The sequence below is a fragment of the Rhodocytophaga aerolata genome (assembly GCF_030503435.1).
Lineage (GTDB): Bacteria > Bacteroidota > Bacteroidia > Cytophagales > 172606-1 > Rhodocytophaga > Rhodocytophaga aerolata.
This window is the reverse complement of record NZ_JAUKPO010000013.1, coordinates 115,343-215,061: the sequence shown is the minus strand read 5'-3', so window position 1 is coordinate 215,061 and position 99,719 is coordinate 115,343. Positions and strand designations below refer to the sequence as shown.

Below are 99,719 nucleotides of genomic sequence, written 5' to 3'. Positions count from 1 at the left end.
TTATCAGAAAAGAAAAAAAGCTGTGACTACTAATATGCTTTTTCTGGCTGATAATCAAGGCTTGATGTTAGCTTGTAGTGAGCCTATTAGCGGAGAACACAATGATTTATATCAGATTAGTGAATGCTTTAAAAGTCTATGTCTGCTATTAGAGCAAGCAGGAATCAACTTAGAAGGTGTATTTATGAATGCAGATGCAGGATTTGATTGTAAAGAATTACGAAAACAATGTGCACAGCAAAAAATAGAAGCTAACATTGCTATCAACAAGCGAAGCAGTCAAGAGACTCTTGTTGATTGCTACTTTGATGAACAATTGTATAAGAAAAGAGGAGTCATTGAACAAGCGAATGCTTGGTTAGACAGTTTTAAGACACTGCTGATCCGTTTTGAAGTATTAACTCAGACTTGGCTTGCTTTTCATATGATGGCTTTCTCTCTGCTGTTCTTACGCAGAATTATTAAACTTAATAAACTTTAAACAGCTTCATAGTGTACAACGGTCGGATTTATAAAAAATCATCATGATGAGTAAGAGACTTTGTTTTTTAGGGTTGATCCTTTTTGTATTTCAGTATTGTACGCCAGTAAAAGTAGTTAGTACCAGAAAGCATCCAACCGTTGAGCTTCAATCCTATAAAACTTTCAATTTTATGGATATACAGGTAAAAAACGACAGTTTGACACAATTAAATCACCCAGGCATACAGATGCTAAAAGAGGCGATTGTCCGAGAATTATCAGCGAAAGGTTTTCAACAAGCGCAAGAGCCGGATCTCTGGGTGAATATTGGTATTGTTACTGAAGATAAGGTGCAAACCCGCAAAACTGATATACGGGAAGCTCCAGTTTATATTGGCCAACGCAGATACTCATGGAAAAGTGAAGAAGTAGAAGTAGCTAGATATAAAACAGGAACTGTATCTGTAGATTTGGTTGATGCGGAGAAAAATTGAACCTGTTTGGGAAGGTGTAGTTCAAGGAACCCTTTCCGATAATCCAAATAAGTTGAGACGTAGAATAGATGAGGGTGTAGAAATTCTGTTGGAAAAACTACCCATTAAGGAAAAGTAATTGAATAATTAGTATTATCTATCAAAATTTGTTGTGATAAACTATCTTATGTTAAGCAGTGCATTGTTTTATTAATTTTCTCTATCTTGATATGTCAAAATAGGGAAGAAGCTCCACTTATTGTGTAGTGAACATCTATACATTAAATAGTATAGGAAACCATTTCTTATTTTAATCTAATGTATAAATATTATTTGCAATCTCTTTCGATATAATTATGGTTCTACCATTATTTACTTTTATTTCTAAGGATTGATCAAACTCAATTTTATCGGTAATTTCGATATAAGCGCCAATGGTCAGTCCAATTTTATCTAAATATTTTAGGAATAAAGGAGAAGTATCTTTCACACCCACTACATCGCATTTATCTCCAATTTTCATGTTAATTAAATATACTTTTTTCTTACTGTTCATCTCACCCTTTTCATTAGGTATAGGATCTCCATGAGGGTCATATTCAGGAAATCCTAAAAATTGATCTAGGCGCCTTACTAACTCGTCTGATTGTACATGTTCTAGTTGTTCTGCTATATCATGTACTTCGTCCCAGCTGAAATTCAGTTTATCTACTAGGAATACCTCCCATAGCCGATGTTTGCGTATCACCAGTAATGCTTTAGCTTCACCATCTGTAGTGAGAGTTACGCCTTGATATTTAACATAATTTATTAGTCCTTTGGCAGCTAGCTTTTTAAGCATATCACTAACCGAAGCAGGTTTTGTATCGGTAAGCTCTGCTATTTCATTCGTGGTTACTTCTTTAGTTTTACCAGGACTACTTAGTTTAGAGGCCCTGTATATTATCTTCATATAGTTTTCTTCTGTAAAGCTTAGAGTTTGCATAAAATATTAGCATTAATAATATACTACAAATTTTAGTATAACTAAAATATTTGCTAATATAATTAGTATTTTGGTTAAAATTTTGCTAACTATAATAGTAATATTTAATAACTCAAATTTAGTTAAATAGACCTAATAATATAGACTTATCCCATAGAAGGGTATCATTATTTACTGAATACCTATAAAACCCTGTTGAATGAATGGCCATAAGTAATTCCTTTATATTAACCCTATCGTAATCTATATCTAAGGCACTATTATATACATTACAGAACTCTATCCATAATGGATTTCCAGGTATTAACATAGGGACCTTATAAAGGGTATACTCATACAATTTTGTAGGCATTTTATCCTTTGTAGACCTGTTATATAGATAGGGCACTAGGCCAATATCTGCAGTATGAATCGCGGCCATGATCTCTGAATGAGGTACAGGATAATCTCCACCTATTAAACGTATAAAGGGTAAATCGGCAATAGTTTTACTAAAACGATTATATTCATTCTTATCAGCACAGTAGCCAATAATCGTTAGGTGAAAACGTTTATCCAATCTGTTCAGCTTTGAAACTAAATTAATGGCGTGATAAATTCCGAAAGATTCTGCTATTGTACCACTATACAACAAATGATAACAAGACTGTTTTTTAGGATTATCTAAACTTTTGTATAAATGCGAAACCTTATTTTCAAGTACTGCAATTTTTTTTCGGAGAAAGGGTAGTTCACTCAGATAGCATTTTTCAGCAAGCATAAATCCATCTACAAAATATGATGATAGATACTCAACCGCCCGGGTAATAAAACCCAAAATATATTTAGCAAAAACCGGATACCTGGTAATATATAAAATATTGTAGTAGTAATTCTCTAAAATATCATAGTATAATTTAGAGCCATATATTATTTTGTACCATATTGTAACTATCAGTAGTTCAGGTGTTTCTATAATAATGACTTCAGGTTTTAGTTTAAGTAGGTTTTTATAAATATTCAGCGACGCAGAAATTCTGCGAAATGATAATCTATTAAAATCAAACAGCGGATAAAAATTTATATTAGGATAGGCAGGGACATTTTTGCTTTTAAAACCAATGATGTGGACGGAATACTTTTGAGAATCGGCAAGTGTAATACCAATTTTTTCGTACATTCGGGGGTCATCAATGGGTTTAAGGATGGAAGCAATAACCAAATTTATTTTAGTCATAAACAAACCTAATTATTAATTACCTTTTTTTATGGAATTACAAGAAATTATTGATCAAGCCTGGGAAAACAGAGAGTTATTAAAAGAAAGAAAAACAGAAATTGCCATTAAAACAATCATTGAGGAACTTGATAAAGGGGTGAGACGGGTAGCTGAACCATTAGAAGATGGGAACTGGCAAATAAATGAGTGGGTAAAAAAAGCAATTATTCTTTATTTTCCCATACAACAAATGAAAGTGATGGAAGTAGCCCCATACGAATATCATGATAAAATGGCCTTAAAAACTGGGTATAAACAACTTGGCGTCCGTGTAGTACCACCAGCCACGGCCAGGTATGGTGCTTTTCTTAACAAAGGTGTTATACTTATGCCTTCGTATGTAAATATTGGAGCCTATGTAGATAGTAATACCATGGTAGACACGTGGGCAACCGTTGGAAGCTGTGCGCAAGTGGGTAAAAATGTGCATATCAGTGGGGGAGTAGGTATTGGAGGTGTCCTTGAACCGGTGCAGGCGGCTCCTGTAATTATTGAAGACAATGTTTTTCTGGGTTCCAGATGTATTGTTGTAGAAGGCGTAAGAGTAGGGAAGGAGGCTGTTCTTGGTGCGAATGTAATCTTAACAAAAAGCTCTAAAATTATCGATGTAACAGGTAAAGAGCCGGTAACTTATCAAGGGTATGTGCCTCCTAGGAGTGTGGTAATTCCTGGAAGCTACACGAAAGAGTTCCCGGCAGGAAATTATCAAGTACCATGTGCACTTATAATAGGGCAAAGAAAAGAGAGCACCGATTTGAAAACCTCATTGAACGATGCACTGCGCGAAAACAATGTAGCCGTATAACTTTAAAAACACACCCACCACATTTATGATATTGCGGTGGGTGTATTTCCTTATAAAAACCGTTTAGAAACTTTTAAGTCCTTGCTTCCCTTTTCCCATTGATAAAACCCTTCACCTACTTTTGCACCTGTAAAACCTGCTTGCACCATGTTTACCAATAATGGACAAGGTGCATACTTTGGATTGCCAAACCCCTCATAAAGTACCTGCAATATAGATAAACAGACATCAAGGCCAATAAAATCTGCCAGTTGTAATGGACCCATTGGATGTGCCATACCCAGCTTCATAACTGTATCTATTTCCTGCACACCTGCTACCCCTTCATAGAGGGTATAAATAGCTTCATTGATCATTGGCATTAATATTCGGTTCGCTACAAAACCCGGATAATCCTGAACTTCAGTTGCCACCTTATCCAATTTTACTGCTAATTCCATAACAGTGGCTGCCGTTTCATCCGTGGTAGCATATCCCCGGATAACTTCTACCAGTTTCATGACAGGAACCGGATTCATAAAGTGCATGCCGATAACTTGGCCTGGCCGCTTGGTAACAGAAGCTATTTTTGTAATTGAAATAGAAGATGTGTTAGATGCCAGAATAGCTTCAGGTTTGCAATATTGATCCAGTTCACGGAAGATGTTAAGCTTAATTTCTACTTTTTCTGTGGCTGCTTCTATAACCAGGTCAGCTTGTTTCACGCCTTCCGGTAGCTGGGTAAACGTAAGTATATTATGTAGGGTTTTGGCTTTTTCCTGATCAGAGATTTGTTGTTTAGTAACTTGTCTATCTAGGTTGTTACTAATGGTTTGAATAGCTTTCTCTAAAGCAATTGTTGAAACGTCTATCAAGGAAACTTTATATCCCTTTAAAGCAAAAACATGCGCAATGCCATTCCCCATAGTACCACTCCCTATAACAGCTATTTGTTTCATAAATTTTAAAATCTGGTAAGTAAAATTGATTGATTAAATAAAAGTAAAGTTTCAGAAAGTTTAAACCTTACATAATACCTTCTTCTTCTGGAATTACGTATATAAAGTAACTCTGACCAATAAATCAATTATCTAATAAATAAAATAGTCTTCTACCAAATAATTTTATATTTTTACTTGACAACCGCGTAGAACCATCATGAAACTGCAGCCAGATACATATATAGTAGAATGCAGCAACGGCTTGTTGGGCTTAAACAAACGTAAGCCTTTCATGGATGTGTTCTTCTTTATAGACCGGCTCTTTGGGTATTTTATTCTCAATACGTTCACACCAATTTCAGATGTGAACCCTTCTTTAGAAAATAACACATACTGGATATCTTTATTTTCCTTCGATAAGTATACTATTTTTACTTATTCCTCTCCCAAAAGTTCGGTACCTACTTGCCGTGATGGCCCGGCTCCTTAAGCATTTCAGACGAAAATAAACTTAATATACTTATTGTAATTCTTGAATGAAGGGCACACAACCTGCTGTAGGACACTATCAAAAACTGGAAGTTATCAAAATTCTGGACTTTGGTTTGTATTTGGCTGCTGGTACAGAGGAAATTTTATTACCTGTCAGACAAATACCGGAAAATACACAAATCGGCGATATGCTGGAAGTATTCATTTACAGGGACTCAGAAGACAGATTAATTGCTACCACACAAAAACCATTAGCCGTCGCTGATTCCTTTGCCTGTCTGCGTGTAACTGATACTACTTCATTTGGCGTGTTCCTGGACTGGGGCTTGGAAAAAGATTTATTTATGCCCTTCTCCGAACAGAACAAAAAACTTATGCCTGGCAGGAGCTATCTGGTTTGGGTGTATGTGGATAAAAAAACAGACCGGGTCGTTTGTAGTGCTAGACTTGAAAAATATTTAAGTACAGATGCACCTCAGGCTTTAACAGAAGATCAGGAAGTAGACTTGCTTGTATGGGAATTTACAGATCTGGGAATCAAAGTAATCATTAACCAACAATACAGTGGGGTACTTTATCATAATGAAGTATTCAGTCCTTTATATGTAGGCGACCAGACAAAAGGCTACATAAAAAAATTGAGGGAAGATGGAAAAGTGGATGTAAGCCTCCGTAAAAAAGGGTATGCTGAAGTACAGGATGCAAAATCAGAATTACTAACTATCCTGAAAAAGAACAATGGATTCTTGCCACTTCATGACAATAGCAGTCCGCAGGAAATTTACGAGAAAGTATATATGAGCAAAAAAACGTTCAAAAAAGCGGTGGGTGGTTTATTAAAGCAAGGGCTACTAAGAATAACGGATAAAGGAATTCAGTATGAATTTCCAGAGTAATTCTTTCTATGCAGGTTAACGGAAACTTGCTAGATTTGCCTTTTATTACTGATGGCTAGTATGGATTTAACGCAGTTAAATGAAAGAGCAAAAAAAGCGAGTGAAAGTACCCAGAAATATTTTAAAAAATTAAAGAAAAATCCTCCCGCTAAGTTAGACTCAATAATGGCGGATTTGCATGAGGAAGTTTTCACACATACCGATTGCCTTACTTGTGCCAACTGCTGTAAAACAACCAGCCCGGTTTTTACTTCCAAAGATATAGAAAGGCTGGCAAAACATTTCCGCCAAAAACCCGGACAATTTATTAGCCAATACCTGCACATAGATAATGAAAATGATTATGTGCTAAATGTAGCTCCTTGCCCTTTCTTAACCTCTGACAATACTTGTATCGTTTATGAATCCCGTCCACAGGCCTGCCGGGAATATCCGCATACAAACCGGAAAAAGTTTTATCAAATTTTACCTCTCACCCTACAGAATACATTTATCTGTCCTGCAACTTTTCAAATTGTTGAGAAGCTTAAACAAGCTCTTATTTTAAATAAGTAAGTATATTAATTTAATGGGTATGCACTATGCTTAGCTGTATACAACTTTTTGAGCATATACTAATTAAGTAAAAACTCATCAATATCTAATAGTTTACATATGTATACTTATATGTATTGTATAATGACTGAAACAAAAAAATAAATAATTAAAATGGTTACAATTATAAATAAATATTTGTATACTTGTGTAAACATTTTAACTCTACTATTATGAATAATAAAATAAAGAATATTTTGTTAATGAAAGACATGTCTCCCTCTCGATTTGCAGACGAGATAGGCGTACAACGTTCTAGTATTTCTCATATACTCTCCGGGAGAAATAAACCCAGCCTTGAAATAATTCAGAAGATTGTGAGGCGTTTTCCGGAATTAGGGAGCGAATGGATTTTTGAAGAAGACGATGAATTAGAAGAAGAGACCGATGATCAGCCTGTACAAACGCTTTCTAAAACAATCCTAACCAAAGATACGGCACCCTCAACCAATGGAGTAAGTAAAGAAAAAACCTCTATTCCAATACCAACCTCAGAAGAGTCTGTAGAAAACGATAAACGAAAGGTTGAACGGATTTTAATCTTTTACTCTGACAAAACATTCACTGAATATAAACCCGAATAAACAGTTAACTACTTAGCTTTGTCAAACAAAAAACTCTCCTCTGGGGAGTTTTTTGTTTTGGGTAGTCTAACAGCACGAATAAAAGTAAACATCCATTCTCATACTTTAAGAAATTTATCTACCTTTGCCGGGTAATTGGTGCATTAACCATTGAATTAAACCTCAGTAGTAATGCTTAATAGGGAAACAGGTGTAATACCTGTGCTGTCCCCGCAACTGTAAACCAACAATTTGTTGTATCTATTTTAAGCCACTTTCTCCGCCTAAAGGGGATGGGAAGGCAGATACAAATGGTGAGCCAGGAGACCTGCCAATTGCTTAGTATCTGAACTTTCGGGTGAAAGGTTATCAGGTAACAATCATTTCTAAGTACTGGCTCTACCGATCACCTTAGATCCTGTTGTTATTTGCTGGCTTTTTCTGATGGTTTTGAATTAGTCTAAGTAGGATGCTGCTTAGTGTTTCAGTTCAATTCATTCATGAAAAAAAGTATTCTATTTATTGGCATAAGCTTCCTGTGCTTTTTATTCAGCAAGAATCAGCTTGTATATGCACAGAACCATACAGTAAAAATAGATAGTATAGCTAAAACTCAATCTATCAGAGAGATTATTGTACGGGCAAAACGTCCCGAAAAATACTCAGCTGGAAGCAGAATAACCGGCCTAGACACCACCACGTTGCATTGGTACCGGACAGGAAGCCTATCAGATGTTTTACAAATGGCCACCCCAATTTATCTTAAAACGTATGGGCCAGGTATGCTATCCAGTATTTCTTTCAGGGGAACAGCAGCTTCCCATACAGCTGTACTATGGAACGGGTTTAACATTATACAGCCTTCGAATGGACAAACAGATTTTGCTACAATCCCAGTATTTTCTTCAGATATAGTCGATATCCAACACGGAAATAGCAGTACAACCTATGGTTCTGGAGCCATTGGCGGAACAATTCTTTTATCATCTCCCTTACAATTCGGCAAAGGGGTAGCTGCCGGTATTCAACAAACAGTTGGCAGCTTTGGGCTTTATAGCACATCAGCTCAGTCCGGCTTCAGCAATTTAAAATGGTCTGTACAAACAAAACTATTTCACCAGCAAGCCCAGAATAATTTTACCTTTCGCAATACTACAAAATTCAGCAAGCCCACCGAAAGACAAGAAAATGCCTCCTTTCAACAATATGGTTTTACACAAGATGTAGGAACTTGGCTATCTTCCAAAAACTTACTAACCCTTAGGGCATGGTATACTCACAATTACCGGCACATTCCACCTGCCATGGGTGCTGTCCACCGTAATGCTACGCAACTAGATAAAAATCTGCGTCTATCCGCTGAATGGAATACGTTTCATACGTTGGGCAATACTACCATCCGGGTAGCCTTTTTTGATGAGAAGCTCAAGTATTCCGAAGATCAAGTACAATCAGTAACAGCTATTCAAACCTTGCAATCGCAAGCTGAACATGAATATAGCTTCAAAGATAAAGTAACCATTAAAGCGGGAGCAGAGCTACAACAGTTTTATGCCCAGGTTGACGGGTACGGCCAACCCAAAACTGAAACCCGTTCAAGTGCCTTTTTGCTTACCAAGCTACACCTGCATCCCAGACTCAACATCAACCTCAACTTAAGGCAAGCTTTCGTTGATGGCTTTAATCCACCCTTTACACCATCTGCAGGATATCAATTCTTTTTGCTGAATAGCCAACTACACAATTTGTCCCTCAAAGGAAATGTTGCTAGAAGTTACCGGGTTCCTACTTTAAATGAACGGTTCTGGCAACAGGGGGGCAATCCGCACATTAAGCCAGAAAATGGCAGAAGCTACGAACAGGGCTTACTCCATAAGTGGCAACATAAAAGAGGTAAGGTTGTGTCTGAACTCACAGTGTACACGATGAACGTAGATAACTGGATACAGTGGCTGCCAACTTCTCAAGGGTATTGGTCACCTACTAATATAATGCAGGTGAAACCGCGTGGGTTTGAATTGTCTACGAAGTGGATAATAGATGCTTCAACGGTGAATGCTTCTATAGGTGCAATGTATGCCTATACTGAATCAACCGTTAGTAAATCCTACCAGTTATCTGGCCAAACGGTTGGCAAACAATTAATGTATGTTCCCTTACATACGGGCACACTTCATAGTTTAGTAACTTTTAAAGGTTTTTCACTGGGTACCAATGTAGCCTACACCGGTTTCCGGTACACAAATAATAGTAATTCCGACTGGTTGAACGCCTATTTCTTACTTAACTGGTATGCTGCAAAATCTTTTTACTGGCACAAAACCACCGTAGAACTTTCCACTCGGGTAAATAACCTGACGAATACTTTATACCAGAATATGGAAAACAGACCCATGCCTGGCAGAAATCTAGAACTGCGGTTAAGCTTATTTTTTCATTCAAAACCAAATAATTCCAATAAACTTTCTGATTAACTAAACCTATTATGTACAAAAAAAACACAGTATTCAGACTTGTTCAATTTCAGCTGGCGCTTGCTTTCTTGCTTAGCAGTTGTGTAAAAGACCGTGATCGGGGACCTGCAGGGGAGTATGAGAGGGGTGTATTCATTATCAATGAAGGTAGCTTCAACAACTCCAATGGGGAGATTAGTTACTATAATAAAACAACACAATCAGTAACCAATAAACTTTTTGAAACGGTGAACAAGCGCCCATTAGGAGGCGACGTAGTACAATCGATGTCAGTGATAGATAATACCGGATATATAGTATGCAACAATAGCAATAAAATAGAGGTCGTTAATGCCAGTACTTTTGAAAGCTTGGGTGTGATAGAAAACCTGGCATTACCCAGATACATGATTGCCCTCAATGGCAAAGGCTATGTATCTGAATGGGTAAGTTTTTCATCCAATGGCCGGGTTGCTGTGATAGATCTTACAAGCAACACTGTACTAAAAACCATTGAAGTAGGCAAGCTTCCTGAACAATTAGCCATTATTGATAACAAAATTTATGTAGCAAATAGTGGTGAGAATTTTCTTTCAGTTATTAATTTATCTACTGAAACCTTTGAAAAAAATATTACGGTAGCCGATGCGCCGTCAGATTTTAGAATTGATTCTAATGTTAAGCTTTGGGTATTGTGTGGTGGGAAAAAAGTGTATGATAACAATCCACCAGATTATATAGATGAAATAGCTAGCACAGCTGGCTCATTAGTGCGGCTAAATCCTGCGACCCAAGCTGTTGAATTAACCTTAGCGTTTGCCAGTATAAGTTCACCCGAAGATTTGCAGATTAACGGCCAACGATCACGGTTATATTATTCCTATGCTGGTGCCGTATACACACATGATATTACTTCAACTACTTTATCAGCTACACCATTAATCCGCAGATCATTTTATGGGCTTGGACTTGATCCGGTAGATGATATTTTATACGGGGCTGAAGCAAGTTTCTCAAGCGATGGAAAAGTTATCAGATTTAACACTGCTACTGGAGCTCCGTTAGATTCTATTAATGTAACGATTGGTCCAAATGGATTTGTATTTAGATAAGCTTACAAAATTAGGAACTTATATATCATATATATATTGCTAATATACCTGCTACCTTATACTAAGGTCTATTATAGTAATATACGAGTTACTTGATCTTAATTAAACTATATATTATTGTTATATAATTTATATTATGTTAAGTAGTTATTTTAGGTTTATCTCCCCCAACCATTTCTATTCTATCTTAACAAAAAAAGGCTACAACGTTGTAGCCTTTTTTTGTTAACTAAATATTAGCAGCCTCTTCTATTAATTTAGAGATTCTATTTGCTTCTGTATTTTAGCTTCGTCTTCTTTCATTTCAAGTACTTTATAAATACTTACTAAAGGTTGAAGCACAGTCAGATTAGTCTGATCAATAGAATATGCTTTTTGAAAGAATGGCAACGCTTCTTTGAAATGCACTTTCATTTGATCTTCCATCTTTTTACCGTCTTTCTGATACTGCTTTAGATCCATCGCATTCAATTTTTTGCTGATATCAGCACCTTTATTATAATGCAATACGCCCATACTTAAATTTGCATCTAAGTTATTAGGATCGATCTCCAATGCTTTTTTATAGCTATCCTGAGCTTTTTGTGGTTCCCCTGTCTGTTCTGACAATAAACCATAGTTCAGAAAGTAAGTTGCATTGTTTGGCTCGCGCTTCATAGCTTCTTCCAAATTAGCTTTGGCTTCAGCTGTTTTACCTGTAGAAATGTAAAGATTAAATTCTTCAGATTTTAAAGCTTTATCTTCAGGGAATTTCTGCGTACCTTTTTTCAATACCTCTAATGCCTCATCGTTTTTATTTTGGCTTCTGTAAATAGATGCCAAAGTTGTATAGATATCAGGCATAGTAGTACCTATTTCGATCAGTTTCTCAAAATTCTTAGCTGCCTGATCATAGTCTTTTATTTGCTGGGCTGTAATACCGGCATATAACAAAGGCAGTGTGTCTTGCGGTGAAGCGGCACTGGCTAAATTAAACAACGCTAATGCGTTTTGATAATCGGCATTTTTGTATTTGTGTGCACCGGCAAAAAAGTGCATTTGCTTTAAACCTTCCTCTGCTTTTTTAGCAAATGAACTTCCTGGTTCTACTTCTACCGCCTTTTTAAAAGCTTCATAGGCTTCTATAGTTGCGTTGGTATCCAGTTTAGAGTACATGCCTGTCTGATCAGATGCAATACCTCTGTATATTTCTCCACGATAATACCAAGTTTTAGCTTTTGTTTTGGTCTTTTCATGTACCGTAGCTTTGTCAATCTGCTCCTTTGCTTTATCAAGTACTCCCTGTTGCTGGAAGGAAACTGCACTTGTAACTGCTCCACCCTGAGCAAAAGCGCCAACTACAGCCAGGTTAAACAAACTTAAAAAAATAAGCTTTTTCATAATGTTCATAAAAGGTTTTGGAATTGAATAGTTTAAGTTTAGATGTAAAAAGGAATTATTTATTCTTCTTCGGACAAATCATCGTCTGACAGTGATAACTCATTTTCGTCTGGCAATACATGATTTACGCCATTAGTATTTGTGTTGTTAGTTAACTCATCTGCAACAACGGATTCTTCTAATTTTTCAATCTTGGCAACAGATGAAATTTCATCGTTTTCGTTCAACCGGATCAGTCTTACACCCTGCGTAGCCCGGCCCATTACCCGTAAATCTGATACTTCCATCCGGATAGTGATACCTGATTTATTAATGATCATCAACTCATCAGAGTCGGTTACTTCTTTAATAGCTACCAGATATCCTGTTTTATCGGAAATATTAAATGTTTTAACGCCTTTCCCGCCCCGGTTAGTTATCCGGTAATCTTCGATAGACGAACGTTTACCAAACCCTTTTTCAGATACTACCAGCAGCTGGGCATCGGAACGGTTGATACACACCATACCAACTACCTTATCATCTGGTTCAGATAATGATATACCTCTCACACCTGCTGCTACTCTGCCCATCGGCCGCACACGGGATTCGTCGAAACGGATGGCCATGCCTGACTGAAGTGCAAGCACTATATCATTGCTGCCATTTGTGAGGGCTACATCTAATAATCGATCTCCATCATTAATAGTAATAGCATTTATTCCTGCCTGACGGGGTCTTGAGTAGGCTTCCAGGGAAGTTTTCTTAATAGTCCCTTTCTGCGTACACATGATCAAGTAATTATTATTTACATAATCAGCATCATCCAGGTTTTTAACATTGATTACTGCACGGACTTTATCATCCGAATCTATCTGTATTAAGTTCTGTATCGGACGCCCTTTGGCGGTTTTGCTACCTTCCGGAATGGCATATACCTTCAACCAGAACACTTTACCTCCTTCGGTGAAAATCATCAGATAATTATGCATGGAAGCAACAAAAAGATGCTCCGTAAAGTCATCATCTTTGGTAGAAACACCCCTTGAACCTACGCCCCCTCTGCCCTGTGTACGGTATTCCACCAATGGGGTACGCTTAATGTACCCAGCATGCGAAATAGTGATAACCATTGGCTCATCAGCTATCATGTCTTCCATGGTAAACTCGTCAGCCGCAAGCACAATCTGGGTTCTACGTTTATCTCCGTAGCGTTCTTTTAACTCTAACAGTTCGTCTGTAATGATTTTCATCCGTAAGGATTCATTGGCCAGTACTTCCTGCAGATAATTAACAAAAGCTAATACTTCTTCAAACTCTTTCTCTATTTTATCTCTCTCCAAGCCAGTGAGCCTTTGCAGACGCATATCTAGAATGGCTTTGGCCTGAATTTCTGACAAAATATTACCTTCTGTGCTGGAATGCCCATTATCAGATGGAGTAATTTCGTTGGAAGCAGAAAGCATATTTAACTGGCTCAACACTCTGCTTGTGTCAAAGCCTTCGCCACGCATTAACGCAAACTTAGCTTCTTCCGGATCACGGGAAGCACGTATGAGCGAAATAACCTTATCAATATTATCTAAAGCAATCAGCAATCCTACCAACACATGTGCACGCTTCTGGGCTTCTTTCAGTTCGTATCTGGTACGGCGAACAACAACTTCATGACGGTGCTCGACATAATACTTAATCAGTTCTTTGAGATTAAGTGTATGCGGACGTCCTTTGACAAGGGCAACATTGTTAACACCAAAGGAGGATTGCAACTGGGTATAGTTGTACAGATTATTAAGTACCACATTTGGCACAGCATCTTTTTTTAGGTCGTATACAACCCGGAGTCCATCCCTGTCAGATTCATCCCGTATATCGGAAATACCTTCTATTCTTTTCTCATTGATCAATTGTGCTGTTTTTTCAATCATACTGGCTTTGTTCACCATGTATGGAATCTCAGTAACAATGATCTGCTCTTTGCCGGTAGGCGTTGTATCAAAGGTGGCGTTTCCTCTCATAACAATGCGGCCTCTGCCTGTTTCAAAAGCCGATTTTACCCCCTGATAGCCATAGATAGTGCCTCCAGTCGGAAAATCCGGGGCTTTTACAAACTCCATCAACTGGGCTATGGTAATTTCCGGGTCATTAATATAGGCTACTATTCCATCAATAACCTCTGTCAGGTTATGAGGAGCCATATTGGTTGCCATCCCGACAGCTATACCAGAAGTGCCATTAACCAGAAGGTTAGGTATTTTGCCAGGCAATACGGATGGTTCTGTTAAGGAGTCATCAAAGTTTGGTTGAAAATCAACTGTATCTTTGTAAATATCGGTCAGCATTTCTTCTGCAATGCGCTTTAGACGGGCTTCGGTGTAACGCATAGCCGCCGGAGAATCACCATCTATTGAACCAAAGTTACCCTGACCGTCTACCAGGGGATACCTGAGCGACCATTCCTGCGCCATACGTACCATCGTATCGTATACAGAGGAATCGCCATGTGGATGATACTTACCTAATACTTCCCCTACTATTCTTGCTGACTTTTTATAAGGTTTATTATAATTTACCCCCAGTTCAGCCATTCCAAACAACACCCGCCGGTGAACTGGTTTTAACCCATCTCTTACATCAGGTAGTGCTCTGGATATAATCACAGACATTGAATAATCAATGTATGCACCACGCATTTCATCTTCTATATTGATGGATATTATATTTTCTTTTTCTGCCATGTACAGTGTAAAACAATTTAAAGTTTAAGTTGCAATTTAGTGATTTTAATTGCAAAAACATGATAATACAATGAGAAAAAGCTACTAAGAAATAGTGTTTTGCTTTAAAATCCGTCTGCCTCTTTTTCTTGTTTTTTCTCCTCTTCAGGCTCTTCAATTACAGGTTTTTCAGCATCTTTTTGCTTTTCTTTTTTCTCCCTTTTTCTAAACAAACCTTTCTTCTTTTTAGGTTCCTGTTCGGTAACACTTTCTTCCTGAGGTTGCGCTGATATGTCTCCTTCTTCCTTGGGTTGGTCGCCCTCCATTGACTCTTCTTCGCTTAGCTGATCTTCTTCCATTGCAGGCGCTTGCTCTTCTGGTAAATCTTTCTTTTTCCGTTGCTTTTTAGGCTTAGGCTTCCGGTAATCGTATTTATACCCAGGTTTATATCCGTCACCAATTTTAGGATTCTTATTTTTCTTCCACCAAGGCACCCCTCTGAATTCTTTTCCGCGGTTAGCATTAGGATTGCGGTCTGGATCGAAATCGGAAGGTGCGGAAGCGGCTTTCCAGTTCTCTCCTCCATGGCGGTGTTTCATCCGCACATAACAATTAGGCAAAGGGCATCTGGGAGGCCGGCAACCTTCACCTAGAATGAGTATACTGATTAGCAGTATGAAAAAATATTTCATTGTTTTATAGTATCAGGAAATGCAATGAGTTTATTAAGCGTAAAATAACTCACAGTATACTAATTTGTTAACAGGCACTAAATAAAGGTAATGGATATTTACTACATATGTACCAACTGATATAGTTTGTTGATTTTATGCACAAATGAATATCTTCTCTACTTAACATAACTATATTTATATCAACAAACTAGTAAGGGAGTTTCATTTTGACTAACCCATCTCCTTCCAAAACAGGTATTACATTATATAAGTCTTCTCTGATGCAGAATTCAATATCTTTTGCCAGATTAAGCCTATGTAAGCGTTTTACATGCGAAGATGATGCCATTGACTTCAACATATTGTACTTCATACAAGAATAAATAGTGAGTGCCCCAAGCGATGCATCATCTTCAATAGTGAATCCATCGCGCAATTCATCGGCTACGGCACCTGCAAACAGCGTATCTTCCAGGTTTACCCTACCCTTCCATCCGGCACACAGAATTAACACATGGTGGGGCTGGGACTGCAGATAATTAATAATAGCGGTTTTATTCAAGAACGATCCAATAATTACCTGAATAGCTTCTTTAGATTTAGTAATTGCTTGCGTGCCGTTTGTGGTAGTCATGGCAATGGTTTGCCCAATTAATTTCTCATCCATATAGCTAAATGGCGAATTATCTAAATCGAAACCATCGGCTTTTTTTGCATCCCGTTCCGCAGCAGCTAAAAGGCCCTGGTTTTGCAATGCTCTGCATTCCTCTAGAGTAGCTACTGGAATAATTTTTTCTACCCCATGGGCAAAGGCGGTTGTCATACATGAAGTTGCCCGTAGAATATCTACTACTACAACTACTCTGTCCTTTACACTATACAAATGCAAAAGTTCAGGCGTAAGACATATATCAATTAGTTTCATGGAATGTTGTGTAAGGAATATGGTAATGTCTGTGTTTTATAAAATAACTGTTTTAGGAAGCAGAAGAAGGTGCTTTTTTATAGAATGGTAATTTTACAACTTTTGCCTTTAAAGGCTTATTTCGCACCACTATATAGAATTCTGAATCAGGCTGGCTATACGCTGACTTCACGTAACCCATACCAATACCAATGCTTAGGGAAGGAGACTGGGTGCCTGAAGTAACTACTCCGATATTTTCTCCTTTTTCATTCACAATTTCATAATGGCTTCTGGGGATGCCTCTGTCTATCATTTGAAAAGCAACCAGTTTTTTCTGCAAGCCAGTGGTTTTCTGATCCTGAAAATGTTTAACATTTGTAAATTCTTTGGTAAACTTTGTAATCCAACCTAATCCTGCCTCTAGAGGAGAAGTTGTATCATCTATATCATTCCCATACAGGCAGAATCCCATTTCCAGCCGTAAGGTATCCCTTGCTCCAAGGCCGATAGGTTTGATATCGTAGGGTGCTCCTGCAGCGAAAATTTTTTCCCAAACCAGTAAGGCATACTCATTGGGCACATAAATTTCAAATCCGCCGGCTCCGGTATAACCGGTAGCCGAAATAAGTATATCTTCTATTCCAGCAAAGGTTGCTTTCACGAATGTGTAATAGTCCATGCCAGCCAGATTCACTTCAGTTAATGAATGCAGAGCTTGAGAAGCCTTAGGACCCTGAACAGCAAACAGACATGTTTGATCCGAAATATTAATCATCTGCGCACCTTCGGTATTCTGAGATTGAATCCAGTTCCAGTCTTTTTCTATATTAGATGCATTCACCACCAGCATGTATTCCTCTTCAGCTATACGGTACACGAGCAAATCATCTACGATCCCTCCCCAATCATTTGGTAAACAAGAATATTGAATTTTGCCATCTACTAATTTAGCGGCATCGTTTGTGGTTACCTTCTGTATCAGCGGCAAAGCCTGTGGACCGCTGATAAGAAACTCTCCCATGTGCGAAACATCAAACACGCCTACCCCATTCCTGACAGTCGTGTGCTCTTCTATATCTGACGAATAGCGGACCGGCATATAATACCCTGCAAAGGGCACCATCTTGGCTCCAAGCTCTACATGTTTATCATGCAAAGGGACTTTTTTCAACGTGTTATCTGAAATCATTGGCTAGTTGTTTACTAATTGGTATTGAGCTTATGAAAATTACCAGTTACAAAGTAAAACATTTTTTATGGCTTATGATAATTCCTTTAAATTAAAGCTCAAGCGGTGATAGGGAGTTATTCCATGTTGCTGGATTGCTTTCCGGTGATAAACCGTAGGATAAGCGGCATTCTTCTCCCAGCCATAGTGCGGACACTCTTTAGCCAATTGTTCCATAAGTTCGTCTCGGTGGGTTTTGGCCAGTACAGAAGCTGCCGCAATAGCAAAATACTTGGCATCTCCTTTTACGATACAAATATGAGGGATAAAGGGATACGTAGTAAAACGGTTGCCATCGACTAATAATAATTCGGGTTGCACAAGTAGGGTATCTACTGCCCGGTGCATGGCCAGAAAACTGGCATTGAGAATGTTTATTTGATCTATTTCCAGGCTAGATACTTGTGCTACCGACCAGCTGATGGCTTCCTTTTCTATTTGCACCCGGAAGATATCACGCTGTTTCCTGGAGAGTTGTTTGGAATCGGTTAGGTAAGGATGGAAAAAATCTTTAGGAAGTATAACAGCTGCAGCCATAACCGGGCCTGCCAGGCACCCTCTTCCGGCTTCATCTAATCCGGCTTCGGTTAAATTGTCAGTATAAGCAGATTTTAACAAATAGGTTTACAGGCTTGAAGTTTCTACTAAAACTTCGCAAAACTATTTAATTTATACTAAACTTTCACATCAGCTATGAATTCTCTATTCAGATGCAATAGAACCAGTCAGCTATTGTTACCTTAATCTTCTTTTGAATAACATAAATACTGCGCCAATAATAACCAAGCAGAGAATAATTTGCCCGATAGCTATATGCCTTTCAAATCCCAGAAAATTAAGCAATAAGTCCAGAATAATGATAACAAGATAAATAATGGTCAATAGCAAGATAAAAATGCCTGTAGGAGTAAGATTCATAAATCCGGAATAATTGTGTATAGCCTATCCCCTTTGAACGGATATTTTATGTTCTGGTTGAGATTGCTTTTGGATTGTGTCAGGCTATTTACTTATTTTGAAACATGGACATACATAAAAATCCTTGGCAAACTCTCTCTACTCAACATATTTATGAAAATCCCTGGATTAGTATCCGGGAAGACCAGATAATCAATCCTGGTGGGGGCCATGGCATCTATGGCGTAATTCACATGAAAAATAAGGCCATTGGCATTATTCCTATCGATAAGGAAGGCTATACGTATCTCGTTGGCCAGTACCGCTACACCTTAAATGAGTATTCCTGGGAAATACCTATGGGAGGAGGCCCAATAGGCATAGAGCCTTTGGAATCTGCTAAACGCGAATTGCAGGAAGAAACCGGATTTACGGCAAACAGATGGACATTTATTGCTCATATACATACTTCCAATTCGGTTACAGATGAAGATGGGTATATTTTTTTAGCCGAAGAATTAACCGCCGGAGATACAGCATTTGAAGAAACCGAAGATTTGGCTATCCGGAAGGTACATTTAAAGGAAGCAGTAGACATGGTGATGGATAATAAGATAACAGATGCCATCAGTGTAGCCGGTATTCTAAAGGTAGCTCGCCTGTTAAACCTATAATTGCCTTCACCTCTTATGCAGCGAGATCAGCAATTGCTCCAATTACGGCCTGTACTAGAGCTAAATTCAGAAAAAACGCTAGAAGAAGAATACTTCGCTAACACAAGTTTGAGGCCTATTCTCAAACTTCAGCATCACCTGTTGATAGCCATATTCACTCACTATCTGGAAGAAAAATCCATTGCCTTATCTTCCATGAATGCCTTTAAACAGCGGGTAACTATAGAAAATGCCATAAAAAAGGATTTGCCCATCCGGCATACATTAATGGGCTGCATCATCGGGCATTTTACAGAACAAGAATACACGATTTTTCTATCAAATCGGATAGCCTTGCAAAAACGCTTAACCGGCTTACTGATTCAACGCTTAACAGATACATTTATTAAACCAGATATTATTTAAAACAAACCCTCCTAAACTCACATCTCATGCCGTTAGTCATTGTTGTTTTTGGTGTATTGTTCTTACTGCTATTAATGATCGGATTTAAACTGAATGCATTCTTAGCACTTATCCTGGCATCGATGGCAGTAGGCATTGCAGAGGGCATGACCCCGGCAGCTGTTATTACATCGATCCAAAACGGGGTTGGAAGTACGCTTGGTTCACTAGCCTTAATTATTGGTTTTGGTGCCATGTTAGGCAACCTGGTGGCCGAAAGCGGTGCAGCTCAACGGATAACTTTCAGGCTTATTAAAAGCTTTGGAGTAGCCAGAATTCACTGGGCCATGGTGATTACAGGATTTGTCGTAGGGATTCCTCTGTTTTACAATGCCGGCTTTGTACTGCTTATTCCTATTGTGTTTACATTAGCTGCTTCTACCGGTCTGCCACTTGTGTATGTAGGTATGCCCATGGCTGCTGCGCTTTCTGTAACGCATGGATTTCTGCCTCCTCATCCTGGCCCGACTGCTATCGCCGTTATTTTTAAAGCTGATATCGGGTTAACTTTAGTTTACGGAATCATTCTAGCCATTCCTACCATCGTGTTGGCCGGACCAGTATTTGCCAGCTTTTTAAAAGGCATACAGGCCAATCCGCCAGAGGGACTTTATAAGATAAAAAAATTTGAAGAAGATGAACTGCCCGGCTATGGGATCAGCCTTTTTACGGCCTTAGTACCTATCTTATTGATGGCGGTTGCATCCCTAATCAATGTATTTATACCCGATAGTTCAGAACTTAAACCCATTATAACATTTATTGGCGATCCGGTAATTGCTTTATTGGTAGCTGTGCTGGTGGCTATTTTTACCTTAGGACTGAACCGTGGAAAAACCATGCCGGAAGTAATGCAAATTATCAGCAGTGCTATTACTGGTATAGCGATGATCTTACTTATTATCGGAGGTGGTGGTGCCTTGAAACAAGTATTAGTAGACTCAGGCGTAGGAACCTATATTGCCGAACTAGGAAAAGAAAGTAATTTTTCCCCCTTAGTACTTGCCTGGAGTATCAGTGCGTTGCTTAGGGTTTGCCTGGGTTCGGCTACGGTAGCGGGTTTAACAGCCGCAGGCATTGTTTTACCGGTTATGCAAAGCACTGGAGCAAATCCTGAATTAATGGTCCTTGCTACCGGTGCCGGCAGTTTGATGCTGTCCCATGTAAATGATCCTGGTTTCTGGATGTTTAAAGAATACTTTGGCTTAACACTCCCACAAACCTTTTCATCCTGGACCCTGATGGAAACCATTGTCTCTGTAATGGGTTTGCTAGGCGTATTGTTGTTGAATATTTTTTTATAAGCGAAAGTCAGAGAAAGTGCTGTTTTTTTATTCTACAGAATACTTATATTTGCTAAAACCATTACTAAAACAAAAAATAGTATGAAAAAACTAGGAATCTTTCTGATGGCTTGCTTGATGGTACTTACATTCAACTCTTACACCCAAGCTCAAGCTAAAGAAAACACCCAAAGCCCTAAATCAACAGTTGAAGGAAAATTTGTAAAAATCAGGTACAATCAGCCTTCGTTAAGAAACCGCAAACTAGGAACCGACCTTGCCCCATATGGCAAAGTTTGGCGCACTGGAGCTGACAGTACAACCAAAATCACTTTTACCAAAGATGTACAATTTGGAGGTAAAGATGTAAAAGCTGGAACGTATGCCTTGTTCACAATTCCTACCGAAAAAGAATGGACAGTAATCCTGAACAACGACTGGCAGAAATGGGGGGCTTATAGCTATGATGAATCTAAAGATTTGGTTCGAGTTAACGTTCCTGCCAAAAAAGCTCCCAAGACTGAGGAAAAGTTTACCATTAAAGTGGATGATAAATCCAACAGCTCAGATCTGGTTATGATGTGGGGAGATGTAATGGTAGCTGTGCCGGTAAAACAAAAGTAAATCTAGTTTATAGAAGGCTGTAACTCTGTTTACAGCCTTTTTACTATCATTCTATCCGTTCTCTTTCTCACTTTCTCCGGTTTTATTGCCTATTCCTGAATGAAGGAGCAGCTTGCGAAAAAAATAACTAACAAACAAACCTGATAGCAATAGCTGATTTTTATGAGCACTGAGATATAAAAATTAAGCAGCCAATCTATAAAAATCTGAATTTATACAATATACCGGCCAACCATTCGTCTATCCTGATAGAACCCTACCCGGCCCATGAAATCTTCATTAACGCTACATACAGAATATCAGCTATACAGAGAACAAACTGTAGGCAATGCTTTTATACAGGAACGCAAACGGCTGCTTGACTTCATAAAAAAACGTGTATCCAATACGGCTGATGCAGAAGATATACTCCAGGATGTATTTTATCATTTTGTGGAAAGCTTCAATATACTCACGCCTATTGAACATGTAACGGCTTGGCTCTTTAGGGTTGCACGGAACAAGATTATAGACCGGTACCGGAAGCACAAACCTGTATTGCTGGATAACCTTTCTGGCTCCGATATGGAAGATGATCCGGCCTATACGGTGATTGATCTTTTGTATGAACCGGGCGATAATCCTGAAAATATGTATCTGCGGGAGGTGATTTGGGAAGAATTTGCGGTTGCTTTGGAAAAACTTCCTGCCGAGCAAAAAGAAGTATTCGTTTTGCATGAGCTGGAGGGAAAAAGTTTTAAAGAAATAGCAGAACAAACAGGGGTAGCCGTTAATACACTACTCTCTAGAAAAAGGTATGCCGTGTTATTTCTAAGAAAACATCTGGAACGTACCTATCAAGATATTATAAAAAATATTCATGGTTAATCTTTATCAGTGGTTATGAAAAGACAGCGGAGCATACGGTTAGTAAAAATTTTATTCATTTTTGGCATTAGTCTTCTGGCTTTGAGTTTACTAATTATGCTATTATGGAACAGCCTGATACCAGAGATATTTAATGGCCCCAAAATAAGTTACTGGCAATCACTGGGCTTATTATTATTAGTGCGGATGATAACCTTCAGCTTTAGGCCTTGGTCCTACAAAAATTACCAGCGTGGAGGTTACTGGCAGAAAAAATTTGAAGAGAAACTAGCCTCTATGCCCCCGGAGCAGCGGGAGCGCATAAAAAGTATATGTGCCAGCAAATGCAGCAGCTGGCAGCGGAAGCAGCAAACGGCTACAGAAAGCGCCACTGCCAATTAGTGAAGAAAAACAGGTAGGATTTATTGCTCAATTTTCAGGCTATTTGTACTTTTTCCCTGCAATCAAATGCAAGAATCAGATAGTACTGATAATCGAACCCGGATTCTATTTCTTTGATTTTGACTACCTCCGTAAATATGTACTGTTTTTGATTAGCCAGCACAATAATTTTTTTAGACTCTGTAGTCTGCCAATCTACTTCATCTTTGTAACGTTTATCTAAAATCACCCTCAGATTAGTCCGATAGACCGGTCCTTTTTCAGGCTCCTCAGATGCAAAAGGTAATTGGACATATAACAGATCATTCGTCTGAATGGAAATAACAGAAGAGTGGTCATCTTTCGCCTGTAAAATATATTGTCCCATAGATTCGATCATCAAGAAAATATTTAGTGTTTAATAAGTGTGTTTTTGAATTACCCTAAACGGAAAGTTTAACTTTTCATAGATACATTTTAATTATGTAAAGTAATAACCGTAAGTATTTGGCTTTGAGGAGCTATATGTAAGAAATAAATAACTGTGTAATTAATAATTCCTTGATGAAGAGATAATATCTATATCATACAAGTTAGCTAACTTGCTGGAGTCAAATAACTTACTATAACTTTCCTTTGGGTGGGAGCGTTTAAATAGTATGTTTTGAAAACTTCACTAACTCACTAAGCCATATGCAAGAAGAAGTGGTAAAGCAAGTGAAATCCATGAAAGATTGTGTTGCAGCCCTGGAACACAACGAAAAAAGTGTGAGTGTGGTGAGTATATTTATCCCCTCTTTAATCGATCTGATCAGCAAAACAGATAAACCTACCGATTTTTTTTATCCTGCTTTTAAGCTTGATATGATAGGCGATTTAAAAGTATTAACTGAAAAACATGTAAAAGAATACTGGGATTCAAAATCGGAACAGGAGAAAGCCCAGGCTTTTGAGTATATCCAATCTGAGTTATTGTATAGCTTGGTTTTGTTGCAAATGACCCTTGAACAAAACTAATTTTTCCCACAATCGGCTAAATCCGTTGGTAAACCTGGCTACTTTCCAGAGGCTTTTCAACTAAGTGCAACTCCAGTAAGGTATTTGCAACATTTAACAAGATTGATTCCGGAACATGAGAGGTTTGTGCCCATTTTGTAAGTGCAAACCAGGTAGCAGCATCTTGCATACTCAAACCAAAATTCCGAGCAACTAAACCGGGAGACGTTTCATCTTCCATAAACCGCTTGCTGGCCTGAAAAATTACCTTCAATAGTTTCTCTACCTGGTGTCCAAACTGGTTAATAATTTCCTGGCGGGCAGCTATAACAAAACAGGGCCATGGTGTGGGACATTCTCCTAGCCTGCGAAACTCTCCTTTATCTACAAAAGGTTGGGTCATAAAACGTTCCCACATGAAAATGTCAGCCGTATTCATTTTAAAAGCTTCTCTGGCTCCATTTAAGTCTCCCACAATTACCAGTTGTTCTTCTGTTAACTGCCATCCCCGCTGCCTGGCATCTACATAAGCCATCAGGTGAGAGCCTGAACCCATCCGGCTGATCGCATACCGTTTTCCTTGCATCTGTTCTATGTTAGTAAAGGAGGAAGTTGCCGGCACATGGATGCCCCATATTAATGGAGATTGCACATACATGCTGACAATTTTAGACGGATTCCCTTTCGCAATATCTGCCACTATCCCCTCTGTCAGCAAAACGGCTATATCCAATTCGCCACTCCGCAAATCCTTGGCCATGGCCCCAGTGCCTCCGGGATAGTCTTTCCAGATTAACTGTATCGATTCTTTTTCAAACCATCCTTCGTCAATGGCCAGATGCCAGGGCAAATTAAAGTGTTCTGGTACACCTCCAATTCTAAAATGTACGGGATCAATCATTTATATAAAAATTAAACGAAAACAGTTTACCATCATCTAAACGGGTTATCTTTTTTTAAGATACATTATGGTATACTGCCTGCACATCGTCGTCTTGCTCAAACTTTTCTATTAATTCCATTATTTCATCTTCCTGCTCGGCATTAAGAGCCACAGAAGTATTGGGAATCCGCTTGAGTTCTGCACTTTTTACCGGGATTTGTTTCTCCTCCAGAAACTTCTGCATTCTGGCAAAATCGGCAAAGGGGGTATATATAACAAGCTCATTCTCTTCTTGTTCTATTTCATCCAATCCATGATCGATCATTTCAAACTCCAGCTCTTCCTTATCGATTCCGTTGGCATCAATTCTGAATACGCCTTTGCGGGTAAAAATAAAGTCCAGCGAACCGGTTTTACCAAGTGTTCCTCCTCCCCTGTTAAAATACATCCGGATATTTGCTACGGTCCGCGTGGGATTATCGGTTGCAGTTTCTACTAAAATAGCTACACCATAGGGGCCATACCCTTCATAAATTACCTCTTCATACCCTTTGTCATCTTTAGACGCCGCACGTTTGATAGCAGATTCCACCCGGTCTTTGGGCATGTTATTGGTTTTGGCATTTTGAATGAGCGTGCGCAACCTTGGATTATTTTCCGGATCAGAACCGCCTTGCTTTACGGCAATAGATATCTCTTTTCCTATTTTAGTAAAAGTTTTGGCCATCCAGTCCCATCTTTTTTCTTTGCGGGCTCTCCTGAATTCAAATGCTCTTCCCATACTATACGATGATTATAAAATATACTTTAGTTTATTGGATATTTTTGGCAAAGATAAATGTTAATATGCATTGATGCAGGGGGAATGCTAATTAATTTACTTCATCTATTAGCTTTTCTTCATGTTGGGCAACTCAATTCATTTTACATGTATACCCGAGAACAAGCCACACAACTCCGGCAAGCTTTCTGGACTGCTTTTGGACAATATATGGCCCCGGTCCCCTCAGCCGAAGGCACGAAAGTAAACTGGTCAAACTATAAAACTGGGTTAAAACATGTGTATTTCAAAATGGAGGCCGGCAATAAAAAAGCTTCTATTGCTATTGAACTTACCCATCCTGATCCGGATATTCAGGAGCTGTTTTTTGAGCAGTTTGCTGAGTTAAAAAATTTACTCCACAATCATTTACAGGAACAATGGGTATGGGTACTACACACTAGAGACGAAAATGACAAAACAATCAGCCGGATTTTTGCAGAAATAACCCAGGTAAGTGTTTTTAATCAAGACGACTGGCCTCAATTAATTTCTTTTTTCAAGCCCCGTATCATCGCTTTAGATGAATTTTGGAGCAATGCCAAATACAGCTTTGACGGTCTTTTATAAATAAGTCTGATTAATTGGTAAGTTCAATGGTGTAAGTTGCTTCAAACGTGTTGCCTGCATTAAGTTTTTGGATGGCTTCTTTTTCTGAAATATCTACCCGTCTATCTTCGGTATCTGCACAGCCTAGCCAGGGTTCTATGCAAACAAAATCCGCTCCTGGTTTAGCCCAGATGCCTAAATACTCAAAATCCGGAAAGGCCAGACTTAGAGATTTAGTATGTAAAGTGCTTTTTAATTGAACGTTACGGGAATGCAGGTCTTTAAACACCAGTGCATCTTTACTGAAAAGATCTTTCGTTAAGAATAACTTTTGTTCAGTCAAGGGCACTACTTCTGTTTTACCATTAAACAACCCGGAATCTCCCAGCAAATGCCTGGTTAATTGCGTATCTTCCGGAAATGACAGATAATAATCAGTATATTTTTCGCCTTCATAGAATGGCACTTTGAAAGCTGGGTGACCGCCCACCGAAAACCAGATTACTTGCTCATCTTGATTAATAACCCGGTAAGTAATAAATAACTTCTTCTCATTCAGTTTATAAGATAATTGAAATTGAAACTTAAAGGGATAGTGAAGAAGGGTGTCAGATGAATAAGACAAATCAAACAGAGCATGCGTGCTATCAGAAGCAAGCAAGGTAAATGTAGACTGGCGTGCAAAACCATGTCTGTCCATTGTGAATGTTTTTCCGTCTATAAATAAAGTGTTATCTATACAACCACCTACCACTGGAAACAAATTAGGTGCATGCCATGCCCATACCGACGGATCGGCTTGCCAGAGTTGTTCCGTATTAGCAACTTTATCATACAGCGAATGCAGTTCTGCCCCTTTTTCTGAGATAGAGACTTTTAAGTAATCATTTTCTAAGGTTATCATCTTTAGTTGGTATGATATGAGCTAACAATATAAAAACAAAAGCCTCTAATTCTAAAATTAGAGGCTTAAAATGTACCCAGGGCCGGAGTCGAACCGGCACGGGTGTGACCCCATTGGTGTTTGAGACCAACGCGTCTACCGATTCCGCCACCTGGGCATTTATTGGAATTGGGTGTGCAAAACTAATGCATTATGTCTAACCTGCAAATTATTTTATCAATTTTTATAGTTCATCTGTGTTGGATACTTGGTACAGAGAAACAGCTTCAGGCTTTGACTCAAATAATACTTTAGTTTGTGCCCAAGTAGTTCTGAAAAATTCCGATTTTCTGTATTGTTCCAAAGCATCTTCATCTGTCCAGATGCTATAGGTATAAAAAATAGTTGCTTTGTTACTATCCCTTAATAACTCCAGATGCAAACAACCAGAAAATTGCCTAATCTTGTATTTCGATTGTTCAAAAAGCTGAATAAAGGTATTGATCTGGTCAACCTGAAAGGTCATTTTTACTAAGCGAGTGATCATTTATTTCTTAAAAGCAATTAACTTGAGTGTGAACAAAATATGCAGTAGCTATGTTTGAGAGGTGCTGGCTACCGTATGAAAATGATAGCCTGTGACAGTTCTCACGTCATATTTGGTGGTTTAAACAAAAATAGCTAATTTTTGATTTGCTTTTCTGTTTCAACAGGCAGTCGGCTTATTTAACTAACTATTAACCCTTAACTAGATACATTGGTAGAAAAAGTAATAACACTGGAAAATATCTCATTGATCGATTTTCTGGGCGTAGAAAACAACAATATTAAAGAAGTAGCTGCTGCTTTTCCTAGCAGCCGGATTATTTCCAGGGGTAATGAAATCAGAATAAAAGGTAGTACGCCTGAAATAATTAAGATTAACGATATCTTAAATTCTCTTCTGGATCATTATCATAAATATGGCAGAGTAACCCAGGAGAATGTTTTAAATTATATTCAGAAAGATGAAGTAAATGTACAGCATACCAACGAAGAGGATATACTTCTTTATGGGACAAAGGGCTCTGTAATTAAACCAAAAACAGCCAATCAAAAAACCTTGGTAGAGAGTGCCGATCAGCATGACTTGGTTTTTGCTTTGGGGCCTGCCGGTACTGGAAAAACGTATATATCTGTTGCCTTGGCTGTAAAAGCTTTAAAGAACAAGGAAGTTAAAAAGATTATTATTACCCGTCCTGCCGTAGAGGCCGGAGAGAATCTGGGTTTTTTACCTGGTGATTTAAAGGAAAAGATAGATCCGTATTTGCGCCCGATATATGATGCCTTGGATGATATGATTCCAAGTGAAAAACTCAAGTATTATCAGGAAAACCGCATCATTGAAATTGCGCCCCTGGCCTATATGCGTGGCCGAACGCTGAATAATGCATTTATCTTGCTGGATGAGGCACAAAACACCACACCTATGCAAATGAAAATGTTCCTGACACGTATGGGTCCAAATTCTAAAGTGATCGTTACTGGTGACAGATCTCAGGTAGACTTGCCTCGTCATCATAAATCTGGCCTGGTGGAAGCCATTAAAGTACTGAAGAATGTAAAAGGTATCGGATTTGTGGAATTGGATGCCAAAGATGTGGTTCGTCACCGCTTAGTCAAAGAAATAATTCAAGCATATGATCAAGCTGAAAATGAAGAGAAGAAGTAATACACCTTATACAAACTTCTGCCTTATTTTTAGTCTACTCTGGGGATTCATCTTGGTTAGCCAAACAAATGGCTATAGTCAAGTAGATCCCCGGTGTCTTACCCCTCAGTACGATTCTTTACTACATGCCAGGTATCCTGGTCTGGGGCAACACCGTGATAAATTAAACCAGATGGTCATACAGGCTCGTAGCAAGGCCGTAAACAGAGCTCATCTGCGTACCAATGCAACAGAAACGACTATTATTATTCCGGTTGTTATCCATGTAATACATAATACCAGAAGCGGATATGTTGGTGGGGCAAACAACGGAAATATTTCTGATGAGCAAATTCTTTCTCAGCTTGAAGTATTAAATGAAGACTATAGGCGCAAAGAAGGAACAAATGGGTTTAATACAGACCCGGTGGGTGCAGACGTAAATATTGAGTTTCACCTGGCAAGCCTGGACCCAAATGGAAACCCAACTACTGGAATTGTGCGGGTATTTGATGAACAAGCCTCTTTCGACATCAATACAGATGATCAGAAACTAAAAGCCATTTCTTACTGGCCAAGCAACCGGTATCTGAATATATGGGTAACTTCACTAAAAAATAAGTATTTAGGATATGCCCAGTTTCCAGATGTAAACGATGTACCTGGCCTCTCCCCTATTGGCGGATTGGAAAAAACAGATGGTGTGGTAATCAACCATACCAATTTTGGCAGGCGTACAGGTACTGTTACCTCTAAAGTGTATGGGGATGGACGAACGACTACTCATGAAGTAGCTCACTGGCTGGGTTTGCTGCACACCTGGGGAGACGATGACTGCGGAAACGATTATTGTGAAGATACCCCCGAAGCTTCTGGTCCAAATAATACAACCTCCTGCACCGATCTGTTTTCAACCTGCTCTGGTACAGAAATACGGAACATGATTGAAAATTTTTTAGACTATTCGCCTGACTTATGTATGAATGTGTTCACCCAAAATCAAAAGGAACGTATTCGTTTAGTTATGGAAGTAAGTCCCAGACGGGCAGAGTTGGTACGTCGATCAAGCGAAGCATTCAAATCGGCTGAAGACAATACAGTGCATATAGGCCCTAATCCTGCAAAAGATTTCGCTAATATCTATGTCAATTACAGTGATCTTTCCAATATCAAAATTGAAGTTGTTGATATTGTAGGAAGAACAATGAATACAGTTTCGTATTCACTCTCCGGTAATAGGCTATCCCTGGACGTTCGCTCTATACCCAACGGCTTGTATTTTGTCAGAGTCGCCTCGGATAATCAAACCAACACGGTGAAATTGATGGTAAAGAAAGAGTTATAAGATTTTTCTATAAGAATTGATCGCATACATCTTTTCTGTGAATTTTTCTGTTAACCGCACATCTAACCACATACTCCTTTGATAGAAGTAATTCATATTACCCAACCGCAACATCAAGAAATTGCCTACCGCATACGGGAAACTGTGTTTGTCCATGAGCAACAGGTACCCGCCAATGCGGAATACGATGAATTTGAAACTTCTTCCAGGCATTTTCTGGCGTTTGCAGATGGTATTCCTTGCGGTACCGCCAGGTGGCGATATACAGATAAAGGAATAAAACTGGAACGTTTTGCTGTATTGAAGGAATTCAGAGGCAGATGTGTTGGCTCTGCCTTAGTTCGGGCTGTACTAGCTGATATCCAATTACAGCCCGTTGCACAGGGTAAAATATTATATCTGCATGGACAACTTTCAGCTATGCCGCTTTACCGTAAATTCGGGTTTGAGCCGGTTGGCGATATGTTTGAAGAATGCAATATACAACACTTCAAAATGATTCGTAAACCTGGCCTCGCCTAATAATTATCTACCTGTTGCTTGTCAGAGTTCCTTTTATTTTTTCCGCTACTAAACCTGCCACCTCTCTCCCACTTTGCATAGCTCCATTCAATGAAGGGTAAGCCGTGTAATCACCACAGGTATAAAGAGTATCTGATTGTTTCACTCTCGGGTCATATTGGGTGTCTGGTGTGTAGGATGGGAGAGCTTGAGGTATAGAATAGGTTCTTAGATGTTGCCAGGTATGTACCTGTTCACCAAACCATTGAGTTAACTCAGCCCTAACCTGCTTGATCAATTCCTCTTCTCCAAAAGAATAAGGTTTTATAATATTGACCGAAATCAGCGATTTACCCGCAGGGGCATAGGCTGGAGCAATATCACTTGGTACACATACATGATTGACCAGGCTTGTTTCATCGCTGTTAATAACCAACATGGGTGTTTCTAACGGCGAATGAGGCGCATTAAAATAGACACATGTTGTATCATTAAATGCATACTCCTGATTTTTGCCTAGTAATTTGTTCACTGAAGTCGCATCTACGGCCATCACAACACAATCTGCAGTCAGCACCTCTCCATTCGAGAGATATACCTGATTGTCCTTCACCAATTTTACGGCTATCCCTTTTCTAATACTGCCAGCCGGCAATTTAGCAACTAACTGCTTTGGAATTGCCTGTATACCTTTCATTGGAAGCACCGCATCTGAAACAGCAAATTGTTTGAAAACAAACTGAAAAAAGTTACTAGAAGTACTTAACTCCCTTTCTAAGAATACCCCACCAAAAAAAGGTTGAAAAAATTGTTGGATAATCTTTTCGCTGAAGCCGTACTTTTGCAGAAAATGTTTAGTACGGCTATCTGGTTGGCTGAAGATTTCGTCAATTGTTTTTGCTTTCAGTTCAGCTACCAGCTTTAAAATTTTTATTTTGTCCAGCAATGATCCAATAGGTGTAATCAGATCGGGTATGGCAGCTAATGGCTCTTTCAGCGGATTTACCAATTGCAAAAAACGGCCTTCCTTTCTGATAATTGCGCCAGAACGGAATGGTTGGAATTGCAATGCATCATACGATAATATCTGCTTTGCTTCAGGATAAGACGTTAAAAATATTTGAAAACCTCTGTCTAACTGAAATCCATCCACCAGGTCAGTCCGGACTCTTCCTCCTACCTCTTCTGCTGCTTCAAGCATGACAAATGGCACTGATTGCCGCTCTAAATACGTAGCGCACGTGAGGCCTGCAATTCCTGCTCCTATTATGATTACTGAATGATGTGACATTTTCTCGTAAATAAGTAACTACTCTATATAATCATTATATATGGAAATTGTTTTATTGACATGCTGTTGAATTCATACTTTAAAATAGATATGTACTACCTGCAGCGAGGTGCATTTTCATACTCTTACGAAAGAAACGAACTACTTCCCAAGGCAATCGGAACTAATAGTTTTTTGCTTGGCAAGCACTAATTTATATCAGGTTTTTATTGCAATTCCCTGAATAAGATGATAATTTGCATAGAGGAAAAAAATTTAATGAACAGGTTCTTTGTGCAATTTTTATAGAAACCTTTCGTTCCTCTCATGTTCAACGCTTCAATTTTAGAAAGTATTTGATCATACAAAACGCAACAAAAATTACCTTATTACTAAACAACATTCTACAAAGTTGTCTTGGAATACTAGCCTCTTTAACTTCTGTTATGGAGGCATTTTTATTGCTTAAACCATTACTAAACTCCTATTATGTATGAATTCCAATTCCCATGACAAAAGCTATCAAGTTGCCCGCCTGGTAAACCGAAAGGGAGACCTGGACAAACGCTGGTACGTAGAGTATTATGCCTGGAACGCTGACAAATCAGAACTGCAGAGAAAGCAGCTTTTTGCACCTTCCGCTTTAAAAACAGCCAATGCCCGAGAAGAATGGGCCCGAGAAGTAATAAAAGAAATTCAGGAAAAAGCAGATGCCGGACATACGTTTAAGCCGTTGACTGTAAAAACTGCTCATATCAGTGCCCCACGCTTTACATTTGCGCAGGGCATTGAATCAGCCATTGTTACAAAGTTAAACAGCGACCGTAACCGTACTGTTCAAACCTACCGCAGCTTCCTGAATATTTTTAAAGACTGGGTTAACCGTACTGATTTTGCCAACACACCAATTACAGAAGTAAACGAGGAGCATATTATACTTTTTCTAAACTGGCTCAAAATTGAAAAAGGTATTGGGAACACAACCTACAACAACTATTTACAAAGGTTAACTACTGCATTTAACATTCTTATCAGACAGGAAGTATTGAAAGAAAATCCATGTCATGCTGTGGAAATTTTACCTGAAGAATCATGTAAAAATGTAGCCCTTAATTTTCATCAACGGTTAACCATAGAGAAGTATCTGTTAGATAATAATCTGCCCTTATACAAATTTACCAGATTTTTGTATTTCACATTTTTACGTCCAAGTGAGCTGGTACAGTTAAAAATCAAGGATTTTGATCTGAAAAACAAACAGATTCTGGTGCCGGCTGAAATCAGTACAAACCGGAAAGAAGAGCCTGTAACTATTCCCAAACTATTACTGGCTGAAATTGCCCCAATGCGGTTAGATAAGTATGATCCGGATGATTATGTTTTTTCCAGAAACTTATTGCCTGGGAGGCATAAAATCTATCCTACCTATGTTAGTGAAATGCACCGGAAAGTGTTGCAGGCTTGTGGAATTAAACAAAAAGATGTAACGCTCTATTCCTGGAGGCATACTGGTGTAGTCAATGCTTACAAAGCAGGTATAGATATAAAGACATTACAAATTCATATTCGCCATCAGAATATGGAGATGACTAACAGCTATCTGGAAAGGTTAGGACTCGGCCTGAAACACGAGCTTGAACAGAGGGAATGGTAATATAATACCAAGATGAGGTAGAATCATCAGTATAGAAAAAGAACCTAAATCTATACTGATGGTTTTACTTATGTCTATTATTTTTTCTTGAACTTTTAGTAATGCTACCTACTTCGCTTATAAATTTTGAGAGGCTTGTATCTGTTGCTTCTACGGACTATTTAGCATGTATTAACTATACAGCTGTGTAGCAATAAAAAAGTATAATTGCCTAAATTGGTAGTGGCCTTTAGTGTGTGTAACAAATATACACCAGTACGCCTCAATAAAGTTTGTAGCTACCTTCAAAAAATGAAACTGATTTAATACGGTTTAACATTGTCTCTTTTCAGAACTGTTAAAGCTTATCTAACCATGTAACAGGATATACATTTATATCAGTAAGTGTATAAAAATGAGGAAGTATAATTTAATAATTAACTTAATTACAAATGTAACATAACCATTTGTCGACCAAAACACAATCAGCAATCAAACAAAATCGAACTTTAATAAATTTACAACAGTAAATCACTATTTTCTACTGCATAAAAAAAGCAGAAAAGAATACTCTTTTCTGCTCTCTGTTAATTAAGTATATTAAACTACGCTACTTTACTTACAATTGCTTTAAAAGCAGCTGGATGATTCATTGCTAGGTCAGCTAATACTTTTCTATTTAACCCAATATTTGCTTGGTTCAACTTACCAATAAATTGAGAATACGAAAGTCCTTCTTGCCGTACGGCTGCATTAATTCTTTGAATCCACAATGCTCTGAAATCTCTCTTCTTAACTTTTCTGTCGCGGGTTGAATAAACCATGGCTTTATCAACCGCATTTTTTGCGACAGTTAATACATTTTTTCTTCTACCAAAATATCCTTTGGCAGCTTTTATAATTTTTTTTCTGCGGGCTCTGGAAGCTACCGCATTTACTGATCTTGGCATTTTTTGTTAATTTTTTGATAACTGGCGACAATCTTTGTACTTAAAGCCAGGTACCGGGTGAAACATAAAATAATTAATAAACCTAAGGTGTATTATAAGTTATAATACAAGCATTTGTTTTACTCTGCGTTCATCAGCTTCACTTACCAGTGTAGCATGCGTTAAACGTCTTTTCTGTTTGGTTGTCTTTTTTGTCAGGATATGGCTTTTGAAAGCATGCTTTCTTTTGATTTTGCCAGTACCAGTAAGCTTAAAACGCTTTTTGGCACCTGAATTTGTTTTTAACTTTGGCATCGTTTTACTGAATAAATGGTGAATTGTGTATTAAAAATTTAATGTGCTGAATATGGTTGCATACATTTTATGCTACCTGTCAGCACATTAAAATATCAGTAGTCTATTTTTTCTGACTGACCGGCTTTGGCGACAACATGAGTATCATCCGCTTGCCTTCCAGTTTAGGCAACTCATCTACTTTTGCATGCTCTTCAAGGGCTTGGGCAAATTTTAATAATAAAATCTCTCCTCTTTCCTTAAATACAATGGTTCTTCCCACAAAATGTACATATGCACGCACTTTGGCTCCTTCTTTCAGGAAATTAATCGCATGCTTGAGCTTAAATTCAAAATCATGTTCATCAGTATTAGGGCCAAACCGGATCTCTTTCACTACTACTTTCTGAGCTTTGGCTTTTAGCTCCTTCTGCTTTTTCTTCTGCTCATATTTGAATTTTGAGTAATCGGTGATTTTACAAACAGGCGGATCGGCATTCGGTGATATTTCTACCAAGTCTAGTTGTTGAGCTTTCGCCATGGCTAGTGCTTGTTTGGTATCATAAACACCTTGTTCTACGTTCTCGCCTACTACACGCACCTTGGGCACTCTGATCAGCTCATTAATTTTGTACGGCTCCTCAGCCCTCCCCCGAGGGCTATAAGGTCTCTGTGGTCTATTGATGTTTACCTCCTTTTTTGTTTTATACACTATTTAAGTTTGCAAATATCAGATTAATTTTGAAATAATTAAAATGCTATTTGTATTTTTTTGTTTGTCAGGCGGATACAGGCTGAATGCTGGCTTCATTCTGGAAATACTTTGCAAAATCTTCCAGAGTAAAACTACCCAGATCTCCTTGACCATGTTTTCTGACTGAAACTTTTCCCTCCTCCTGCTCTTTCTCTCCGACAATAAGCATAAAAGGCACTTTGCTCACCTCCGCATCCCGGATTTTACGTCCTATTTTCTCATCCCGGTTATCGATAAAACCCCGGATGTCTTTTTCTTCCAGCATTGTATAAACTTTTTGTGCGTAGGCAGCAAATTTTTCAGATATTGGAAGCACGGCAATTTGCTCAGGAGATAACCAAAGCGGGAAGTTTCCCGCACAGTGTTCAATCAATACAGCTACAAAACGTTCTAATGAGCCAAAAGGTGCCCGGTGAATCATTACCGGTCGATGACGCTGGTTATCCGACCCTACATACTCTAACTCAAACCGGTTGGGTAACTGATAATCTACTTGTATGGTGCCTAACTGCCATTTCCTGCCCAAGGCATCTTTCACCATAAAATCCAATTTCGGGCCATAAAAAGCAGCCTCTCCAAAGGCAATTACTGTTCTTAACCCCCGTTCGCTGGCTGCTTCCATTATTTCCTGTTCTGCTTTTTCCCACTGCGCCTCATCGCCGATATACTTTTCACGTTCTGTCTGGTGACGCAGAGAAATTTGGGCAGTGTAATCATCAAATCCTAAAGCTCTGAACACGTATAAAACCAGGTCTATTACTTTAATAAACTCTTCTTTTACTTGTTCAGGACGGCAGAATATGTGGGCATCATCCTGGGTAAATCCTCTTACTCTGGTTAACCCGTGTAATTCGCCACTTTGTTCGTAGCGGTAAACGGTACCAAATTCAGCGAGACGTAAAGGCAAATCTTTATATGACCGAGGTTTCGCTTTATATATTTCGCAATGATGTGGGCAGTTCATGGGTTTTAACAAAAACTCCTCATCCTCATCCGGTGTATGGATGGGTTGAAAAGAATCTTTGCCATATTTATCCCAGTGGCCAGAGGTAACATAAAGCTGTTTGCTACCAATATGAGGCGTAACTACCGGAGAATACCCGGCTTTTACTTGAGCTTTCCGCAAAAACTGCTCTAACCGTTCGCGAAGGGCTGTACCCTTTGGCAACCACAAAGGCAAGCCCATGCCTACTTTTTCTGAGAACGTAAACAATTCCAGCTCTTTCCCTAATTTCCGGTGATCGCGTTTCTTAGCTTCTTCCAGCAAAGTTAGGTAGTCTATAAGCTCCTTTTGCTTCGGAAACGTAATACCATAGATACGGGTAAGCTGTTTGTTTTTTTCATCGCCACGCCAGTAAGCTCCCGCCACGTTCATTAATTTGGCCGCTTTGATAAACCCAGTGTTCGGAATATGGGGACCACGGCAAAGATCTACAAAGTTACCCTGGGTATAGAAGGTAATACTGCCATCTTCTAACCCCTCAATCAGATCTAGTTTATACTCATCGCCTTTATCTTTAAAATAGGCTATGGCATCAGCTTTACTTACTGGTTTACGGATATAGTCACTTTTCTGCCTGGCAAGTTCCAGCATTTTATCTTCTATGGCTTTAAAGTCGTCTTGTGAAAAAGCTTTTCCGCCAAAATCCACATCATAGTAGTACCCGTTTTCTATGGCCGGGCCAATACCAAATTTTATACCAGGATAGAGTGCTTCCAAAGCCTCTGCCATTAAGTGCGCAGATGAATGCCAGAATGTAGCTTTGCCTTCCGTATCATTCCAGGTTAACAATTGCACAGCGGCATCTTTTTCAATAGGCCGGGTAGCATCCCATACTTCTCCATTCACTTTCGCAGCTAATACATTCCTGGCTAGTCCTTCGCTTATCTGCAAAGCCAAATCCATGCTGGTACTTCCTTTGGGGAGTTCCCGCTTACTTCCATCCGGAAGCGTTATTTTTATTTTTTCTTGTTCACCGGTAATCATTCTTGTTCTTGGTTCGGTTTTATTTCAGGTGTAATGGAAGGTAATAGTTCCAATGGTTGCAATATAGCAGGTTTTTGAATGGGATGTTCAATAGCCCATTTTAAATTAGCATACTGTTTCTGTAATTTCGGGTTGTTGCTATTAATTTCCATCGCTTGCTGATAGTGGGCTAAGGCTTCTTCTTTGTTACCTATCCGCTCATAACTCAGCCCTGTGAGAAAATAAATATCAGGCAATTTTTTATCGTGGGCATGCAACTGGGTAAACGTATTGATTGCTTCCTGATAATTTTTTTCGAGCATATAGATTTCTCCCAACCGGTAGCTAGCCTGAATTAATGAAGAATTCTGTTCCAACGCTTTGCGGTAGTGAATTTTGGCGCTATCTAGTCTGCCGCTGGTCATGTATACATTGCCAAGTTTATAGTGAAGACCGGCGTGTGAAGGAGAAAGCTGTAACCCTTGTAACACATACTTCTTGGCGGCTAATGTATCTCTTTTAGCTTGTAATATACTCGCCAGGCGGTCGTAGGTTTCTACGTTTCCGGGTTGATATTGCATGGCAGCTGTTAAATATTTTAAAGCTACCGCTGTATCGCCTGTTTCTGCAGCAATGGCTCCTTTCCAATAGAACGCTAAGCCATTATAGGGAGCTGTTTCTAAAGACTTATCTAAGGCTTCGCCAGCTTTGTCGTACTCTTTACGCATAGCATACAACTCCCCAAGTAATGTGTAGAAATCTGTGGATTGTACCTGGAGTTTTTCTGCTTTTTGTATATCCACATAGGCTTGTTCGGGATGTTGTAACCGCTGATGCAAACGAGCCCTCAGCAAATAATATTTCCCATTATTTGGGTCTAATTCTATCGCCTGGCTTATATCGTCCAGGGCAGGTGTCCACTGCTCATGGCTGTGATATAAATGCGCCCGCTTATAAAAGAAATCGCCGTTATTCGGATAATCATCAATGGCGTCAGTCAATACTTGCAATTGCACCTTATAGGTAGCAGACTCCCCTTCCGGTAAAGGAGGAATATGGGTGTCCCGTTGCTCATGCGGCTGGCAAGAAGTCCATAAAATAACTCCTGCAATAAGCAAGGCAATATTCTTTATACTATTTTGATGCATATATTTTATTACAACAAAATAATTCTTAAAATTTTCCAATGTATGTTAACAATTTTGAAAGTTTCTATACACCGCAAAAATATCAATTAAGCAGCAAGGGATTTATTGAAAATCAGCAACTATCTCACATTTCATTCTGCTGGTAATTCTACCGGATACATATCAAGTAAGGTAAGCAACTAGACCATAGTATGATTTTATAGCCTTTTTACTATCCATAACTGCATGCCTTTGCCGGATTTAGCAAACTATTTATCGCTGAATTGAAAGTTAATACGAAAGTACGGTCCAACAACCTGGTTGCTTATGAAAGAGTGCAGCCTATTTTCTATAAAAATTACATGCCCGGCGGATAAAACAGCCATAACTTGAATTTTTCCGGTTACCTATAGTACGTCTGTCTTGCTGTCGGCACTTAAGTTCAGGTAGTCTTCTGGAGTATCAATATCTACTTTTCCTTCTGGGAAAGGAATGGTATGTACCTCTGACGCACTGGCAATAATCCTTCTGGCTCCCTCCTGCCCTGTTAGTTGCTGTAACACAGGAAAATACATTTTATGAAAAAAGGCAGGGACCCCTAAGGTATCTGCATAAGAAGAGGCTATCAGTGGTTTTCGGGTAGTCTGGTATTCTTCTATAAAATGGTTGAGCAGGGTAGCTTTAACATACGGCTGATCGCATAACATAATGAGTACACCTTCTACATGGGGGTTTACAGTAAGAAGCATCTCCATGCCTGCACGGATGGATGATCCCATTCCATCTGCCCATTGGGGATTTTCTGTTACAAAAACCGGAAGTTCAGCAATCTCAAGTTTAATTAGGGATGCATTCGCACCCAACACCACCACAACCGGAAAACATCTGGAAGTAAGCCCACTTTCCACCATGTGCTGAATCAGACTATGGCCGCTGAAAGGGAGTAACTGTTTGGGTTTACCCATACGGGACGATGCTCCGGCAGCCAGAATGATGAGGCCTATAGATGATTTTTTAGTTAGAGGGCACATGTGTCTCCAATGGTATAGTCACGTGCAGATACAACTATATCCATTTCACCGGCACGGTCATGGATATAGCCTTGTTTATTTTTAAGGTTTCCACCAGACTTACGAGTAAAAAAAGCTTGAATTTCACTGACAATAGAGAGAGCTATTTCCTCAGGTGTTTCAGCGCCGATATCCAGACCTACCGGGCTGTATATTTTTTCAAGTTGTTGGTCTGCAAATGTTTTTCCTGCTACCTCGTATTCCGTCAGCATTTTATCTGTACGTTTTCTGGGGCCAAGAATACCAATGTAGGGAACATCCGTTTCCAGGAGTTGCGTCAGAACGGCCAGATCATACTTATAATTGTGGGAAATAAGAACCACGGCTGTATGTCTGGTAAGGGGTAGATTACCTGGGATCTGATGGCGGTCTACTTGCTTAATCGTATCGGCTTTCGGAAATCGCAGCGGAGCCAGATGGGCAATACAATCGTCAGTAACTATAACCCGCATCCCTATATCTTTTGCCAGATTCACTAAAGGAATTGCATCATAGCCTCCCCCAAATACCAGTAATTGTATTCCTGGATGCATGATCTCTAAAAATACCTCGACTTCTGTATTGTTTAGCAGAAAGTTTCCGTAAGCAGGCTTCTCTCCTTGCAGTGCAAGATTAATTGCCTGCTGCAATTGGGTAGGTAACGCCTGACCTGTGTGCTGAATCAGGGAACCATCGTTTTGAACCAACCAGCGAGTGGCCAAAGGAACGGTAGTAGCATCCGCTGTTTTTGCCACGGTAACTAATACGGCTATTTCCCGGTTTGTCGTTTCTGCAAAATTTTTAAATAAATAGAAAGGATTGGAGGAAGTATCTGGAACCACTGGTTCAATCAACACATCAATAATCCCGTTGCAGCCCAAACCTATTCCAAAACTGCTGTTATTATCATCCATGGTATCATAGGTGACAACCATTGGTTTTCCACTTGACATTACCTGCCGGGCTTTTCTCAAGGCATCTCCCTCTAAGCAACCTCCACTGATAGCTCCCTCCCACCGTCCATCGTCAGTTATAAGCATACGGGCACCTGGCCTGCGGTAAGAGGAACCATATAACTTAACTACAGATGCTAAAGCAGCTTTGCGCTGGGTAAAATCAATTTTGTCATATACCTCAATTAATCTTTTCAGCTCTTTCATATCGGTAATGGGAATGTATGTAAGCAGAAGCTCCGCTTTCACAAACCCTGTAAAGCGGAGCCCAGCAAAATTATTTTTTAGCTACTGCTTTGACTTCAGCGGCAGTAATTATTTTTCCTTTATTTCCCCAGCTATTCCGTACATAGTTTAATACATGTGCAATTTGCTGGTCGTCGAGTGCCTGGGCTGGCATCACGTTATTATATTTTTGTCCATTTACAGTAACTTCTCCCTGCAATCCATTTTTTACAACACCAATAGCCCGTTTAGTGTCAGCCATCAGATAATCTGATTTAGCTAAAGGAGGAAATGCTCCGGCAATACCTTGTCCTTCTGGCTGATGGCACATGGAACAATAGCTGGCATATAAAGTTTTCCCTTCTTTAATGCTTTTTGCTAGCGCATCTTCCTGTACTGGTGTGGAAGTCGGTGTACCTGATTCACTTGGACTTACAGTAAATGAATACAGTGTAGCGGATACTGCTGCAATGGAGGCAAGTGTTAAAAATCTACGTTTCATGTAAGAGTGATGTTTGAAAACTGGTTTATTCTGCAAAATAAATGTAAATAGTACGAGAAAAATTTCTACTAATTTACGATAATATTTGGTGGAAAGCATAAATCATGCCTTAGAATAGTTGCCAAACTGATCAAACCTTACTTATTGTACTTTTACATTTCCTCCATTCTGAAAGGCAACTGCCTGACTCTTTTGCCGGTGGCCGCAAATAACGCATTTCCCAGGGCTGGAGCCAATGGGGGTAAGCCAGGTTCTCCTACGCCGTCTGGTTTGTCGGTGCTTGGCAAAATATATACTTCTATGGGGGGAATCTCCTGAATGCGCATCATCCGGTAATTGTTAAAATTGGTTTGTACGGCTTTTCCACCTTCAAAAGTAATTTCATCTTTCAACGCAGCCATCAACGCCATTACGGTAGCCCCCTCCACTTGCGCCTTCACATTATCTGGATTTATAGCCATACCACAATCAATGGCGGCTACTATTTTTTCAATTTTTGTTTGTCCGTTAAGCTTCGAAACATACACCACATGACCTGCCTGTCCTGCAAAAAACTGCCAGATGGCCACACCTTTTCCCCAGCCTTTATCCAGGGGCTTGCTCCATCCACTTTTTTCTCCCAGAAAAGTTAATAACTTTTTCATCCGGGTATTTTTGTTGATTAAGCTCAGGCGGAATTGCAATGGATCTTTCTTAGCGGCATGAGCTACCTCATCAATAAAGCTTTCGTGAGCAAAAGCTGTTGTCGTAGAATAAACGGCTCTCCACCAGCCAAGGGGCATGGTCGTTTCTGCATAGATAGTGTGATACTTTGCATGGGCAAATTCATACGCACTGTCCTTTATGCCTTCCATGGCCCCTTCATCTTCCCTTTGAGAAGGGTCTTTGCTTCCAAAATTGTCGTAGCTAATAGATGGAGCTACTACTTTATGCTGAAAGGCTATAGGTTTGCCGGCAGCATCTAATCCTGCTTTCAGGCTGCTGTACGTACCAGGCCGGAAAGGGCCGGCCGTCATGTCATCTTCGCGGCTCCAGATTGTTTTTACCGGTACCCCGGCCTGTTTAGAAAGGTGTACTGCTTCCATAATCGCATCAAAAAACAGCCTCCGGCCGAAACCTCCACCTAAATACGTTGTATGCAAGGTGATACTTTCCTCTGGCATATTAAGGTATTTGGCTACTTCTCCTTTTGCCCAGTCTGGTACTTGTGTAGGGGCCCATATTTCGCATTTGTCTGCCTGCACGTGTGCCACACAGTTTTGTGGTTCCATCGGAGCATGCGCTGCAAAAGGCAGTTTATACTCCGCCTCCAGTTTAGTCGGGGCAGCTAAAAAAGCTTTATCAAAGTCCCCGGTGCTATGCGATATTTTTCCTTCAGCCTGAGCCAGATCTTTCATCCGTGCGTAGATTGTTTGGCTATTCCACTGGGTGTTATTTCCAGTCTCCCATTGTATTTTTAACGCCTTCCTTCCTTGAGTTGCCGCATAATAGTTTTCTGCCAATACCGCCACTCCATAAAAAGTATTTTTATTTAATTTTCTTTCGCTTCGCAGGACCTGTTTTACTCCAGCCACTGTCTTTGCCTTAGCATCATCCACACTTTTAACTTTGGCATAAAATACCGGTGCTCTTTCAATGGAAGCATACAACATACCAGGTACTTTTATATCTATCCCAAATTGAGCCGTTCCATCCACCTTCAGTGGCACATCTGGCCTGGGAATGGCTTTACCAATCAGCTTAAAAGTTTTCGGATCTTTGAGTTTAGGTTCTTTCGGTACGTCCAGTTTGCTTGCCTTTTCTACCAATTCTCCATAACTGAGTTTTTTAGTAGATTTTTTATGCAAAACCATTCCTTCTTTGGTTGTACAATCTATAAGGGGAACATTCCAGGTTTGGGCTGCCGCTGCCAGTAACATTTCTCTGGCGGCAGCTCCGGCTTTCCGTAAATGCATATACGACCCCTTTACACTGTTGCTCCCTCCTACTCCCATGTCTCCATATTTTTTGTCTGCAGTAGCCATGTGAATTTCAACCTGATCTAACCGCACATCCAGTTCTTCTGCTACTAACACAGGTATAGATTGCCAGGTACCCTGGCCCATTTCCGGTTTATGGTTAATCAAGATTATCCGGTTAGTAGAATCTATTAGAATGAAGGGAGTAATTTCTGTTGGAACAGGATTGTCATTGGTTAGTTTGAAGATTGATTTTTCTCCGGCTTGCGCTCGGTCAGGAAGAGAAAACCCTAATCCGAGAAATGCGCCAGTTAATGCGGATAGATGAATGAATTCCCGACGGCTGATGGGTTGTTGTAAGGGTTTGGTCATACAGATAGAGTAAGGGATACTGGCGTAATGAGAAGTTAGGGTATGAAAGCCGGACCTTTTCGTTGGTCCGGCTTTCGGTAATTGTGCAGCATCGGTGATAGTTGGATGCTGAAAAAGCTTATACTTCGTCTAGATTGAAGGGCAATTTACGGATACGTTTGCCAGTTAAGTTAAATACTGCATTAGCCAAAGCTGGTGCGATAGGTGGTAATCCAGGCTCTCCTACACCTCCGGGTTCTTCGGTATTTTGCACAATGTGAATATCTACTGCAGGCATTTCATGTATCCGCAATACCCGGTAAGTATTGAAATTGCTTTGTTTTGCCTGGCCGTTTTCGAAGGTAATCCCATCTTTTATGGCTGCCGTTAATCCCATCACAATATTTCCTTCTGTCTGTGCTTTTACATTATCCGGATTTACATGCTGCCCACAATCGATTACGGATACTACTTTTTCAATGGTAAGCTTCCCGTTTTGTTTAGTTACGGTTACGGCATGTGCACATATGCTACCAAATGATTTTACAATGGCTATTCCTCTGGCTTTCCCGGCAGGCAACTTTGTTTTGTAATCTGTTTTTTCGGCCAGTAGTTGCAACACATTTTTAAAGCGGGGTGCATTTGCAAACATTGCTAACCGGAAATCCATGGGGTCCTTTCCAGCTGCATGGGCTAGTTCATCTACGAAACATTCCTGCCCGAATGCGCTAGTGGAACAATACACCGACCGCCACCAAACGATAGGAATTTCTGTTTCTGCCAGTACGTAACTGTATTTGGCACTAGCGAATGCATAGGGGCTTTCTTCCGGACCAATGCATTCCATTACCCATTCATCGGCTTTGCCTGCCATAGGTGCTTTGAAAACCTGTTGCTGAATAGAAGCTCCAACAGCTTTATGCTCAAATGCAACCACTTTACCTTCTTTATCTAATCCACCCCGCATGGCGCTTAGCATACCCGGCCGGAATGGACCTTGAGCTGTATCGTCTTCGCGTGTCCAGAGCAGTTTTACAGGAGCCTGAATTTGTTTGGATAAATTAACGGCCTCTAATAAATAATCGTAATAGGCCTTGCGTCCAAAACCACCACCCAGGAAGGTAACATGTATTTTTACATTTTCCGGTTTTATATTCAGGTATTTTGCTACCTGATCCACAGCCCAGTCAGGAGCCTGAACCGGTGCCCATATTTCACACGTATCTCCTTTGACAGAGGCCACGGCATTTTCCGGTTCCATTGGAGCATGAGCCATAAAGGGAGTTTCATATTGTGCTTCCAGCTTTTTTACAGCTGCATTCAGCCCATCTTCCACTTTTCCTTTCTCTTTAAACAGAACGCCTTCCGTTTTTGCTAATTCCCGTAAGTTGGTAAAATAAGCTTCTGTGCTTATCTTATCAAACTCACTATTATCCCAGGTGATTGTTAAGGCTTTTCTTCCTTGCAAGGCAGCATAATAAGAGTCTGCAATTACCGCCACACCATGTGTAGTTTTGTGAGGCATAGGTCTTTCCGATAGCAGAACCTGTTTTACTCCTTTCACTTGCTTTGCCTTGGTGTCATCAACTTTCAAGACCTTTCCATGAATGACGGGTGAACGTTCAATAGACGCATAGAGCATTCCTGGTAATTTTACATCAAGTCCAAAAATGGTTTTGCCATCTACTTTAGCTGGAATATCTTGGCGGGGCAACGCTTTGCCTAATAATTTATAGTCTTTAGGTAATTTCAGTTTTGGATCTTTGGGGGCTTCCAGTTTAGAGGCTTCTTCTACTAACTCTCCATAGCCAAGCGATTTTCCGCTTTTCTTTTCGAATACTTTGCCTTGATTTGCATAACAGTCGGCTTCAGCTACTTTCCACCGGTTGGCTGCTGCACGTACCAGCATCTCTCTGGCAGCAGCTCCAGCTTTTCGCAACGGCAGCCAGGAGGTTCGTACACTGCTGCTGCCCCCGGATAACTGGCTTCCAAATTTTTTATTGCCATCCGACTGCACTATATTCACCTGGTCCAGATTCACTTCCAGCTCTTCAGCCAGCAGACTGGGTACAGCCTGAAAAGAACCCTGTCCCATGTCTGGCCGCGGGTTAATCAGGGTGATACGGCCTGTTTTTTCGATAATAATAAAGGCATTGAGTTCTACACCTGAGGGAATGTCAGCATAGAAATTATATAGGGGTGCTTCTGCCAACTTTGCTTTACCCTGTGCCGGAAAGTAGAATCCTAAGGTGAGCGCAGCCCCGGAAAAACCGGTTAGCTTTAAAAATTTACGGCGGTCTATGGTTTGTTCGGTCATGGTTTGCCTGTTTTATTGGTAGGTGTTGCATCGCTCATGAGATTGGCGGCCGAATGTATGGCTTTGCGTATCCGTACATAGGTTCCACAGCGGCAGATATTTCCTTGCATAGCTGTATCTATATCTGCATCGGTAGGTTTAGGTTTCTGCTTTAATAACGCAGCCGCAGACATCAGTTGTCCGGACTGGCAATACCCACATTGAGGTACCTGGTGTTCGATCCAGGCTTTCTGTAAGGGATGCGACTTTTCTGTGGACAAGCCTTCAATAGTTGTAATTTGCTTGTCGGCCACTGCAGAAACAGGCAATACACAAGATCTGGTTGCATTGCCATCCAGGTGCACAGTGCAGGCTCCGCATTGGGCTATGCCACAGCCAAACTTTGTACCAGTAAGGCCTACAAAATCCCGGATAACCCACAGGAGGGGCATTTGTGGGTCAACATCTACCTGGTGCTGTTCCCCATTAATAGTTAAGGTGAAATTTGCCATAAATCAGAAATGGTGCTATAGTATGTAGCTATAAGAAAGAATAAGTATTTGCGGATAAGTGACTTTCAACTGTATGGATATTGTTAAAAGAATTCCCTTTAAAATTACAGAATTTGCTAGGATAGCAAAATAAAAAAGGATACTTTCTTTTCAAAGGATCTGCAAGCAATAGATATTTTTTTGCAAGAGTAACTGTTGTTTTCTCCCATAGGTTGGCTTAATTTTTTTCTCTTACCAGAAATGTTTTTTCATTCTAAAACAGTTGAAAATTCTTATACAATTTATATTGTATAGACTCCCAGCTTCGAAATGAAATCCTGGTAAATAATTTTAATAGATAAGGAATTTGAGTATCTTTACGGATGATAGAAGGGCCAGAGGTAGACAACAAAAGTCCTATAGTATATTCACAAAAACACTTGACAAATTTTGTATATTTAAACTGGATTCCTTTATTTTGATTCAATTCTAAAACTACAGCACTCCCTGGATGGATTTGCTGTTTTAGTATTTTATTTAATTTGCAAACGCAACCTAAACACAAGCTATAGTTATCAGGGAATACCACACAGATAACTGGTTTTATAGATATGGCAGAAATTACACATAATTACACCGAAGATAGTATTAAATCTCTGGACTGGCGGGAACACATCCGTTTAAGGCCAGGTATGTACATAGGAAAGCTGGGCGATGGGTCTTCACAGGATGATGGCATCTATGTACTGGTAAAAGAAATTATAGATAATTCCATAGATGAACATGTGATGGGGTTTGGGAGTAAAATCGAAATCACCATCTCCGAACACCGGGTAGAAGTACGGGATTATGGCCGGGGCATTCCGCTCGGTAAAATGATTGATTGTGTCTCCAAAATAAATACTGGTGGAAAATACGACTCTGGTGCCTTTCAGAAATCAGTGGGTTTGAATGGCGTGGGTACCAAAGCAGTAAATGCCTTGTCTACTTATTTTAGGGTACAATCTTTTAGGGATGGTAAAACGAGACTGGCCGAATTTGAAAGAGGCATCCTTAAAATGGAATCCAAAGATACGGCAACTACCCAGAAAAATGGGACCTTAATGATATTTGAGCCGGATAATACCATTTTTAAGCACTACCATTTTATCCCCCAGTATCTGGAAAATCAGATCTGGAACTATGCCTTCCTGAATGCAGGGTTAACGTTGATTTTCAATGGCAAAAAATACTTTTCAGAAAAAGGATTATTAGATCTTCTCCTTCGCAAAACTGACGCTGACAGCCTACGATATCCTATAATTCATTTAAAGGGAGATGATATTGAACTGGCCTTGACACACGGGAATGAATATGGGGAAGAGTATTACTCCTTTGTGAACGGGCAGTATACCACCCAAGGAGGTACCCATTTAGCCGCTATGCGGGAAGCAGTGGTAGATACTATCCGGGAAGTTTTTAAAACCAAATATGAAGCCTCCGATATCCGGGCCTCTATTATTGGTGCCATTAGTGTACGGGTACAGGAACCAGTATTTGAGTCGCAAACCAAAACCAAACTAGGCTCTTTAAATATGGCGCCAGAAGGTCCATCCGTTCGTGGCTATATCGGAGATTTTATCAAAAAACACCTGGACGATTACCTGCGCAAACACAAAGATGTGGCGGATGCGCTGGAAAAACGGATTAAACAATCGGAAAGAGAGCGTAAAGAAATAGCCGGCATAAAAAAGCTGGCAAATGAACGGGCAAAAAAAGCAAACCTGCACAACAAAAAACTCCGCGACTGCCGCATTCATTATAATGATGCCAAAACGGATAAGAATGCAGAAGACAGAAGGTTTGACTCTACTTTGTTTATTACTGAAGGCGATTCGGCCAGTGGTTCTATTACAAAATCCCGGGATGTACAATACCAGGCTGTATTCAGTTTGCGGGGTAAGCCTTTAAATTGCTTTGGCCTGACCAAGAAAGTAGTATATGAAAATGAAGAGTTTAACCTGCTGCAACATGCCCTGGATATAGAAGATGGTATAGAAAACCTGCGGTATAATAAAATAGTAATTGCCACCGATGCAGACGTAGATGGTATGCACATCCGGTTGCTGATGCTCACCTTCTTCCTGCAGTTCTTCCCGGATGTGGTAAAAAATGGCCATTTATATATTCTGGAAACGCCTCTTTTCCGGGTAAGAAACAAGAAGCAGACAATCTATTGTTACACCGACGAAGAAAGGCAGAAGGCTATTCAAAAACTGGGGCCAAAGCCAGAGATTACACGATTCAAAGGCTTAGGAGAAATTTCTCCCGATGAGTTCGGTAAATTTATTGGAGAAGATATGCGGCTGGAACCAATCATTCTGCATAAAGATACCTCCATTACCAAGCTGCTGACTTATTATATGGGGAAGAACACCCCTGAACGGCAGCGGTTTATTATTGATAACTTACGGGTTGAAAAAGATTTAACCACTGCTGAAACCTTGCCGCTGGAAAAAGCTGAAGTGGTAGAAGCAGATTAGCATACTAGACGTATAGGCTAAAAGGCTTAAACCACTTCTTGAAGCATTTGTTGTAATACTCTGTTTATCAGTAAGTATAATTTAATATTTTTTATATCAACCAACCACCTACATGGATTTACAAGAACTCAGGCAGCAAATTGATGAAATTGACAATCAAATGCTCGAGCTGCTGAACAAACGTGTGGAGATAGTAAAAAAAGTGGGCGAATTAAAACGGGCTACCAATACTATCATCTACCGGCCAGAAAGAGAAAAAGCCATTATCGACCGTCTGTCTGCACTCAATCAAGGGCGTACACTCAACAGGTCGGCGATAGAGGCCATCTATCTGGAAATTTTTGCTGTTAGCCGCAACATCGAACTGCCTGAGCGTATTTCTTATCTGGGGCCGGAAGGAAGTTTTACACATCAGGCAGCCGAAAGCCGCTTTGGTGCCATGAGTGATTATATTTCCCTGCCAAGCATCCGGTCCGTATTTGAAAGTGTGGATACAGGAAGGGTAAGATTTGGCGTAGTTCCCATTGAAAACAACCGGGAAGGCATTGTCAATGAAACAATCGATTTACTGTATGAACTAGATATAAAAATTGTAGCTGAAGTGCTGTTGCCCATACATCATACCTTTGCAACCAAATGCCATACTCTGCAGGAGGTCAAACGGGTGTATTCCAAAGATATAGCTTTCCGCCAATGCCAGCGATTTCTCAATGAATACCTGGATGTAAACCAAGTAGATTTAATTCCTATTGAATCTACCTCTAAAGCTGCCAGAATTGTTTCAACTGAACCAAATAGTGCTGCCATCTGCTCGCATATTGCGGCCAAGCTGTTTGGGGTTCCCATTTTGTTCGAAAACATTGAAGATGGACAATATAACCGAACCCGCTTCCTGATTATTAGTAAAGACTTTACTAACCAGAACACAGGCAAAGACAAAACCTCATTGGTGGTAGATTTACCAGAGAAGCCAGGTAGTCTGGCCTCTTTTCTACAGGAGTTTAACGAAAGACAAATCAACCTGACCAAGATCGAAAGCCGGCCAACCAGAGCAGATGAAAAATTCAGATCGTGGTTTTACATAGATTTTGACGGGCATATTGAAGATGAGAAGGTCCAGGAAATTTTACAAAAACACACCTCTCATGTGAAATGGCTAGGTAGTTATTTAAAATTATCTTAGTGGCAAAAATAAATTTATAATACCCTAAACATCAATAGCTTACCTAACAAATTATTAGATATAACCTTCGCATAATATAGTGTAATATTAGATAACACACCAATTCAGTTTACTAATAATTTGTTAGGTTACCATAAATAAAATCCTAAAATAAAAAACATATTTTGTACCGTTCGCTTACTAAGCCGTAAGTGTCTAAATAGATAGAATAGTAGTACATGGAAAACAACAATCAGTCAAATGAATCCTTGCACGATGCTGTACTGGTATCAGGAATGTACGAAAACTGGTTCCTGGATTATGCTTCTTATGTAATTCTGGAAAGAGCCGTACCTGCCGTTGAAGATGGCCTGAAACCTGTGCAGCGGAGAATCCTGCACGCCATGAAGGAAATGGATGATGGCAGGTATAATAAAGTAGCTAATATCATAGGCCAGACCATGCAATACCATCCCCATGGTGATGCTTCCATTAATGAAGCCATGGTGAATATGGGCCAGAAAGATTTACTAATAGACACCCAGGGAAATTGGGGCGATGTACGTACCGGAGATGGAGCGGCCGCGAGCCGCTATATCGAAGCCAGGCTTTCGAAATTTGCATTAGATGTAGTATTTAACCCAGATACCACACAATGGCAACTCTCCTATGACGGACGTAAAAAAGAACCCGTAACACTTCCAGTGAAGTTTCCCCTGCTACTGGCTCAAGGGGTAGAAGGTATTGCCGTAGGTCTGTCAACTAAAGTAATGCCCCACAACTTCTGCGAACTTATTGAAGCATCCATTGATCTACTGAAAGGGAAAGACATTACCATTTATCCCGATTTCCAGACAGGTGGGCTTATTGATATCACGCAATACAATGAAGGCCAGCGGGGTGGAAAAATACGTGTTCGAGCAAAGATAGAAGAACTAGACAAGAAGACACTAGCTATCAAGGATGTACCGTTTGGCGTAACTACTAATCAGTTGATTGACTCTATTATAAAAGCCAACGATTCCGGCAAAATTAAAATCAAGAAAGTAGTAGATAATACAGCCAAAGATGTAGAAATACAAGTACAGCTGGCTCCCAACGTTTCGCCCGACATTACCATAGATGCCCTGTATGCCTTTACCGATTGCGAAGTTTCTATTTCTCCCAATACCTGCGTCATCATTGGAGAAAAGCCTCATTTCATAAGTGTAAATGAACTGCTAAAAATAAATACCGATAATACAGTAAGGCTGCTGAAACAAGAACTAGAAATTCGCCGGGCCGAATTGTTAGAAAAACTTCTGTATGCCTCTCTGGAAAAAATCTTCATTGAAAACAGAATTTACCGCAAAATTGAAGAGTGTGAAACATGGGATGCTGTCATTAGCACAATTGATAAAGCCCTGGATAAATATAAAAAGCAGTTTTATAGAGCCATCACCGTAGAAGATATAGTCCGCTTAACGGAAATAAAGATTAAACGGATTTCCAGATACGATTCTTTTAAGGCAGATGAGTTGATGAAAAGGCTTCAAGAAGAACTTGAAGAAACAGACCAGAACCTGGCTAATCTGACTAAGTTTGCCATCAATTATTTCCGGGAACTGCTGAAAAAATATGGCAAAGGGAGGGAACGGAAAACAGAAATTCGCACATTTAATACCATTGCTGCTACAGCTGTTGCGGCGGCTAACCACAAACTTTATGTAAACCGGAAAGAAGGTTTTATTGGGTTTGGCCTTAAAAAAGATGAAAATGTTGAACATATAGGCGATTGTTCGGATATTGATGATGTGATCGTATTCCGCCGGGATGGAAAATGTGTAGTGAGCAAAATACAAGACAAACTTTTTGTCGGAAAAGATATTATATATGCGAGTGTCTTCAAGAAAAACGACGAACGCATGGTATATAATCTGATCTATACAGATGGCAAAGAAGGCACTTCCTATGTAAAGCGGTTTCAGGTGACGGCCGTTACACGCGACCGGGAATATGAACTGACAAAAGGAAATCCGGGCTCCAAAGTACTTTACTTCACAGCTAATCCGAATGCCGAAGCGGAGATTGTTACAGTGAACCTGACAGCAGCCTGCAAAGCGAAGGTAAAAAATTTCGACTTCAATTTTGCTGAGCTGGAAATAAAAGGACGAGGAGCCCAGGGAAATATTCTTACCAAATATCCGGTTCGGAAAGTCAGCCTTAAATCAGAGGGAGTTTCTACGATGGGTGGCTTGAACATCTGGTACGATGAAACCATTGGCAGATTGAATACAGATGGCCGCGGCCGGAAACTAGGCAAGTTTGATGGGGAGCAGAACATTCTGGTTATTTATAAAGACGGACAGTATGAACTAACCAATTACGAACTTACCAACCGCTACGAGCCCAATGACATTCTGCTGATTGAAAAGTTTGACCCCAATACCATAATTTCGGCTATTCATTATGATGGCAACCAGGCTAACTTCTTTGTGAAGCGCTTCCGCATAGAAACCAAAGGCGTAGATAAGAAATTCTCCTTTATCTCGGATGCCAAAGGCTCTAAACTGGTAGTGGTCACTTCTGACCCAAAACCACAGGTTGAAGTTTCTTTCAAGAAAAGCCCTAAAGATAAAGAAGAAACCGACACCTTTGACCTGGATTTACTTACAAAAGTAAGTGGCTGGAAAGCCATAGGAACAAAACTTTCCAGTTATAAGGTCTTACGGGTTAAACTTTTGGCGAGTAAACCTGAAAAAGATATAGACCGGCTCATTATACATCCGCCCACCGATAAGGATAAAAAAGACGAAAATGGTACAATGAATATTAACCAACTAGGTATATTTTAAAAAAAGGCAGGCTTAGAACCTGCCTTTTTTTATAGTTCTACAGCCATTATACCTGCATATAGGTTGCTTGTATTTTTGTACTTGTCTAATTTCTTATAAAACTACTCCGGTTAAAGTACTGTTAATTATATTTATGATTAAAAAAATTACATTCCAGAGTAGATACTACTGTTTCCTTATAATTTTAGAGACTAAGGAAATAACTAAACCAGTACATTACTTTCATACACTATAATAAAGCATTATCAAATCAATTTCAGACCGTTAAAATAAATATAGCTACTTTTCTAAGGAATTTCCGTAATTTAGTTGCCTTGCATTTCTATACCTGAATGTTCATCCACCGACCAGCTTTCAATTATATTGCCTTTTGGTTATTCATGGTAATATCCACTTTTGCTAATGCACAAAGCATTCAGATTAAAGGCCGGGTTACTGATGCCGAAACTGGGGATGGAATGCCTTTTGTCAATGTTTTTTTCAAAGGAACTTCTATCGGTAAAACTACAGATTTTGATGGCTATTATTCCATTACTACCTCCACACCTACTGACTCGCTGGTTGCTTCCTACATTGGCTATATAGCAAAAACCAAATACGTTAACCGCTCGCTTGGCAATCAGGTGATTGACTTCCAATTATCTTCCAACGAAGTAAAACTGGATGAAGTAGTTGTGGTAGCCGGAGAAAATCCTGCTTTCCCAATCATGCGGAATGTGATTAAAAATAAAGACAAAAACGATAAAAGATCACTGAGTGCGTATGAATATGAAAGTTACAATAAAATAGAATTTGATATAGACCACCTTTCTGAAAAGCTCAGGCGTAACAAAACCTTGCAGAAAATAACCCAGGTGATGGATAGTATTGAGCGAATTGCGGGGGAAGATGGCAAACCCATTCTTCCCATTTTTATATCCGAGTCGCTTTCTAATGTTTATTACCGCAAAACTCCTCAAAAGAAGCGGGAGTTTATTTTGAAAACCAACATCACAGGTATTGGCATGCAGGATGGCAGTTTGCTTTCTCAGCTAGTAGGTTCTTCTTTTCAGGAATACAATTTTTACAATAACTGGCTTAATATATTAGAAAAAGATTTTGTTTCGCCAATGGCCGATGGCTGGAAAGCATCCTATGATTTTTTATTGAATGATAGTTTGTATGTAGGCGAACATTGGTGTTACCGGATAGATTTTACCCCCAAACGGGTACAAGATCTGGCATTTAGCGGCACCATGTGGATAGAAAGTAAAACATATGCCTTAAAACAAATTGATGTAACAGTGGGCAAAGGGGCAAATCTGAATTTTGTGGAAAAAATAAAAATTCAGCAGGAATTAGAGCCAACTAGCGGAAACGCCTGGCTCCCCTCACGCACCCGGGTCTTAATTGATGTAGCTGAAATACGGGATGAATCACCGGGTATGCTCGCTAAGTTTTACACCTCCAATAAAAACTTCAAAATAAACCAACCCAAAGATCTTAAATTTTATGACGTACCCCTGGAACTAGCTGAAGATGCCCAGCAAAAGGAAGCAGGGTATTGGGATGCGAAAAGACACGATTCATTAACCTCTACAGAAAAAAATGTGTATGTGATGATTGATTCTGTCAGAAACCTACCTACTGTTAAAACCTATGTTGAAATCTTAAATATTGCCATAAATGGGTACAAAAAAGTTGGCCCGGTAGATGTGGGCCCATATGTACTGGCTTATGGTCTGAATACCGTAGAAGGACATAGATTTCAGCTTGGGTTTAAGACCAATGCAGATTTTAGCAGAAAATGGGTAGTAAAGGCGTATGCGGCTTATGGAACCAAAGATACCAGGCTAAAATACAGTGCCGAGTTACAGCGGATTATCTCACGAAAGCCCTGGACAATAGCCGGAATTAAACGCCGCTACGACCTGGAAAGAATCGGCTTGCTTACCGATGATATTTATGACAATACGTTGCTGCTGACAGCCTCCCGGTTTGGCACTTTGCGAAGGCCATTTATGAGTACTGAAAACACCTTCTATGTGCAAACAGATGTAAGGAAAGGCATTACTCAGCGCATAAAACTCCGGCAAATGGATTTCAATCCATTGTATAACTTTTCTTACCTTAAAAATCCGGAAGATGGCGATAACTCCCCTTTGTTAACCAGGTTCTCTACTACCGAACTTGTGATGGAAACAAGAATTACCAAAGATGAAACATTCTTGCAAAATGATAATGAACGCATTAGCTTAGGGACAAATAAACCTGTGATTTCGCTGCAATACACACTTGGGTTAAAAGGCATATTGGGTGGGGACTTTAGTTATCACAAATTCAGCCTGACTGCCAGCCAGGATGTTCGTTTAGGAATTCTGGGAAGATCCTACTATGCCATTAATGCAGCGTATATCCCCGGAAAATTGCCTTACCCACTGCTTTTCAACCATTTGGGAAATCAAACATATTTTTATAACTCGTCCTCTTACAACCTGATGAATTATTTTGAATTTTCCAGTGATCAATATGTATCATTGAATTATCAGCATAATTTTGAAGGACTCCTTTTTAACAGAATTCCCCTGATGCGAAAATTAAAATGGCGTATGCTGGCAACAGCTAACGTGCTTAAGGGAAGTTTACGCGAAGAAAATTTACATTTATATCCACAGACAGTAAACCAGTCTTCCATTCTCCCCCCCATCCAACCCCTGGGTTCCATGCCTTATGTAGAAGTAGGTTATGGCATTGAAAACATATTCAAATTTATACGTATAGATGCTGTACATAGACTTACGTATTTGAATCAACCAGGCGTGCGCAAATTTGGTATTTTTGTGACTACCCAATTCAAACTTTAACCGTTTAGGCATTAGCCTGACTGAACTTTACGGTTTTTTTAGTTAATTTAAAAAAGCCTGTGGAAATACCTGCGTTGGAAAAGTAACTATTCCATTTGTGTGGCTGAACCTGTTATTCTCTTACGGCTTTTTTGTTTATGTATATTTAATGAAAGGTTGCTGAATAAAGCGGGATACCTGTACATTTCCTTTTACGATACAAATATAAACTCAAAACCTATGAAAATTGCTTTGGAAGTTATTGGCTGGCTCATGTTAGCTTTTACTTTATTGCCCATGATCCGCACCTCCCTCTGGTTCATTCGCATCATGGACTTTCCCAGATTTCAGATTGCCCTTATTAGCCTGTTGATCTTAATAAGTTACCTTACTTATTTCACGGTTGAAAATGTATATCAGTACATTTTTTTAGCTGCCTTAATCCTTGTCTTACTCATACAGGGCAGGTATATCTATCCATTTACTTTTCTGGCTCCTAAGCAGGCGCAACGTAGCAAAGAAAATGACCCTAACAATACTATTTGCCTCATGATTTCCAACATCCGGATGGAGAACCGCAAATCGAAAAAATACCTGCAGATTGTAAAAGACAAAAAACCCGACATTATTCTGATAAACGAACCAGACCATTGGTGGGCCGAACAATTAGCTGTATTAGATAAAGAGTATCCATATCATGTAAAAAAACCCATAGAGAATACCTATGGAATGATTGTTTATTCTAAGCTTGAATTTGTAAAGGCCAACCTGCAATTTTTGGTTCAGGAGGATATTCCTTCCGTACATGCGGTTATAAAGTTGCGGTCTGGTGAAGAAATAGAATTATGTTGTGTGCACCCTACCCCTCCCACTATTGGCTCTAACACCGAAAAACGGGAAGCAGAACTATTAATCGTTGGAAAAAATGTAAAAAAATCTAAACGCGCCAGTATTGTTGCAGGAGACTTAAACGATGTAGGCTGGTCGCATACCACCAAGTTATTTCAGCGGATTAGCGGACTGTTAGACCCCCGGGTTGGTAGAGGTTTTTTCAATACCTATAATGTATTTGTTCCCTTCTTCCGCTATCCATTAGATCATGTATTTTATGATCCCAGGTTTAAGCTTGTGCATCTGGAAAGATTACCCAAATTTGGCTCTGACCATTTTCCAATTTTGATCCAATTACTATACAAACCCGAAGAGAAAAAAGAGCAGCACCCCAAAAAAGCAGATGCAGAAGATAAAAAAGAAGCGGAAGAACTTATCGAAAAGGGGGTAGAAGAATCTTAGTCTTCTGTTTTTCGAATGCAAATATTTTCGTAACTAGCAGCATCAAATGAATGTATTAGGTAATGCATACCCATTCTTTTATTCTCAATTTGTAATTTTCTATAAATTATTTGTATGGCCTGGCTAATTTTAATTTTCATTCTCATTGTAGCAAGCATTGTTTCTGCTTTCACTGTGCCCAACGAAAGCATTAACTGGTACAAGCGGAAAAATAATGTACCTTAATAATTGCAAGCGTCTAAAAAAGAGCCCTGCATGCAGGGCTCTTTTTTAAGAAAGTCTGGATAAAATTATTCTGTTAGCCCTTCTATTTTAACTGTTGCCTTTCCCTTGGCTGTTACCAGGGCAACAATCGTTTCTGGAGTTATGTATACATCCGCTGGGGTTAATTCTTGAATTTGTGCATTTACAATTATCCCTTTGGCCACTTGCTTATCCGTAAGTTTACTTTGAATCAACTCTTTTGCCTCCTCCATACGCTCTCCCAGGGGAATCCGTAGTTTCTCCTGCAAAGTCCTTACGAATTTACCTTTTGCCAGCCAGTTTGCCGTTTTAATCAACTTATTCTTAGTATCCAGATCATAGTCTAAGTTCCACAGGGCCACCGATTGAGTATCCGGATCATAATACGGTTTTCCTTTCAGATAAACGGTACCTTCGATACTTCCGGCCATGCCAGCCTTTACCACGATATTCTCCCCATGCCCATATAAATCTATAGAAGTCAGCGTAATTTCGTATTTACCCTCACTAAAAGTGAAAGTATGGTCTACAAATTTTTCTGCTAAAATCTGAGAGGCATAGGCATGCGATACTTGGCCGCTTACGCCTATAGAAACCTTATCTGGCATTTGTTTTACCAGTTGCAATGCCGGGAGCTGTTCATTCACCACTACTTCAGGCTTAAGGCCGGAGACAGTCTGAGAATAAGCTTTTACACCCAGCATGGCTGTAACCAGATTTTTTTTAACTGCCAATGGGGTAAGTAATACTTCGGTTGGCGTCAGTTTCAACCACGTTTGATACTCCTGGGAAAGTAAAAATGGCTGCTGAACTCCTATCCACGCCTTCTGCACATATTTGCGGATGTCTAATCTTTCGGCTACCTGCTTATCTAATAAGGAGGCAATGCGGGCTTGTTGTGTATCTATCGTATTATCCAGAAACGAAGCAACCGATAATTCAACAAAACCTATTTTTATCTTAGGTTTAGAAATCCAGTCGTATCCCTTTGCCAAGGTAGTAGTTTGTACCTGCCATTGTTCATTTACGCTTACTTTCGTGACAAAATGCACATTCAGTTCGCAATCGGTTTCTTTAAATTCTGTATGGTTTATTCCCATCCGCTCCAGCGACAAGCCGCCTTTTGCCCATATGCGCAGGGGTACAGTTATCTGAAACTGGTTATTGACTGCTTGAATAGTAATGGGTTCTCTTTTCCAAACTTTCAATAACAAGTTATCTCCTTCATTATTTTCAAGGCTGGTATCTTCAAAAATAAGGTCTTTCACTTGCTTATTCATTTGCTTTTCCAGTTCGGAAAGCGGAATGGTTACCGGAACATTAATAACAGATAACTGGCTTACTGGCTGTGTACTCACTTGGGTATAGGTTTCTTCAGGTTGTATTGGATTAATAATTTTGGTACGCTGGCAGGAAGTAAAGATAAAAAGTATGACAATAAGCTGACATAGCCGGACACGGCACTCCGAAGGAAATATAGACATAGGCTGGTTAGACACAATATATCCTGAACAATTTGCAAACCTAGTTGATTCCAACCAATATTACTAACGTAGCGGTGTCTTAGCCTTTTGCCAGATGCATGTATTGCTGCTGGTATTTGGACGGACTTTCTTTAACTGTTTCCTTAAACTGCCGGTTGAAGTTTGAAATAGTTTTGTATCCGCATTCGTAGGCAACCTGGGTAATACTCAAATTTCCTTCAATCAGTAAGCGGCAAGCATGGCCTATACGGATTTCACTGACAAAATCAAAAAACGTTTTATTGGCTCTCGCTTTAAAATACCGGCAAAAAGCTGAGGGACTCATATTGGCCAGGGCAGCCACTTTTTCCAAGGATATTTCTTGCTGGAAATGCTGCATCACATATTCGTGTACTACCCGCATCCGCTCCGTTTCGGTATGTTTATAATTATTTTCAAAACCCAGGCTGGCTATAAATTCGCACTCTTCTGAGCAGGCTAACGTATATAATATATCCAGCAAACCCATAATGCTTTCAAAGCCTTCTTTGTTTACCAGTTCAAGCATTTTAGCTAACACCACTTCATGGGTATTTCCGGTAATTTCCAGCCCATGTTGAGCTTTTTCAAACAACTGCTTTAGTAATACCATTTCCTGCTTTTCAAAAAACTCGGCTCCTAGAAAGTCCGCCTCAAAATAAATGACTATTCCATGTGCTTTCGGAGCTTTGTCTTTTTTCAGGTAGTCGTCGCTTCGCCATAGATGCGGCATGTTAGGCCCCAGTAAAACCATATCGCCTGATTGAAAATGCTTAATATTATCACCAATAAACCTGGTGCCACTTCCTTCCATGACACAAAACAATTGGTATTCCGGATGAAAATGCCAATTGGGGTCGAATACCGGATCATGGAATTCTTTCACGATGAAGGAGTGAATAGAGGAAACGGATTTTTTTAATAATGCTTTCATAACAGGTATCTATTTACTAGGTAACAGGCCATATGATATACCGGAAAGTTTGCCATTTCTGACTGGCTCAGAACCTTTTTTTGATCCAATAGTAGCCTGAACTTTAACCAGTCTATCTATTTATTTACCTTTTTTATTAAATATAGCTTTTAAAATAGTCAAAATAGAGGAACAATTGGTTAAAAGAAACACATTTTTTTTATTAGGATTTAACTAATATTGTATTATCTTAATCCAAGTGTTTGTAGGCCAGGATAAATAGATTGATAAATTGAGAAAAAAGCAGCAACATTTACCGAGTTTTCTCAACTATTGCTCTACATAATACTACATAAAGATCACATTTTATCATACGTAATCCACCTCATTAACTAATAACTATTATGACCAGGAAACTGAACATTGCCATTGTTGGATTAGGCTTCGGCGCAGAATTTATTCCAATCTATCAGCGGCATCCGCATACCACCATGTACGCCATCTGCCAGCGTAACCAGTCAAAACTGAATCAGATTGGCGATGCGTTTGGTGTAGAAAAACGATACAGCGATTTTAATGAACTGTTGAAAGATCCGGATGTGGATGTGGTACACATTAACTCACCCATTCACTTGCATGCGTCCCAGAGCCTGGCTGCTTTAAAAGCCGGAAAACATGTAGCCTGCACTGTACCGATGGCAACTACGGTAGAAGAATGCCGGCAAATAGTAGCCGCTCAAAAAGAATCCGGCAAAAAATACATGATGATGGAAACGGTTGTATACAGCCGGGAATTCTTGTTTGTCAAGGAATTGTATGAGAAAGGCGAATTAGGCAAAGTACAGTTTCTGAAAGCCAGCCACCAGCAGGATATGGACGGATGGCCTGATTACTGGCCAGGGTTACCTCCTATGCACTACGCTACGCACTGTGTAGGTCCGGTAGCAGGGTTATTAAAGCTTGATGCAGCCTATGTTTCCTGTTTTGGTTCTGGTACAATCCGGGAAGAATTAATAGCGCATTACAACTCACCGTTTGCTGTTGAAAGTGCTCATATTAAGTTTAAAGACAGCGACTTAAGCGCCAATGTATACCGTTCCCTGTTTGACACTGCCCGCCAGTACCGTGAAAGTTTTGAAGTATATGGCAGCAAAAAATCATTCGAATGGCCATTGATTGAAGGAGAAGATCCGGTGATTCATACAGCTAAAAAACACGAACATGAAATTCCTTCTAAAGTTCAGGTGCCAGACTATGCGCATCTGCTACCAGAATCCATTCAAATGTTCACAACGAAAGGGGTATATGATATTGAGGCCAATCAACACTTATCCTTTGTGCAAGGAAGCGGCCATGGAGGCTCTCACCCACATTTAGCTCATGAATTTATTATGAGCATTATTGAAGACCGCGAACCTTTCCCGAATGCTCCCCAATCAGCCAACTGGACCAGTGTAGGTATTCTGGCACATGAGTCAGCATTAAAGGGAGGAGAACTTATCCAGATACCTGATTTTACTTCAACTGATTATCTTTATCAATCCGAGCAGTCACATGCATCTACTAAATAAACAAACCAGATCATTCCGGAGCATTTTTTACCTGTCGGTAAGCCTGCTGATCAGTTGCTTTGTACTGGTGTATTGCACCTCCAGCAAAGGAACCAACACCCGTTCTGCCAAAGCAGAAAATAAACCAAGGCGCGTAGAAATTCTTTTCCTGGGCGACAATGGACATCATAAACCTGTTGAACGGATTCCTGCATTAATGGCAGCCCTGGGTAACAAAGGCATAAACCTCACCTATACGGATAAGTTGGAAGATATTAATCCTGAAAACTTAGCCAAATACGATGGTTTAATGATTTACGCCAACTGGGACAGTATCCCAGCTGCCCCTGAAAAAGCATTACTAGATTTTGTCTCTTCAGGCAAAGGCTTGATACCTGTACACTGTGCTTCTTATTGTTTCCGCAACTCTTCCGAATACGTGAAGATGGTAGGCGGACAATTCTGGCGGCATACCATGGATACCATTCAGGCAACGGTAACCAAACCGGAACATCCGGTTATGCAAGGCTTTACCCCATTCAAAAGTTTTGACGAAACCTATCTGCATCAGCAACTACAAGCCGATAATAATGTGCTGATGGAACGGGAGATTAAAGCTGACCAGACAAAAGATAAGCCTAATCAAAAAACAGAACCCTATACCTGGACACGTTCCTATGGAAAAGGCCGCGTGTTCTATACAGCTTATGGGCATGACGATCATACCTGGAGCAATGTGGGATTTCATAAACTGATGGAAAATGGCATTTTGTGGGCGGTTGGCGATGATGTAAAAAAACTGCACGATGCCTTAAACCCGCAGCCATTTGCTTATAAAGAAGCAAACTTGCCTAACTATGAGAAACGTCCCGGCACTCAGAAGCAGCAGCTGGCACTGACTCCGGAAGAATCTATGAAGCATATCCAGGTTCCTGCGGAATTTACACTGGAACTTTTTGCCAGTGAACCCAATGTCATGCACCCTATTGCCCTTACCTGGGATGAAAGAGGCCGCATGTACGTATTGATTACCAAAGATTATCCCAACGAACGCAAAGACGATGGAGGCAGTGACTATATTTTACTGTGTGAAGACACAAATAAAGATGGCAAAGCCGATAAATTTACCCGGTTTGCGGAAGGATTAAGTATTCCTACAGGGCTTGTCCGATACAAAAATGGATTAATTGTTTCGCAGGCTCCGCATATTTTATATATAGAAGATACCAATGGCGACGATAAGGCCGACAAAAAAGAGATCCTGTATACTGGTTTTGGCACGTTTGATACCCATGCAGGTCCTTCCAATTTAAAGTATGGATTTGATAACTGGATCTATGGAAGCGTAGGCTACTCTGGCTTCAAAGGTAAAATTGGTGCAGATTCTTTAAAGTTCGGACAAGGTTTCTTCCGTTTCAAACCAGATGGCTCGGCACTGGAGTATGTAACCAGTACTTCTAACAATACCTGGGGCTTTGCCTTCAATGAAACCGGCGATGTATTCGGTTCTACAGCCAATAACTCACATGGATGGTATATGCCTATTGCTCACCGTTTCTTCAATTCCGCTCCTGGAGTAGACAATGGTAGCCGCAGTACAGATACGCATAAAGATATGAAGCCTATCACCGGTGCTGTACGCCAGGTGGATGTGTTTGGCGGATTTACAGCAGCTGCCGGTCATAGCTTCTATACCGCCAGAGCTTTTCCTAAAAAATACTGGAATACAGTGGCATTTGTGACAGAACCGACAGGTCATATTGTGCATCAGAATGTGATGGCTAAAAAGGGCACTGATTATGAAGATGTAGATGGTTTTAACTTATTAGCCGGTGCCGACGAATGGGTATCTCCAGTGGCCGCAGAAATTGGTCCGGATGGTGCCGTTTGGGTAGCCGATTGGTATAGCTTCATTATCCAACACAATCCAACCCCTAAAGGATTTGAAAATGGCGAGGGAAATGCCTATGAAACCGATTTACGGGATTATACGCACGGCCGTATCTACCGGGTGGCTTATAAGCAAGCTCCCCCCTACAAACCGATGGTTTTAAGTAAAGACAAACCACAGGAACTGGTAGCTGCTTTGAAGAACAACAATATGTTCTGGCGGCAAGCAGCCCAGCGGATATTAGTAGAAAGAAACAACCGGGATGTTGTTCCACAACTACTTGCTTTGGTGCAAGATCAATCTTTGGATGAAATTGGTATAAATCCTGGCGCCATACATGCCCTTTGGACACTCCATGGCTTAGGAACTTTAGATGGTTCAGATGCAGCAACCATGGAAGCAGTAACAAAAGCATTAACTCATGCATGCCCTGGCGTTAGAAAAACAGCCGTACAGGTACTTCCTTACAAAGCTAGTTCTGTTAATGCATTATTGCAGGCCAATACCTTAAATGATAAAGAACCACTCGTAGTGCTGCATTCATTATTGGCTCTGTCTCAAATGCCGCTTTCTCCGGAAGCTGAAAAAGCAGTATTGGTCCGTATGGAAAATGCCACAGAATCCACAGACCGCTGGTTGCCAGATGCCTTTGCCTGTGTACTTACCAGTAACAAAGGAAAGCTGATGAATGCCTACTTGCAACAAGTAGCTGCTAAGGCCTCTACCACACAAAAATCAGCAGGCAATTCGGCATCTGCTATGGACCATAATCACGAAGCTATGCAAACTGCTACCAATACAGGTAATGAGCAGAGAACTGTAAGTTCATCCAACAAACCCGATTTAGTAATTACTTCGGTGCGTAGCGAACCGGCTGCCCCTGCCCTGCGTGAGACCGTCCGCTTATTTATAGAAGTTCAAAACCAGGGCGAAACGGCTATACCAAGTGGTACGGTTACTCCGCTGGCTATCCGGATTGAAGGCAATAATAAACTGATCAATATGGTTAGTATGGTGCATTCTGCAGGTATAGCTCCCGGTGAAAAAGTAACCATTTCTCAAAACACCAATGGTCCCTGGACTGGTCCAATTAGCTTTAACTCAGACCAGGCTGGTACATATACGATACAGGTTGTAGCTGATAAAGACAATCAGATTGCGGAAGCAAACGAAAACAATAACCGGGCTATGTTTAAGTTGGTTTATCAGGCTCCTAAAAGCCTTGCTTCGTACGCCCTGGAAAGAGCTATAAGAAGCTATACCTCTGTAGCCGATGCTCCGGAAGTGATCAGCTTACTCAAACAGTCTCAGCAACTAAGTGCCGATGAAAGCGGAGCTATCGTAAAAGGGGTTACTACGGGCTGGAATATGAAAAAGACAGCTACTGTAGAAGAAAAGGATAAGGAGTTTCTGGCGAGCTTGAGTAATAACATCGGCGTAGATAATAAAGACCGGTACAATCAGTTGTTACAGGCCTGGGGCTTGCGCTCTGCCGAAGAAGCATCAGACCCTAATGCACAAATTATCCAGATCAAGGCAGTAAGAGAAGCTTTACAGTTTGACAAAAAAGAATTTACGGTAAAAGCAGGTCAGCCGGTAGAAATTGTGTTCGAAAACCCTGATGCCATGCAACATAACATGGTTATTGGGAAACCTAAGTCACTAGAAGTTATCGGGGCGGCAGCGGATAAACTAATTACTGCCAAAGATGGCGCAGAAAAAAATTATGTACCCTCCATCTCGCAGGTGATAGCCTCTACTCCATTGGTTAACCCTGATCAGACTTTCCGGCTTAAGTTTACTGCACCTAGTCAAAAAGGAAATTATCCCTTTGTCTGTACATTCCCCGGCCACTGGCGGATTATGAACGGAGTAATGAAAGTGGAGTAACGAACTTCAAAATTTTAGTCAGCTTGCTGCTGACAGAAGATAGTTAAATGTGTTATTATTAATGTATTAAAACCATGGTAATTTTGTTGCCATGGTTTTTTGTTTACTATTAGTTACCTGTAATCTAGTGCTTCCCCCCTATTATATTGATCTAATGATTGCTATACATGGATGCTGTATGTAGGTGATGGATGTAAAATAGGTACAAGCACTTTGATGATGGGATGGTTTCTACTAAATCTCTAACTACACTTGCTTTAACTCAGTATGACTCGTGCTTAAGCCGTTACCAATAACACAAAAACCTGTCTGCTTAAAAGCAGACAGGTTTTTTTATACATTTTAAGTTATCTTAATGGAGTAGAATCAGGGAAGATAACAGAAAGCTACCTATAGAGTGATCAGGCATATTAATAGCCATTCCGTATTTTAGCGATCTTATTTTTATAATTAAGGATATTTACTTTTAAATCTTTTCCTTCCGCACTTTCCTGATCCTCTAAAGATTCAAACCGATCTATCATTTGGTTGCACTCATTGATCATTCCTTCCAGAACGCTGTCATCATGTTCGTAGATTTTAACTCTATCCAGATCTGTAATCTTTCTCATGTGTAGTAATAATTTTTCTGTGTAAGCAATATATTAATTAGTAAGCAAAGTTCAAAAGAGACTACTGTAGAAACGGCCAGGGTATGTTAAGCAATCATAAGTATAGTTGTCCGGCAAAAAGTAACCGTTTATTTTTCTTAAAATATTCAGCAGCACCTTCTTACGGATAAGATAGGTAGAAAAAAAGCCTGCAACCGTTTATGGATACAGGCTTATGTAACTTGATTAATTATACGTTTAAGCTTCCGCCTCGTTCACAATAAAACTTCTTTCTTTGATTCTACCGGAAACAAGCATAAATACTAGTAAAAAAGCCATCATCAATCCTACGAAGAACCAGAAATAAGTTGCTCCTTCTAACTGTGCAAAAAAGCCTTTGTTGGCAATGCTGCTGTTTACCAAAGAAACAAATATATTTCCCACTGCTACAGTTAACAGCCATATAGCAGACATTGTACTTTTCATAGCTTTTGGTGAATGGGTATAGGCATATTCTAACCCTGTAATAGATACTAACACTTCAGCAGCAGACAAAAGGAAATAAGCCAGAATCTGCCACCAGATAGTGGGAGAACCCCCATTATCTATTTGTTCCTGAATCAGAGCAATTATAACAAAAGAACAAGCAGTCAGGAAAAGGCCAGTACCAATACGGCGCAGAGGAGTTGTTTTAAGACCTAGTTTATCAAAAAATGGGTAAATTATGTACGTAAATACGGGAATTAGAGAAAGCAAAAACATTGGATTCACGGTCTGCACTTGCTCTGGAAGAAGTTCAATACCAAATACCGTCCTATCCATTTTAGCTGCTTGCAATACCCATTCAGAAAGGTTCTGATCCCACATAGCCCAGAATATCGGAATGAAGGCAAACACCATGAGAACCCGGTAAACAGCCTTTACTCCTTCTACGGACTCTTCTTTAAAATTTGCTTTTGCTACATCCAGCCAGGATTCGCCTTTTTTCTTTTTTCCTACATTTGCCAGAGCATATAAAGAGATAAACAGGAAATTATTCCGCTGAATACCTGAAGGAGGCACTTTCCGGTATTTTCTGCGGCCTAACCAGAAAATAAATGTTGCCAGGGCCATTAAAATACCGGGTACACCAAAAGCCCAGGCTGAGCCATACTTTGCATAGATAATGGGAATCATTAAAGTAGCAAAAACAGAACCTGCATTGATGCTGAAATAGAACCAGCCATATACTTTAGACATCAGGTGCTGATTAGATTCATCAAACTGGTCGCCTACGTTTGCCGACACGCACGATTTAATACAACCGGCCCCAATGGCTATTAATACCAAACCAAAGGTAAATCCTTGCAAATCATGATCGTAAATGGCAAGCGTTAAGTGGCCAATGCAGTATAATAGAGAGATATATAAAATAACCTTATACTTGCCAAAAAACCAGTCGGCCAATATGCCTCCCACCAAAGGCATGGCATACGCCAGTGCCACAAAGAAGTGGGTTTGCTCATTGGCTTGAGCCTCGGCCATAGTCTGCATAGCCGGATTGCTGGAGGGATTGAAGAACTGCGCTACAAGAAAGGTTGGCAGAATAGAACGCATCCCATAAAAACTGAAGCGTTCAGCTGCTTCGTTGCCAATGATGTAGGGGACACTTTTCGGGTATTTATCTGTTTTTTTCTGGTTAATGGGTACAGTTTGTGTTGATTCCATGTAGGTTTAAGGTTGGTTATGGCTTTGCAAAGTAGACGAAGCAAGAATAGTCAGCCTGGCAGAGCAATAACAATGAGAAGTTAGTTTGTGTGAATAATGGTTTATCCGACAGATGGAAAAGCAAGTTACTAAAAATATAAGCATTTTGCCACTAATCTGTATGCGAACTAAGCTGGGGGCTTTTTATACCCGCCTAGGTAATGAATCTGCTCTACCTACTCTAATTATTACACAGGTTTACTCACTCCTATGTAATATCCATGTATAGTTTACCCAAATAAACTTATATGCGAGGGAGTTAGTTTTTTTAACTTGCTTTTTCAATTACATGCCAAATTCAGCTAGTTTATGAAAAAAACCTTTTCCTTCTTTGTTTTTTCCTGCCTCCTACTTATTCAAGCAGTATATAGCCAACCAACCGGGCTAGTTCATCATTTGATGCCAGTACCTGCCCGTATGGAAAAAGGGAATGGAAGATTTACGCTGACTCAGGAGTTTACTTTAGCTATTAAGGGAAAGCCACATCAGCGAATATATGGCGGAGCAACCAGAATGTTACGCCGTCTGGATGGCCGGACAGGGCTGTTTTTTTCTCAGGCATACATCACGTCCAATAACACCGATGCTTCAGCCTCCTTGCAGATTACTGTAGACCGGCCCGGAAAAGTAATACTAAATGAGGATGAAAGCTACACTTTAACGGTGACTTCCGAAAAAATAAAGTTGACAGCTACCACAGATATAGGTGCACTGAGAGGGTTAGAGACAATTTTACAATTGGTAGGAAGGGATGAAAATGGCTATTACCTTCCGGCTGTTACAATTCAAGATGCACCCAGGTTTCCCTGGAGGGGATTGCTTATTGATGCAGCCCGCCATTTTATGCCGATAGAAGTAATTAAACGAAACCTGGATGGAATGGCGGCTGTAAAATTAAATGTATTGCACTGGCACCTCACTGATGATCAGGGTTTCCGCGTTGAAACAAACTCGTTGCCAAAGCTTCACGAACTAGGCTCCGACGGACAGTATTATACGCAAGAACAGATAAAAGAGATAATTCAGTATGCCGATAGCCGGGGCATCCGGGTAGTGCCTGAGTTTGATGTACCTGGCCATGCAACCAGCTGGTTTGTAGGATATCCGGAGTTAGCCTCTGCTCCCGGGCCCTATACCATTGAGCGGAAGTTTGGCATCAAGAATCCAACATTTGACCCCACAAAAGAAGAAACCTATACATTTCTCGATACCTTCATTAAAGAGATGGCTGCCTTGTTTCCAGACGAATACCTGCATATTGGAGGCGATGAAAATAACGGCAAACAGTGGAAAGCCAATACACAGATACAAGCCTTTATGAAGGCTAATAACCTGGCAAGCAATCATGATCTGCAAACGCATTTTATCGAACGGGCCTTAAAAATCGTAACCAGGTACAACAAGAAAATGATGGGATGGGATGAAATCTGGCAACCTGGAATCACAAAATCAATCATGATCCAGTCGTGGCGCGGAAAAAAATCTCTGTTCGAGGCGGCAAGAAAAGGGTATACAGCTATACTTTCCAATGGTTATTACATAGACCTGGCCTGGTCAACCAGCAGACACTATTTAATAGATCCCGTGCCTGCAGATGCTGATTTAACAGATGAACAAAAAAAGAATATTCTGGGCGGAGAAGCTGCCATGTGGTCGGAATTAGCAACCGAAGAAACAATAGATTCCAGAATATGGCCACGGACAGCTGCCATTGCCGAACGTTTCTGGTCGCCGGGCAGTGTAAAAGATGTAGAAGACATGTACCGCCGCCTGGATATTATAAGCCTTCAACTGGAAGAAGTGGGTTTATTGCATGAAAAAAACTATGAAATGATGCTGCGCCGCTTAGCTGGTTGCCGGGATATTACTTCGCTGAAAACCCTGGTAGACGTATTGGAACCAGTGGAAGATTATAAAAGGCATGGCAAAGGCAACATCCTGACCAGTTTTGGCCCGTATACCTTAGTACCAGATGCAGCTAACCCGGATGCAGCAGTTGCCAGAAAGTTCAGATTCTTAACTGATCAATATATTAGTTCTCCCAATGAAGCTGCTGCGAAAGAGCTAACCTATTGGCTTACATTATGGAAAAACAATCATGCTGCCTTTCAGCAAACACTTAAACAGGCTCCCATCCTGAAAGATGTAGCCCCTCTTTCCCAAACACTTTCAGCCATGTCGGAGATTGGCTTACAAGCTATGGAACATATACGGACAGGCAAAACACCTTCTGCCAGCTGGGTAGAAACCACTAAGAAACAGCTAGAAGAAGCTAAAAAACCACAAGCTAAGTGTGAATTGAAAGTGGTAGAAGGGATTGAAAAATTAGTACAAAAAGCCGCAAAAGCTACAACTTAACTTGAAGACGGGTAAATCCATTATCTTAGATGCCAAAAGAAAAGGCCAGAAATGATTCTGGCCTTTTCTTTTGGCTTTTACCCAGTAAATAAACTTATTGATTAGCAGTTACCCATTCCGGTTTAGTTAATCCTGTTCTGGCCAATAGCTGTTGGCCTACTTTTTTCCCTTGTTCAGCACTAGCTAAACAAGTGAATTTATAATGGATGCCCCCGTATAACCTGCTTAGCGATGCCTCTATGGCCGCTTGATTGAATGACGTAAAACTTCTTTGTCCCATTCCATATTCTAATTCTGTAGTATCCGTGAAAGCAAAATTTTCTCCATATAAGAAGGTAAGTGCAGTAGCTGCTGAAGAAGAAATTACCCCATGGCCGCTTGAATACTCTGGAAAGGGAGGTGTTTGCAGCAAAGGTTCCCAATGCTCATCTAGTTGCTGATGGATAACAGTGATTGGCCGTATATACTGGCTCCTGTATTTTTCCTCCCAACATGAAATGAAGCCATCGAACAAAGCGGTAGCTGTTAAGGCATAGGTTTGTGCGCTTTTTATAACATCCGCATTTGTTTGCCGGGCTGCCAGAGAGGCTATAGCCATCCAATGTCCTCCGGGTGTCATCTTTTTAGTTGCAAACGTTGCATGCCCAGTATGATGGGATACAAAAGGATTGTCATCCCAGAAACGGGCGATTTCTCTTTGTTCTTCAGTTATATTCTTACCAATATCATATACTAATTTGAATTCCTGGTAAAAAGGGCTTTGGGCATCTGTTTTATATTCCAGAGGTTTAGGAGGCCTGCAATGAGCAGCCGAATCCAGAGCCAGAGGCATAATGGTATTCCAGTACGGCTCTGTGGCATCCATATAATCTGGAGGTGTTGGCCGCCACTTACCTTCCGATTCTGTTACTGTATATCTGGCAAATCCTCTGGTTTGTTTGTAATTATCCTGGGTAGATCTGGCCAGAATTGCCTTACCTACTTCCTCTCCAAACAGCACTGATCTATCATATACTTCTTTGTTGAGTACATGTTCATAGTTTTCCATCAGGTTTTGTTCAAATATCTTTAACGTATCAACAGAAAAAGTTACTTTCTGGGCAACCGTCATTAGGGCTTTGATTCCTGCCAATGTATAATCATACGTTTTGCCGGATTCAGGTTGTGGAATAGAAGAAAATCCATTGAGTTTAGTGGCAAATGAGGGATATTGCTTTGGGTCCTGGAACCGGATGGCTTCATAAGCTGCCAGGCTGGAATACGCATAAATCCGGCTGGCAACCGGTGGGGAAAAGATATCGTATACAATTACATCAGTTAATTTTTTGACAGTCGCGTGTAATACGTCCGGATTGTCAGGTTTGAAGGTTGAGGCTTCACGTTTTTCTTCCGTGGTGCAGCTTGCCAGAAGACAAGTCCATACGACCAGTGCTAACAGATAACATGTTTTCATGAAACTATCTTTGTAAGTATATGTCTATAGTTAGATTATTCTATTAAGATGCTTTTGGCTTGTTTCCTGGATGATTTACTGCAAAGGTAAGGTCCGTTTATTTCCCTGGTAGGTATAAATTTCTACCTCTTTCACATTTTCCGGCAACATTAATTCCCTGGCCGATTGTGAAAGAAATGAATGTCCATAATAAAATTCTTCTTTCTTTTTGTGGCCATCTGCATAAGTTATCCAGGCAAATGCATCGTTGGGTTGTAGTTTAATAATCTCTGTACTCTGTTTATTCTTAAACAAACACAGTCTGCCCCTATTTTGTGAAGCTATGATCATCTGGTGGCCATCTTTGGTAGTAAACTGAGCCAGGGCTTTTGCATTACCAGGTATAAAAAACCCACTTTCTTGTAAAGGTAATGGCTTAAATTCCGCTTTCCCATTGTTTTTTAAAATCAGCCCATTAAATGCATCATAGCGGCCCATCATAACCTCATTCCCGAAATCATTGCCCACCAGTAGCACGTCTAAATTGCTATCATTGTCAATATCAGTAGCAATCATTCCAAAAACCGGCGCTACTTGTGCTTGTACAGGGAGTGCTTTAATGATAAAGTTGCCTTTCCCTGTATTTTCCAGATAACAGGTACTTAAGTAATTTGCCTTTAGAATAAGCGCATCTTTTTTTTCATCTGCGGAAAGTAATTTATCTAAGGAGGCATTAGCAAAATCTTTGTAGTACGGAAAACGTGCCCGCATACTGATCATCTGTTTAATCAGGTCTTCGCGTCCATGAAAAGTATATTCATTCAGGGCTCCGGTATTATCGGGAAAAAAAGTTGTCGGAATGGCATCAAAACTACCATTATTATCAAAATCTTTTGCATAAACAGTTACCGGGTATTCGTCGGATGCTTTATTCAGCGAATTTAATCCCAGGTTGCCTGCTATATAATCGGTATCTCCGTCGTTGTCAAAATCTCCGGAAAGCAGACTGTTCCACCATCCGGTATGGGAAGCGAGTCCGGCCTGGGAACTTACATTTTCCAGTTTTCCACCGTTGTTTTTTAGCAGCGTCAGGGGCATCCATTCTCCGGCCAATAGCAGGTCTATCCAGCCATCATTGTCATAATCTGTCCATAGGGCATCGCAAACCAGGCCTATACTAGTAAGTGTACTAGCTACTTGTGTGGTAAGATCTGTAAATTTAGGTTCACCGGGTTTAGAATCGTTCCGCAAAATGTAGCTGGTAACTGGTTTCGGATACTTATCTGGTTCTACACGGCCGCCAACGAACAGGTCTAGGTCGCCATCTTTATCGAAGTCGGCGGCTTTTACACAACTGCTGCTAATGGTAAATGGCGGCAATGCTTCCTGAGCAAGTGAAAAATTACCTTTTCCATCGTTTATATATAACCTGTCCTGGTAAGCCTGATTATTTCCTTCTTTTTCACTTCCTCCGCTGGCAATATATAAATCCAGGTCATTATCTCCATCTGCATCAAACAGTAGTGTACCCATGTCTTCCTGCTCTTTTAAGTCTTGTTTTATAGCAGGCAGCAATTCCTTCTGTTCGAAATTTCCCTTACTGTTTTGCATAAAAAATACTCCCTGGTGCTGCCGTGAACCGCCGGTAAATACATCGGTTAGGCCATCTCCGTTTACGTCTCCCACAGCAAGGGCAGGTGCATACTGAGAAAGTTTATGAGGAAGCAGTTTTTGAACATTAAAATCAATATAATCAGGTTCTTGATGTACATAGGTAACATGAAGTGAATCGGTAACTTCCGTAAGTATGGTTTCAGCAGCCAATACCGGCTCTTTACTTGACGAGGCATTCTTTATATCTACTGTTAGTGTCTGATTTGCCTGTATATTTTCCAACAGTTGTTTTTTCCCTCCAGGCCATACTATGTTAATTTTTTTGACTACCGGGTTACTTCCTAAGCCAAAATGAGCAGCATTTTCAATAGAAGACAGGTAGCCTCTATAAATGGTATGTTCATATACCTGCTTTTGCCCGTTTGGTAACTCCAGTTCGACCAAAACCCCTAAGCCCATCTTATTTTTTTCAGCGCCTTTAAATACGATGCGTAGATAGTTTGAATTAGGGAGGTTTTTCTCTACCAGGTTATTGCGGTAAACAAAAGCCTGGTCATTAATATTATTTACTACATAATCCAGATCGCCGTCATTATCCAGGTCTCCAAAAGCCGCACCATTTGAAAAAGAAGGCTGCGTGAATCCCCATTCGTCCGTAACTTTTGTAAATGTAAGGTCACCATTATTGCGGAATGCGTAATTTTTTATCTTTACCTCTGGAATCTGTGACAAAATGTATTCTTTAGAGGCAACAGATGAACTTTGTGCACGGAAAGATATAAAATCCCGGTCAGTAACATCTTTTGGAAATCCGTTGGTAACCACCAAATCCCGGTTACCATCATGGTCGAAATCTACAATCAGCGGCGACCAGCTCCAGTCTGTTTGGGCCATATTAGCTAACAGGCTGATCTCACTAAAAATCGGTTCATTGGTTCCTGGTTTGTTGCCCTGATTAAGTTGTAATGTATTCCGTACATATTCGTACGTATACTTATATGTGTCGTTATTTATATACCCATGGTAGTTGTTAGCACCCATAAGCACTTTTTTCCGGTAATTATCTTCCGGAAGCATATCCACCACCACCACATCTACGAGGCCATCATTATTGATATCACCAATATCATTTCCCATAGCCGAATTACTTGTGTGCTTAAAATAAGTGGCTGCTTTGTCGGTAAATGTTCCGTTGCCATTGTTAATATATAGTAAGTCGTTGGTTATATAATCGTTGGTAACATATATATCTTGCCATCCGTCCCGGTTAATATCGGTTATGTTTATTCCCAAGCCATATCCTTCGGCTACTATGCCTGCCTCCTTAGATACATTAGTAAATACCGGATGCTTTAGCTGTTCGTTCCAATCGTTGCGGTAAAGCCGGTCGGTTGTTGGCGAGCTGCCGTCAAGTACTTTTTTCCGGTATGTATTGGGATAGTTTTCTATGGTATTGGTTACTACATACAGGTCCAGATCGCCGTCGTTATCATAATCGAAGAAAGCGGCAGTAGTGGTGTGTCCATCATCTGCTACCCCATATTCTTTTGCTAAATCTTTAAAAACTGGCAGGCCATCCTCCTGAACACCCTGGTTTATGTACAACATGTTCTCCCGCAACCTCGCAACTTTGTTTACAGTGGCTCCTACATAAATATCCATCAGGCCATCGTTATTAATATCGACCACGGCTACGCCTGAGGACCATTTTCCTTGCCCATTTATACCAGCTTTTTCAGTGATATCATTAAATTCCAGATCACCCTTATTTAAATAAAGTTGATTTGAAACCTGGTTTCCTGAAAAGAACACATCCTGTAAACCGTCATTGTTGAAATCTGCAATAGCCACTCCTCCCCCATTATACACGTACTCAAAATCTAGTATGTTCATGGTATCATTCTCAACAATGGTGTTCGAGAAAGTAATTCCCGAATTATCGGCAGGTATAAGGCTAAACAGAGTCTTTTTGGATTCACAAGCACCCAAAAGTAAAGCACTAAGAATTAGTAGCAGATAGAATGGTGATAGCTTACTACACATACAGGGGTAAGAAGATATTAAATAGTAAAAATACAATTTTTAGTGGTATTTTACAAGGAGAACCAAGTAAATCGATGCATATATAAACCTTTCTAGTTTAAACTGATAACAGCTCTTTACAGAATTTATGCGGTTACTTCTTATATACAAGACCGTCATTTTGCTGTGCTACCGGGCGGGATGGCAAGTTTTATTTTCAAGAATGACTACATGATATCCATTTCTGAGCCACTCTTGCCTTTTTTCTGGCGGCACTGGCGTTGCTGAAAAAATAAATGACCCTAAAGCAATATCTACATCATGGTCCTGGTCAAAATCGCCTGTCTCCATGGTGAGCCATCTACCTAAGGAAGCATTCGGAAAAGTCCGAGGCTGGAATGAAAGATTGCCAGTATTTTCAAAGTACAGGTAGCCTTCATCGGCTACATTTGCAAAATCCGGAAAAAAGGCGATCGTACTAATATCCAGATCTCCATCCTGATCAAAATCACAGGCTACTGCCTGGGTAGCTCCATGCACTGGATAAAACCATTTTTGCTCAAATGAATTGCCTCCCTTATTAAGAAACAGGCGTATCCCATGGTATTTTTTTAGTGAATAGGAGAAGTCTGCATTGTCGCCATTAGCATATACTATGTCAAGCAAACCGTCTTCATTAAAATCTATCAACTGAAAATCGCTTGATCCATAGACTGGGGGAAAACGAAGGAGAATGGTTTCTGTAAAATTGCCTTTCCCATCATTTATATAAGCAAAAATTCCTTCGTCACCTTGTGTCATTAAAACAACTACATCCGGAAATGTATCTTTATTAATGTCTTGTACTAAAACTTTCCGTGCGCCTGGTTTCTGTTTCAGGATGTGTTGCGTATATCTTTCATTGCCTTCGTTTTCATACCAAACAAGTTTACCTGTATAATTTCCAAATTCACAAACTACTTTATCTTCCAGACCGTCTGCATTTAAATCATGAAATAGCATTTGTACCGGCCGGAGCAGCCCATCTAGTGTAGTAGTCGACTGATTTACATTAAAAGTGGGTGCACCTAATTTGATAATTTTCCCTGCTGCCTTATCGTTCGGGTCCATTACTCCCATGGTTACAATATGTATATTTCCTTGTGAATCATGGGTAAGATCAGCTGGGGGGCTGTCCAGTTTCAGCGAGTCCACAACTTGAAATTGTGTAGTAAGCTTATACAACATAGCCTGACGGTTGCCTATATACCAGTTGCTAGACTTCGCATCAAATCGCAACAAAGTAGCTAAGGGCATGGGATTGCCAGGAATTTTCTTTGGAATTATTTCAAAAGCTGGCATATCGTGTAGAATTACCGCTTTTTTATCTTGCTTTAGAGGCGTTTGAGGGGCTTCCTGTTCATAAAAATGTACAATTTTCTCCCAGGTTGCCGTATCAATTATAGGTTCATGCGGAAAAACATTTGCTTTTACAACTGCTTCTATTTCTGCTCTGGATAGCTTAGCATAGGGATTGTTTGCAAAAGACATAAAACCCAGTCGTAGAGCCATATGTGGAAGAACGCCTTTTTTCCAGGTATTTTTATCGAGAAGTGCCGGATCGGGAAATTCATGACAACTTCCGCAAAGGGCTTGCGCCACTTGGCGTTCATTTAATGTATGGACAGTAGCAGATAATATTTTTAAAGAATCAAGGTCAGATGTTTCACTGGATGCTGTTTCTGTTCTAGAAGTGCATGAGAAGATTGTGACTCCTACTAGCAATACTAAACCCGCACAATTTTTCAGGGTTGAACACACGTACCTAAATATCTTCACTCTAGTAATTTGTAGCAAAAGCAGATCGTTGAATGGCAAGCTTTATTAATGAGCAATTTAAGTAATTTAAAACTCTTCTGCAGAATATAGTCTTAATATGAATAAAACATAATTATTTAGCTACCTATAAAAAAACAGGTCAGATAAACTACCTGACCTGTTTTAATCACTCTAGATATATATTAATTTATAAAATTAATATCCGGGGTTTTGTGTTAAGACATCGTTGCCTTGCAAATCCACCTGACGCTGAGGAATTGGCAGGTATTCGTCCTCAGCTGCACTGAAGACGGCCTGAGGGCCACCAAATTGACTAGGAAGTTTGCCTGCCTCGTAAACCAGGTAAGAGTTCAGCGCCTGCTCAGCAATGCCCCACCGTACAAGGTCGTAGAAACGATGCCCTTCCAGGGACAATTCCAGCTTACGCTCGAAACGAACAGCATCCCGGGCAAAATCTTGCGTCCAGCCAGCAGGATATTCACTAATTACATAATTTGCTGCATTCGAACCGTCCGGCATCTTCTCAAAAGTTGCAGGATTAGCAGCGCGTGCCCGTACCATATTTACATACATCCGGGCTTTTTCCAGGTCTCCTACTTCTACTTCTGCTTCCGCTGCCATCAGCAGTACATCGGCGAAGCGGATAATCATGAAGTTAGTTGCCTGGTAACCTGGTGTCCATCCGCTGGCATCGCGGGTAGCATATTCATTCTTATTTAAGGCATACTTCTCTTGTGTATAGGGTCCGGCAAAATTCTGGTCACGAATCCAGGCTTTCCCGGGGTGAAGGCCCCAGTCCTCAAACGGAAGGCCCCGGCGGCCAATTGTATGGTCAAGGCGAGGGTCAACTGGCCCCTGATCTGGCGTAAAAGCATCAGTGGTAGCCAGACCCTGATCCGCTTTTAGCTCATTTGTGCCAGTGCGGTAAGATCCATCTAACAAAGGAAGGCCATTGGCTGTGCGATACGAAGCAGCCAAATCGAAACTTGGATGAAAGAAGCCACAGCAGTCGCTGCCAGCTTCCTCGCCAATTTTTGCTCCGTATGGCTGAGCCATAGCCAGTTCGTGGAGCGCATTATTGGTACTGCTTGCACCCCCAGTTGCCTGAAATGAAAAGATAGATTCCTCTGAGTTTTCGTTTTCTAAGTTGAACAATCCATCAAAATCGGGAAATAAGCCGTATTTTTTGCCATTGGTAGTTTTGCCATTGGCAATGATGTTGTCGAATAAAGTCTTGGCTTCCGCATATTTCTTCTGGAACATGTATGTTTTCGCCAGATAAGACATGGCTGCCCATTTATTGGCTCTACCTGCCTGAGGCTGTGTTTCCGGCAGGTTATCCGCTGCAAACTGAAAATCGGCTTCAATATTCGGCCATATATCAGTATTGTTTGGTACCTTAACAGCTTCAGCATCAGTCATTGTTTCGTCTACCCATGGAACCATCTTAAAATTTTTCCGCAATTCTGAGTAAAAGTGAGCCCGCAGGAAGCGCGTCTCAGCCGCAATACGTGTTTTGGCAGCTTCCGGTACCGCTGTAGCCTTGGACATGATAGCCAAAAGCGAATTGGCACGGGCTACGCCTTCATAGGAGCCCATCCATTTGGCGTTCAGCTCTCCGTTGTTGACCTGTGGTTCAAAACGTTCTATTGGAGTCATTGAGTTGAAATCACCAGCGTTAGAGCCTTTGTTGGCATCTCCACCGCGGATGCTTCCCCATAACCAGTTAACAGCTCCCCCATGCCATTCACCACCTCCGCCTGAACCGTCTAGCTGAGAGTACACCCCAATCAGTAAGCCTTCAAGCCCTGCCTGGGTATTCAATGATGCATCTGTAAGCTGGCCTGTTACGGGCACCTCCAGAAACTCGTCTTTACAGGCAATTGGGCCAAGCATTATGGCAGCAATTACTGCGAAAGTTCTAATTGTTTTTTTCATAAAATCGTTTTTTTGAAGAGTGAAGGTGGATGAATACTGCTCATCCAACCTCTCACTGATTGTTTAGAAGGTAAGATTTAAACCGATGTTATAGCCGCGGGGCATAGGTGGGTTACCCACATCAATACCCAGTGTAGTATCTGCATTACCTGCTACTCCTGGATCCAAACCTGAATATTTGGAGATAGTGAACAGGTTAGTAGCTTGCAGGTAAACCCGTGCTCTTGAAAAACCATACCGTCCCATCATGCTCTCTGGTAGTTTGTAAGCCAGCTGCAGGTTAGTCAAACGGGCATAGTTACCACTTTCTATATAGAAAGAGTTTGATTGCGTGTTGGTACTGAAGTTAGATGCATCCTCAAAAATCGGTACAGTGTTACCACCTCTTTCAAAGGTGAATGACTCTTTTACTGCTGTGCTGTAGGCCGTTCCAGTAAATGAAGGATAGAAGTTGTTATACCACTTAGAGAAGTTGTAGTTCTGTACTCCCAGGAAGGTTTGCAGGAATGTTTCGAACTCGAAGTTCTTATACCCTAATTTAATATTGATCCCTCCATTGAACTTTGGTACCGGACTACCCAAGTAGGTACGATCGTCTACAGTAATCGCTCCGTCGCCGTTGATGTCTCTGTAACGGAAACGTCCTACAGCTTTACCATCTTGTGTTGGAGCGGCGTCTACTTCTGCCTGATTCTGAAAAAGTCCTACTACATCATAGCCATAAAATGCCGAGATAGAACGGCCTACCTGATTACGGATTGGAGTGATATTCCGGAGTGTAAAAGGTTCAAAGTACTCAACACCTGGCGCCAATGCTACGATCTCATTGTTCAGGAAAGATGCACTTAAGGTCACTTCGTAATTAAAGTCAGCCCCGCGGGTGCCCCGTGTGGTCACTCCTATATCAATACCTTCGTTCCGCATCTTTGCGATGTTGATGGCAGGATCAGTTGCCTGAGGTCCTATTACAGCTGCCGTCTCTAAGGAGTAGAGGAGATCTCTGGTGTCTTTTCTCCATACGTCGAATACTACATCAAGTTTGCCATCAAAGAACGACCCATCAAAACCGATGTTAGACGTAATAGATGTTTCCCATTTAGCGGCAGGGTTACCTATCCGGTTACGGAAGAAACCTTGTTCAGGTGCTGCATTACCGCCGGTAATGTCGTAGAAAGAAGAACCCAGGTCGGCAGCAAATAAGCTAAACTGGTTGCTGGAGCTAAGTCCGCTGGTATTCCCCATCATTCCGTAACCACCCCGTATTTTCAGGTCATTAATAAATGGTACGCCAGACATAAAGTCTTCTGATGAAATACGCCAGGCAGCAGATGCTGCAGGAAATACCCCATAGCGGTTTTCAGGGCCGAAACTAGAAGCACCGTCACGACGCAGTACGCCAGTAAAGATGTACTTGTCATTGAAAATATATTTGGCCTGACCAAAAATAGAGAAGAAAGTTATACCTCTGTTGTAGCCGCTGTTCACTACGCGATTACCGGTAGTAGTCAGGGTAACGTAGTTTGGATCACGCGAAAAAGGAGACTGGCCATTGCCACCTATATTTCTTCCAAAACCAGTATTCAGAGACTCTATACCGCCTAACAGATCGATGGTATGTATACCAAACTTTTTATTGTAACGAGCTGTGTTAGTAAACACCCAGTTGGCACCCCAGTTGTAATTTTCACCATAAGAGTAGGCTGACTGGTTTTCTGAATTCTCATAAGAAGGTAGGCTGTAGAAATTAGAAAAGCCTGAGGAAAGACCGCCACCGATGCTACTACGCAAAGTAAGGTCTTTGATGGGATCTACTTCTACATAAAAGTTTCCAAACAATCCATACCCAAAGCCGCCATTGTCAGAAGACCGGTCGCGGGCTGCAACAGGGTTACGCGGGTTGTTGAAGCCTTTTGCCTGTGTACCTGCGTAGCCGCCGAAGGCATCGTACACTGGAATGATAGCTGGCATCCGGAAGGCATCCAGCCAATTGTTTTCTTCACCCGCTGCACCACGACCGCCATTACCTCCTACTAGTCCTTGCCGGCGAATGTAAGTACCCTGAAGGGTTTGTCCGAATCGTACCCCTTTGGCTAGGTTATGTTCGGAATTGAGGCGCATAGCATACCGCTCAAATTTTTGGTGAATCAGAACGCCTTGCTGGTTCTGCATGCCCAGGCTAATGTAATACTTGCTCCGTTCGCTACCTCCTGAAAAACCTAAGGTATGGCGGTTAAGCAGGGCAGGGCGGGTTAGGGCATCATACCAGTTAGTGCCGTTTTTATCGGCTGGCATCACCAGATACACAGATCCTAAACGTGGATCATTATTGTACTTGGCTCTTTCTTCATCAAGATTAATATTACCAACCACTCCAAATCGATTGCCTACCATTAGGTAATCGGGCAATACTGGACCTGCCGGATCGTTGCCGTACTGGTCAGTTTTGAATAGATTATTGTATAGCTCACTACCAGGCGCATAACCAAGTTGCTGTGCTGTATTACGCTTCGCCTGCCAAGTCCAATCGGCTTGTTCTTGTGGGTTCAGAATGTTATTCACTTTCCCTGGTGTAGACACCCCAAACACCCCATCGTAGGTTACACGCATTTTGCCATCATATCCTTTTTTGGTAGTATAAACAATTACCCCATTAGCTGCACGAGCTCCGTATATAGAGGCTGAAGGTGCATCTTTCAGGACAGTAGTAGTTTCAATATCATCAGGGTTAAGAAAATCAGTAGAACCTACAGGTACCCCATCTACGACATAAAGAGGCTCATTGCCACCAAAAGCACCAAATCCTCTTAAACGTACCACACTGGTTGTACCAGGCTGGCCATTGGTGATAACCGTAACGCCAGGTACGCGGCCTTGTAATTGCTGCTCAACGTTACCCGAGGGAACCGCTACCAAGTCTCTAGCTTTTACAGTAGCTACCGCACCGGTTACATCCCGTCTGTTTTCAGTGGTATACCCTGTAACTACCACTTCTTGTAAGGATTGTACATCCGGAACAAGTCCTACATCTATGACAGATCTGGCGCCAACGGCTACTTCTTCTGCAGTATATCCAATGAAGCTGAATACTAAGGTTGCATCATTTCCTGGAACGCTAATAGAGAATTTACCATTACCGTCGGTAGTAGTACCTGATGTAGTTCCTTTAACTAAAACGTTTACACCAGGTAAGGTAGAGCCATCGTCAGATGCGGTAACCGTGCCTGTTACCGTACGGTTTTGTGCAAATGTAGGGAAGGCAAAAAATAGAAGACAAAAAGCCAAAGCAGCTAAAGATACCCCAAACTTAAGGTTTGAGTTTTTTCTTACAGATCCGGTGCCCGGTCCTTGGCCAGTTGCTTCAAAGGTAAAATCCTCTGATCGACGGGTAAAGAATTGTTTTTTGTTAAACATAGTAATTGACTTAAGGTTAAAATAGTTGTAATAAATTAGTGTACAGCGTTTTACATTTACATTTTTTTGTTCATATTAAAAATTTAGGGTTAAAAATTAGAATAAAATTTACGATTTATGTAACATTAATTATTAGTAAAGTACAATTTAAATACCTATACACCTCTGCTTTTGGCGTGGATTTAAGAACATCAAATGTTTAAATACAATTAAGCGTGGCTGGACCGAAAATTGGAAGCTTTCGTAAAAGGTATGACAAATGCATTGTCTATTACCGGAGTTGCATGGGTGGTTGAATCAGAAATACTTCTGTGTTTAAGCGATAGTAAAGTTTTTACCATATCAGTCCTTTTAAATTTTAGTAATCAGTATCCTTTTTTTGCTGTTTCTTTAATTACTTGAATCCTAAATATTAGGAACACTTTGCATCAAATATAACCCTGCTAAGTTAAAAAACTTGGGCTTTAAATACAATTTATTTTATATATTTTATTTGTTATCAAAAATATCCAAAATAATTTTAAATCTGCACTCTCAAGTAATATTATTTATAAGAAATATCCTGTAAACCTTTTTCTATTATTTTTTTTTAAATAAAAAATGATTTTTCATTTTATAAAGTAATGCTAATTATCAGAGCCTTACTTTGTACGCCTTGCCCGTGTAGGGTAACTATATTAGGCAGCAAGCTTATTTATGGATGGAATGCGCTTGGGTTGAAGTATGCTCATTTAAAGAAGAATCAAACTCGATTACTGGTATGTTAACTGGTATAGGTTTTGCGGCACCCTGCATAATTTTATATTTTTTGTTAAGACTTAGTTGCGTATATAAGGTTGTGGTTTGCTTCGTATCTGGCCAGGTAATTTCCACTTGTTCAATTGATTTCACTTTACCCAGGCCTATTTCTTGTTGTAGACTGGAAGCACCAAAGCTGCCTCCGGAATTAACAGTACTATATATTATTCTTCTATTTGCAGCACTATCAAGGACGGTAATTTTAATTTGTGCTCCAATGGCTGCCCTGTTCGCTTCTTTTCCTTCAAGTTGTAATGTGATCCATCCGTGGGTATTTCCCGGATTTTGAAATAAGGCATTTTGAAAACCATCCCCCTCATACGCACCTCCCATCACAACATAAATATCCTGATCTCCGTCATTATCCAGGTCGGCAAAGCATACGCCATGCCCTTTTTGTAAATGTCCAAAACCACCAGAGGTTGTTACATCCTGAAAAATCGTTCCCTGCTCGTTACGGAAAGCCCGGTTTGGTATGATGGATGCAAAATTAACTTCGCCAGTAGCTAAATACATATCCAGAAAACCATCGTTATCCATATCTCCAAAATTGGCTCCCATCGCATACGTGATTTTTTTAAGTCCTGCTTGTTTGGTTACATCTGTAAAAGTTCCGTCTCTTCTATTCAGATAAAGTCTGGCAGTTTCTGCCTGATGGGGTAAGCCTAAATATTCGGCCGCTACATCTTCAGTTATGGATTCCCAGGGGTTGCTCCTTCGGAAGCCTGCTGCAAAAATATCCGGCCATCCATCATTATTATAATCCCAGAACCATGTAGGAAAGGAGGAAATAGTTTCCCCTAGCCCGGCATCTATTCCTACTTCTGTAAAGGTGGGAATACCATTTCTATCAACCCCATTATTGCGGAATAACAGATTTCTATTACGGTCATCTAAGGCTGACACATAGATATCCGGCCATCCATCTTTGTTATAATCGGCAGCACTTACGCCTTTTACATAATATATGTCTCCTACTGCCCTGCTGACAGTAATGTTTGCCTGCTGAGCCACCTCTTTAAATGTGCCATTTTGCTGATTGATGAATAATTCGCAGGGATGAATATTGTCTGAAGCTGTGCTTTCGTTCCCGATAAAAAGATCAAGCCAACCATCCAGATTTACATCTGTCCATACGGCGGTTTGTGTGGGATGAAATGAAAGCAGACCTGCTTCATAGGTAACATCTGTAAAGGTACCATTGCCATTGTTACGCAGAAGTGAGTTCGGATGGCCGCCTAATTTTTCAAGCCAGGCGCCCCGTAAAATAAACACATCCAAAAAATTATCATTATTATAATCAGCCTGAATCATATTTAATCCACCGGTGATTCCTTGCAGACCTGCTTCAATTGTTTTTTCCGTAAACGTTCCATTACCCACGTTGATAAAAAACTTCATCTGGTGATTAGCCCCCCAACTGGTAAGCATCAGGTCTATGAATCCGTCGTTGTTAAAGTCATCGGTAATAGCTCCACCCGCCAGGCGATTGTCATCTAACCCAAGGTCAGGAGCAATATCTTTGAATCTAGGTAAAGGATAGGCCGATCGAAAAGCACTTTCATCAATTAACCATTCGGATGGTACGTCTCCAGGATATTTCCCTAGCGTCATATATGCTACATTCAATAACCATCGACTGCTGTGATCATACCCGTTTTGCTTGAGTAATTGCTGATAAATATGTATGGCTTGCTGGGAACCCTGTGGCAACTGATGATAGCCTTCCGGACGAATAGGTATGATACATGAGGCAGCCGTATGATTCAGAATGCAGTTTTCCTGCTCTCCCAACCTCAAATAGGCCAGAGCGGTCAATTCTTCCAGCTGATCTTCCTCATAGGCTTGTAAACCTTCAACTATGTAATGCTGTTTTTTAATGGCAAGTAGGTTTTCCAACAATTGAATGGCCTGGGTAGTTTGGCCGCCATATAATAGATTTACTGCTTTCTGGAAGAGATACTTATTTTTCTCAGATGGACCTGCTTGTTGCCACAGGCTATCATAATACGCAACTCTGACACTGCTTGCATATATATTTTCTGAAACATAAAACTTTTCTTTACTAACCTTCTCCAACAACTTTACCATAGGTAACTGTTTGTCAGACTTTTGACAGGAAGTACCCACTAGCAAATACAGTATACTTGCTGTAACCCCTACCTTCCAAATAATTCCTATAACAAATGAAGAGAAAATGTTCATTCCGGATTATCTACTGTTGTCTGACTATATAACAAAAGCTCTCCCTTTTGCAAGAAAGAGCTTTTGTTTCCACGGTACTTATCTAGTATCCTGGATTCTGGTCGGCATTAGTCAATGAGCTATTATTATCTATCTCTTCTAAAGGGATGGGCAGTAACTCATGTTTACCACTCTGAAAACCAGCAATAGGTTCGGCAGCAAGTTTACCTTGTTTACGCCACCGGCGGATGTCCCGGTTGCGGATTTGCTCCCCGGCTAGCTCTACCCTCCGTTCATGCACAATAGCCCGCAACATTTCTTCTTTTGTACTGGCTGGATACTGGGCTGTTGGGTAAAGCGGCATGGTAGCCCTGGCTCTTACTTGATTAATATAGGGTAATGCGGCAACTGGCCCGGTTAACTCATTTTCACATTCTGCCATCATAAGAAGAACGTCTGCATACCGGATGACCCGCATGTTTATACCAGACCTGGAATTTTCGGTATCCCGTTTGTAAATCATCTGGTATTTTTTCCAGCTTGGCTTGGTTACATCTCCCTGAACATCAGTGGTAGTTAAGGTTTTGGTATCGTTCGCAAACTGGTCGCCGATAAAGTAAAACGAACTTGCGCGGCGGGGATCATCTTTGGTAGCCCCATTAGCAACTGTTTCGAATTCAGCCACCAAACTGTTAGAGGGTATTACATTTCGCCAGGCATTCGGACCATACTCCTGACCACGGAAGGTTATTTCAGCAATTCCACTGCCATCTGCGTTCCATCCGCCACTATCACCGAAAGCTTCGGTAAACTGCACTTCAAATAAAGATTCGCTGTTGAACTCATTTTCTTCGCGGAAGTTTTCGATGAAGTTGGGTATCAGGCTGTAAACTCCTGAGGTAATTACTTCATTTAATAAGGGTCTGGCTTCTGCATATTCACCACGGAACATATGGGCTCGGGCGGCTAGTGCTTGTGCGGCTCCTTTAGTAGCTCTGCCAATATCCGATCCGGTATATCTTAAGGGAAGATTTTCTGCTGCATACGTCAAATCCTCAAAAATAACGGCATATACTTCGTCTTCTGAAGAGGAACGGGCTTTGTTATCTGCCGGTGCCGTAGCAACCTCTGTCATTAAAGGGACTCTTCCCCAAAGGCTTACCAAATCAAAATATGCCCATGCACGCAAGAATCGTGCTTCTCCTACAATACGGTTTTTTAGGGCTGGCGGAACCAGCACATCGTCAGCTTTTGGAACATTTTCAATAACCAGGTTAGACCGGTGAATCATCCGGTATAATCCACGCCATACTGCCAGAACAAGTGGATTTGAGGCATCAAATACATGGTTGAGTATCTGGCCTCTGGGGGCTTCCAATTGTGGACCACCCGACTGGTTATCGTCTGAAAGCAGATCGTGTAAAAAGAAGTACTCTCTGTTATACAGGTTATTCGCCTGCAACCCGGCGTACACTGCATTTACTGCTGAAAGTGCTTGTGCTTCATTTTTATAGAAAGTCTCTGTTGTTAAGTTGTTTGGATTCGTGTTTTTCTCTAAATCATCCTCATTACAGGAAGAAGCTACCCCAAAAACAGAGGCAATGGTTAATATAAACAGTTTATTTTTCATCGTATGTAATGTTAATTGCTACCTATGAATCATTAAAACCCAATTTGAATACCACCGAATATTGTTCTTGCCTGTGGGAACTGGCCGTAATCCACCCCATTAGATAGGGTTACATTATTGCCAGTTATATCCGAACGTACTCCTACTTCAGGGTCCCAGCCAGAGTAGCCAGTGAAGGTTAGCAGATTCTGTGTAGAAACATATACCCGGATGTTTAAAATAAATCCATTACCCCATGATTTCAACAGATCCGCTGGAAGTGTATATCCAACAGACAAGTTCTTCAGCCGCAGGTAGGAACCATCCTCAATAAACCTGGAAGATATTCTTGAATTTCTGTTCGGATCGTTGGCTATGGCTCTGGGCACATCTGTGTTGGTGTTCGTTGGTGTCCAGCGGTTCAATACGGCTGTTCCAGAATTAAACAAGCGGGTCATGCCCTCCAGGTCATAGAGGTTAGTATTTAAGATTTCATTACCGGAAACGCCTTGTATAAACAATGTCAGATCAAAATTTTTCCAGTTAGCTGTTGCATTTATGCCATAAGAAAAATCAGGCAGAAAATGACCAATGTTGGTACGGTCACTCGCATTTATAACACCATCGTTATTCAGGTCTACAAAGCGGATATCCCCAGGAGCGGTAGCATTATTCTGATAAGGAGTAGTAGAATTACCATCTAAGGCATTATCGTTGGTTATTTCCTCTTGTGTCTGGTAAATTTTATCTACTACCCATCCATAGAAATACGCAATGGGTTGGCCTACTTCTGTATAACTTACCGGATCACCTTCAAACCCAGGTCCGAAGATGGTATTTCCTGTACCCAGGTTGGTAAATTCATTTTTAATGAAGGAAATGTTACCGTTTACTGACCATTGAAATGCGCCTGCATTTTTGCGGTAGCCTACCATAAACTCTACCCCTTTGTTGGTCACATTTCCTACGTTTTCGGTAGGAGCCCCATCATATCCTAAAGAAGGAGGAATAGGCACAGGTAATAACATGTCGCGGGTTTCATTGCTAAACCATTCAAAGCTCGCTGTTAAGCGGTCTTCGAAGAATCCCATATCTAAGCCAACGTTGGTCATAGCTGTGCTTTCCCATTGAATATTGGTACTTGCCAAGTTCGTTACAGCATAGGCTGGCACTAAAGAAGATCCGGCAAACTTGTAGAAGAAATTTCCATTAACTGTGTTCAGATATCCGTAATCTCCAATTTGCCAGTTTCCTGTTAAGCCATAACTTGCCCGTAGCTTCAGATCACTAATAACCGGGACCGCATCCATAAAGGATTCCTGACTGATGCGCCAACCGGCAGACACAGAGGGGAACCATCCCCATTTTTTACCTGGTGCAAACCTGGAGGCACCATCCCGGCGGATAGAAGCACCTAACAGATATTTGCCACCAAAATCGTAATTGATACGGCCAATATAGGAAAGCAAGGCTGTTTCAGATCTGCTACCTCCAATATTAGGGGTTGTTGCATTTGCATTTACGATTGTAATATCATTAGTAAGGGCATTTTGTCCGCCTGCGTTTAAGGAAGTAAATACAGAAGTTTGCCTTTCTATAACGGCTAAGGCATCTATGGTATGGGCTCCAAACGTTCTGTTAAAACTTAACTGATTTGTAATAACGGGCGAAACATACGAATTTCTGGTTTGAGCAAGTGTTGCATTCGGAGAAACACTAAAATCGCCAGCATTAAAACTAGGAGTAAACGTTTCGTTGGTACTATAATTCATATCTAACCCCAGCTGAAAACGGTATTTCAACCCGGCAAACAGATCCACATCTGCAAAGGCAGTACCGAGTAGTTTAGTGTTCTGTGTGAGGTTTTTACGTAAGGTGGCATTCAATACAGGGTTTTCCGGATCTGAGCCATCTATCCGGTCTGGGGCACGGAAACCACCTGGCCGGCTTGCATCACGTACCGGAATATAAGGCACACTTTTAATCATGTGCTCCAGCTGCGATCTGCCACCACTAAAGGGTTCATTATTCTGATCAGTGAAAGCCACCGTTAATGTTTGCCCCACACTTACTCTACCTAATTTAAAGCTTGTATTTGCCCGGAAAGATGCCCGCTGAAAATCGGTTCCCAGCATAATCCCTTCCTGATTGAAGTAGCCTCCTGAAATATTGAACAAAGCATTATCAGTACCTCCACTTATGCCAATATTATAATCTTGTATGGGTGCTGTCCGGAACATTTCATCTTGCCAGTCTGTCTCAACATTGGCAAATTCTCCTAGGTTAGAGAAGCGGTCGGGCAGCGCAGCATTTGCATTTCGTAACAGATCGGTACCATAGGCAATATATTGGTCGCGGTTCAACAGATCTAATAGCTTCCAGGCTTGCTGTACGCCATAGTAGGCATCTGCTGTTATCTTTGTTTTGCCTCTAGTGCCTTTTTTAGTGGTTACCAGGATTACCCCATTTGCTGCTCTGGAACCATAAATAGCAGCAGAGGCCGCATCTTTTAAAACTTCAATAGATTCAATATCATTCGGATTAATCGCATTCAACCCCCCGGCAGGCACACCATCTATTACATATAAGGGATCGGTATTCCCTACCGTGCCTACCCCTCTGATACGTACAGTGGGGTTCGTTCCCGGAGCGCCACGGTTAGTAATGGTAACCCCAGCCGCGCGGCCTTGTAAGGCAGCATCCAGACTGGCGACTGGCAAGGCACTGATTTCTTCCGAAGAAACAGAAGAGATAGCCCCAGTTACTTTTGCCCGTTCCTGCGTTCCATAGCCTACCACTACCACTTCCGAAAGAGATTTTATATCCGGCACTAATTTTACATCAACAGTGGTCCGTGTTCCAATGGCTACTTCTTCTGTTACATAGCCTATGTAGCTAAAAACGAGCGTAGCATTTTCCGGAACAGTTAACCGGTAGCTGCCGTTGGCATCTGTAACGGTACCATTTGTGGACCCTTTTACAGTCACATTCACCCCTGGTAAACCTTCATTGGTTTCAGAAGTAACCCGGCCACTTACATTTACATCTGCTATACTGCTCAAGGTAAGTCCCAGCCTGCCCAGCCGGTCTACCATCAGGTTGGTGGGTGCAGAAACATCTGAGGTAGATTCCTGTAACTGATTGCTAATTTTCCGGATGTATTTGGTGTTCGTGTTGCGGGTAACCACATAAAAATTTTCTCTGACTTTCTTGAATTTCAACCCATTAGGATTCAGAAATTTGACTAAGGCTTCCTCAACATTTGTAAATTTTAATTTTTCATACCCTTCGATTTTTAAATCTGTTAACTCACTTTTATAAATAAAGGAAACTCCGTAAGTAGATTCCAGTTCACTGAGGATAAATTTGAGTGTACTGTTCTGATCAGCAGTTTGTGTTCTTACAGGCCCGGCTCCTCCTGCATTAAATGCCAGCGTTTGGGCTACGGCAGAGAAATGTAAACAGCCCAGTAAACATCCTAGACTGTACAGTAACTTGGAAAATCTTTTCATAGGCATCATATTCGGGTTTGCGGTTGGTTATTGGTTTTCTATAATAACTTTTTGATTATCTCTGGAAATTTTTAAGCTGAACACATGCGTAAGTCCTTCCAGCAACACCTCCACATTTTCAGTAGGGATAGTTCCGTTTACTTTTTGACTCAGCAGGCTAGTGTCGGCAACTTCTACTTCAAGGCCATAGGTATGTTCCAGCAGCAACAAGATTTCTGAGAGGCTTGTATTTTCAAAAATCATTTTCTTGCTTTTCCAGGAAGAATGGGCTTCAGGATTTACCTTGCGTTTAATATACGTGGTAGATAAGTTATCAAACTCCACTAACTCGCCAGGGTTCATTACCAGATGCTCTTCTGTGTTTTCATCCGGGCGGATATTCAGTTTAATTTTACCGGTGTTTAAAACAACCTTTGTTTTTTCCTCCCTTGTCAGCACATTAAAGGTGGTGCCTAGCACTTCTACATTAAAGTTATCGGAAGTATTTACTATAAACTTTTGATTTTCTGGCAGGTGTGCGATGGAGAAAAACGCCTCTCCATCCAGCCAGACTTCTCTGATTTCCGCCAGATGAAAATCCGTTTGATACTGCAGACTAGAGTTTCCGTTTAAGATTACCGTAGATCCATCTGGAAGTATAACAGTTTTCGTTTCGCCAAAAGCTGTTTTTTCCATGATGGTATCTGTTTTACTTGTGATCCAAAAGGCAAAAGCAAGTACCAATACACCTGTGACCACAGCGGCATATCTAGCCCATAATGGAAATACACTTGGATGCTTTTGACTTGTTTTTTGGGGTAGTACGCCCTCTGTCTTTTCTATATGTATTAATGGCGCAATGTCCGTTGCTTCTTTAGCAGCCATAATTTTTTCCAGTAGTTTTTCTGAATCGGTATCCGATATACACTGCTCTGAGCTGCTTGCGCCGGCTAATAAAAAGTCTTCATCTAGCTGGGAGCTCAAGTAAATTTGCCCTTCCGGAGATTTAAACCATTCAGCTACTACTAGCATTTCTTCTGTACTACACCTTCCTTGAAAATATCTGTTCAGTACTTCTGCATCCATAGGTATGTTATCTATAGCTAGGCTAATAAAAAATAAATCTTACACAGCTCTGGGCTTTGCATATAGAATACACATACCTGCCTAGAAAGTATTATAGGAGGAAAGAAAAAATTTTATTTATTCTGAGATTATTTCCATTCTCGGGGCTGGGATTGGATTCTTAGCGCAGAGCGTTGGTATTGAGGGAACTGGCGTACTTATTAAAAATCTCTTTTCAAATAGGTTTTTAATAACTTCGTTGCTTGCGAGAGTTGAAACTTTACTGTGTTGATTGAAATATTTAGTTTCTGGGAAATTTCTTGATTATTTAATCCTTTATAAAACCGCATTTTGAAAATACTCTGCCGTTGAGGGGATAATTTTTGAATGCCATTAGTTAAATGCATCTGATACTCTTTCAGCAACAAGTCATCTTCGGTAGTATTTTGACTTTCCAGTTGCCTGGCTCCTATTTCTAGCTGTTTTGCTACTGCGATTTTTTGGTTGCGTAGAGTATTTAGTAAATGATTTTTAAGCGTGGTAAACAGGTATCCTTTAACAGATAAGTTTTCATCTAGCTGATGACGATTAATCCAAAGCTTTACAAACACCTCCTGTACAGCATCTTCCGCTTGCACAGTATCCCTTAGGTACTTTAGGGCAATAGCATACATAGATTTGTGAAAATGGTAGAATATCTCACGGAATGCCTGGTCTTCTCCATTTTTTAATCTGGAAGTTAGTTGTTCATCTATATGTATATATTTACTCAGCAAAGGAAGGAGAGTTGAATGGTACTAAAGATACAAGGAATATCTGTGCTATGTTATAATAATAATTAAAAATATACAAAATTGTTCTTGAATGTATGCAAAAAGAAAAAAAATTATCGGTATTACTAAAAAAATACAACCATGATTTTGGTCCGATTACCTCCTTGGATTTGAAAGATCCGTCTTTACTTGTACTGGATTTGTCTGAAAATAATAAAGACTTACAGGGTAAAAATCTGGTTACTACTGAATCTTTTGAAGCGTATATTTTAGGATTGATGGCAAAATCTGGAGCAGAGGCAGCGGTAGGTGGATACAATGAAAACAGAATAATATACAGGAGAAGCTCCCATTTTTCTGGAGTGGAGAATAGAACCATTCATCTGGGTATTGATATTTGGGCTCAGGCCGGAACAGAAATTTTTAGCCCGCTTGAAGGTAAAATTCATAGTTTCCGCAACAATATAGGGTTTGGTGATTACGGGCCCACTATTATTACAGAACACCAACTAGAAGATATTACTTTTTATATACTATATGGCCATTTAAGTTTAGCAGATGTGGTTGCTCTCAGGAAGCAACAACCTATAGCCAAGGGCGAACTCCTGGGAAGAATTGGTAATTATCCGGATAATGGGGACTGGCCTCCGCATCTGCATTTTCAAATAATATCCGATATGCAAGGGTTAGAGGGTGATTTTCCTGGGGTAGCCACACCATCTTCGGCAAAGAATTATCTGGATATATGCCCTGATCCAAACCTGATTTTAAACATACCTAAACTACTGAATGATTGACATCCATAGTTAAAACTTGTTACTTTTTTAGGCGTTCTATTTCTTCCTGAAGAGCCATTATTAAGCCTTGTAATCGATCTAATGAAGGGCCTACTGAAGGTTCAGGCAGTGTATGGCTGATAAAAAGTTTTGCTTCCCATACTTCCAGCACTTCTTTTATGGAAACTTCCACAGAAGAAATGGCCGGGTTGTCTGAACTTAACAGCAAGGTTCCTTTTATTTTAACCTGATTATAGATACGTCTATATAAAATACCTTGTTTATGTATGACAATAATGTATTGCTGACCGTCTTTAATATCATACCAGTTATTTACAAATTGCCCAACGAGTACAGAACCGGGTTGTGAAAAATCGGCTCCTGCTTCAAAAGCTCTGTATTTGCCTGTAGGCAACAATGGTAATTGAAAAACGGGCAGTTGTTTTAAATATTCAGCATAGGCATAACTGCTCAAGTATTCAGCTATGTCTGTCTGCTTTACCCATTCTATGGTTTGTTTGCTCTTATCATTTGTTGTTGGTGGAGTGGTAGTAAAATTTGACGCTGGTGCAGACGAAGTAAAATGAGTTACTGGCGCAGGCTGAGGTACGTGAGTTACAGATGTCGGGACCTGTGTCGTTTTTACTGGTTGAAAAGCTATTTGCTGGGATACAGGACGAATATCTGGCTTAGGTTTTTCAACAGGTTGGTTTGAAGCAAAAGGTAAGCTATTGGAGGAAGAAGGCCGGTAGTATTTATCAAGTAAATCAGCTAATTGTTTGGGAGGCTCCGGTGTATCCTTTATGGCCAACTGCTGGGAAGGCTGTGGAAGCGGCACTCCCCTTGTTTCTTTTAGCGTTCGTAAATCGTTCTTTATCAGGTTATCTACAGTTGTGCCAAATATTTTAGCGATATTCATCAGGTTCTCCAAATTCGGATTTGCTCTGGCCTCTTCATAAGCACCTAACAACGAACGCTTTATACCAATTTTCCTCGCAAATTGCTCCTGAGTGAGGCCATTCATCCGGCGTAAATATTTGATATTATTGCTAACGGTAGACATAGTTTCCAGGAAAATTTCAAGTGTTTGTCAAAATTATTAGCCAAAATAATAATTTTTTTCAGACTCCCTAAATTTTACCGGATTTAATCCTATTTAAAGCAATATATTATCAACGGAATAGGCATGAGGAAGGGAAACGGTAAACGATGAACCTTTGCCAGGTTGGCTCTGCACCCGGATATTGCCTTTATTTTTTTCTACGAATTCTTTGCACAGCAGCAAACCTAGCCCATTCCCTTTTTCCATGGCTGTACCATTAGAGGAATACGTAGCTCCCAGATTAAATATGGTGTCTAACTTTTCAGGGCTAATTCCAACACCATTATCTTTAACACTTATGTGAAGGAAATTTTTGCTATGTTCAGCTACCACATTAACCACTCCGCCTTTTCTTGTAAACTTAACAGCATTTGATAACAGATTTCTGAAAATAACATGCAACATATTCACATCCGCTTTAATACAAATATGTTCATCTATTTCATTTTCAATGTGTACTCCTTTGCTTTGTGCATGACCTGTTAATAAGGTGATGTTTTCGTTGATTAAATCGCGCAGATTGATTTCAATCGGATTGTATTCTATGGTGCCAGTTTGTGAACGTGACCATTGAAGCAAATTATCCAGCAAGCCCAACAAATTCTTTACAGATTTATTCATGCTGCCAGCAAAATTTTTCAATTCGTCATTAGTAAAGGCATCTACATGATCATTGAGTAATTGCAAAAAACCCACAATGGTGTTTAATGGACTTTTCAGATCGTGGGCAATAATAGAAAAAAACTTGTCTTTTGTGTTGTTTACTTCCCGAAGGTATTGCTCTGCTTCCTGCAATTCTTTATTTGCCGATACTAATTGCTCATAATTCTGCATAAGTTCCTGATGCTGTTGTTTCAGAACTTTATAGGCATTTAGTTCCTTTTGGGCTTTGTTATAAAAATAGATAGCAAGCCCACTAATAATAAGTAGACTTGCTGTAAGAATAATATATATCAATATTGACATCTGCTCTAATAAGATCGGGTTGGTTTCAAATCAATAGACATCCTCAACCGGTATTCGTTCATTTGTTGTGACCACTGGCAGAACAAACCGGAAAACAGAACCTTTGTTTACTTCACTTTCAACAGTTATTCTACCTTTATTTTTTACTATAAACTCATTGCATAATATTAACCCTAAGCCTGTACCTATTTCGTTGGAAGTGCCATTGGTTGTATAACATTTATCTATCCGAAACAGCTTTTCCAAATCATCTGCACTCATCCCAATTCCGGTATCTTGAATAGAAATTTCAGCTTGGCCGTCTCTTAAAGTAGCCACTATGGAAACACTCCCCCCCTTATTTGTAAACTTAATAGCATTGGATAGAATATTTCTTAATGTAAAACTTATCATATTTCTATCTGCAAAAACGGCTAAGTCATTATTGATTTGCGAGGTAAGGCGTATATCTTTATTTTCAGCAGCAGGCGTTAACAAGCTTACTGTTTTGGTTATTACTTCATGCAGATTTATCTCTTCCGGACTATACTCCATCATTCCGGATTGAGACTGTGACCAATGCAATAAATTTTCAAGCAAATCAAGTAAATTATTCACAGATTTGTTCATATTTCTTCCAAAGTCTTTTAACTCATCTTTGCTAAAGCTGTCAGCATACTTGATTAATAATTGTAGTAAGCCAGTAAGAGAGTTTAAAGGGCCTTTCAAATCATGTGCAATAATAGAAAAGAACTTGTCTTTAGTAAAGTTTGTATTCTTTAATTTTTCCTCAGCAATTTTGAGCTGATTGTATTCAGTTTGCAGGCGATTAGTTTTTATTTTCAGCTGACCGATATTCTGTTCCAGTAAAAGATTGTTTTTTTTGTGTTGAGTATACATTCGATAGTAGTACAAAAGCCCCCCCAATGCTATCATTCCTATGCTAAGGAAAACAGGTATGAAAGATGAAGGCCATTGTATAAAGGCTAACACAGACATACCAGATAAGCTGGCTGTTTGTGCTGGTATGGTTTGAACTGTTGCGATAAACAAATTTAGTATGTTCATTGTACACTTTTGAACTAAGTAGCTAATTAGGAATAATGGCTACTAGTATCTTCTTAAGGAACCTTCCTTGTTTTGGTTGCTCATTTAACTAACTAATGTAGCATTTATTAATTAATGCAAACTCTTTGGAAATCGGTTTGCTAATTTTAGATGTAAGATTTAGTGTAAGCCAAGGTGTAAAACAGGTTTTAATAACTGGTCTCTTCCTACCTTACATGCATAATTTGCTTGTTTCAACGTCTTCCTAGCTAAATCACAGCTAGAACAGGCTCAAATCGAAAAATAACCCTATTTCATACATAACCTTTTTATTTTAATTTTTTTTAATGCTACCTCTCTCATCGCAATTGATTTTTCCGTTGTCTTCTAAAATTTGCCCCAGCCAGCTTAATTTTAAAATAATCGTATTTCCCCTGCAACAACTCAAATACTTCTTTCGCTTTAGTTGAATCACCAACTTTGTCAATAGCCTGTTCAATAATTTTTATTTCATGCGGGTTAATAAACTCAAAAATATCCAAGTCATATTCTTGTTCCCATAAAGTAGCTATATGCGATTGTATCGTAACTATATTGAGATTTCTTAGGCTGGCTATTTCTTCCAGCGTATGCCCTTGCTGATACATTTCATAGGTAAGCAAATAGGTACTTCCTTTTATCTTAGTGCCTTCCTGTGTTTGCGTAAGAACAAATTCTTTAATTTCTTTTAAAAAGGCATAGCCATATAACTCCATCTTCTTAGCACCTACCCCAGAAATTTGCGCAAACTGCTCTTTGTTACCGGGCCGTTTGTTGGCCATTTCTGCCAGTGAATTATCATTAAATACTATATATGGAGGTACATTTTGAGCATCTGCTATTTGCTTCCGAACTCTTTTCAACCTCTCCAGCAACTGATCCTGAAGCAGAGCGGCTTTTGACTTTTTGGGTTCTGCAGGTTTAGTTTGTGTAATTGGATAGGTTTCTGCTTTTACCAGCAAAACTTGTAAACTTCCGTTTAAAATTTTCTGGCTGAGTACACCTTTGTGTAACGCGTATTTCTGCTGATAGGCTACCTCCAGAATGCCGGTATTTACCATCTGTTGGAGATACTCCCGCCACTCATTGGTTTTCAAGTCAGCTCCGGCACCATAAGTTTTAACTGTATGATAGCCCTTCTCCATAATTTCGGCATTCCGGCTGCCACGCAATACATCTATCAACGTACCCATGTTCACTGATTCATTTAAGCGTATAACGGCAGAGAGAGCCTTTTGAGCTAATATAGTTCCGTCGAAACGAGTTCGTGGATTTTTGCATATATCGCAATTATGGCAATCTTCGGATAAATGCTCAGAAAAATAGTTCAGCAGAATTTTCCTCCTGCACAATAATGCTTCTGCGTATTGTTGCATACGCTCCAAACGGACCAATTGAAGTTCTAACCTTTTTTCATCATCGGTAGTTTTTGTTAAGATTTCACGCCAGGCGATTATGTCCCTGAAACTGTAGAATAAGATGGTATCTGCCGGTAACCCATCTCTTCCAGCACGGCCAATTTCCTGGTAATAACTTTCCATATTTTTAGGAAGATTATAATGTACTACCCACCGGACATTGGATTTATCTATGCCCATACCAAACGCAATGGTTGCACAAATAATCTGTATATCATCTTTCAGAAATGCTTCCTGCACAAATGAACGCTCCTTGGTTGCCATACCAGCATGATAATAGCCAGCTTTGTACCCGCTCCTTTGTAGTTTTTCAGCTAGTTCTTCACACCCATTTCTGCTCAGGCAATACACAATTCCTGCTTCACCAGCATGTGCATCCAGAAAATCCATCAGCTGAGTAAACTTTTCCCTCCCTGGCCGCACGGTTAAGCTTAAGTTTTTACGATCGAAGGATGAGGAAAAAACGCTTGCATTTGGTAAACGTAGCTGATCGAGTATGTCTTGCCTGATAAGTTTGTCAGCTGTTGCTGTTAGGGCAATAAGTGGTACCTGCGGAAAATCAGATTTCAGGATATGCAATTGTGTATACTCAGTCCGGAAATCGTGTCCCCAGCCGGAAATACAATGTGCTTCATCGATGGCAAATAAGTTTATGGGTAATTTTTTTAAAAACTGCTTACTTCCATTAGACAGAAGTTTTTCAGGAGAGATATACAGTAATTTAATATTCCCTTTTATGCATTGGTCTTCAATGTATATTTGTTCCTCTGTAGATTGAGAACTATTCAGGTATGCCGCCGGAACACCATTAGTTAACAGACTTTCTACCTGATCTTTCATTAAGGCTATTAAGGGAGAAACTACAATTCCTATCCCAGGCATTAACATAGCCGGCACCTGATAACAGATAGATTTTCCTCCACCAGTTGGCATTAAGACTAAAGTATCCTTGCCAGATAATACTTGCTCAATAATTTCGGCTTGCATTGGCCGGAATTTATCGTAACCAAAGTATTGCTTAAGTATATATTCGGGGGTATGGGTATCCAACATAATAATTTCTAGTCTTAACCTGAACATTAATTAACCCACCTCTTGTCAGCTGAGCAAATAGCTCAGCTTTTACATGATATAAGTAGACAGGTCTCAAAGTTCTCTGCTTTCTGTTGATCAGCAGTTGATTTAGGAAAATTACAGCTGAATTTGTTGGAATACAAGGTTTCATTCAGTTATAAGGCTACCAAATGAATAAAATGGAATGCACTGTATTATTTTTTGGCTAAGTACAAAGGGGATAAAAAGAAAAGTCCCACCGGCAGAAACCACCGGGGGACTTCATTAAAACAAACCACCTAAAACCTAAACTTATATGACTTTAATTATTTTGATCTATTTGTTTTTGTAAACTTTACTTCTGCTTTTCTGATCTGCTTTTGTTTACAATTCAAAATTACCACATCCACTTGAAAATAATATGTGCAATTCAGCTCTTATCCTACACGTATCAGTTTCTATCTATAATATACATAAGATCGGCAGCTAACAATTTCTTTGAAATTTAACAACTGTCTTACTTCTCTGCCTTCAAAAGAATAGAATTGGACTTTCTCAGTTGAGAAGAACAAATCCTATGCTTTATTCATAAAATTATATAACAAAAAGAATACCACACTAGCTAATATGGTTTTTAATTGACAATATTTTTTTTGTAGTGTTAGGAAACTGTTAATTTTTTATCCGGAGAATAATGGTAGAGCCCGTAAATTTATCTGTTAAAAATTGCTCTGGTTAATGATTTTAATAGAAATAGCACAGAAAAAATACACGAAACATACAAAAAAGCGGCAAAAATAAACTATAGTTTATTTTTGCCGCTCAATAAAAAGAAACACCTATTTACTTAAACATATTTTTTAACTTATTCAACTTTGATTGCAGATCGTTTTCTTCAGTAGGGGTGCTTTCCTTTTTAACAGATTTACCCGCAGCAGCATTTCCCTTCATCGATAAGGCAATTCTTTTTCTTTTTACATCTACTTCCATTACCGTTACTTCAACTTTCTGCTGCACTTTTACAACCTCATGTGGATTGGAGACATACCTGTCAGCTATTTCGCTAATGTGGACCAATCCGTCCTGATGTACGCCTATATCCACAAAAGCACCAAAAGCGGTAACATTGGTAACAATACCCGGCAACTTCATTCCAATCCGTAAATCTTCAATAGTATGCACACCTTCTGTAAAACTAAAGTTTTCAAACTGGGCTCTGGGATCACGGCCGGGTTTAGCTAATTCATTCATGATATCCTGCAACGTTGGTAATCCAACCGTATCACTCATGTATTTTTTGAGTTGTATACTTTTGCGTAAGGCTTCATTACTCATTAATGCCTGAATGGTGCAATT

General features: G+C 40.3%; 75 protein-coding genes, 1 tRNA gene and 1 riboswitch (1 of these 77 cut by a window edge). Of the genes, 30 read left to right on the top strand and 46 right to left on the bottom strand.

Annotated elements, in window-relative coordinates:
• Together Q0590_RS21005 and Q0590_RS21000 are read left to right on the top strand one after the other, a co-directional pair.
• Positions 1 to 481: transposase family protein (locus Q0590_RS21005; protein WP_302039567.1), on the top strand; the 481-nt coding region annotated here is incomplete at its 5' end.
• 43 nt (positions 482 to 524) lie between these two features.
• Positions 525 to 956 carry a DUF4136 domain-containing protein gene (locus Q0590_RS21000; RefSeq protein WP_366970479.1) on the top strand — a complete coding sequence of 144 codons (432 nt, stop codon included), beginning with the start codon at positions 525 to 527 and terminating at the stop codon, positions 954 to 956.
• 289 nt (positions 957 to 1,245) lie between these two features.
• Here the strand turns inward: Q0590_RS21000 and Q0590_RS20995 are convergent, their stop codons facing one another.
• Together Q0590_RS20995 and Q0590_RS20990 are read right to left on the bottom strand one after the other, a co-directional pair.
• A complete protein-coding gene (locus Q0590_RS20995) occupies positions 1,246 to 1,920 on the bottom strand; it encodes a metal-dependent transcriptional regulator (protein WP_302039566.1) in 675 nt (224 codons plus the stop codon).
• A gap of 118 nt (positions 1,921 to 2,038) precedes the next feature.
• Positions 2,039 to 3,136 carry a glycosyltransferase family protein gene (locus Q0590_RS20990; RefSeq protein WP_302039565.1) on the bottom strand — a complete coding sequence of 366 codons (1,098 nt, stop codon included), beginning with the start codon at positions 3,134 to 3,136 and terminating at the stop codon, positions 2,039 to 2,041.
• Between the two features lie 31 nt (positions 3,137 to 3,167).
• Here Q0590_RS20990 and Q0590_RS20985 point away from each other — a divergent pair, with 31 nt between their 5' ends.
• Entirely contained in the window at positions 3,168 to 3,983 is an 816-nt protein-coding gene (locus Q0590_RS20985) for a 2,3,4,5-tetrahydropyridine-2,6-dicarboxylate N-succinyltransferase (RefSeq protein WP_302039564.1), read from the top strand.
• Positions 3,984 to 4,033: 50 nt separating this feature from the next.
• Here the strand turns inward: Q0590_RS20985 and Q0590_RS20980 are convergent, their stop codons facing one another.
• The gene (locus Q0590_RS20980) at positions 4,034 to 4,921 is read right to left on the bottom strand and encodes a 3-hydroxybutyryl-CoA dehydrogenase (protein ID WP_302039563.1); all 888 of its coding nucleotides are present in this window, start codon (positions 4,919 to 4,921) and stop codon (positions 4,034 to 4,036) included.
• 199 nt (positions 4,922 to 5,120) lie between these two features.
• Here Q0590_RS20980 and Q0590_RS20975 point away from each other — a divergent pair, with 199 nt between their 5' ends.
• From Q0590_RS20975 to Q0590_RS20950, 6 genes are all read left to right on the top strand, one after another.
• Positions 5,121 to 5,393: a hypothetical protein gene (locus Q0590_RS20975; RefSeq protein WP_302039562.1), complete on the top strand. Its 273-nt coding sequence runs from the start codon at positions 5,121 to 5,123 to the stop codon at positions 5,391 to 5,393.
• Positions 5,394 to 5,439: 46 nt separating this feature from the next.
• Positions 5,440 to 6,291, top strand: coding sequence for a CvfB family protein (locus Q0590_RS20970; protein ID WP_302039561.1), 852 nt, complete (start codon positions 5,440 to 5,442; stop codon positions 6,289 to 6,291).
• A 60-nt stretch (positions 6,292 to 6,351) separates the two neighbouring features.
• On the top strand, positions 6,352 to 6,846 hold the full coding sequence (locus Q0590_RS20965) for a YkgJ family cysteine cluster protein (protein WP_302039560.1): 495 nt from the start codon (positions 6,352 to 6,354) through the stop codon (positions 6,844 to 6,846).
• 251 nt (positions 6,847 to 7,097) lie between these two features.
• On the top strand, positions 7,098 to 7,469 hold the full coding sequence (locus Q0590_RS20960) for a helix-turn-helix transcriptional regulator (protein WP_378411258.1): 372 nt from the start codon (positions 7,098 to 7,100) through the stop codon (positions 7,467 to 7,469).
• A gap of 119 nt (positions 7,470 to 7,588) precedes the next feature.
• Positions 7,589 to 7,798, top strand: a riboswitch (cobalamin riboswitch).
• Positions 7,799 to 7,948: 150 nt separating this feature from the next.
• Positions 7,949 to 9,922 (top strand): TonB-dependent receptor, encoded by a 1,974-nt coding sequence (locus Q0590_RS20955; protein WP_302039558.1) that lies wholly within the window; start codon positions 7,949 to 7,951, stop codon positions 9,920 to 9,922.
• Positions 9,923 to 9,933: 11 nt separating this feature from the next.
• Positions 9,934 to 11,013 carry a DUF5074 domain-containing protein gene (locus tag Q0590_RS20950; protein WP_302039557.1) on the top strand — a complete coding sequence of 360 codons (1,080 nt, stop codon included), beginning with the start codon at positions 9,934 to 9,936 and terminating at the stop codon, positions 11,011 to 11,013.
• Positions 11,014 to 11,265: 252 nt separating this feature from the next.
• On the opposite strand, the gene Q0590_RS20945 is transcribed toward Q0590_RS20950, so the two are convergent.
• The 6 genes from Q0590_RS20945 to rnhB form a co-directional block, all read right to left on the bottom strand.
• Positions 11,266 to 12,393: a tetratricopeptide repeat protein gene (locus tag Q0590_RS20945; protein WP_302039556.1), complete on the bottom strand. Its 1,128-nt coding sequence runs from the start codon at positions 12,391 to 12,393 to the stop codon at positions 11,266 to 11,268.
• 59 nt (positions 12,394 to 12,452) lie between these two features.
• Positions 12,453 to 15,110, bottom strand: a complete 2,658-nt coding sequence (gene gyrA / locus Q0590_RS20940; RefSeq protein ID WP_302039555.1) for a DNA gyrase subunit A — start codon at positions 15,108 to 15,110, stop codon at positions 12,453 to 12,455.
• 104 nt (positions 15,111 to 15,214) lie between these two features.
• A complete protein-coding gene (locus Q0590_RS20935) occupies positions 15,215 to 15,781 on the bottom strand; it encodes a hypothetical protein (protein WP_302039554.1) in 567 nt (188 codons plus the stop codon).
• A 190-nt stretch (positions 15,782 to 15,971) separates the two neighbouring features.
• Positions 15,972 to 16,688 carry a 2-phosphosulfolactate phosphatase gene (locus tag Q0590_RS20930; protein WP_302039553.1) on the bottom strand — a complete coding sequence of 239 codons (717 nt, stop codon included), beginning with the start codon at positions 16,686 to 16,688 and terminating at the stop codon, positions 15,972 to 15,974.
• Positions 16,689 to 16,740: 52 nt separating this feature from the next.
• Complete coding sequence (gene gcvT, locus Q0590_RS20925; protein WP_302039552.1) at positions 16,741 to 17,859, bottom strand: glycine cleavage system aminomethyltransferase GcvT; 1,119 nt, start codon at positions 17,857 to 17,859, stop codon at positions 16,741 to 16,743.
• A gap of 72 nt (positions 17,860 to 17,931) precedes the next feature.
• Positions 17,932 to 18,516, bottom strand: a complete 585-nt coding sequence (gene rnhB, locus Q0590_RS20920; protein WP_302039551.1) for a ribonuclease HII — start codon at positions 18,514 to 18,516, stop codon at positions 17,932 to 17,934.
• A 404-nt stretch (positions 18,517 to 18,920) separates the two neighbouring features.
• Here rnhB and Q0590_RS20915 point away from each other — a divergent pair, with 404 nt between their 5' ends.
• From Q0590_RS20915 to Q0590_RS20890, 6 genes are all read left to right on the top strand, one after another.
• On the top strand, positions 18,921 to 19,469 hold the full coding sequence (locus Q0590_RS20915) for an NUDIX domain-containing protein (RefSeq protein ID WP_302039550.1): 549 nt from the start codon (positions 18,921 to 18,923) through the stop codon (positions 19,467 to 19,469).
• A 15-nt stretch (positions 19,470 to 19,484) separates the two neighbouring features.
• A complete protein-coding gene (locus tag Q0590_RS20910; RefSeq protein WP_302039549.1) occupies positions 19,485 to 19,874 on the top strand; it encodes a hypothetical protein in 390 nt (129 codons plus the stop codon).
• Between the two features lie 26 nt (positions 19,875 to 19,900).
• Entirely contained in the window at positions 19,901 to 21,217 is a 1,317-nt protein-coding gene (locus Q0590_RS20905) for a gluconate:H+ symporter (RefSeq protein ID WP_302039548.1), read from the top strand.
• Between the two features lie 81 nt (positions 21,218 to 21,298).
• Positions 21,299 to 21,820 carry a DUF2911 domain-containing protein gene (locus Q0590_RS20900; RefSeq protein ID WP_302039547.1) on the top strand — a complete coding sequence of 174 codons (522 nt, stop codon included), beginning with the start codon at positions 21,299 to 21,301 and terminating at the stop codon, positions 21,818 to 21,820.
• 267 nt (positions 21,821 to 22,087) lie between these two features.
• Positions 22,088 to 22,687 carry an RNA polymerase sigma factor gene (locus Q0590_RS20895; RefSeq protein WP_302039546.1) on the top strand — a complete coding sequence of 200 codons (600 nt, stop codon included), beginning with the start codon at positions 22,088 to 22,090 and terminating at the stop codon, positions 22,685 to 22,687.
• A gap of 15 nt (positions 22,688 to 22,702) precedes the next feature.
• Positions 22,703 to 23,068, top strand: coding sequence for a hypothetical protein (locus tag Q0590_RS20890; protein WP_302039545.1), 366 nt, complete (start codon positions 22,703 to 22,705; stop codon positions 23,066 to 23,068).
• Between the two features lie 34 nt (positions 23,069 to 23,102).
• On the opposite strand, the gene Q0590_RS20885 is transcribed toward Q0590_RS20890, so the two are convergent.
• Positions 23,103 to 23,447, bottom strand: coding sequence for a hypothetical protein (locus Q0590_RS20885; protein WP_302039544.1), 345 nt, complete (start codon positions 23,445 to 23,447; stop codon positions 23,103 to 23,105).
• Positions 23,448 to 23,740: 293 nt separating this feature from the next.
• Here Q0590_RS20885 and Q0590_RS20880 point away from each other — a divergent pair, with 293 nt between their 5' ends.
• Complete coding sequence (locus tag Q0590_RS20880) at positions 23,741 to 24,064, top strand: hypothetical protein (protein ID WP_302039543.1); 324 nt, start codon at positions 23,741 to 23,743, stop codon at positions 24,062 to 24,064.
• A 16-nt stretch (positions 24,065 to 24,080) separates the two neighbouring features.
• On the opposite strand, the gene Q0590_RS20875 is transcribed toward Q0590_RS20880, so the two are convergent.
• Positions 24,081 to 24,944, bottom strand: a complete 864-nt coding sequence (locus tag Q0590_RS20875; RefSeq protein WP_302039542.1) for a substrate-binding domain-containing protein — start codon at positions 24,942 to 24,944, stop codon at positions 24,081 to 24,083.
• 55 nt (positions 24,945 to 24,999) lie between these two features.
• A complete protein-coding gene (locus Q0590_RS20870) occupies positions 25,000 to 25,707 on the bottom strand; it encodes a YebC/PmpR family DNA-binding transcriptional regulator (protein WP_302039541.1) in 708 nt (235 codons plus the stop codon).
• Between the two features lie 147 nt (positions 25,708 to 25,854).
• Here Q0590_RS20870 and Q0590_RS20865 point away from each other — a divergent pair, with 147 nt between their 5' ends.
• Positions 25,855 to 26,316 (top strand): DUF4268 domain-containing protein, encoded by a 462-nt coding sequence (locus Q0590_RS20865; protein ID WP_302039540.1) that lies wholly within the window; start codon positions 25,855 to 25,857, stop codon positions 26,314 to 26,316.
• 10 nt (positions 26,317 to 26,326) lie between these two features.
• On the opposite strand, the gene Q0590_RS20860 is transcribed toward Q0590_RS20865, so the two are convergent.
• The 3 genes from Q0590_RS20860 to Q0590_RS20850 form a co-directional block, all read right to left on the bottom strand.
• Entirely contained in the window at positions 26,327 to 27,199 is an 873-nt protein-coding gene (locus tag Q0590_RS20860) for an aldose 1-epimerase family protein (RefSeq protein WP_302039539.1), read from the bottom strand.
• A gap of 73 nt (positions 27,200 to 27,272) precedes the next feature.
• A tRNA-Leu gene (locus tag Q0590_RS20855) sits at positions 27,273 to 27,356 on the bottom strand.
• Between the two features lie 66 nt (positions 27,357 to 27,422).
• Positions 27,423 to 27,725, bottom strand: coding sequence for a putative quinol monooxygenase (locus tag Q0590_RS20850; protein ID WP_302039538.1), 303 nt, complete (start codon positions 27,723 to 27,725; stop codon positions 27,423 to 27,425).
• A gap of 210 nt (positions 27,726 to 27,935) precedes the next feature.
• Between Q0590_RS20850 and Q0590_RS20845 the strand changes: the two genes are divergently transcribed.
• The 3 genes from Q0590_RS20845 to Q0590_RS20835 all read left to right on the top strand — a co-directional run bounded on the left by Q0590_RS20845 (position 27,936) and on the right by Q0590_RS20835 (position 30,735).
• Positions 27,936 to 28,889: a PhoH family protein gene (locus Q0590_RS20845; RefSeq protein ID WP_302039537.1), complete on the top strand. Its 954-nt coding sequence runs from the start codon at positions 27,936 to 27,938 to the stop codon at positions 28,887 to 28,889.
• Entirely contained in the window at positions 28,858 to 30,213 is a 1,356-nt protein-coding gene (locus tag Q0590_RS20840) for a T9SS type A sorting domain-containing protein (RefSeq protein ID WP_302039536.1), read from the top strand. The genes Q0590_RS20845 and Q0590_RS20840 overlap by 32 nt, the downstream gene beginning before the upstream one ends.
• 78 nt (positions 30,214 to 30,291) lie before the next feature.
• Positions 30,292 to 30,735, top strand: a complete 444-nt coding sequence (locus tag Q0590_RS20835; RefSeq protein ID WP_302039535.1) for a GNAT family N-acetyltransferase — start codon at positions 30,292 to 30,294, stop codon at positions 30,733 to 30,735.
• Between the two features lie 7 nt (positions 30,736 to 30,742).
• Here Q0590_RS20835 and Q0590_RS20830 read toward each other — a convergent pair whose 3' ends face one another.
• Positions 30,743 to 32,005, bottom strand: a complete 1,263-nt coding sequence (locus Q0590_RS20830) for a protoporphyrinogen/coproporphyrinogen oxidase (protein ID WP_302039534.1) — start codon at positions 32,003 to 32,005, stop codon at positions 30,743 to 30,745.
• Positions 32,006 to 32,477: 472 nt separating this feature from the next.
• Here Q0590_RS20830 and Q0590_RS20825 point away from each other — a divergent pair, with 472 nt between their 5' ends.
• On the top strand, positions 32,478 to 33,638 hold the full coding sequence (locus tag Q0590_RS20825; protein WP_302039533.1) for a tyrosine-type recombinase/integrase: 1,161 nt from the start codon (positions 32,478 to 32,480) through the stop codon (positions 33,636 to 33,638).
• A gap of 584 nt (positions 33,639 to 34,222) precedes the next feature.
• Here the strand turns inward: Q0590_RS20825 and rplT are convergent.
• The 11 genes from rplT to Q0590_RS20770 form a co-directional block, all read right to left on the bottom strand.
• Positions 34,223 to 34,567, bottom strand: coding sequence for a 50S ribosomal protein L20 (gene rplT, locus Q0590_RS20820; protein WP_302039532.1), 345 nt, complete (start codon positions 34,565 to 34,567; stop codon positions 34,223 to 34,225).
• A gap of 99 nt (positions 34,568 to 34,666) precedes the next feature.
• Positions 34,667 to 34,861, bottom strand: a complete 195-nt coding sequence (gene rpmI, locus Q0590_RS20815) for a 50S ribosomal protein L35 (RefSeq protein ID WP_302039531.1) — start codon at positions 34,859 to 34,861, stop codon at positions 34,667 to 34,669.
• Positions 34,862 to 34,964: 103 nt separating this feature from the next.
• Positions 34,965 to 35,525, bottom strand: a complete 561-nt coding sequence (gene infC, locus Q0590_RS20810; protein WP_302039570.1) for a translation initiation factor IF-3 — start codon at positions 35,523 to 35,525, stop codon at positions 34,965 to 34,967.
• 94 nt (positions 35,526 to 35,619) lie between these two features.
• The gene (gene thrS / locus Q0590_RS20805; protein ID WP_302039530.1) at positions 35,620 to 37,581 is read right to left on the bottom strand and encodes a threonine--tRNA ligase; all 1,962 of its coding nucleotides are present in this window, start codon (positions 37,579 to 37,581) and stop codon (positions 35,620 to 35,622) included.
• A complete protein-coding gene (locus Q0590_RS20800; RefSeq protein ID WP_302039529.1) occupies positions 37,578 to 38,708 on the bottom strand; it encodes a tetratricopeptide repeat protein in 1,131 nt (376 codons plus the stop codon). The genes thrS and Q0590_RS20800 overlap by 4 nt, the downstream gene beginning before the upstream one ends.
• Before the next feature lie 386 nt (positions 38,709 to 39,094).
• Positions 39,095 to 39,718 carry a nucleotidyltransferase family protein gene (locus tag Q0590_RS20795; protein WP_302039528.1) on the bottom strand — a complete coding sequence of 208 codons (624 nt, stop codon included), beginning with the start codon at positions 39,716 to 39,718 and terminating at the stop codon, positions 39,095 to 39,097.
• Positions 39,706 to 40,896: an XdhC family protein gene (locus Q0590_RS20790; protein ID WP_302039527.1), complete on the bottom strand. Its 1,191-nt coding sequence runs from the start codon at positions 40,894 to 40,896 to the stop codon at positions 39,706 to 39,708. The genes Q0590_RS20795 and Q0590_RS20790 overlap by 13 nt, the downstream gene beginning before the upstream one ends.
• 70 nt (positions 40,897 to 40,966) lie before the next feature.
• Positions 40,967 to 41,416 carry a c-type cytochrome gene (locus tag Q0590_RS20785; RefSeq protein WP_302039526.1) on the bottom strand — a complete coding sequence of 150 codons (450 nt, stop codon included), beginning with the start codon at positions 41,414 to 41,416 and terminating at the stop codon, positions 40,967 to 40,969.
• A 152-nt stretch (positions 41,417 to 41,568) separates the two neighbouring features.
• Positions 41,569 to 43,746, bottom strand: a complete 2,178-nt coding sequence (locus Q0590_RS20780) for a xanthine dehydrogenase family protein molybdopterin-binding subunit (protein ID WP_302039525.1) — start codon at positions 43,744 to 43,746, stop codon at positions 41,569 to 41,571.
• 118 nt (positions 43,747 to 43,864) lie between these two features.
• A complete protein-coding gene (locus tag Q0590_RS20775) occupies positions 43,865 to 46,042 on the bottom strand; it encodes a xanthine dehydrogenase family protein molybdopterin-binding subunit (RefSeq protein WP_302039524.1) in 2,178 nt (725 codons plus the stop codon).
• Positions 46,039 to 46,533, bottom strand: a complete 495-nt coding sequence (locus Q0590_RS20770) for a (2Fe-2S)-binding protein (protein ID WP_302039523.1) — start codon at positions 46,531 to 46,533, stop codon at positions 46,039 to 46,041. The genes Q0590_RS20775 and Q0590_RS20770 overlap by 4 nt, the downstream gene beginning before the upstream one ends.
• A gap of 590 nt (positions 46,534 to 47,123) precedes the next feature.
• On the opposite strand from Q0590_RS20770, the gene Q0590_RS20765 reads away from it, so the two are divergent.
• The 5 genes from Q0590_RS20765 to Q0590_RS20745 all read left to right on the top strand — a co-directional run bounded on the left by Q0590_RS20765 (position 47,124) and on the right by Q0590_RS20745 (position 57,145).
• Positions 47,124 to 49,034 carry a DNA topoisomerase IV subunit B gene (locus tag Q0590_RS20765; protein WP_302039522.1) on the top strand — a complete coding sequence of 637 codons (1,911 nt, stop codon included), beginning with the start codon at positions 47,124 to 47,126 and terminating at the stop codon, positions 49,032 to 49,034.
• A 112-nt stretch (positions 49,035 to 49,146) separates the two neighbouring features.
• The gene (gene pheA / locus Q0590_RS20760; RefSeq protein WP_302039521.1) at positions 49,147 to 50,217 is read left to right on the top strand and encodes a prephenate dehydratase; all 1,071 of its coding nucleotides are present in this window, start codon (positions 49,147 to 49,149) and stop codon (positions 50,215 to 50,217) included.
• A 218-nt stretch (positions 50,218 to 50,435) separates the two neighbouring features.
• Complete coding sequence (locus Q0590_RS20755) at positions 50,436 to 53,030, top strand: DNA gyrase/topoisomerase IV subunit A (protein ID WP_302039520.1); 2,595 nt, start codon at positions 50,436 to 50,438, stop codon at positions 53,028 to 53,030.
• Positions 53,031 to 53,410: 380 nt separating this feature from the next.
• The gene (locus tag Q0590_RS20750; protein WP_302039519.1) at positions 53,411 to 55,873 is read left to right on the top strand and encodes a DUF5686 and carboxypeptidase-like regulatory domain-containing protein; all 2,463 of its coding nucleotides are present in this window, start codon (positions 53,411 to 53,413) and stop codon (positions 55,871 to 55,873) included.
• Positions 55,874 to 56,092: 219 nt separating this feature from the next.
• Complete coding sequence (locus Q0590_RS20745) at positions 56,093 to 57,145, top strand: endonuclease/exonuclease/phosphatase family protein (protein ID WP_302039518.1); 1,053 nt, start codon at positions 56,093 to 56,095, stop codon at positions 57,143 to 57,145.
• 290 nt (positions 57,146 to 57,435) lie between these two features.
• Here the strand turns inward: Q0590_RS20745 and Q0590_RS20740 are convergent, their stop codons facing one another.
• Positions 57,436 to 58,872, bottom strand: coding sequence for a DUF4403 family protein (locus Q0590_RS20740; RefSeq protein WP_302039517.1), 1,437 nt, complete (start codon positions 58,870 to 58,872; stop codon positions 57,436 to 57,438).
• Between the two features lie 79 nt (positions 58,873 to 58,951).
• Positions 58,952 to 59,824 (bottom strand): AraC family transcriptional regulator, encoded by an 873-nt coding sequence (locus tag Q0590_RS20735; protein WP_302039516.1) that lies wholly within the window; start codon positions 59,822 to 59,824, stop codon positions 58,952 to 58,954.
• Positions 59,825 to 60,207: 383 nt separating this feature from the next.
• On the opposite strand from Q0590_RS20735, the gene Q0590_RS20730 reads away from it, so the two are divergent.
• Together Q0590_RS20730 and Q0590_RS20725 are read left to right on the top strand one after the other, a co-directional pair.
• Positions 60,208 to 61,374 (top strand): Gfo/Idh/MocA family protein, encoded by a 1,167-nt coding sequence (locus Q0590_RS20730; RefSeq protein WP_302039515.1) that lies wholly within the window; start codon positions 60,208 to 60,210, stop codon positions 61,372 to 61,374.
• Positions 61,358 to 65,134, top strand: coding sequence for a PVC-type heme-binding CxxCH protein (locus Q0590_RS20725; protein ID WP_302039514.1), 3,777 nt, complete (start codon positions 61,358 to 61,360; stop codon positions 65,132 to 65,134). Before Q0590_RS20730 ends, Q0590_RS20725 begins: the two co-directional genes overlap by 17 nt.
• Before the next feature lie 410 nt (positions 65,135 to 65,544).
• On the opposite strand, the gene Q0590_RS20720 is transcribed toward Q0590_RS20725, so the two are convergent.
• Both Q0590_RS20720 and Q0590_RS20715 read right to left on the bottom strand, forming a co-directional pair.
• Positions 65,545 to 65,745 (bottom strand): hypothetical protein, encoded by a 201-nt coding sequence (locus Q0590_RS20720; protein WP_302039513.1) that lies wholly within the window; start codon positions 65,743 to 65,745, stop codon positions 65,545 to 65,547.
• A 237-nt stretch (positions 65,746 to 65,982) separates the two neighbouring features.
• Positions 65,983 to 67,431, bottom strand: coding sequence for a POT family MFS transporter (locus tag Q0590_RS20715; RefSeq protein WP_302039512.1), 1,449 nt, complete (start codon positions 67,429 to 67,431; stop codon positions 65,983 to 65,985).
• 348 nt (positions 67,432 to 67,779) lie between these two features.
• Between Q0590_RS20715 and Q0590_RS20710 the strand changes: the two genes are divergently transcribed.
• A complete protein-coding gene (locus tag Q0590_RS20710) occupies positions 67,780 to 69,828 on the top strand; it encodes a beta-N-acetylhexosaminidase (protein WP_302039511.1) in 2,049 nt (682 codons plus the stop codon).
• A 94-nt stretch (positions 69,829 to 69,922) separates the two neighbouring features.
• On the opposite strand, the gene Q0590_RS20705 is transcribed toward Q0590_RS20710, so the two are convergent.
• From Q0590_RS20705 to Q0590_RS20660, 10 genes are all read right to left on the bottom strand, one after another.
• Positions 69,923 to 71,281, bottom strand: a complete 1,359-nt coding sequence (locus Q0590_RS20705) for a vanadium-dependent haloperoxidase (protein WP_302039510.1) — start codon at positions 71,279 to 71,281, stop codon at positions 69,923 to 69,925.
• Positions 71,282 to 71,356: 75 nt separating this feature from the next.
• The gene (locus tag Q0590_RS20700) at positions 71,357 to 74,917 is read right to left on the bottom strand and encodes a VCBS repeat-containing protein (RefSeq protein WP_302039509.1); all 3,561 of its coding nucleotides are present in this window, start codon (positions 74,915 to 74,917) and stop codon (positions 71,357 to 71,359) included.
• Positions 74,918 to 75,085: 168 nt separating this feature from the next.
• Complete coding sequence (locus tag Q0590_RS20695) at positions 75,086 to 76,537, bottom strand: FG-GAP repeat domain-containing protein (protein ID WP_302039508.1); 1,452 nt, start codon at positions 76,535 to 76,537, stop codon at positions 75,086 to 75,088.
• Positions 76,538 to 76,909: 372 nt separating this feature from the next.
• Positions 76,910 to 78,652 (bottom strand): RagB/SusD family nutrient uptake outer membrane protein, encoded by a 1,743-nt coding sequence (locus Q0590_RS20690; RefSeq protein ID WP_302039507.1) that lies wholly within the window; start codon positions 78,650 to 78,652, stop codon positions 76,910 to 76,912.
• A 63-nt stretch (positions 78,653 to 78,715) separates the two neighbouring features.
• Complete coding sequence (locus tag Q0590_RS20685; protein ID WP_302039506.1) at positions 78,716 to 82,063, bottom strand: SusC/RagA family TonB-linked outer membrane protein; 3,348 nt, start codon at positions 82,061 to 82,063, stop codon at positions 78,716 to 78,718.
• A gap of 690 nt (positions 82,064 to 82,753) precedes the next feature.
• Positions 82,754 to 84,952, bottom strand: coding sequence for a CRTAC1 family protein (locus Q0590_RS20680; protein ID WP_302039505.1), 2,199 nt, complete (start codon positions 84,950 to 84,952; stop codon positions 82,754 to 82,756).
• A gap of 196 nt (positions 84,953 to 85,148) precedes the next feature.
• Positions 85,149 to 86,675 (bottom strand): RagB/SusD family nutrient uptake outer membrane protein, encoded by a 1,527-nt coding sequence (locus Q0590_RS20675; protein ID WP_302039504.1) that lies wholly within the window; start codon positions 86,673 to 86,675, stop codon positions 85,149 to 85,151.
• Positions 86,676 to 86,707: 32 nt separating this feature from the next.
• Positions 86,708 to 90,166: a SusC/RagA family TonB-linked outer membrane protein gene (locus tag Q0590_RS20670; RefSeq protein WP_302039503.1), complete on the bottom strand. Its 3,459-nt coding sequence runs from the start codon at positions 90,164 to 90,166 to the stop codon at positions 86,708 to 86,710.
• Positions 90,167 to 90,193: 27 nt separating this feature from the next.
• Complete coding sequence (locus Q0590_RS20665) at positions 90,194 to 91,231, bottom strand: FecR family protein (RefSeq protein WP_302039502.1); 1,038 nt, start codon at positions 91,229 to 91,231, stop codon at positions 90,194 to 90,196.
• A 200-nt stretch (positions 91,232 to 91,431) separates the two neighbouring features.
• Positions 91,432 to 91,986 (bottom strand): RNA polymerase sigma factor, encoded by a 555-nt coding sequence (locus tag Q0590_RS20660; RefSeq protein ID WP_302039501.1) that lies wholly within the window; start codon positions 91,984 to 91,986, stop codon positions 91,432 to 91,434.
• 92 nt (positions 91,987 to 92,078) lie between these two features.
• Between Q0590_RS20660 and Q0590_RS20655 the strand changes: the two genes are divergently transcribed.
• A complete protein-coding gene (locus Q0590_RS20655; RefSeq protein ID WP_302039500.1) occupies positions 92,079 to 92,780 on the top strand; it encodes a peptidoglycan DD-metalloendopeptidase family protein in 702 nt (233 codons plus the stop codon).
• Positions 92,781 to 92,799: 19 nt separating this feature from the next.
• Here Q0590_RS20655 and Q0590_RS20650 read toward each other — a convergent pair whose 3' ends face one another.
• The 5 genes from Q0590_RS20650 to Q0590_RS20630 form a co-directional block, all read right to left on the bottom strand.
• Positions 92,800 to 93,822, bottom strand: coding sequence for a helix-turn-helix domain-containing protein (locus tag Q0590_RS20650; RefSeq protein WP_302039499.1), 1,023 nt, complete (start codon positions 93,820 to 93,822; stop codon positions 92,800 to 92,802).
• A 93-nt stretch (positions 93,823 to 93,915) separates the two neighbouring features.
• Positions 93,916 to 94,827: a sensor histidine kinase gene (locus Q0590_RS20645; RefSeq protein WP_302039498.1), complete on the bottom strand. Its 912-nt coding sequence runs from the start codon at positions 94,825 to 94,827 to the stop codon at positions 93,916 to 93,918.
• 30 nt (positions 94,828 to 94,857) lie between these two features.
• Complete coding sequence (locus Q0590_RS20640) at positions 94,858 to 95,874, bottom strand: sensor histidine kinase (protein WP_302039497.1); 1,017 nt, start codon at positions 95,872 to 95,874, stop codon at positions 94,858 to 94,860.
• Between the two features lie 338 nt (positions 95,875 to 96,212).
• A complete protein-coding gene (gene recQ / locus Q0590_RS20635; RefSeq protein WP_302039496.1) occupies positions 96,213 to 98,363 on the bottom strand; it encodes a DNA helicase RecQ in 2,151 nt (716 codons plus the stop codon).
• Positions 98,364 to 99,206: 843 nt separating this feature from the next.
• Positions 99,207 to 99,719, bottom strand: partial view of a Tex family protein gene (locus tag Q0590_RS20630; protein ID WP_302039495.1) — the final stretch only. 1,713 nt of this gene lie beyond the right edge of the window; 513 of the gene's 2,226 nt are visible here — the last part of the coding sequence; its start codon lies beyond the right edge, outside the window; it ends in the stop codon at positions 99,207 to 99,209.

Coding starts and splice junctions, on each gene's coding strand:
- Q0590_RS21000 (WP_366970479.1), top strand. CDS start 525: ATGATGAGTAAGAGACTTTGTTTTTTAGGGTTGATCCTTTTTGTATTT.
- Q0590_RS20995 (WP_302039566.1), bottom strand. CDS start 1,920: ATGCAAACTCTAAGCTTTACAGAAGAAAACTATATGAAGATAATATAC.
- Q0590_RS20990 (WP_302039565.1), bottom strand. CDS start 3,136: ATGACTAAAATAAATTTGGTTATTGCTTCCATCCTTAAACCCATTGAT.
- Q0590_RS20985 (WP_302039564.1), top strand. CDS start 3,168: ATGGAATTACAAGAAATTATTGATCAAGCCTGGGAAAACAGAGAGTTA.
- Q0590_RS20980 (WP_302039563.1), bottom strand. CDS start 4,921: ATGAAACAAATAGCTGTTATAGGGAGTGGTACTATGGGGAATGGCATT.
- Q0590_RS20975 (WP_302039562.1), top strand. CDS start 5,121: ATGAAACTGCAGCCAGATACATATATAGTAGAATGCAGCAACGGCTTG.
- Q0590_RS20970 (WP_302039561.1), top strand. CDS start 5,440: ATGAAGGGCACACAACCTGCTGTAGGACACTATCAAAAACTGGAAGTT.
- Q0590_RS20965 (WP_302039560.1), top strand. CDS start 6,352: ATGGATTTAACGCAGTTAAATGAAAGAGCAAAAAAAGCGAGTGAAAGT.
- Q0590_RS20960 (WP_378411258.1), top strand. CDS start 7,098: ATGTCTCCCTCTCGATTTGCAGACGAGATAGGCGTACAACGTTCTAGT.
- Q0590_RS20955 (WP_302039558.1), top strand. CDS start 7,949: ATGAAAAAAAGTATTCTATTTATTGGCATAAGCTTCCTGTGCTTTTTA.
- Q0590_RS20950 (WP_302039557.1), top strand. CDS start 9,934: ATGTACAAAAAAAACACAGTATTCAGACTTGTTCAATTTCAGCTGGCG.
- Q0590_RS20945 (WP_302039556.1), bottom strand. CDS start 12,393: ATGAAAAAGCTTATTTTTTTAAGTTTGTTTAACCTGGCTGTAGTTGGC.
- gyrA (WP_302039555.1), bottom strand. CDS start 15,110: ATGGCAGAAAAAGAAAATATAATATCCATCAATATAGAAGATGAAATG.
- Q0590_RS20935 (WP_302039554.1), bottom strand. CDS start 15,781: ATGAAATATTTTTTCATACTGCTAATCAGTATACTCATTCTAGGTGAA.
- Q0590_RS20930 (WP_302039553.1), bottom strand. CDS start 16,688: ATGAAACTAATTGATATATGTCTTACGCCTGAACTTTTGCATTTGTAT.
- gcvT (WP_302039552.1), bottom strand. CDS start 17,859: ATGATTTCAGATAACACGTTGAAAAAAGTCCCTTTGCATGATAAACAT.
- Q0590_RS20915 (WP_302039550.1), top strand. CDS start 18,921: ATGGACATACATAAAAATCCTTGGCAAACTCTCTCTACTCAACATATT.
- Q0590_RS20910 (WP_302039549.1), top strand. CDS start 19,485: ATGCAGCGAGATCAGCAATTGCTCCAATTACGGCCTGTACTAGAGCTA.
- Q0590_RS20905 (WP_302039548.1), top strand. CDS start 19,901: ATGCCGTTAGTCATTGTTGTTTTTGGTGTATTGTTCTTACTGCTATTA.
- Q0590_RS20900 (WP_302039547.1), top strand. CDS start 21,299: ATGAAAAAACTAGGAATCTTTCTGATGGCTTGCTTGATGGTACTTACA.
- Q0590_RS20895 (WP_302039546.1), top strand. CDS start 22,088: ATGAAATCTTCATTAACGCTACATACAGAATATCAGCTATACAGAGAA.
- Q0590_RS20890 (WP_302039545.1), top strand. CDS start 22,703: ATGAAAAGACAGCGGAGCATACGGTTAGTAAAAATTTTATTCATTTTT.
- Q0590_RS20885 (WP_302039544.1), bottom strand. CDS start 23,447: ATGATCGAATCTATGGGACAATATATTTTACAGGCGAAAGATGACCAC.
- Q0590_RS20880 (WP_302039543.1), top strand. CDS start 23,741: ATGCAAGAAGAAGTGGTAAAGCAAGTGAAATCCATGAAAGATTGTGTT.
- Q0590_RS20875 (WP_302039542.1), bottom strand. CDS start 24,944: ATGATTGATCCCGTACATTTTAGAATTGGAGGTGTACCAGAACACTTT.
- Q0590_RS20870 (WP_302039541.1), bottom strand. CDS start 25,707: ATGGGAAGAGCATTTGAATTCAGGAGAGCCCGCAAAGAAAAAAGATGG.
- Q0590_RS20865 (WP_302039540.1), top strand. CDS start 25,855: ATGTATACCCGAGAACAAGCCACACAACTCCGGCAAGCTTTCTGGACT.
- Q0590_RS20860 (WP_302039539.1), bottom strand. CDS start 27,199: ATGATAACCTTAGAAAATGATTACTTAAAAGTCTCTATCTCAGAAAAA.
- Q0590_RS20850 (WP_302039538.1), bottom strand. CDS start 27,725: ATGATCACTCGCTTAGTAAAAATGACCTTTCAGGTTGACCAGATCAAT.
- Q0590_RS20840 (WP_302039536.1), top strand. CDS start 28,858: ATGATCAAGCTGAAAATGAAGAGAAGAAGTAATACACCTTATACAAAC.
- Q0590_RS20830 (WP_302039534.1), bottom strand. CDS start 32,005: ATGTCACATCATTCAGTAATCATAATAGGAGCAGGAATTGCAGGCCTC.
- Q0590_RS20825 (WP_302039533.1), top strand. CDS start 32,478: ATGAATTCCAATTCCCATGACAAAAGCTATCAAGTTGCCCGCCTGGTA.
- rplT (WP_302039532.1), bottom strand. CDS start 34,567: ATGCCAAGATCAGTAAATGCGGTAGCTTCCAGAGCCCGCAGAAAAAAA.
- rpmI (WP_302039531.1), bottom strand. CDS start 34,861: ATGCCAAAGTTAAAAACAAATTCAGGTGCCAAAAAGCGTTTTAAGCTT.
- thrS (WP_302039530.1), bottom strand. CDS start 37,581: ATGATTACCGGTGAACAAGAAAAAATAAAAATAACGCTTCCGGATGGA.
- Q0590_RS20800 (WP_302039529.1), bottom strand. CDS start 38,708: ATGCATCAAAATAGTATAAAGAATATTGCCTTGCTTATTGCAGGAGTT.
- Q0590_RS20795 (WP_302039528.1), bottom strand. CDS start 39,718: ATGTGCCCTCTAACTAAAAAATCATCTATAGGCCTCATCATTCTGGCT.
- Q0590_RS20790 (WP_302039527.1), bottom strand. CDS start 40,896: ATGAAAGAGCTGAAAAGATTAATTGAGGTATATGACAAAATTGATTTT.
- Q0590_RS20785 (WP_302039526.1), bottom strand. CDS start 41,416: ATGAAACGTAGATTTTTAACACTTGCCTCCATTGCAGCAGTATCCGCT.
- Q0590_RS20780 (WP_302039525.1), bottom strand. CDS start 43,746: ATGACCAAACCCTTACAACAACCCATCAGCCGTCGGGAATTCATTCAT.
- Q0590_RS20775 (WP_302039524.1), bottom strand. CDS start 46,042: ATGACCGAACAAACCATAGACCGCCGTAAATTTTTAAAGCTAACCGGT.
- Q0590_RS20770 (WP_302039523.1), bottom strand. CDS start 46,533: ATGGCAAATTTCACCTTAACTATTAATGGGGAACAGCACCAGGTAGAT.
- Q0590_RS20765 (WP_302039522.1), top strand. CDS start 47,124: ATGGCAGAAATTACACATAATTACACCGAAGATAGTATTAAATCTCTG.
- pheA (WP_302039521.1), top strand. CDS start 49,147: ATGGATTTACAAGAACTCAGGCAGCAAATTGATGAAATTGACAATCAA.
- Q0590_RS20755 (WP_302039520.1), top strand. CDS start 50,436: ATGGAAAACAACAATCAGTCAAATGAATCCTTGCACGATGCTGTACTG.
- Q0590_RS20750 (WP_302039519.1), top strand. CDS start 53,411: ATGGTAATATCCACTTTTGCTAATGCACAAAGCATTCAGATTAAAGGC.
- Q0590_RS20745 (WP_302039518.1), top strand. CDS start 56,093: ATGAAAATTGCTTTGGAAGTTATTGGCTGGCTCATGTTAGCTTTTACT.
- Q0590_RS20740 (WP_302039517.1), bottom strand. CDS start 58,872: ATGTCTATATTTCCTTCGGAGTGCCGTGTCCGGCTATGTCAGCTTATT.
- Q0590_RS20735 (WP_302039516.1), bottom strand. CDS start 59,824: ATGAAAGCATTATTAAAAAAATCCGTTTCCTCTATTCACTCCTTCATC.
- Q0590_RS20730 (WP_302039515.1), top strand. CDS start 60,208: ATGACCAGGAAACTGAACATTGCCATTGTTGGATTAGGCTTCGGCGCA.
- Q0590_RS20725 (WP_302039514.1), top strand. CDS start 61,358: ATGCATCTACTAAATAAACAAACCAGATCATTCCGGAGCATTTTTTAC.
- Q0590_RS20720 (WP_302039513.1), bottom strand. CDS start 65,745: ATGAGAAAGATTACAGATCTGGATAGAGTTAAAATCTACGAACATGAT.
- Q0590_RS20715 (WP_302039512.1), bottom strand. CDS start 67,431: ATGGAATCAACACAAACTGTACCCATTAACCAGAAAAAAACAGATAAA.
- Q0590_RS20710 (WP_302039511.1), top strand. CDS start 67,780: ATGAAAAAAACCTTTTCCTTCTTTGTTTTTTCCTGCCTCCTACTTATT.
- Q0590_RS20705 (WP_302039510.1), bottom strand. CDS start 71,281: ATGAAAACATGTTATCTGTTAGCACTGGTCGTATGGACTTGTCTTCTG.
- Q0590_RS20700 (WP_302039509.1), bottom strand. CDS start 74,917: ATGTGTAGTAAGCTATCACCATTCTATCTGCTACTAATTCTTAGTGCT.
- Q0590_RS20690 (WP_302039507.1), bottom strand. CDS start 78,652: ATGAAAAAAACAATTAGAACTTTCGCAGTAATTGCTGCCATAATGCTT.
- Q0590_RS20685 (WP_302039506.1), bottom strand. CDS start 82,063: ATGTTTAACAAAAAACAATTCTTTACCCGTCGATCAGAGGATTTTACC.
- Q0590_RS20680 (WP_302039505.1), bottom strand. CDS start 84,952: ATGGTAAAGTTGTTGGAGAAGGTTAGTAAAGAAAAGTTTTATGTTTCA.
- Q0590_RS20675 (WP_302039504.1), bottom strand. CDS start 86,675: ATGAAAAATAAACTGTTTATATTAACCATTGCCTCTGTTTTTGGGGTA.
- Q0590_RS20670 (WP_302039503.1), bottom strand. CDS start 90,166: ATGAAAAGATTTTCCAAGTTACTGTACAGTCTAGGATGTTTACTGGGC.
- Q0590_RS20665 (WP_302039502.1), bottom strand. CDS start 91,231: ATGGATGCAGAAGTACTGAACAGATATTTTCAAGGAAGGTGTAGTACA.
- Q0590_RS20655 (WP_302039500.1), top strand. CDS start 92,079: ATGCAAAAAGAAAAAAAATTATCGGTATTACTAAAAAAATACAACCAT.
- Q0590_RS20650 (WP_302039499.1), bottom strand. CDS start 93,822: ATGTCTACCGTTAGCAATAATATCAAATATTTACGCCGGATGAATGGC.
- Q0590_RS20645 (WP_302039498.1), bottom strand. CDS start 94,827: ATGTCAATATTGATATATATTATTCTTACAGCAAGTCTACTTATTATT.
- Q0590_RS20640 (WP_302039497.1), bottom strand. CDS start 95,874: ATGAACATACTAAATTTGTTTATCGCAACAGTTCAAACCATACCAGCA.
- recQ (WP_302039496.1), bottom strand. CDS start 98,363: ATGTTGGATACCCATACCCCCGAATATATACTTAAGCAATACTTTGGT.